Raw genomic sequence first — 113,002 nt, forward strand, 5'->3', positions numbered from 1 at the left:
GATGATTACGGCATGATCGACGGCATTATCAACAACGGCCCCAAACAGCCCACCGTCGCCGACCTTGAAGCACAGGTCAAGGCCGGTATGTCCATCTCCTTGATGGATTTGGCAGAGGCGGCACACCGGGAAAAGAAGAAATCTGTGCTGGAGCAGCTCAAAAGCCAACCGGCCCAAGAACGTCCACACAAAACAGCGCCCAAAAAGAGCGCGGAAAAGGAGCTTTGATATGAACATCACCTTTGAAGAACGCCAGCTTATGAGCCTCTACAACACCGGCACCCGCACGGGCTTGATCGCGGCGCTGGAGGAAATGCGCGGCTACCTCGCTGCGGATGAAACGGAGCTGCGGGAGCTGACGGACAGCGCCATCGCAAAGCTGCGCAGGATGAGCGACGCGGAATATGACGCGCTCGACCTGTTCCCCGATTTTGAAAAGGAGGATATGGATGCCGAGTAAAGTACAGCTCTATGCGCAGATGGCAGACCGCACGGCGGAGCAGATCACGGGAAGCTACCAGAAGTGGACGGCATTTCTGACCACCGCCGCAAGGCTGTATAAGTACCCCTACAATGAACAGCTCATGATTTTCGCCCAGCGCCCGGAAGCCACGGCCTGCGCGGAATACGACCTTTGGAATAAGCAGATGCGCCGCTATGTGCGGCGAGGCAGCAAGGGCATCGCCCTTGTGGATACCAGCAGCGACCAACCCAAACTCCGATATGTATTTGATGTTTCCGACACCAGCGGCGGCGAGAACTCTCGCCGCCCTTATCTTTGGGAATACCGGCAAGAGCATCGTGAGGTGGTATCTGCGGCGCTGGAACAGCGCTTCGATGTTTCCGGTGAAAACGGACTTGCCGATCAGTTGGAGCGTGTGGCGGCGCAGCTTGTAGATGAATACTGGCACGACAATCGGCGCGATATTGTCGGCATCGTTGACGGTTCCTTTTTGGAGGACTATGATGAGTTCAACATCGGAGCCGCTTTTCGGAACGCCGCCGTTGTCAGCACCACCTATACGCTGCTGTCCCGCTGCGGGATGCAGCCGGGAGATTACTTCGAGCATGAGGATTTTCTGAACGTCTTTGATTTCAACACCCCGCAGACCGTCGCCGCCCTTGGAACGGCCATCAGCCAGTCCAGCGAGCTGGTGCTGCGGCAGATCGAAGTCACCATCAAGAATTACGAGCGCGAGAAAATCGCGGAAAGGAGCGAAAGCCATGAGCGAACTGACCTACACCCGCAGCGGGGATTATCTGATTCCCGATCTGAGCCTGACCGAGCAGCCGCAGGCCCCGCTGGGCAAGTACGGCAGGATGCGGAAGAATTACCTGAAGGAGCATCGTCCGGTGCTGTGGAACAGCCTGCTGCTGTCCGAGAGGCTGTACCCCCATCTGCGGGAGATCGACGAGGCAGCGAACAACCGACTGGAACAGATGATGCCGGAGCTGATGAAGTCGGCAGGCGTGACGGAAGCGCTGAAAGCCAGCGACCCGATGAAGTGGGTAGGGCTGATGAACACGCTGAAAGCGCAGGCCGAGGAAACGATCCTCACGGAGTTGGTGTTCAGCTAACCATGTTCGATGCCCCTGCTGGGGCGCAGATGTCCTTCTTCCCCTCAGAGGCAGAACAAATTCAATCCATCGCAGAAGCGGAGAGTGTAACACCCTCCGCTTTTTCTATGTTCATTTCTCAGAATGATATTGACCACATCCTGCGCGCGGGCGGTAATGCGGATGCAACGCGGATGAAAATTGCTGCGGAATTCTCCAAGCAAAAACCTTTAGAGGATCGCGCGGCATTTCTGAAAGCTCTTTACCACGGCGGCAACGGCCTGATTACGGATAACGGCAGGTTTTCCGCATGGTACGGGGACGATGGTATCCATATTGCAACCGGAGATACCTCTCGCTATCTTCGCTCTGCACAAGTGATAGGCTGGGCAGATGCGGCGGAGCGTATTGAGGAACTTCTGGACGGCGGCACATTTGCCACCAATCTTGAAGTCACAGAAGCCCCGCGCTATGAGCGGCTGGGTATTGCTGTGGATGTCTGGAATCTTTATCACGATTTCTCGGATGAAGCAAAATCGCTGGGGTATCTGTCCTGCTTGGGCAATATCCATAGCACCAGCTTTCCAGAGGAAACGGAGCGCCTGACGGATGATCTGCTGAATCCGGAGTTTCGGGAAAGGCTTCTGGCAGAACACAGAGTATTTCTTGACGCATACCGTGAGAACCGGGAGCTTCTGCGTTTCCATTTCCACCGTCCGCAGGCGCTTCTTACATGTATGGAAGATCTGTCCCTTCCACGAAAGGAATTCCACTCCGATATGGAGGCTGTTCCAGCAACCGGCAGGTTTATCACCGAAGATGAAATTGCGGCTTCTCTTGCAAACGGAAGCAGCTTTGAAGGTGGAAAGACCCGCATCTATGCGTTTTTCCAGACTTCGCACACCCCCAAGGAGAATTCCGATTTTCTGAAAAAGGAATACGGCATCGGAGGACGCACCCATGCTGTATCCAGAGAAAGCGGCAGCTATGAAGATCACGGCAGCAAAGGCATTGTGCTGAAAAAGAACGGCTGTGCAGACATTCAGATGAATTGGAACAAGGTCGCTTCGCGCATCTCGGAGCTGGTTCGGTTGAACCGCTACCTTACGCCGGATGAGCAGGCAGCCTATGACAAGGAAATGGCGCAGGACGCCATGCGGAACGCGGTTTATAACGACTATAACGACGTAAAGGCGGCGTACCCCGATGAAATTGTGCTGTATCAGGTTGGGGACTTCTTCGAGCTGTATGGCGAGGATGCGCGGGCAGTTGCAGATGATCTCAGCCTTGAGCTGACGCGCCGCAATTTGGAGGGAGTAGGCCGTGTTACCATGTGCGGCTTCCCTGCAAAGGATTTGGAGAAATACGTTGAAAAGCTGCGGGAAAAGCATGATGTAACAATTTCGCGCATTGGCGATTCCAGCCATGAACACACGGCATATACGCTTCCGTCCATCGACCACGAGGCAGAACAGGCCATCAATGCCTATGAAGCGGAGTTCGGCGCGGATGGGACGCGGGTGTTCCGCGACCCCGCCGCCGAGCTGCCACCACAGCCTACCGTGCGAGAGCTGTTTGACGGGTACAAGCTGACCGTCGGCAACTCGCTTTCCAAAGATACGGCTTTTGTCAATGCCTGCCGCAATTCAGACCGCCAGAACGCTTATCTGGAGGGCGCGGACGCTATCCGTCGTATTGTCATGGCATCTGATGATCTCCAGCTTGTCCGCCTGTACTTTGATATGCCCGCGTTCCATAACCGGCTGCATCAGGAGCTTTTGGAGGAACTGTATCCCACGCTCGCAGCGACGGTCGCACCATCTCCCTATCAGATTACACAGGAGGACATTGACAACGCGCTTCTGGATTGGCACGACAACCTAAAGGGCAAGCAGGAAGTCGCACTATATATGCAGGCGCATGGACGAGAACGCAGCACCGCCGCATGGCTGGCTGCAAAATATGGCTGGGAAGATAGCAAAACCCCCATGTATATCCATGTAGGAAATGCCGAGCCGGTGACGCTCACATGGGCGCAGGTACAGCGGCGGTTGGCACAGCTCATCCGCGAGAATAAGTTTTATGATGAGAATGAGCGACTGCGGTTATTTTCACCTGACCGATACTCCATTCGTCTGCATCCCGGCGAGGGCGGAATTACCGGCATTTGGGATGAGGTGTTGGAACGGTTCTGCGGAGACGGGGAACAAACGCTCCGCTTTGCAGAACAGAATAACGCCATTGCTTACTTGGATGGCATCAAACGGGATATGGGAATTGAGCTATCCCCTCCGGCGTTTACAACACCGCTTGGCTATACTTATCATATTGGAGATCGTATTTCATCCATAGAGTTAGACCACATAGCAGCAGTCGGCGCTATCACGCGTGTAGATGAAGATCACGTCTGGCACACGTTACCGAACGCACCCGGACAGGAGCCGGTCAGCATCGACCGCAATTCCTTTGAACGCTACCTCGACACCAGATATTTCGAGGTTTCTGAACCGGAGCCGCAGCGCGTCATTGCGGCGCAGCACACAGAACAGCCAACCCCGGAGACGCCGCAAGCGGTTCAAACCCTTATGGGGCAGCGCGTGGAAATTGATGGTAAGCTCTATAATGTTGATTCCGCAGATGAAACTGTCGCGCATCTCAGCGTCGTTTCATCCTCCAGCGAGAGCAATCACGAGCCGGAACACAGAACCGAACCGGTTTCTGCTGTCCTCACACGAATTGCAGATCAGGGTCGTGAGCTTGCGCCGAATATTTCGGCATATCAGGCGCTTCGTGCAGAGCATCCCGAAAAGCTCATCGGTGTCCGTGTCGGAGAACGGCTGCTTTTTTATGGCGCGGATGCAAAACGAGCCGCCAGCGCTTTGAATCGCCGCCTGCTGCAACGCGATATTCCCGGTATGGGCGAAACCGCTGTGACCGGCTATGATTTTGGACAATGGGCAAGCGCCGCAAAGCGGCTGCTGGAGCATGGACACAGCTTCGTGTTTGCGCAGCCAAATGAAACCGACGGCTATGATGTTATCAACGAGGCCGATGCCAAGGAGTATATCCCCATTGGCATGGAGCTGGAGATTGACGGACGGAAGTTTGTCATTGACAGCGTAAATTTCGGCACGGATGAAGTATCTCTGCGCGATGTGACTTTTCAAAACAGGCAGGGCTTTCCCATCTTCCGCGCTGAACACATTGCGTTTATACGCTCGTTTGTTGAAGAGCAGGAACGGGAGCAGCCGCAGCCTGTCACCAAACCCGTCGCGTTCTATCCTGCCGAGAAAACGCACTTGCCCTACGACATAGAAATCCAAACGCTGCACATCCCGGAACCGGAGCATGACCCGCCCTCTGCGGAACCCGCCGAGCCTGAACCGCCCGCCATGAGCGATGAAGAAAGGCTGATTCTGGAGCAGGAAGGGCGCGCGGCACTCTCGGAAATGGGCGAGTTTGTGCCTGATTTTGATGATGCCATCTCACAGGCTGAGATCGACGAGCCTCCCGCACACCGTCCTGCGGTATCTATCCCCGTTGACGGCGAGTGGCAGGGCTTTCCCAGCGTTGCCGCTGCGGAGCAGGCCGCTTACGCTGACTTTAAGGCGGCAAGCCACCGCGACGCGCAGAATTTCCACATCACCGATGATGCCCTTGGCGTCGGCGGTGCAAAAGCAAAGTTTCGGGCAAATATGGCGGCGATCCGCCTCCTGCAAGAGCTGGAGTTTGAGGGCTTACAGGCCAGCCCGGAGCAGCAGGAAATCCTCTCCCGCTATGTGGGCTGGGGCGGTTTGGCAGATGCGTTCGATGAGAATAAGCCAAACTGGTCGGACGAGTTTGCAGAGCTGTACGCCACACTTTCCCCGGAGGAATACGCTGCGGCCAGAGCGTCCACGCTGAACGCCCACTACACCAGCCCCACCGTCATCAAGGCAATCTATGAAGCGGTCGGCAATATGGGCTTCCAGAGCGGTAACATTCTGGAGCCGTCTATGGGCGTTGGCAACTTTTTTGGCCTGCTGCCGGAGCAGATGCAGGGCAGCAAGCTCTACGGCGTGGAGCTGGACAGCATTACCGGGCGTATTGCCAAGCAACTTTACCCCAAGGCGGACATCACCATCGCAGGCTTTGAGACAACGGACAGAAAAGACTTTTACGACCTCGCCGTGGGCAACGTCCCGTTCGGACAATATCAGGTAGATGACCGGGCTTATAACAAGCTCGGTTTTTCCATTCACGACTACTTCTTCGCCAAAACCCTCGACCAAGTGCGTCCGGGCGGCGTGATTGCGTTCGTGACCTCCCGCTACACGATGGACAAGCAATCGCCCGAAGTCCGCAGGTACATCGCACAGCGGGCGGAGCTGCTGGGTGCCATTCGTCTGCCTAACAATGCGTTCAAGGCCAACGCCGGTACGGATGTGGTTTCGGACATTCTCTTTCTCCAAAAGCGTGACCGTCCCATTGAGATCGAACCGGATTGGGTACACCTCAGCCAGAATGGGGATGGCTTTGCCATCAACCGCTATTTTGTTGACCACCCGGAGATGATTTTAGGCAGGCAGACCTCCGAAAGCACCCAATACGGCAAGCAGGATTTCACCGTTGTCCCCATCGAGGGGCTGGAGCTTGCAGATCAGCTCCATGATGCCGTGAAAAACATTCGCGGCGCCTATCAGGAAGCGGAGCTGCCAGAGCTGGGCGAGGGCGAACAGATCGACACGTCCATCCCCGCAGACCCCAATGTGAAAAACTACTCCTACACCGTGGTGGACGGCGAGGTGTACTACCGGGAAAACAGCCGCATGGTCAAACCGGAGCTGAACGCCACCGCCGCCGAGCGCATTAAAGGCATGGTCGCGCTGCGGGATTGTGTGAATGAGCTGATTGCCCTGCAAATGGACGAGTACAGCGCAGAAAGCCGGATTCAGGAAGCGCAGGCCGAGCTAAACCGCCTCTATGATGCGTTCTCCGCAAAACACGGCCTAATCAATGAGCGTGCGAACCGTCTTGCGTTCTCTGACGATTCCTCTTACTACCTCCTGTGTTCGCTGGAAGTGCTGGATGACGACGGAAAGCTGGAGCGCAAGGCGGATATGTTCCATAAGCGCACCATCAAGCAGCAGCGCAGCGTAGATTCTGTGGATACCGCCAGTGAAGCCCTTGCTGTCTGCATCGGAGAAAAAGCCTGCGTCGATCTCAGCTTTATGGCCACCCTCATGGGCGGCAGCGAGAAAATCCCGCAGATCGTTGAGGATTTGAAGGGCGTCATTTACAAGGAACCAAACAGTGGCCCGTTTGACTTGGAGGACGGCGGCGAGCATTGGGCGAAGGGCTGGCAGACGGCGGACGAATATCTCTCCGGCAACGTCCGGCAGAAGCTCCGTACCGCGCAGCGCGTGGCAGCGCGCGACCCATTCTTCGCTGGGAATGTGGACGCCCTGATTGCTGCCCAGCCGAAAGACCTTGAAGCCAGTGAGATTGAGGTGCGGCTGGGTGCGACATGGTTTGATAAGAAGTACATCGAGCAATTCATGTACGAAACCTTTGAAACGCCCCGCTATCTGCGCGGACAGATCGAGATCAGCTATGTCCCGTACACCGCAGAATGGCAGGTTTCCCGCAAGAGCATGGTGCGCTACAACGACGTGGCGGCATTCACCACCTACGGCACAGACCGCGCCAGCGCCTACCGGTTGCTGGAGGATGCGCTGAATCTCCGCGATATTCGCATCTACGATACCATTGAGGACGCAGACGGACGGGAGCGCCGTGTCCTCAACGCCAAGGAAACCACCCTTGCCGCGCAGAAGCAGCAGCTTATCCGGGATGCGTTCAAGGACTGGATTTGGAAAGACCCGGAGCGGCGCGAAACGCTGGTACGGCAATACAACGAGGAAATGAACAGCACTCGTCCCCGCGAGTATGACGGCAGCCACATCGTTTTCTCCGGTATGAACCCGGAAATCACCCTCCGAGAGCATCAGAAAAACGCCATCGCCCATGTGCTGTACGGCGGGAATACGCTGCTGGCACACGAAGTTGGCGCGGGAAAAACCTTTGAAATGGTAGCCTCTGCGATGGAATCCAAGAGGTTGGGACTGTGCCAGAAATCCATTTTTGTCGTGCCGAACCATCTGACGGAACAGTGGGCGTCCGAGTTTTTGCGGCTCTACCCTTCGGCCAACATCCTTGTCACTACCAAGAAGGACTTTGAAACCCACAACCGCAAGAAATTCTGCGCCCGTATCGCCACCGGCGACTATGACGCCGTTATCATCGGCCACAGCCAGTTTGAGCGTATCCCCATCAGTCCGGAGCGGCAGGAACAGCTCCTTCACCAGCAGATTGAGGAAATCACCGATGGTATTCAGGATACCAAGCTCGCAGGCGGCAACAGCTTTACCATCAAGAGCTTGGAGCGCACGAAAAAGGGGCTGGAGGCGCGGCTGAAAAAGCTGCAAGCCAGCGACCGCAAGGATGATGTGATTTACTTTGAACAGCTCGGCGTAGACAGGATGTTTGTGGACGAGTCGGACAATTATAAAAATCTTTTCCTCTATACAAAGATGCGCAACGTGGCAGGGCTTTCCACCACCGATGCGCAGAAATCCTCGGATATGTTCTCAAAGTGCCGCTACATGGATGAGCTGACCGGCGGGCGCGGCGTGGTATTTGCCACCGGCACCCCGGTTTCCAACTCCATGACAGAGCTTTACACCATCCAGCGCTATTTGCAGCATGACCGGCTGCAAGAGATGGGTATGGGCCACTTTGATTGCTGGGCAAGCCGCTTTGGTGAAACCACCACCGCGCTGGAGCTTGCCCCGGAGGGCTATACTTTAGTAGGACGATAAATAATGCGTTCCTAAATTGAAAATAGGTTATCAAAGTCGGTTGCAGAATTTCAAAAAATATTTTTTTGATTCTTTGAAAAACAGTTCCGCTTTGTATCCCTATTTTCTCCTATTGGTAGAGGGAGTAATACTTTTAATACCAAAACAGATTACATAAAGAAAGGAGGATAAGAGAATGTCAAGGACTTCAAAGATTACAGCACTCTATGAGCGTTTATCAAGAGATGATGACCTCAATGGTGAGTCAAATTCAATCACCAACCAAAAGAAATACTTGGAAGATTATGCTCGCAGAAATGGGTTCACGAATATTCGCCATTTTACTGACGATGGTTTTTCGGGTGTGAATTTCAATCGTCCGAGTTTTCAAGAACTGATTAAGGAAGTAGAAGCAGGAAATGTCGCAACGATTATTGTTAAGGATATGAGCCGATTAGGACGAAACTATCTGCAAGTCGGCTTTTATACGGAAGTTCTGTTCCCACAGAAAGATGTCCGTTTTCTTGCAATAAACAACAGTATTGACAGCAACAATGCTTCGGATAATGACTTTGCCCCGTTTTTGAATATAATGAACGAGTGGTATGCCAAAGACACAAGCAATAAAATCAAGGCTGTATTTGATGCCCGTATGAAAGACGGAAAGCGATGTAGCGGTTCTATTCCCTATGGATATAACCGATTAGCAACCGACAAACAAACGCTTGTCGTTGACCCTGTGGCTTCTGAGGTGGTAAAGCGTATCTTTCTGCTTGCCAACGAGGGCAAAAGTCCGAGAGCAATCGCTGAATTGCTTACCGAAGAAAAGGTTTTAATTCCGGCAGCACACGCAAAGGAATATCACCCCGAACAGTATAATGGAACGAAGTTTTCAGACCCATATACTTGGGGAATGTCAACCATAAGAGCGATTTTGAGCAGACAGGAATATCTTGGTCATACTGTTTTGCGTAAGTCGGTCAGCACCAATTTCAAACTGCACAAAAGGAAAAATACCGATGAAGATGAACAGTATGTATTTTATAATACGCACGAGCCTATCATCTCGCAGGAACTTTGGGACAGCGTTCAGAAGCGAAAGAAACGAGCCAACAGAACAGCGGCAAGAGGAACGCACAGCAATCGTTTAAGCGGTTATCTGTTCTGTGCTGACTGTGGCAGAAGAATGACCTTGCAAACGCATTACAGTAAAAAAGACCGTTCGTTACAGTATTCTTACCGTTGCGGTGGGTATGCCAGCAGAGTAAACTCCTGCACTGCCCATTCGATTAGTGCTGATAATGTTGAAGCCTTGATATTATCGACTGTAAAACGATTATCAAGATTTGTTCTGAATGACGAAGAAGCCTTTGCAAAGGAACTTCAAGTATTGTGGAACGAAAAGCAGACAGAAAAGCCAAAGCACAATAAATCGGAGTTGCAGCGTTTTCAGAAGCGATACGATGAACTGTCAAAACTTATTCGTGGGTTGTATGAAAATCTTGTTTCGGGATTACTGCCCGAAAGACAGTACAAGCAACTAATGAAGCAGTATGATGATGAGCAGGCTGAACTGGAAACGAAAATTGAGGAAATGCAAAAGGAACTGACCGAAGAAAAGGCGAATACGGTTGATATTAAGCATTTCATTTCTTTGATACGCAAGTGCAAAGAGCCGACAGAAATTTCCGATTTGATGTTTGCCGAACTCATTGACAAGATTGTGGTTTATGAAGCAGAGGGTGTGGGAAAAGCAAGGACACAAAAGGTTGATATTTATTTCAACTATGTGGGGCAGGTCGATATTGCCTACACAGAAGAAGAACTTGCTGAAATCAAGGCACAGGAAGAACAGATTGAAATGGAACGACTGGCAAAACAGCGTGAGCGTGAAAAAGTTTACCGAGAGAAGCGAAAGGCGAAAAAACTCGCTGAAAACGGTGGAGAAATCGTAAAAGCAAAGGTATGCCCCCATTGTCAAAAGGAGTTTGTACCTACAAGCAACCGACAGATATTCTGTTCAAAGGATTGTTGCTATCAGGCAAGGCAAGACCAAAAGAAAGCCGACAGAGAAGCAGAAAAAGGAAATCATTATTATCGTCAGCGTGTCTGTGCTGTGTGTGGCAGTACCTACTGGCCTACACACAGTCAGCAGAAATTCTGTTCCGAAGAATGTCAAAAACAAAATCACAACGAAAAATCTTTGGAATTTTACCATAAGAAGCAAAAGGAGAAATCAAAATGCAAAGATTTATTACAGACGAAAGAACCGGTATCCAGTACGAACTCATCGGAGATTATTACTATCCCTGCTTGACGATAGAAAACGAAGAACCGCCCACTCTCACAAAATACGGAAGAATGAGGGAAAGATATTTAAGGGAACACAGGAAAATCTTGTATATCAATCTGCTTACAAGCGGAAAGTTATATGAACACCTTGCCGATATTGATACTTCGGCGTGTGATATGGCGGAGTATCTGATAAAGGAAATGGCAAGAAAGCAGGGTGTGACGGAAGAACTGAAAGGAAAGGATATGATGAAATGGATAGGATTGATGAACAATATCCGAGCCTGTGCAGATGAGATTGTATTGAACGATATTGTGTATTCTTAATAGCATACCAGCCGAAAAGGAACTGCTGTCTTAACGGATGGCAGTTTTTCTTTTTCGGGAAGTATTTAAGAAGTTATTAAGTCGTGAGTATAATCGAAGTGGCTAAGTTGAAAAATTCACAAAAATATGGTACAATACGTCTAAATCAGCGAGATAAATCCGAAGTTGTGGAGGTAAAATATAGATGAATCAAGGTAGATTTTATGCACTAATCAGAGATGATTTAACTTTATCAAAATATGATGGTGGTAAATGGGCATTAGAAAATATGGATTCAAATTATAATGATGTTATTAAAAATGCTATGGAAGATTATTTAAGTGATACAAATAATAGTTATGATAATACAAGATTAAAGGAATTTGCTGGGGAAGCAATTAGTTTAATTAATGATTGTGTAAATACTAATAAAATTAGAAAATAAAATAGTAGATGGAGTTGAGATAGATGGAATATAAATTATTAGAAGAACAAGATTTGGAACTTATGCTAGATTTTGTTGATGATGAAAATACAAAATATAATGTAGATGTTTTAAAAAAATTTATAGATAATAAAAATGATTTTGGATTTATTGCAAAGATAAATAATAAGATAGTAGGTTTTGCTTTTGGTTATATTTTATTAAAACCAGATGGAAGAAAAGTATTCTATCTTGACGCTATTGATGTTATGCCAGACTTTCAAGGCAAAGGTTATGGAACAGGTTTAATATCATTTGCTCGTGATTATGCTAAAACTATTGATTGTTATGAAATGTTTTTAATAACAAATAGAAGTAATATTTCTGCTTGTAAATGTTATGAAAAAGCAGGAGGAATAAATGACGCAGATGATGAAGTAGTGTATGTGTATGATTTTAGGGAGGAAAATTAATGGAAATAGTACAAGATAAAATAAGAATAAGAACTTTGACAAATGATGATTTTCCTTTAATGCTAAAATGGTTAACTGATGATAGAGTATTAGAATTTTATGGTGGTAGAGATAAAAAATATACATTAGAATCATTAAAAGAGCATTATACTGAAAAATGGGAAGATGAAGTATTTAGAGTAATTATAGAATATGATAATGTTCCTATTGGATATGGACAAGTATATAAAATGTATGATGAACTTTATTCTGATTATCATTATCCAAAAACAAATGAAATAGTTTATGGAATGGATCAGTTTATAGGAGAACCTGAATATTGGAGTAAAGGCATTGGCTCAAAATATACAAAAATGATTTTTGAGTTTTTAAAAAAAGAAAGAAATGCTAATGCAGTTATTTTAGACCCTCATAAGAATAATCCAAGAGCAATTAGGTCATATCAGAAATCTGGATTTAGAATAATTGAAGATTTGCCAGAACACGAGTTGCACGAGGGTAAAAAAGAAGATTGCTATTTAATGGAATATAGGTATGATGATAATGTTACAAATGTTAAAGCAATGAAATACTTAATAGAACATTACTTTGAAGATTTTAAAGTTGAAAGTATTAAGGTAATTGGTAGTGGATATGATAGTGTAGCATATTTAGTAAATGGAGAATACATATTTAAAACAAAATTTAGTGCTAATAAGAAAAAAGGATATGAAAAAGAAAAAGCAATTTATGATTTCTTAAATCAAAGATTAAATACTAATATAAAAATACCAAATGTAAAATATTCATATTTTAGTGATGATATTTCTATATTAGGTTATAAAGAAATAAAAGGAACTTTTTTAACACCAGAAATATATTTTGCTTTATCAAAAGAAAAGCAAGAATTATTAAAGCAAGATATTGCTATGTTTTTAAGACAAATGCACGATTTAGATTATAGTGAAATAAGTTTGTATACGATAGACAATAAACAAAATGTTTTGGAAGAATATCAATTACTCAAAGACACAATATATGATAGTCTTACTGATATTGAAAAACAATATGTAGAAGACTTTATGCAAAGATTACATAGTACAACTATATTTGATGGTAAAAAATGCTTATGCCATAATGATTTTAGTTGTAATCATTTATTACTTGATGATGAAAATAGATTATGTGGTGTAATAGATTTTGGAGATTCTGGAATTATAGATGAATACTGTGATTTCATATATTTACTAGAAGATAGTGAAGAAGAAATTGGTGTATCTTTTGGAGAAGATATATTAAGATTATATGGTAATATTGATATTTCAAAAGCGAAAGAATATCAAGATGTAGTAGAACAATATTATCCTATTGAAACTATTGTATATGGTATTAAAAATAATAGACCTGATTTTATAGAAAAAGGTAGAAAAGAGATTTATATAAGAACTCGCAAAGATGAAAAATTAAGGAAGTGATGATATGGTTAAAAACTATCCGGAAGAAGTAGAAGAACAAGTTGATAAAATAAAGAAAGTTTTATAAATGGTGGTACAAATGGATATATATGATTTAATGAAACAAGTTAATGACGCATTCAATCAAAGATACTGTTTCAGCAGTAAAAGAAAAAATAGTAAGCGGTACGGCTTTACTATTTTAGACAATCCCAGTTTGTCAGTATCTTAAATAGAATATATGTGACAGAAAACATCGTAGAAATACGGTGTTTTCTGTTACCCAAAACCCCACAATTTCATACATAACCACAGGTTAGTACGAATACCTTGTGTGATTTTTTGAAAGGCTTAGAAAGGCAATTTTGCCCGATTTTCGCCCCGAAAAATGACAGAAACAAGGCAGTAAGTATCTTCCCTGTGGTTTTTTTGTTTTCAGGCGGAAAGGAGGATTGATATGCCGAGAATGAGCAAGAAACGGAAACAAGAGTGGGCGTTGTTTCTGAATGAAAGAAATCGCATTACCTACAACGAACTTTGCAGAAAGTGCAGTAATGACTGCAAGCAGAGTTTCCGCTGTATCGTAGTGCTTTGCCCGAAGTATTTATCGAAAAGGAGAACGAAGAACAATGAAGCAGACGGAAAATGAAATGAATGTAAATGTACCTCTTGAAGTTATCAAGGCAAGTGAAATCGAACCGAAAGAAGTGAAATGGCTGTGGTATCCGTATATTCCGTTCGGCAAGGTTACGCTGTTGCAGGGCGATCCGGGCGATGGAAAAAGCAAGTTAATGCTTTCCATTGCCGCCCTACTCTCTAAGGGCGAACCTCTGCCCTTTACTGAAACGGAAGAAACCGAGCCTATGACTATCATCTATCAGACAACGGAAGATGACGCAGACGATACGGTAGTACCCCGATTTAATTCAGCCGGTGGGAATGGAGAAAATCTTATCTTCATCAAGGAAGATGAAAAGTCTTTATCCTTTGGGGATAACCGTATTGCTGAAGCAATCGAAAGGTATCACGCAAAACTTTTAATTCTTGACCCGATGAGTTCCTATATCGGAGAGAACTGTTCAATGAACAATGCCAACGAAACACGAGCAGAGTTTAATCATCTGATTGCGGTTGCGAAGAATACTGGCTGTGCAATCGTGATTATCGCTCATATGAACAAGATGAGAGATACCAATCCACTTTATCGTACCAATGGTTCTATTGATATTGCGGGTGCTGCAAGAAGTATTCTTGCAATCACACGCACACCGAACAAAGAAGCACCAGCGGAAAGATATATGGTGCAAGTGAAATCCAACCTTGCCCCGACAGGCTCTGCAATTCTCTTTGAGGTTGCAGAAAAAGGAGTGGACTTTATCTCTGAAATGGAAATGACAGCAGAAGAAGCGTTCCAATCCCTTGCCCCTAAAATGGGCAGACCGAACGATAAGGAAATCAAGGCAAAAGAATTTCTTTTGGAAATGCTGAAAGACGGAGAAATGCTTTCTTCGGATTGCGAAGAAAGACTTGAAGCCGCAGGGTTCAAGAAATCGACCATCAAAAAGGCAAAGAAGAAAGCAGGAGTTATCTCCAAAAAGAAAGGCTTTCTGTGGTACTGGTCTTTGCCGATGGGCGATATACCGAGAGAATAATGCAGGCTGTCTGATGAGTGGACAGTCTGTTTTTATGATTGAGGTATCATAAGGAGGTCAAGGGGGAACTCCCTTGCCCACGACATCTTTGCAGACGAAGTCTGAAAGTGTCATAGTGGGTTACACACATTCAAAGAATGTTGTGTAATGGCTTCGCCCCTGTCTGGAAAGGAGAGTAAAATGGCAAAAACCAACAAGGCAGATATGAGTTGTGCAAGGGTAAAACAGTACACCGCTTCTGATGTGAGCAAGGCGGAAAGGCACAACGAACGCAAGAATGAAACCTATGAAAATATGAATGTAATTGTGGAACGAATACCCTTTAATGTGCATTTCAAAAAACCGACTGCCCCGACCTATATGGAACAGTTAAAGCAGATGGAAACAGACGGGCAGGTGTCGCTTCGTGGGTTAAGGAAAGACGCAACACTCTTTAATGAGATTGTGATTGATGTGAACACGATGTACTTCGAGCGTAACGGTGGTTATGAATACGCAAAGCAGTTTTATGAAGAAGCCTATCATTTCATCGAAGAAAAATTCGGTGCTGACAATGTTATATCGGCAGTAATGCACGCTGATGAAATCAATGTAGCGGCAACCGAAGAACTTGGAAAAGAGGTTTACCACTATCATCTTCACGCTATGGTTCTGCCTGTGGTGGAGAAAGAAATCTTATGGAGTAAGCGTTGCAAAGACCCCGAACTGCGAGGAACGGTCAAGGCGGTTGTTAATCAGATAAGCCATTCAAAGAAATGGAAATCGGATATTCCGCTGACCGATGAAAAAGGAAATCCATTGCTAAGAAAGAACGGGAAACCGATGTTCCGAGCTTCGTACAGCATACTGCAAGATGAGTTGTTTCACTATATGACGGAACAAGGGTTCAAAGGCTTTCAGCGTGGCGAATACGGAAGTACGGCAGAGCATTTGACTTCCCTGCAATATCAAATCAAACAGGATAAAGAGCGATTGGAGAAGTTGCAGAAGCGTATTCAAAAGGAACAGGTTAAGTATGAGCCTGCCCGTCATATTTCCAAAACCTTAAACGAGATTGACAGTATGGGGCAGAAAACAATCACAGGTAAAATGGCAATCTCCAAAGAGGATTATTCTGAGCTGACTTCCCTTGCCAAAGAGGGCATTACCAGTCGTGCGGAAATCAATAAATTGGAGCAGAGTGCAAATTATTACCGACAGAAATATTTTGACAGTGCAAATGCACTGGAAAGAATGAAAACCAAATACAACGAACTGAAAGAAAAGTGCAGACCTTTTCTTGAAGCGTTGGAGCATTTCCCCGAAGTTGCTAAACTTTTTACCGAAAAAGTGAAGCAACTTTTTTCTTTTAAGGAAGCACAGGAACGAGCCGAAAAAGAAGCAAGGGAAAAAGAAAGACAGGAGCGTATCAAGGCACGAAGAAACAAGCGTGGTATGGAAAGATAACCATTTCCATTGTACTTGCAACTTAATGACTTCTTGATATGTTCAGATGAAACAGGCTGTATTTGTGGGGTGTTCTAAACGGAATGCCCCACAGTCAATTTATGAAAAGGAGAAACGGACGATATGAAAGAAAACACTTTATCTTATACAACACGAATAGGTAAAACCACTTTTATTGTAAATGTGAAGCAATCGGAAAGTGCGAAGAAGCCTTTGAATACGGTGTTTCAAGAAATATGCAGACACGAGATGTTGGGAGATTTTTCAGCGGATAAATATTTGAATTTAGAAAACTTACAAAAATCATCTTGACAAACTCGTTCCCGAGGGAACCGGCTACCGGGCAAGGACGCGCTTTGCAAAATTTTTCAACTTGCCCGAATTGATGAATCTGTTCAAAGAGGTCGCCGACATCAAAACGGCGGATCAGCTCCACTTACCCACGCCGGAGGTTGCGTATCACACCATCGCCACCAAACCCACACAGATCCAGCAGGACATGGTGAAAGCCCTCTCGGAACGAGCGTCCAAGGTACACAGCGGTGCGGTCAGCCCGGATGTGGACAATATGCTCAAAATCACCTCGGACGGACGCAAGCTGGGGCTTGACCAGCGCATCATCAATCCCATGCTCCCCGACGAAGAAACCACCAAGGTCAATCAGTGCGTGGCGAACATTCTCCAATACTGGCGTGACGGCGAGGAGGAAAAACTGACACAGCTTGTGTTTTGCGACATTTCTACGCCAAAGACCACGCCCTCGCAGCGGGCGGCAAAGGCTTCCCCCGGTACGCTGGACAGCCCGGAAATCCATGCGCTGGAGAGCGCGATTTCATTGGAGGAAAGCACGGAAACGCCGTTCACGGTCTATGAGGATGTGCGCCAAAAGCTCATTGACGCCGGTATGCCCCCGGAACAGATCGCGTTCATCCACGATGCCAATACGGAGGTCAAAAAGCGGGAACTGTTCGCAAAGGTACGCAGCGGTCAGGTGCGCGTCCTGATGGGCAGCACGGCCAAGATGGGCGCGGGCACCAACGTGCAGGATCGTTTGGTCGCACTTCACGATTTGGATTGCCCGTGGCGTCCCCGTGATCTCACGCAGCGAAAAGGCCGCATCGAGCGTCAGGGCAATCAGAACAAGCTCGTTCATGTCTGCCGCTATGTGACCGAAGGGACATTTGACGCCTACCTCTGGCAGACCGTTGAGAACAAGCAGAAATTCATCTCTCAGATCATGACCTCAAAATCCCCGGTTCGCTCCTGTGAGGACGTGGACGCTACGGCGCTGTCCTTTGCGGAGATTAAAGCGCTATGCGCCGGTGATCCCCGCATCAAAGAGCGCATGGATTTGGACATCGAGGTGTCCAAGCTCAAAATTATGAAAGCAGACCACAACAGCAAGCAATTCCGCTTGGAGGACAGTCTGCTGAAATACTTCCCGGAAAAGATAGAGGAACACAAGGGCTTTGTTCGTGGGCTGGAGGCGGATATGCAGACCCTCGCGGCGCATCCGCTCCCGGCAGAGGGCTTTGTCGGCATGGAGATTCGCGGCGACCGGCTCACCGATAAGGAAAACGCCGGTGCCGCGTTGCTGGATACCTGCAAGGAGGTCAAGGGCAAAGACCCGGTACAGATCGGCAGCTATCGCGGCTTTACCATGTCCGTTGCCTTTGATTCCATGTGGAAAACGTACACGCTGACGCTGAAAGGCCGGATGACACATCGCGTTGAACTCGGTTCGGATGCCAGAGGCAACCTTGTCCGCATCGAGAACGCGCTGGATAAAATGCCGGAGCGTTTGCGCAGTGTTCAGGATCAGCTTGAAAACCTCTATAACCAGCAGGCAGCGGCAAAGGCTGAGGTCGGTAAGCCGTTCCCGCAGGAGCAGGAGCTGACCGCAAAGACTGCACGGCTCATCGAACTGGATATGGAGCTTAATCTGGACGGCAAGGGACAGCCGCAGCCTGAGCAGGCGATTGCAAAATCGGCGCGGCCTTCCGTTCTGGACAGGCTGAAAGCGTCGCCTGTTCATGGTGCACCGGAAAAGCCCCACAAAAAAGAAATGGAGGCACGATAATGAAAAATATCCTCGTTTACAAACACCCGGCAGCCTACGCCAGAGAGCATGACGAGCTTGCTGCCTACCGCGCCTCCAATCAGGCAAACGCAGCCTGCAAGGAAGCGATTGAAGCCGCCATCCGCGACCACTACCGGGATAACCGGCTGGATACAGTGGCAGTCGATCAGGTGGTGCAGCAGTTCGGCTATGACCGCACGTTCCATGTCCTTGCCATCACCGTCTGTCAAGCGGACTGGGACAGACGCTATTCTCCCGACAACAGGGCTTGGGCCAACGCCATGTCCATCCCCGCCAATCCTGACGCATGGGGTACTGACCGCAACTGCTATCTGGCCGTCAGCAGCCATCCCGGTCTGGTCGATCTGTTTCTCAGCCAGACGCGCAAAGCCTACGCGCAGGAGCGGCAGAAAACCTCTGTCCGGGACAAGCTGAAAAAGCCGCCTGAAACAACTTCGCCGAAAATTTCGGCGAAGTCCAAAGCCCCGGAGCGTTGAGCGATGGCAAAACGCAAGCGGGACATTCAGCTCAAATTCCGCGTCACGCCGCAGGAACGGGAAATGATTGAAACAAAGATGGCACAGTTCGGCACCACCAACATGGCGGCGTATCTCCGCAAGATGGCGATTGACGGATACGTAGTAAAGCTCGATCTCCCGGAGCTGCGGGAGCTGGTGTCCCTGCTTCGGTATTCCAGCAACAACCTCAATCAGCTCACCCGCCGCGCCCACGAAACAGGCCGCATCTATGAGGCCGATCTGGAGGACATTCAGCAAAGTCAGGAACGGATATGGACGGCGGCAGAGAAAATCGTTTCCTCGCTGGCGGCGCTGAAATAAGTCGCAGGGGCGGCGGAATGACCGCCGCCCCTGTCCGCACAAAAGCCCTGCATTGTTGAAAAGCGCGTGTTGTCATGGTATTCTGATATTAGAAAAGCATAACGTCTTTGAAAAGGAGGCCGTCAAATGTCTATTCTGAAAATTATCCTTGTGCCGCTATCGCTTATCCTGTCCCTGTTCGTCTGGCTGTGCGCGGGGCTGCTGTCTTGCTCCGGCTTCGCGTTCAAGCTGGCAAGCGGCCTGCTCTCCCTGTTGGCCATCGCCGTGATGATTACCTACTCTGTAAAAAACGGCATTATCCTCCTTGTGCTGGCGTTTCTAATCAGCCCGATGGGACTTCCGCTGCTGGCGGTGCAGGGACTTGGCAAGCTGCAAGACGTGAACGCTGCCATGAAAGACTTCATCCATAGTTAAAGCGCAAGCCGGGGCGAACGCCTCGGCTTGTTTTCTCATAAATCTCGTTTTTGATTTTACTCAAAGAGATTGTAAAAACTACCTCTCTGTGCTATAATGTCTACGAACGTTAGAGAGGTGAGCATTATGAAGCACTATGAGAAGCTGCTGGAATTAGGCTGTTTCAGCAAAAACGATCTGGAGCAGATCACCGGCAGCGAAGCTGCGGCCAAATGGCTTTGCCGGGAGTATCAAAAGAAAGGCTACATTGAGCGCGTAAAGCGGGATTTGTATGTTGCTATCAGTCTGGAAACTCAACAGCCCATTGCCAACCGCTATGTGATAGCCTCTCACATCAGTAACGATGCCGCCGTATCGTATCACAGCGCTTTCGAGTTTTACGGTTACAGCAATCAGGTCTTTTACGAAACGCAAGTGACCAGCGAGAGCCGGTTCCGGGATTTTGAATACGACGGCGTGACATACCGGCGGATTGCCCCGCGCATTACTGGCGGTATCACCGAGATAAACGGAACCCGTGTCACAACGCTGGAGCGGACGGTAATTGATTCTATCAATCTGTTTGAGAAAATCGGTGGGCTGGAAGAACTTTTGCGCTGCCTTGCGCTGATCCCCGCGCTGGATGAAGCAGCGCTTTCAGCCTGCCTCGCGGAGTATGAAAGCGGCTTTCTCTATCAAAAAACGGGCTATATTCTGTCCGCCTTTGCAGCCAGTCTCGGCCTCTCTGATAGTTTTTTCGCCATGTGCAAATCGCACCTCCCGAAAGGAAAATCCTATTTATCAAGCGAGAGCCAAGGCTTCATCTGGCACGAGGAATGGAAGCTGTATGCGCCGAAAAATCTGATGCACATGATAGATAAAGGGGTAACAGACTATGATGCAATTTGACAGAATGTCCTTGGGCAAGAAAGCCCGTGAATTGGGCTTCGTCCGTGATACCTTTGAAAAGGTTTGCCGTCTGGCCGATGTGCTGGATTTTATTCAAAAGGATGAGCTGCTTTCCAACGCGCTGGCGCTGAAAGGCGGAACGGCCATTAACCTGACTATCTTTAATTTACCCCGGCTGTCTGTTGACATCGACATGGACTTTTCTGAGAATGTTCCCCGTGAAGAAATGCTTGCAATACGGAAGCAGATCACGGAGCGGATCAGTAAATACATGACCGCCGCAGGGTATCATCTGAGCCAGAAATCCAAAACGTATCACGCTCTGGACTCCTTTGTTTATGAGTATCAAAATACTGGCGGGATGAAAGACAACCTCAAAATCGAGATCAATTATATGCTTCGCTGCCATGTGTTAGCGCCGGTGCGCAGGACGGTCAATCTGCCTTGGCTGGAACAGGAGCTTACTGTTTTGAGCGTCGATCCGCTGGAAATCTACGGTTCAAAGATCGTTGCACTTCTCAACCGCGCAGCTCCCCGCGACCTCTACGACATACATACAATGATGGAGTATGGATTGTTTGACGAATCGCAGGAACCCATGCTGAAAAAGTGCGTCATGTTTTATAGCGCCATTGGCTCCGACAGCGTTCCAGACCGATTCCATTTCGAGCAGATCGCCTCGGTGTCCCAGCAGCGTGTCAAAACCGACCTTATCCCGGTACTGCGCCGTGGCACTTGGTTTGATGCGCAGCAGGCGCATGAACAGGTCATCGCCTATCTGGAAAAACTGCTGACGCCGGACGAACGGGAGCTTTCCTTCTGGACTTCGTTCGGCCAGCAGGAATACCGCCCGGAGCTGCTTTTCCAAGACGCAGATATTCTCGCTCGTATCGGGCAGCATCCGATGGCACTCTGGAAATGCAGCGATAGGCAGAATAAGCCCGCAGCAGAAACGGACTGAGGTCAGTATGAAGAAGCACGGACATTACTGTAAAATCTGCGGCGAGTATAAGGCAAACGAAAAATTCTCTGGCAAAGGTCATGCCGCCCATATCTGCAAAGCCTGTTCTACTCTGCCACCGGAAAAGAAAGCTGAGATGCTGGCAATCAACCGGCTGCTGAATCTTCCGTGGCAGCTTTCCAAAGAACAAAAAGATTGGTTAAGGCGCAGGACGCATGATCGCCGCACCGAGGTCAAAGCACTTGCCCAGCAGCAATACGAAGTGCGTTTTGGATACGCGCACACTTGTGATGAGCTGGATGATGCAGAAGAAATAGAATAGTGTAAAACGGTCTGCTTCGGCAGGCCGTTTGACTTTTCAAGGAGGTGTCCAACATGGCAACCACGCGCCTGATGCCTCTGCACACTGGCAAAGGCCGCACGGTGGGACAGGCCATCAGCGCTATCATCGACTACACCGAAAATCCGCAAAAGACGGACGGCGGCAGGCTGATAACAAGCTGGCAATGCGACAGCAGGATCGCCGACGCCGAGTTTCTTTTCACCAAGAATCAGTACATCCAAAAGACCGGCAGAGTGCACGGCGAGGACGATGTGATCGCCTACCATCTGCGGCAATCCTTTGTCCCCGGAGAGATCACACCGGAGGACGCGAACCGTTTGGGCTGTGAGCTGGCCAAGCGCTTCACCAAGGGCAATCACGCCTATATCGTCTGCACCCATATCGACAAAGCCCATATTCACAATCATGTGATCTGGAACTCCACCGCACTCAGCCAGACCCGGAAATTCAGAAACTTTTGGGGCAGCAGCCGCGCCGTGCGGCGGCTCAACGATACCATCTGCATCGAGAACGGCTACTCCATCGTGGAGAATCCGAAGCGCCACGGCAAGAGCTACAACAAGTGGCTGGGCGACAAAAAGAAGCCCTCCCACCGGGAGCGGATATGCGCGGCCATTGACGATGCGCTGGCGCAAAAGCCCGACAGCTTTGAAACGCTGCTGGAGCTGCTGCGGCGGGCCGGGTATGAGGTCAAGGGCAAGAAAGTCCCGTCCCTGTTAGGCGGCGAACAGAAAAAATCCATTCGCATGGATACCCTCGGCGTCGGTTATACTCCCGCAGATCTCCGCGCGGTGATTGCAGGTGAAAAGGCGCATACGCCGCAAAAGAACGTCGCCGCGCCGGTCAAACCGGAAAAGCGCAGCGGGAATCTGCTGGTGGACATTCAGACAAAATTACGCGCTGGCAAAGGTGCCGGTTATGCGCGTTGGGCGACGTTGTTCAATTTGAAGCAGATGGCACAGACGGTGGCCTATCTGCAAGACCATGAGCTTTTAGATTACGCCGTTCTCTCAGAGAAAGCGGCGGAAGCGTCCGCTCACTTCAACGAGCTTTCCGCAAGGATTAAGGCTGCGGAAACACGCATGGCCGAGATTGCGGTGCTGCGGGAGCATATTGTCAATTACGCCAAGACCCGCGATACCTACGTTGCCTATCGCAAGGCCGGGTACTCCAAGAAATTTCTTGCAGAGCATGAAAGCGAGATCACGATCCACAAGGCCGCAAAGAACTATTTTGATGGACTGGGCTTCAAGAAGCTGCCCACCATCAAGGCGCTGAATACCGAGTACGCCGAGCTGCTGGCGGAGAAGAAAGCGGCCTACGCCGACTACCGAAAAGCCCGTGAGGAAATGAAAGAGCTGCTGACGGCCAAGGCCAATATCGACCGTATTCTGGAGCTGGACAAGGAGCAGGAGGAAGCGAATGAACGACGGGAAAAAGAGGCAGAGCAGCGCTGAGCTGCCTGCCCATAAGCGATTTGCAAAATCGCGCAGCCGATGGATTTATCCATCGTTCCAGAACACAGTTTTTGTGTTCTGCGGGGATTGGGGCAGCGCCCCAACAAGCATGAAACAGGCGGGCTCCGTGTAAACGGAATCCGCCTGTTTTTGCAAAGTGGGTACCGCTTTGCATTGCTTGCCGCTTTCTTGCCCCCGTTCGTACCCCCGTTTTCCCCTCTACCCATACTACAATCCGAAAGGGGCGTTTTGGCCAGTTTCGGAGGACTTTTTCAAAAAATGTCGCTCCTATCCGTAACTTTTCTCTGAACACTTCGCCGGATGCCTTGTGTTTCTTCGGATATTCGTATATAATGTATCGTGTTGAGTATTATCCATGCGGAGGTGCGGTATGAACGGGATCAAGGGCTATATCTCCATTCGGGAGGCGTCCTACCGTTGGGGCGTGTCAGAGCGGCGGGTCAACCAATATTGCGCCGAGGGGCGGATCCCCGGCGCGTCCCGGTTCGGGCGTTCATGGGCGATCCCGGAAAACGCGGAAAAGCCCTCCGACCCGCGCTTTCAGGAACAGCGCCGCGATCCCGGCAGGACAAGCACCTGACAGACTCCCGGCTACATTTGAAGCAGCCGCAAAAAGGAAGTGAACGTTATGACCTGCGACGAGAGCTTATACCGCCAATATCTGAGCGGCGACGACGAAGGGCTCAATGCCCTGATGAAAAAATACGGCGACCCCCTGACCCTGTATATCGACGGCTATCTGCACGACGTTCACGAGGCGGAGGAGCTGATGCTGGATGTTTTCGCCTATCTGTTCACGAAAAAGCCCCGCATCCGGGACGGCGGCTTCAAGGCGTATCTATATAAGGCGGCGCGGCACATGGCGCTGCGCCATAAGAGTAAACGAAAGCCCCTGTTCAGCCTCGATACGCTGACCGGCGAGCTGGACGGGCGGCTGCTGGCGGAGGAGGTCATCCGGACAGAGGAGCGAAACCGCATCCTGCACTTCTGCATGGATGAAATGAACCCGGACTATCGGGAAGTCCTCTATCTCACCTATTTCGAGGATATGAGCTACGCACAGGCGGCGGAGGTCACGGGAAAAACGGTGAAGCAGATCACCAACATGGTGTATCGCGGAAAGGAAAGCCTGCGAAGGCTCTTAGAACGGGAGGGAATCACAAATGCGGAGTCATGAGGAACGGGTCGCTGAGACGAAGCGGCGCATCGCCCAAATTGAGCGGGAAAAACGGCTGCGGCGCAATACGATCACCATGGCTTCTGCCGTGGCGGCGTGTCTTGTGCTGCTCATAGGAGCGTCCCTCGCCATGCCCGGCATTGCCGCAAACATCCAGACAGGCGACTACTCCGGCTTTGAAACGGCGGCCAGTATGTACGGCGGCGGCGCTGCCTTGGGATACATCGTCATAGGGCTGCTGGCGTTTTTACTCGGCGTGTGCGTGACCGTTCTGTGCTTCCGGCTGCGGCAGATGAGCCGTGAGGACGGGCAGAACGAGGAAAGCGAGGATGCGCATGGAGCTGATTGAGAACCTGCTGCAACTGCTGGTCACGTTCGTGGGTGCGCTGCTTTCGGGTATCTCCTACCGGAAAAGCCGCAGGCAGGCGTATTTTCTGCTGCTGTGCTTCTACGGCTGCTTTGCCCTTGGTTCGCTCTACTGGACGCTGTATCTGCTGCTGTTCGACACCACGCCGCGCGTCTTTTATGTGTCGGAGTTCGGCTGGGTGGCCAGCGTCATTTTCCTGCGCATTTTGCAGGCCACGCTCTCCACCCCAGAGGAACGCGCCTTCCGCTGCCGCAGGGCATGGCTTGCGCCTGTGTTCGGTGTGCCGCTGCTGGCGTTCTATTGCACCTTCGGGGACATCCTCTCCAACCTGATCTGGTGCGGCATGATGATCGTTCTCTCTTACTGCGCCATCCGGGGGCTTGTCTACACCAATGGACAGACGGGCACGGCGCGGAATATGCGGTGGTTTCACATCGGCGTGCTGTGCTTTGCCGGTTCGGAATATCTGCTCTGGACGGCGGGCTGCTTTTGGCCGGATACCTCACCGGCAAGCCCCACCTTCTGGTGCGATATGCTGCTGACGCTTGCCATATTGGGGCTGCTGCCCGCCACGAGAAAGGCGGTGGAAGCGTGACCTATATCGAAAACATCTTTCTCTGCATGGTGTCCCCGCTGCTGGTAGCCGCATTGTGCATGGGCAGGCGGCAGCTCCGCTTCTTCCTGTTCTGCATGGCCGGGATGGGGGTGTGCCTGCTTTCGGCCTATATCAACACCTTCCTCGCGGCGGTGTGTCAGGCGGACGCCCTTGCCGCCACGGCGGAGATCGCGCCGGTGGTGGAGGAAATGATGAAGCTGCTGCCGCTGGTGTTCTATCTTCTGGTGTTCGAGCCGGAGGGAGATAAAATCAAGGCTGCGGCAATAACGGTCGCCCTGGCCTTCGCCACCTTTGAAAATGTGTGCTATCTCATCCAGAACGGCGCAGACCGCTTCTCCTTCATTTTCTTCCGGGGCTTCGGCACGGGAGCGATGCATGTGCTGTGCGGTCTGATCGTGGGCGGCGGGCTTGCCTACACATGGCGGCGGACGTGGCTGAAGGTGGCCGGCACGTGCGGGCTGCTGGGCGCGGCCATCACATTTCATGCCATCTATAATCTGCTCATCGCCCACGGCGGCGCGGCGCAGTACATCGCCTACGCCCTTCCGGTGCTGCTGGTGGCGGCGGGAAGATGGTCTGCGTTCCGCTTATCGCAGAGGAAATAACCGAACATTTACTCCCTGAGAGCTGCTTTTTGGCGGCTCTCAAATTTTTTTGAAAAATTTTGCGTTTTGGGTGAGAGTTTTTTCGATTTTTTGTACCTATATAAGTGAAGGGGTTTTTAAGCCGCATTTCAAAAAATCCAGAGAGGAGGTTCAAACGAAATGTACGATACCGCAAGACGGGTCGCACTCGTCAAACAGCGGGTGCGGGAAAACGCCCGCCGAAGGCAGCGGCGCGAGGCAATAAGCCTCTCCGCAGCGTGTATGCTGCTGTTCGCGGCGCTGATGCAGACAGCGGGCACGGTCGTCGCTCCGGGACAGACCGCCGCATGGGGCGTGTTCGGCGCGATGCTGCTGCGGGAGGACGCGGGCGGCTATGTGCTGGTGGCCGTCGTCTCCTTTGCAGCGGCGGTGGTCATCACCGCGCTGTGCTTCCGGCTCAGAAAAAGAGAAAACCGGAGAAAAGACGGGACGGATAAGCCGAACCAACACGAAAAGGAGGAGAAAAGCCAATGAAGAAACGAATACTCAGTATCATGCTTCTATGCTGCATGGTGCTGACGCTGCTGCCGACAGCGGTCTTTGCAGCGGAGACCGGCGCGATGGATACTATCCCCACAAAATTTGATGTGGAGATCGATCTGTGCAATAGAACGAGCGACATCAACATCAAGGACAGCAAGACATACTATATCTATTCGTCCTCAAGCGATCCGGACTTTGTCTGGACCAAGAAGATCCAGATCAATGGAAAGAAGGCGGCACCGCACATTTTTCTGGACAACGTTAACATTCAGGTGAACAAGGACGCCAAGACACCGGCCATCGAGCTGCACGGAAAGGCGTCGGCGTATCTGTACTTTATCAACCGGGACAGTAAGCTGACGGGGGCCACCGGACGGGCGGCCATTCAGAAGAACCGCAGCGAGGGGCAGCTGTGCGTGCAGGTGATGGAGGGCACCACGGTGACATGTCAGGGCGGCTATAAAGCGGCGGGCATAGGAGGAAGCTGGGCGACCCGCAATATCGCAGAAAGTCTGTTCAACCTGGATATGTACGGTCACGGCGCAAATATGCACTTCGGCTCTCAGACGAACCCATCGCTCTGGAGCGGCACCATCATCGCCAAGGGCGGCGATGGAGGAGCCGGCATTGGCGGCGGCAGAAACGGCAGCGGCGAGAAGCTGTATTTCTACTCAGGTAAAATCGAGGCGAAGGGCGGCGAAGCGGCCTCCGGCATCGGCGGCAGCTTCAAGGGCCGCGGCCGCGATATCTACATCTACGGCGGCGATATTTCCGCCAAGGGCGGCGATGGAGGAGCCGGTATCGGCGGGGGCTGCTGGAAATCGTTGCAGGACATGGATGGCGACACCGCAGCCTATAATATCAACATTTACGGCGGCAAGATCAACGCCCACGGCGGATACAACGGCGCGGGCATCGGCGGCGGTCAGTACGTCCCGGCGCGCGATATCACCATCACCGGCGGCGAGATCACGGCGCACGGTACGCACGGCGCGGCCATCGGCGGCGGACGCTGGTGTCACGGTCAGAACATCACCGTGACGGACGCGAAGCTGAAGCTGACGACAGGATACTCTCGATACATCTCGGACGAGGCGGCAGCTATGGGCTACGGCGATCGTGTATACTTGGAAAAGGTATACGATATCGACGTAGGGAAAAGATATATAGGAGATCTTGTCAGGAACCCCCTGCCCGAAGACTACAAGTCCATCAAAATAGGCTCATACCATGGAAAGCTGGTGAAGCTGAAGGTTGAGGCGCAAGCCATCAACCGCGACGACGAGTTCGCCCTCTTCTGGAATCTCTATGATATTCTGATTCCCAATGAAAACGGGCGTATCGACGTGCAGCTGCTGACGCTGCCGTACGTGAAGAACTACGGCTGGGCGATCGAAGCGATGGAGATGGAGCTGATCGACGACCCCTGCAACGGGAAGCACGACTTCGGCTGGGTAAACCGGCAGTCGTGCCACGTCTGGGCATGCCGGAATATGAAATGTCAGGCGCGTGACCCGGTGGCACCGGAGTCCGCAAGTAATGGCAAGCACGCATCCAGCGGCTGGAACACGGAAAAGCACCAGCTGCTCTGCGATGTGTGCGGCCATGTGATGGAAACGGACACGAAGGCGCCGGTGCTGGAGGTGCTGAAGGACGGCGAGAGCTACACCGTCGAGGATAACATCAATGGAAATCCCGGCGCGTACACCTTCACCGTCAGCGACCCGGCGCTGAATGGTGAAGCGTCCTCCGGCATCAAGTCGGTGACCATCAACGGCGAGCCGCAAGCCGGCCCCACCTATCGTCTCCCCGCGCCGGATGGCGGCAACAATGACGCGGGAGCGGAATATACCGTGGTTGCGACTGACAACGCGGGAAACGAGACTACGGCCACAGTCAGAACCTACAGGCGGCACCACGTGAAGGTCATCAGCCCGGACGGCAAAAAGACCTACGCCGATCTGATGCTGCCGCACAATGAATATCTGGTGCTCCAGATCAGGCTGCCGGCGGGCGTGTCGGCAACGCTGACCGATGAGGCAGACAGGGCGACAATCCCATATGACAAGGAAAACGGAGAGTTCCGGGTAGGTCTGATCACCAAAAACCGGACGCTCGTGCTGAACTATTCGGCGAAGCATCCAAAGGTCGAGCTTCGCTTGGGGACGGGTCAGTACTTCACGGGATATAACGCGGATTCGGACGAACCGTATTATCTCAAAGGCGCGTCCATGGATGGGAATTCCTATCAGATAGGCATGTGGGTCGACACGGACGCGAAGCCGGGCTATTACCTCAGCTCTCCTAATCGCTACACGCAGGAAGAGCTGGCAGCGCTTGACGAGTCCCTCTGGAAGGAATACAAGATAGCGGAAGCCACGCCGGGATCGATCGTGCTGCCATTTATCTTAATCACAATAGACGCCGCGGAGTATAAAGAAAACGGCGGTTGGTATGTCTACGCCAAAGCCACGAACCCGACGGGAACGACCTATGTCTCTACGCCGAAGATGATCATTGACGTCGAGAACCCGAAAGCCATTGATTTTTCGACCGGCAAGGAACTGGTAAGCAACGGAAAATACTGGGGAGACCTGCGGTTCACAGTAGAGGACTCATCGCCCGTCACGGTTCGTCACTATACATCCCCGGGTGGGACCGCTGAACTTTTGACGCCGGATGAAAAGGGCGTTTATACGATCTCGGCAGAGTATGACGGCAGCACCCAACACATGCTTGTCATCGAAGACGCCTGCGGAAATACGACCTCCTACAAGTCGTTCAAGGTTTGCTGGAACTACCTGATCAATGTGCGGGAGAAGGACCATTGGGATGCGCCGCCTGCGCAGCCGATTCGTATTTCCAAGGGACAGAATCTGCAAGAGGCGCTCTCCAATATCAATATCGGGTTTTTTGCAGCTGACACCAACGGTTGGATACCTGTCGATGTTTCATGGAAGATCCCGGACGATTATGATCCGCAGTCCCGTCGGGAGCAGACCTTTACCGTCCTCGGCACGGTGGTTCTGGAAGGCACCGGAGCACGCTGCCCATCAGGACTCGATGTTGTCCCGCGTCCGGGAGAGGAGTGGAAGAAGAACATCTCGGTGCAGGTGACCGTGGAGGGCGACCCGCAGTATAAGGTGACGGTGCAGGATTGCGAAAACGGCAGAGTCAAGGTGGTGAACGCCGCGGGAACCGCCGAGGACGGCACGCCACTGTTCTTTAAGGGCGAGCTTGTCATGCTCTCCATTGACCCCGACGAGGGCTATATGCTAAGCACGCTGTCCGTCAATGGCAACCCTGCCGCCGTTGCGGTTGGGGACGATACCTATACCTTCACCCAGCCGGAGGGAGATGTTACCATCACCGCAGCGTTTGAAATGCGCAACGAGCATACCGTCACTTTTGACGCTAACGGCGGCTCCGAGCCTGAGGAGCTGCCCGAGGAGGTCACCACCGCAATGCCCGCTAAGAAGATATTGCACGGCAGCGAGTATTCTCTGCCGGAGTGCGAGTTTATTGCGCCTGAAAACCAGCAGTTCAAGGCATGGCAGATAGACGGTACGGAGTATCCGGTGAACGCCCCTGTGGCCGTCACCGCTGACATCACAGTCAAGGCGCTGTGGGAGGACGCGCCGCCTGCCCCTGTCGAGTACATCATCACCGTGACCAGCGGCGGCAACGGAACGGCTTCCGCTTCTCACGAGACTGCCGTGGTCGGGACGGAGATCACCCTAACCGCCACGCCCAACACGGACTACCGCTTCAAGGAGTGGCAGGTCATGAGCGGCGGCGTGACCATCACGGACAACAAGTTCATCATGCCGGAGGGCAACGTGGAGGTCAAGGCCATCTTCGAGGAGGACGCACCTGCGCCTGCCGAGTATACCGTCACCGTGACCAGCGGCGGCAACGGAATGGCTTCTGCATCTCCCGCAAAGGCTGTTGCCGGCACGGAGATCACCCTGACCGCCAAGCCTGACGAAGGCTACCGCTTCAAGGAGTGGCAAGTCATCAGCGGCGGCGTGACAATCGTGGACGACAAGTTCACCATGCCGGAGGGCAACGTGGAGGTCAAGGCCATCTTCGAGGAGGACGCACCTCCTGCACCTACCGAGTTCACCATCACCGTGAAAACGGACGGCAACGGCACATCTTCCGCAAGTCCTGCAAAGGCTGCGGCCGGTACGCAAATCACCCTGGCCGCTAAGCCCGACAACGGCTACCATTTTAAGGAGTGGCAGGTCATCAGCGGAGGCGTGACCATCGAGAACAATAAGTTCATCATGCCGGACAGCGATGTGGAGGTCAAGGCAATATTCGAGGAGGACGCACCTCCTGCGCCTACCAATCCCGCCAAGCCCAGCATCAGCGTAACAGGAACATATACCTATAACGGCTCTGTGCATACCGCGACCGTGAACGGCTATGATTCCACCACTATGAATGTCACCGGCAACACCGGCACGGACGCGGGCGACTATACCGTTAGCGTCACATCCAAGACCGGCAAATGGGCGGACGGCAGCACTGAGGCCGTGACCGCAGAGTGGAGCATTGGCAGAGCTTTGCAGGAAATACCTATCGGCTTGAGCAGTGTCGCGCCCTCCACCGAGGGCGGCAGCGACGGCAAAATCACCGGCGTGACCGACGAGATGGAATACCGTATGGCAGACGAAAGAATCTATACGGCGTGCAGCGGCACGGAGATTGAGAATCTGTCCGCTGGCCATTACTTCGTCCGCTATGCGGAGAATAATAACCACTTTGCCAGCTCCGATGCGGCGATCACTGTGGGTGAGGGTACGCCGCTTGCGGATTGCACAATCACCTTCAACGGCAACGGCGGCAGCGGCAGCATGGATTCCGTGACCGTCAAGGTAGAGACGAATTACATCCTGCCCGTCTGCGGCTTCACCGCTCCCACCGATCAGGAGTTCAAGGCATGGCAAATAGGCGGCACAGAGTACAAGGTGGGAGATTCCTACACCGTGCGCGGGGATACCGAAATCAAGGCGCTGTGGGAAAACAGCGTTATTACCCCCACCACCTACGCCGTCACCGTCAGCAATGACGGAAACGGAACCGGCACCGCAACTCCTTCCGCCGCTGCGGCCGGCACAGAAATCACCCTGGCCGCTACGCCCAACAAGGGCTATCACTTTAAGGAGTGGCAGGTCATCAGCGGCGGCGTGACCATCAAGGACGACAAGTTCACCATGCCGGACGGCAATGTGGAGGTCAAGGCTGTCTTCGAGGAGGACGTGCCTGCACCTACCGAGTTTACCATCACCGTGAAAACGGACGGAAACGGAACGGCTTCCGCATCTCTTGCAAAGGCTGCGGCTGGTACGGAGATCACCCTGACCGCCACGCCTAAAGAGGGCTATCACTTCAAGGAGTGGGAGGTCATCAGCGGCGGCGTGACCATCAAGGACGACAAGTTCCTCATGCCGAACGACAACGTGGAGGTCAAGGCCATCTTCGAAAAGGACGCGCCTGCACCCACCGAGTACACGATCACCTATGATCTGGCCGGCGGCACTGCGGAGGGCAATCCCGACACCTACACCATCGAGACGAGGACTTTCACCCTCAAGAATCCTACCAAATCCGGCTATACCTTCACCGGCTGGAGCGGCACGGGGCTTGACGGCGAGAACAATATGACCGTCACCATCCCAACGGGCAGCACTGGCAACCGAACCTATACGGCACACTGGCGTTATAATGGCAGCGGCCATTCTTACAGCTATTACACCATCAAGGCAACTGCCGGGGCTGGCGGCTCCATTTCTCCCTCCGGCAATGTCAGCGTCCGTGAGGGCCGGGATCAGACCTTCACCATCACCCCGGATAAGGGCTATGCTGTCGCCAACGTCAAGATCGACGGCAAGAGCATCGGCGCGGTGAAGTCCTACACCTTTGAGAATGTCAGCAGAACCCATACCATCGAGGTCATCTTTATGAAAGCCAACGGCAACCCCCAGACCGGCGTGTTTGTGGATGTAGCCACCGGCAGCTATTATGAGGATGCTGTCGATTGGGCAGTGGAGAACGGCATTACCAAGGGAACCGATGATACCCATTTCTCCCCGGACGGCATCTGCACCCGTGCGCAGGCCGTGACCTTCCTGTGGCGCACCGCTGGAAGCCCCGCCTCTAAAACCAGCACCATGCCCTTCACCGACGTTCCTGTGGGCAGCTACTACTACGACGCTGTGCTGTGGGCAGTAGAAAACGGCATCACCAAGGGCACCAGCGACACCACGTTCAGCCCCAACATGACCTGCTCCCGTGCCCAGATCGTCACATTCCTGTGGCGTTCTGAGAAGTCCCCGGCAGCGGGTACAGCCAATCCCTTTGCTGATGTGAAGTCCACCGCCTACTATGCTGATGCGGTATTGTGGGCGGTCAAGGAGAACATCACCAAGGGAACCACCAGCACGACATTCAGCCCCAATGCGGATTGCACCAGAGCGCAGATCGTGACCTTCCTCTGGCGCTGCAAGAAGTGACCGGCTGACATACGGCTAAACATCAAAGCCGCTGGCATGACCCCATAAGCGAACATCGGACAGCGCAGCGGACGGGCATCTCGCCCTGAAGCTGCGCTGTTCTCTTTTCGCTACAAGAAACAAATCAATGACATTTTGAGCTGCGCCGCTATCCCAGCGCGGCAAGGAGACAGCATTATGAAAAGAATCACAAGAATCATTCGTCCGATCATCTGCATGGCCGTCCTTCTCTTTGCCATGACCACGGCAGTCATGGGCTGCTATCAGAAAGGGACGGAGCCTATCGACATTCCCGACAGAACGCCTTCCGGCACATCTGCGTCTCAGCCAGCAGCGACTCCCGCGGGCGAAGTTATCCCCTCGGTGGACAGGCAGGCAGAGTTGGCGGAAGCCAGAGCGAAGAATCCCGACACCGTGGCATGGCTGTATATTCCCGGTGCGGAGGTAGACGATCCCGTGATGCAGGCGGAGGACAACGGCTATTACCTGAAGCTGGATGAAAACGGCGAGTATGCCATGTGGGGCTGCTATTATGCCCATTGTGAAAACGAAATTGGCGGCAGGGATAAGCTGGACAAAAACACCACCATTTTCGGCCACTCCGCCAGCAACTGCGACCCGGACGGTGTGCGGTTCACCAAGCTCTACCGTTATATGGACGCAGACTTTGTAAAGGAGCATCCGTATATCTATCTCTCTGTGGATGGCGAGGACATGATTTTCCAGATCACCGCGCTATTCGTCACGGATATTGGCTTTGACTATATTGCGCCTGATCCCACGGGAGATGATCTGACCAGCTTCTTTGAGACGATTGCGCGGAAAAACTGGCTTGACTTTGATGGCGTGACCTTCTCCGAGGAAGATACCGTTCTGACCCTCTCCACCTGCTGCCGGAAGTATGACAAGGCCAACAGCGGCAATCAGCGGCTGGTGGTCATGGCGAAGCTGCTGCCGGAGGGGGCAACCGCGCAGGAGTTCAGCGTATCCCTTGTGGATAGTCCTGAAATGCCCTAAAAGAAATCAGAATACGACGATAACAGGACACCCATCCTTGCGGTACTGAAAAGCAGCGTATGGTATAGGGAAAACGGCGGCTGCTCTGTACGGGGCGGCCGTTGTTTTTGCTGTCCCAACATTTTTCAGATGAAAGGGACCTATGCGTATGACAGGAGAGCACAGGAGGTGCCGCTAATGCTGCGGCAACAAGCCGCGCCGGGAGCATAGCCGGACGATACCCGGACACCGTAGGATACCTATGCCCTCCGACAGCCGCCGACAATTTCCATACTGAACCGCACCGAAGCGCCCATGCAGGCTTTTATGCCTGTGTGGGCGCTTTTTGTCGTTCCCGGCACTTTTTCGCCGTGGGCTGCCGCTCCCCGCCGCCCTTCGTTCAGACCTTTTTACCCACTCGGATCTGAACGGAGGAACAAAATGTTTAATAGAAAAAGCATCTATGCGCTGAATAAGAAAGACCCCGATGCCATCGTTTATATGGACGCCAATGAAGTCATCGTCCGCCTGACCCGCGAGGACTTTGCCAGCGAGAAAGAATTTCTGAAATGGAAAGCCCTGTCGGACGAGGACTATCACGCCTCCGAAAAGGAAGCTCACGTCTATGCCAATCACACGCTTGCGTTGGATGAGCTATCCGAGGAAGCGGCCTCCATTCCTGCCGTGGATGTCTGCATGGAGCAGGCGCATGACCGGGCAGAGGCAATCCACCGCAGCGTCAGAAAGGTCACGCAGATTCGGAAGCACCTGACGGATACGCAGTTCCGCAGGGTGTGGATGTATTTCGTGGATGGGATGACGGTTGATGAGATTGGCGCAGCCGAGGGTGTCAGCCATCAGAATATTTCCAAGAGCATCGGCGCGGCGATGAAGAAAATGAAAAAACTTTTCCCTGATTGCTGAAAACAGGGTGCAAAAGTGGCCCAAAATCGGCGATAGGTGAAGGGACATTCTCCACGAAGCCTTTCACCGAACGTTGAAAACTGAATAGACCATGATGCAGGCACAAAACCCGCGTGATAGCGGCATAAGGTGCGCCGCCACGACGATGGCTTCAAGGAGGTGATTCCGGAAAAGCCATCCGAGCGATCTACGCAGCCTTAGACCCGATTCGGCAAATCGGGCGCGATGACAGCGCGGCGGATAATGAAACTTGCTCACGCCCTCCCACAGACTTGAGGGGGAACCCTGCGGTATGCGCCAGCTCTTTGAGGCAGCGGTATCGTGGAGTTATGACAGCCCTGCCAAGGGCGGCCTGCATCATGCCCACTATCCGGGGCGCGTGGCAAATAGGATGGATCTTCTCAAATGGACAAGCAGAGCGGCTGCGCCGGTATTCGCCATTATGTTATGTGGCTCCAATTCTGCCCGCGCAGCCGCCTCTCAAAGTCAGATACCATGCGCTGATGGCCTTTCCCGTCAGCGCATTCATGTGACCTTGAGGAAACCCACCAAACCGAGAAAGGAGATCGCCATGATGCAGCCGACACCAAACGAAACCCAAATCCACACGGATGAACTGGTGGACATCCGGGAAGTATCCGTAGACAAAAATCTTCCCAAGGAAGAACGCATTGCCGCCTTTATTCGCCAGATCAAAAATCCTTACCGCTTCCGCTGCGGCGATTTCGTGGTAAACGCCTGCTTCGCCGGGAACGGTGTTACGTTGGAGGAATGTCTGCAAGGCATTTTGCGCTGAGCGACATCCTCGCTTTTTTCCGCAGAGAGTGCTATGATCGGTGTGGAAAAGGATGAAAACCTAATAGCCAGATAACCACTCTTTTCATGCGGGAGCAGTCCGGGAGAAAGGAGTGCTTTTTCATGCCTAAATTCAAAGCCACCGCTTATATCCGCCTGTCCTACACCGACGATCATTCCAGCGAGAGTGACAGCGTTTCCAATCAGCGCAAGCTCATTGAAAACTTTGTGGAGCACAACCCGGATATTGAGGTCGTTTCCGAAAAGATCGACGATGGATACAGCGGCATCATCTTCGACCGTCCCGCATTCAAGGAAATGATGCAGGATGTCACCGATGGAAATATCAACTGCGTCATTGTAAAAGACCTCTCCCGGCTGGGGCGCGAGTACATTGAAACCGGCCGGTATCTGCGCCGGGTATTCCCGGCCTATGGGGTGCGCTTCATCGCCATCACCGACAGCATCGACACCGCCCACGACAGCGGCGATGATCTGGCCGTATCGGTCAAGAACATTATGAACGAAGCCTACTGCCGGGACATTTCCATCAAGACCCGTTCTTCTCTGGACGTGAAGCGGCGCAACGGCGATTTCGTCGGCGCGTTCCCGGTGTACGGCTACATGAAAGCCGAGGACAATAAAAACCTACTCGTCCCCGATCCCTACGCCGCCCGCGTGGTCTGCGACATTTTCCGTATGCGGCTGGAGGGCGCAAGCGCCTCCAAAATCGCATCGGAGTTGAACCGGCTGGGCATTCTCTCTCCGCTGGCATACAAGAAGAACAACGGTCTGCCCTACGCGAAAAAGGGATACGCAGACAAGGCTGACTGCAAATGGTCGGCTACCACCATTATCCGCATCTTGCAGGACGAAACCTACACCGGAACGCTGGTGCAGGGCAAACAGGGTACGCCGCATTACAAGATCAAGCAGATGGAGCAGCGCCCCGCCTCCGAGTGGGTGCGTGTTCCGGATGCCCACGAAGCATTGATCGCCCGTCAGGATTTTGAGCTGGTGCAGCGCATCAAGGGGCTGGATACCCGCACTTCTCCCAACGAGGACACGGTGTACCTGTTCTCCGGTATCCTGATCTGCGGGTGCTGCGGAAGCCGCATGACCCGCAAGACCAACCGTGCGAACGGCAAGGAGTACCACTACTATTATTGTCCTACCGGCAAGAAAAAGGGCTGCGCCCATCCGGTCATGCTGAAAGAAAGCAGCCTGATCGACTGTGTGCGGGACAGCCTGAAAGCCTATATCGGCAATATTGCTTCTCTGGAGGCGCTGCTGACCGGCATTGACCAGTCCAGCATCAATCAGGCGCTTGCCAAGGAATACAGCGACCACATCACCGACAACGAGCGCCGGTTGGAGCAGGTGCTGGAGTTCAAGGCACGGCTTTATGAGAGCCTTGTGGGAGGTATGCTTACCAAGGAAGAATACGCTTCCTATAAGGCAAAGTACACCAAGCAGGCCGAGGACATCCGCGAGAGCATCCGCGTTCTCAAGGAAAAACTCACGGAGGTTTTGGAAAACCGGAGTGAGCGCAGCCGCTGGATTTCGCAGTTTACGCAGTTCTCCACGCTGGAAACCTTAGACCGCAGGGCGCTCATTCACATGGTACAGAGCATCCGCGTCCGTGGCAAAAAGGAGCTGGATATTACCTTTACCCATGAGGACGAATACAAAAAGGCGTTGCAGCTTTTGGCGCTGGCAGCGCAGCAGAAAGATTACGAACAGAGAAAGGTGGGCTGAGCATGGCGAGAAAAAGCAGGAAAGAAACGGCTGCGGTAGCCGTGCAGGAGGCCGACGCCGCTTGCCGCGCCGCGATCTACGTCCGCCTTTCGGTGGAGGATACCCACACGCACAGCGTATCCATTGAAACCCAGCAGATGATTATTGCCCGCTATCTGGAGCAGTACCCGGAGATCAGCGTATACGATACCTATATCGACAACGGCGCGACCGGGACAAACTTCCACCGTCCGGGCTTTCAGCAGATGCTCTCGGATATTGAGGCCGGTCACGTCAACTGCGTCATTGTGAAAGACCTCTCCCGTTTGGGGCGGAACACCATTGACACCGGCTACTACATCGAGCAGTATTTCCGCATCCGCAGCATCCGCTTTATTGCGGTCAATGAAAACTTCGACACCGCCAACCCGGAAGATGCCCATTCCGGTATCATCATCCCGCTGCGGAACATGATAAACGAAGCCTACGCTTTGGACATTGGGCGCAAGATCAGGGCACAGCAGCGGCAGGCCATGAAGGACGGCAAATTCATCGGTGCGCGTACTCCCTACGGCTACCTGAAAGCGGAGGACGATTGCCACCAGCTTATCATCGACCCCGTTGCCGCCGTCGTGGTGCAGCGGATGTTCCGTTGGGCTTCCGAGGGCGCTGGCCTCAATACCATTGCCGTGCGGCTGAACGAAGCGGGTATTCTCACCCCCAGCCACTACAAGAAGATGCAGGGCAAGATCACCCATGAAAATTTGCTCGGCAGCGGCAAGTGGCAAACCCGAACGGTCGGCGTTATTCTCCGCTCCGAGGTCTACACCGGAGATCTCGTTCAGGGGCAGACCAAAACCGTGGATCACCGGCAGGTCAAGGCCGACGCCGAGGAATGGACGGTGGTGCGGGACACCCATGAGGCCATCATCAGCCGGGAACAGTTCGCGGCGGTGCAGGAAATTCTCAATCAGACCGCCAGCCGCGTCAAGGCGCGGGAGGTCAAAGCCTTCACGCCGAATCATCTCAAAGGCAAGGTGTTCTGCGCCCATTGCGGCGGCAGCCTGCACCGGCAGAGAAACATCCGCAAGAAGTCCGACGATGTGTACTTCTACCATTGTCTGAGCAGGAGCCGAATCAGCAAGGATGCCTGCCCCGGCGTGACCATCCGCGAGGATAGGCTGCTGGATATGTTGGCAGATATGCTTCAGGACGCGCTTGATACGGCGCTGGGGCAATACACCCTCTCCCTTGCAGAGCAGCCCCGGCAGGCCGCTGACTGCGCCGCGCTGCGGGAGAAAATCACCAGCCGTAAGCAGGAAATCCAGCGGCTGCGCGGTATCGTGCGGAGCTTATATGAAAACCTCGTCCAAGGTGTTCTTACCAAGGAGGAATACTTCGACTACAAGGAAAAGTACGAAAGCCGCATTGCCGATCTTGCCGTGGAAATGGAACAGTTGGAGGACGGTCTGCGGACAATGGATGCCCAAACCAAGCAGCACCGGGCGCTGAAACAGGATGCTGCACAGATCAAGGCCGACCGTGCGCTGACCGGTGCGCTCATTGAGCGGCTGATCGACCGCATTGAGGTATCCCACAATAAGCAGATCACGGTGCGCTATCGCTTTCAGAGCGAGTTTGAAACCTATGCGGAGGTGCTGGAACAATGCAGAAATATGTGATCGCCCTCTACATCCGCCTCTCCATTGAGGACTACAAGTACGACAGTCTGAGCATTGAAAATCAGAGCCTTGTCCTCCACGAGTACGCGGCTTCCATGCCCGAAGCCCTGAACGCGGAGATCATGGAGTTCATCGACAACGGGTACAGCGGCACGAATTTTGAGCGTCCGCAAGTACAGAAGCTCATTGGGCTGGTGCGGGCCAATCAGATCGACTGCATCATTGTCAAGGATTTTTCCCGCTTCGGGCGTAACAGCATTGAAACCGGCTACTTCATCGAGCGTGTGTTCCCGCTGTTCCATACCCGCTTCATTTCCATCAGCGACGATTTTGACAGCAGCAAATTCAAGGGTGACACCGGTGGCATGGACGTAGCGTTCAAGTATCTCATCAGCGAATATTACAGCCGCGATATGTCCATTAAAACCAAGAGCGCCAAGTACGCCAAGATGCAGCGCGGCGAGTATCAGAGCAAAATTTGTCCCTACGGCTACCGCAAAAGCGCCGATGGCAGAATGGAGCCTGACCCGGAGGCCGCTACCGTTGTGCAGCTTATCTTCCAGCTTGCCGCCGAGGGGATCAACGCCACCGCTATCACGCGGGAGCTGTTCCGCAGAAGCATCCCCACTCCCGGCCAGTACAAAGCGGCGCACGGCAATCATACCCACGATATTTCCCGCTGTCATGGCATCTGGAGTGCGTCCACCATTCTCCGCATTTTGGAGGACGAACGCTACACCGGCGTGTATGTGATCGGCAAGCGGGCGGTTCTCGAAGTAGGCGGCTCCAGAAGCCGCCTGAAGGACAGAGAATCATGGTACATCATTCCCGACCATCACCCGGCCATCGTTGAGAAAGCCGTGTTTGATACCGTGCAGGCCAGCCAGCTCCGCTTTTCCCAGCCAAACAAGAAAAAGCGGGACTACGCGCTGAAAGGCAAAGCCTTTTGTGGCTGCTGTGGTCATGCGCTGTCCCGTACCATGCAGAAAACCTCGTATTACTACTGCCGCCATTCCGAAGCGGACAAAGAAAGCCGCTGCCACAAGATGCGGCTGAACGCCGCAGAGCTGGAACAGGCGGTATTCCTGACGCTGAAAAAGCAGATGGAGGCCGCCGCGCCGCCTGCCCCGGATGATATGCTTCGGGTGGATGCTTCCGTACCGGAACGCGCCGAATATGAGCAGCAGATTGAGGCGCTGCAAGACGGTAAGTGCGCCTTGTATGAACGCTATCTCATGGGCGAGATTGATCTGAACACCTACAAGGCGGAAAAGGCCGCGTGTGACGAGCTGCTTTTGAAAACAAAAAACGCCTATGCCGCAGTATTGGCACAGGCGAAACAGAAGCAGGACGAACAGGCACGGCAGGACAGCCGCAAGGAAGCGTCCAAGGCGATTTTCGATGCGGACACGCTGACCACCGAGCTGGCCGAGCTGTTGATCGACCGGGTGCTGGTATATCCCGATAAGCGCATCGAGATCGCATACAAAATCCAAGACATTTTCGATTGAGGTGGCAGTCATGAAAATCGCTTTCTATTGCAGAGTGGACGGACAGGGCTTTGGCTTTGTCCTCCCCGATGAAGCTGACAAGCTCCGCGAGTTTTTCGCCGAGCATCAGGATAAGCCTGCGCTTGAAAAGCCATCGAGCGCAAGCTAAAAATTTTTGTCGTGTGCTTGACATACGGGTGGCGGAGATCATGGAAGCGTACCCGCTCACAGCCCGCGTGGTCCAACAGCCTGTGCAGCCGCTGGCGCACCACCGAGGGCAGCAGGGGCGAGTCCTCCTTCTTGGGGGACGGGAACAGCCATCTGGAAACATTCCTTTTCCGGTACTCTCTGAACACCTCCAGCACTTTGGGCGGTAGGAGCAGAGTGCGTACCGCCGCCTTTGTTTTCGGCTCGGTGACCACCACCTCCGAGCCTATGACCACCGCCTGCTTGCTGATTCGCACTTCGCCCGTGGTCAAATTCAGGTCCTCCCATTGCAGGGCCGTCAGCTCGCCCAACCGCAGTCCTGTGGCAAATTCCAGCAGGAACAACTCGTAGTACTTTTCCTCCTTCGCCTGGATCAGCAGCTTTTGCATGGACTCCCGCGAGAGGAGATTCATTTCCCCTTTTTGGGCGGGCGGCAGCTTGCATCCGGACGCCGGGTTCTGTGGAATCAGGTTTTCCGATACTGCCTTTTCCAGTGCCCGCCGGCACAGGCTGTGGATGTTGCGGAGTTGGGAGTCCGCCAGCCCCGTTTTACCGTCCGATTGGTCCGCACGCCCCTCCGTTTTCAGCCAGGCGAAGAACTGCTGCATATCCTTCGCGGTCAGCCTGTTCAGCGGGATATGACCCAGTCCCGGGCTGATGTACAGCCGGAGGTAGCCTTCGTAGATCCGCCGTGTGCTGGGACGGGCGGCGGGTCTGCTGTGCCTCTCATACCAGTGCTCCATCCAATCCCCGAAGGGCATATCCGCCTTGATCCTCGGCGGCGCAGGCGGCGCGAGGGCGTCCTTCAGCGTTTTCAGCTTCTCCACACACTCAGATTTTGTTTTAGCCAGCACATTTTTCGTTTTCGGCAGACCCTTGTCATCGTAGCCGATGACCACACGGCCCTCCCATCGGCCGTCCTTTCTCAGGCGGACAGTTCCTTCTCCATTTTTCCGTTTTCTTCCCACGGTCTCAGCTCCTCTCCGAAAATGTCTGTGAGGAATTCCCCCACGATCTCTGCCGCCCTCTTTTGCATATCGCCGGTGGTGTGGGTGTAGGTATCCAGCGTGAATGCCGCTCTTGTATGGCCAAGGATCCCAGAGAGCGTTTTCACATCCACGCCGGAGGTCAGCGCATGGGTGGCGAAGGTGTGGCGCAGATCATGAAAGCGGATGTCAGGCAGTCCCGCCTGCTCCAGCAGCAGCTTCATGCGCCGGTAGGCGGCGTCCGGGGCAGTCGGCCGCTCCGGGCGGAGCAGGTCCGGGAATATCCAAGCTGTCTTCGCCGCCCGCTTTCTCTCCTTCAGCAGCACCGCAAGGCTGGGCGGCAGGGTGATCGTCCGTGTCCCCGCGTAGGTCTTGGTATCGCCTGTGGTAAGGCCCTTGCCCTTCTCCCGGCGCACCGTGCGGCAGATTTTCAAGGTTCCATTCGCTGCATCGAAGTCCTCCCACCGCAGGCCGCACAACTCGCCCCGGCGCATGCCGGTGGTAAGCTCTGTGTAGAAGAGGTCATGCCATAAGGCGTCCTTCTGAATGGTCTCCAGGAGGCGGTCGACCTGCTCCGCCGTCAGTACCTCCTTTTCCTGATAGCTGAACTTTGGCGGCGTCACCTCCTCCACAGGATTCCTCGGAACGAGCCGCGCCTGTGCCGCTGCTTTCAGGATCCCATGGAGCGTGGTATGGATGCGGCGGACCGTGCCGCTGGCCAGCTTCCGGGACAGCATATCATAAAACCGTTGGATGTCCACTGCTTTGATTTGACTGATCCGCTTCTCTCCGAGGCAGGGACGGATATGGTTCTCGATGTAGCCGCGGTAACCATTCAGGGTACCGGGCCGCACCAGCCCCTCCTTGCTCACCAGCCATTGATCCAGCCACTCGGACAGGGTGAGCCTGCTCTGCTCCGTCAGGTCGACGCCCTGATAGGCGGTGATGCACTTCCGCAGCCTTGCGGTCAGCTCCTTTTGGGTGTCGGCGTAGACATAGCGGAAGATGGAGTCGCCGTTGTCCTTGTGCCCAACTACGATGCGGCCCTCCCATCGGCCATCCTCCCGCTTGCGCACCATGCCGTCACCGGATGGTCTTCGTTTTGCCATGTGGTTTCACCTCCGAGGTTTTTTCTTTGATTAGGCGCAGCAGCTCCTGCGTGGCCTGAGGTTTATTCTGTAAACACACAATACCGAAGACGCGGAGAGAAAGCGAGTGGAATCCCCGGCACCGGCGCAAGTTCTACGAAAGCAACAATCCGACCACGCCATCCTCTCCCGCGATCCGGCTTTACTTCGGACCTAATCAAAATCCGGCAGCATCCGCTGGATGTCCTGAGCATCCTCAAACCTGATCTGCCCGTTGGTGCGCTTGACCTCGTCCGTCACATAGCCGCGCAGGGCGCGGCGGTCCTCCATAGCGTCGCCGAAGTGCGCGGCGATGGTGTGGGCCATGATGCCCTGCTCCACCGCGCACTTGAACAGGAGGCAGTTGGTGCGGTTGGTGCTGTCCGCCACGATCCCGCGCAGCGTCGCTGTCAGCGCGTTGGGGAGGTACTCGCTTGCATCCTCCGCGCCCAGGTAGCCCATGTAGAAGTGCAGCGACTTCTCAATGAACTCGCTGCGGCTTTTACAGTTGGCCTCCTCCAGCCAGCCGTCCATGCGGCGGATCGTCGAGGGTCTGAGCCAAGCGGGGATCCGCGTCTTATTCTCGTGTTCCATATTGATTTCTCCTTTTTCTCTGGTGTGACACCGCGCAAACCCGCACGGTGTCTGGATTTTTCGTCTTTTCGACCACCTGAGACCCGCAAGAAGTCCCAAACCGACCTCGGAGCGGCATCCTCGGAAAGCCCCGCACTGCGGGGCTTTGTGGGCGAGAGGGGTCGCTTTGCGACCACCTCTCTTTATCTTGTGCTTTTATCGAACAGGTGGGTTTCAGCGGAACTCGCCATAGCCAGGGGGAAAGCGGTGAACCCATGCGCCCTGTTCTCCCTTTGCGCTTGTGTCAGAAAAGCAGCAAATTCGGCATCAGCGAGACGGGGGTGGTATCACTACCCTCGGCGTGGGCCGCGCGCTCCCGAAACCCTGCGCGGCCGCGGGTCAGGAGGGCGTATTTTGCCGTTTTACGCGCTCTGCTCTCCCGCTGCTGGAGTGAACGCAGCGCCCAGCTTTTCGGCTCTTGCCTGTGCCCGCTGCCGTTCCATGGCTTGCCCCGCCTTCTCCAGCTGACGCTCATAACAGAGGGCGAGGGCATTCTTGATCGGCAGGATGGTGTACCTGAGACAGCCGTTGCGCTTGAGACCGTCCCTGGTGATGATCTCCGTGCGCTCTGTTCGGATGAGCCCATGCTCCTCCAGCGCAGCAACATACTTTGCCACGGTGTTGACCGAGATACCCAGCTTCCTTGCGATGGTGGGGTAGCTGACGATGCATTGGTAGGTGCGGCGATCCTCAATGCGGAGGAGGTAGGCGTAGATGTTGATCTCCAAGTGGTGCAGTCCCAGATCAAAGACTGCGTTGGGAACGGGAAAGAAATTCTTGATGGTGTCCTTCTTCACATAGGGCGTGTTCAGCATTCCGATGCCCCTTTCGTGTGCGCGGTGATCCATTTCCGCAGTTCCTCCTTCGGAACGACGATGCGCTTGCCGATCCGCAGAGAGGGAAAGTCATCCTCCTGAACGAGTTCATAGACGCTGGAGTCCGAGACTCCCATGAGATCCACCACCTGCTTCACATTCAGCAGCAGGGGCAGTTCATCATAGCTGGTATAAATGCTTTTCTTCAAATCGTGTCCTCCTTGCAGCTTTGTCGGTAGAGCGTATTCAGTTTTTGTCGGTAATGTGTATTTCGATCTCACCCCCCTATGTTTTTTCTCTGCTGTGCGCCGCGCCCTCGCTCCGTTGATGCGCTCCCCCTTCGCGGGATCGTGGCGACACTTCGCCCGGAGCATCCGGGCTGCGGCGGCAGGGATTCACTTTTCAAGGTTCCAAAAATAACGGTTGACATATCTGCCTTAATAGATTAGACTTATTTCATAAAGCCCGTTTCCTGCGTCTACTTCTGGGCATACTATAACATGTCAACACCCCGTTGTCAAGTCTTATTAAACGCTATGTATTTCATCAGTCTAATCTCGTTTTAAGGAGCGTCCATTATGCATACCTACATTTTCAGAACCTACATCGACGGCGGCAGGGAGTACTACGAGTACACCGATGCAGCGGACAGAGAGCAGACCATAAAAAAAGACTTTCCGTTTCCGGAAAGTCTGATGAGTCTGCTGTATATGGATATCTGGGAGCTGGAGCCCATCACCAGGAAGATGGACAGGGCGTTGCTGTCTTTTTATCAGTCCAGGGACAACAACGAACTGCAAACCGTAGTGGCCGGTTTGAATGAACTGGCGCCCCGGCATATCTGCTTTGAGCTGCTGCGGCTGGACTGGCTGGAGCGGCTGGATATGGTAGACAGTACCGCGCCCGGAGATTTTCAGGACTTGCTGCCCCACAAGAAGATTTCCCATCTCTGCAGCAGCATCGACACCATGCAGAAGCAGATCAAGGGGCTGATCGCGCAGGTGCTGGACATGGACGGGGAGAAGAAATCCGTATCCGAGAAGATGGTGGCCTACTACAATGCCGAGGGCGGCGACACATTGTACACTTTCCAGTTCCAGCCACAGCCTGTCAACTTCGAGGTCATCGACAGACGGATCTTTGCTGAGGTGCTATATCCCAAGGACATCTATGACCTCATCGACCACCATATACGGGAGTGCGTGAAGCGTGAGGTGAGGATGCGGGTATGCAAGAACTGCCTGCGCTACTTCGCTGTGACGGGCAAGGCCAGCACGGAGTACTGCGGCCGGGTCTGCGACAGCAAGGGCCGCACCTGCCGGGAGATAGGGGCCATCAACACATGGACGCAGCGCAAGCAGGGCGATGAGGTGTTCAAGGAATATCGCAGGGAGTACAAAAAGCGTTTCGCCCGCATCAACGCAGGCAAGCTGACCAAGAGTGCGTTCTACGCCTGGAGCGAGGAAGCCAGAAGGAAGAAAGAGGATTGCGACAACGGCACGATCACACCGGAGGATTTCTCCCGCTGGCTGAAGGAGTCGTGAGAAGAATATCATCTTTTTCAAGGGGGTTATCGTATTCCGTTTTGGCCTTTTTAAGGCATCTCCGGTTCTGGAGCAAGGCGCACGGTGAAGTCCTGCGCTACAGCACCCTCCGGCAGCAGCTTCGCCATGAGGACGAGCCGCTGGTTGCCGGTATTGTACTCATCGTACTTCCGGCAGCAGGTGGAAAGGGTCAGCACGGTGTCCTCCTCGCCGAAGGTTACACCGTCAAATTCCAGCCAGTTCTTCTTTGCCACCTGCTCAAAGAAGTTTGTCAGCTCCTCGCCTGTGGGATCGGGAGCGATGTAATCAAAGTCAATATCCGTGATGAAGCAGGCTGTGATCTGGAAGACCATGTCCTCGCCTTTCACCGAGAGGTAGACATACGGGTTCTCCTTCACATAGTCCGCATCCATATACCGATGGAGCTTTGTGAGCTTTGGCCCGTCCGGGTCGCAGTTGCTGGCAGAGTGACCGAAGATGACGGTATTCCTGTCCAGCTTGCTCCGGCTGCTCAAACGGTTGTCACAGTGGGCGTAGTAGCAGCCCCATTCGCTGTAGTTCCCGTTCTCGTCCTTTTGCAGGTAGTAAGCGTTGTCCTTCGCCTGCACCACGGGGTCGTCCACCTCGGCACCGGGCATATATAGCCACGCCACGGCGTCGGCGTATTTCTTTCTTGCGTCCTTCAGCTCCTTTTGCCGGTCCACGGTGGGGATGATCTCGCCGGTGGGCTGTGGCTCGGTCACTTCGGGTACGCTGGGATATTCCTCTTTCTGATGGCAAGCGGTGGCACTGATCGCCGTCCCCATCAGCATAATGGCGACGAAGGTGCAAAACAGAAATCGAGTGATCTTTTTCATAGTGTTTTCTCCTGCCGCGTGGGATGGCGGCATGGCTCATGGGTTGTGAATGGCGTACAGAGTTTCCTGTGGCGAAAAGGAAACAGCGCGGAGGCCGGTGCTATTGACCGTCCGCCGCGCTGTCCTTTGCTTTTTGGGGGAGCAGATGACAGTGTAGGAGTATATCCGGCATCTGCTCGTTGCGGGTAAAGAGATATCTGCTGCCAATAGAATCATTCGTGAGAATACAGAAGAGAGAGAACGCTTTCTGCTTTCGAGCAAGATCGAAAGCACAGCACCGCAGAACTTCTGTCATCTTCCCAAGCCGTGCGCAGCGCAAAGGGCTCCGTGATAAACTGAATGTCTGGCAGCATTAGAAAGGTTACGGGGCAAGTCACCGTTAGGTCTGCTGTCAATTGGATCGTTCTGATAAGCAGGACCCGATCGCCTTTCTTAGCCCGCTCTGAAGGTTTTCCATGAAATAGCTTATGCAGATCCATCTCGCTTGCCGCGAGGTGATAGCATTTCAGCGGGTGCATACGTCATCCCTAATTACTTGCTGTGAGCACGGTACAGAAAAGTCACGATTTGTGCGCGGGTGCAGCCCTCGTCAGGACTGAAGGTGGATAGCGTTGTCCCGACCGTGATCTTATGCTTGACCGCCCACAGCACAGCGTCGATATAGTAGGCGTCCGCGGCTACATCGGTAAAGGGATTGGCCGTTTTTGCAGAGGGAGAATTGGCTGCTCTCCACAAGAAGGTCACAATATGTGCGCGGGAGCAGGTCAGCTCGGGGCTGAAGGTCGTTGCGCTCGTGCCAACGGTAATACCGTTCTCCACAGCCCACAGGACGGCCTCGTAATAGTAGCTGCCATTCAGCACATCCTCAAAGGGCATTGCTTCTGTTTTTGGTGTGGGGCTTCCGGCAACTCTCCACAGGAACGTCACAGCCTGCGCACGGGTACAAATGCCATCCGGCGTGAAGTAATTATTACCCGTGCCGGTGGTGATTCCATTTTTAACCGCCCAGTCGACCGCTTCCTCATAGTAGCTGCCCTCCGCTACATCGACGAATACGCCGGTCTGGGGGTTGCCGTTTGCCTTCATAAAGACTACCTCGATGGTGTGATCCTTCGTGACATTCTTGAAGGTGTAGGACTTCACAGAGCCCACGCTCTTACCATCCACCAGCACCTTGGCTACGGCGTAGCCCTTGTCCGGGGTGATGGTGAAGGTCTGATCCCATCCGTGACGGACGGAGGTCCAGCCGGAGGGAGAGATAGAGCCGTTCAAGCCGGAGATCGCCCTGATGGTGTGGTAGGTGTAGCCGCCACCGCCGCCACTGCTGCCACCGCCGCCGATGTAGGTCCAGTGGGCGTACACAGTGGTGTTTTCATAGAATACAGTAGCGGTCGTGATCTTCGTGCCGCCGCTTGCCGCGGTGTACCAGCCGTCAAAGCTGTATCTGCCGCTGTGGGTGGCGGTAGGCAGCTCGGGGAGCTTTTGGTCAATGGTAGTCATGCTGGTAACGGAGGGGGTGCCGCTATTGCCATTGAAGGTGATGGTGTACCGTTGCCCCTGGTGGTTGTTGCACTGCACAAGAACCTCCAGAGGGGTAAGCTCCCCTGCGGGCATCCACTTCCCCACGGCAGAGTTATAGCGCATCTGAATTTTCAGATTGTCCGTGGCTTGGTTGGGTGCCACGCTGTGGGTGATGCCCGTGTCAATGGTGTACTGCTTGCTGTACACCGAGGGGATAAGGGTAAGGGTCGCCTGGCTGGGGTCGTTGGGATCCGGCATAATGGAGACACTGCCGGGGAGGATGCCGTAGTTCTTGAACTGTGTTCTGTCCGTGCTGCACTGCACCCGGACCTGCACCTGCTCCAAGCCGCCGACATTCTCCTCCGTGGGATACGGCGGAGTCTGCAGGTCGTGGCTATTGCACTTCACGTAGATCACCAGAGGGGTAATCTCCTCTGCGGGCATCCACTTCCCCACGGCGGGATCATAGCGCATCTGAATTTTCAGATTGTCCGTGGTTTGGCTGAGATCCACGATGTGGGTGATGCCCGTGTCGGTGCTGTACTGCGTGCTGTACACCGAGGGGATAAGGGTAAGGGTCGCCTGGCTGGGGTTGTTGGGATCCGGCATAATGGAGACACTGCCGGGGAGGATGCCGTAGTTCTTGAACTGTGTTCTGTCCGTGCTGCACTGCACCCGAACCTGCACCTGCTCCAAGCCGCCGACATTCTCCTCCGTGGGATGCGGCGGAGTCTGCGGATGCTGGCCGTCACATTTCACCAAAATGGTCAAATTCGGGAAAGTGCCATCCAGCTCCCACTTGTCGTTGACATACTTCAGAGTAAAAGCTGCGTGGGTGTTCCCCTCCAGCCCTGCCTTTTCGTGCGTTTTTTTGGTGTCCGCATCGTACTTGTCCTTGTAAGCGGACAAATTGATCTTGACGATGGCCTTCAAAACACCGTTGTCCATGTAGGGCGTCGCGTTGCTCAAGTCAAAGCCGCCGGGGATCCTCCCGTATGCTTTGCTGTCGCCGGTTGTTTGGCACTTGACGGTGACAAGGTTTGCGGGAATGTTGAGTCCCGCAAGATCATCTTCTGTGATTGCGGGTGCGGGCACCCAGTTAACCTGAAGGGTACATGTCATCATCAATTTCCCCGTCGTTTCTGGAGTACCATACGTCGCCTGTCTTTCACCGCAGTCATAGAGATAGGTCACAGTAGCGGCATTCTCGTCGACTGTCAGAATATTGCCGTCAACTCTGCCACCCGCCCAATTGCTGGCTTTGCTCACATCAAAGCCGGTAGGCAGTGTGGAGAGATCAAAGGTTCTCGTTGCGGTGGAAACTGTGATGGGATAAGGGAGGTTATCAAATTTTACTTCCATGGTGGAGCCGCTATCCCCTAAGTACATGGAGGTGAGAGGGTTAGTATATACCCACAACCGCTGTAGATTACTATTCTTGCTGGTATCCAAAGTGATCAGTTGGTTACCAAAGAGATGAAGAAACTTCAGTTTTGTATTTTCGCTGACATCTATGTTGGACACGTTGTTTCCGCAGAAATAGAGCTCTTCCAAATTCGTATTATTGGTAAGATCCAAAGAACTCAACTTACTATTGAAGCAGCCGAAATATTTTAGCTCTGTGTTCTTGCTGAGATCTAAGGTTGTTAATTCATTGTCTCCACATTCGAGCGTTTCCAGCGCAGAGTTATTGGTAAGATTCAAATCAGCCAAAGCGTTATCGTTACAGTAGAGAACTTTCAGTTCTGTGTTTTGGCTGACATTCAGAGTGGTTAAGTCTGGGATATAATTACACCTGAGGTATCCCAGCTTCTTATTATGAGAGGTATCCAAGGAGGTCAATTTAGTTCTGCTGCACTCGAGATTTGTCAATGCAGTAAAATACTCAATGCCTTTAAAAGATGTTATGGGTTTCCCTTCCACGGAGATTTCCTTCGCCTCGGCAATCTCATCCGCAGAAAGGGTGTCATCCTTGTTTGTATCAAATTTATCCTTGACATACTGCCGGAAGCCTTCATCCGGGAAGTTTGTTTCGTCAATCACCACATCGTCGGCGGCAAAGGCGGCGGTGGGCAGCAGCGTCAGCACCATGCAGCAGAGCAGCAGGATGCTGAGAAGTCTTTTTCTCATGGTCTTGTTCCTCCGTTTTCTTTGTAATCGGTTAATATGGTCGCTGCAATTCTTCTGTTCCTTAACTCGTCTCCTACGGTCACCCCCTTTTTCCTGCGGTACACTTCCACAGCAACAGAATGGCGATTCTGTTGCATCACTGTGTCCGCTGCCAACAGCGTAGACCCTAAACGGCGGAACAGAGGGTAAAAATGGCGCATAAAATCAGGCCGGGAGAGAAGATTTTTTCATCCGGCCTTGTTGCCGTTATCGTTTTTTGACTTTTTTCGCTGGGTTTTTCAAATTTTTCTTGCTAATGATACTGGGTCTCTGTTATGATGTAGATGTAATAAGGGATTGTTACAACTATTCCGCAACAGAATCGCCATTATGTGAGCAGTGTTCGGCTGACGCGCTCCAGCAGCTTCATGTGCTGCCGTCCGGTTTCCATGGTGTAGATGCGGGTGGTGTTCACGCTGGCGTGGCCGAGGATGTCCGCAAGACGCAGCAGGTCCTTTTCCACGCTGTAAAAAACGCGGGCGAACAGATGCCGCAGAGAATGGGGAAAGACCTTGCGCGGGTCCACCCCCGCCCGCTCACACAGGGCTTTCATGCGCCGCCAGACCGTGCTGCGGTCCAGCGGCGTTTTATTTTTCGAGAGGAACACGCTGCCGGTGGTGACGCCGGCCTTTTTCATATAGCCCAGCAGGAGCCTTCGCAGCGCGGCGGGAATGAGGATCACGCGGGTTTTCCCCTTGTTGCGGACGACGGCGCGACCCTCCCGCACCGCCTCGGCGGTGATGTGCCGCAGCTCGGAGACTCGGATGCCCGTGCCGCAGATGGTCTGCATGACAATGCCGATCTGTGCCCCGCCCGCGGCGCGGACAAGGCGGGCGTATTCCTCGCGGGAGAGCTCCCGTTCCTCGCTCCCGAACAGCGTCCGCTGGACGCGCAGGGGCTTCACGCGGCAGTCGGCGCGGCCGGAAAAGGACAGGTAGCTGTTGATCCCCGCCAGCATGGAGTTGACGCTGGCGGCCTCGTATCGCTCGGTCAGTCCTTCCTTGTAGCAGACGGTCAGCTCCTTGGTGGGCTCGCGCCCGTCCAGCCAGCACAGGAAGGCGCGGGCGTCGCGCAGATACTTTTCTATCGTGGCGGGACTTTTCTCGTTTTCGCGCAGGTGCTTTTCAAAGGCTTGCAGCTCGTTCATGAAATTATCCTCCGTATCATAGCTTTAGAGTTATTGTATGATATGGGGGTGTTCTTTACACGCCACACCCGTCTTTTCTCCAGCTTCGCTCTTCCCGGAAGATATCACGCCGTGCTGGCTGTTTTCTTTGATTATGGCATCCCACCTCATGGGGTGGCCTCGGCGCGGTTTTCATGTTGTTCATCGAGTGGAAAAGCGGGATTCTGAGAATACGACAAAGCCCCGCCGGAATTACTCCGGCGAGGCATTGCCTTTGACCACATAAAATGCCACAGACAGGTGTGGAACACATGGGAGATGTGGGGCACAAGATGTTAGGAAAGGAATTAAAATCGAGAGAAAACCACTGAAAACGGCTAAAAAGTGTAGGAAAAATAATGCGGTAGCTCTTTGTCTATGGCGTAGCAAGATTTGAGCTGCTACGGAGACTTCCGCCGACTACAACGGTATAAAGCGTACCGATTTTCTATCAAAGCGCCGCCGCAAACCGTTGTGACACGTGGCTTTGCGGCGACTTTTCTCAAATTTAGCGTCAAACCGTTCTGGGAACCTCGAAAAAAGCGTCAATTTCCAAACCCCGCAAACCCTTGCGGCAGCTCGCACTGCGGGCTGCTGTGAATAGGCATTGGCGCGAAAAGCGCCAATGCCTTTCTCCTGCTTTCTTTTTCGCCCTCGAAAAAGCCGTGAAAAGCGCAGGAAACGCAGTCATACCAACGTTTCCAGCACATTGTCCACACGGACTTCAACACCTACAGCACAAACGGCCCACGTTCGCTTTCACACCTGAAAGTGGATACACACTCGGCTTACGGAGAAAGATTGCACACAACGGCTTACACGCCGAAACAGGAGGCATTTCGGATGGGGCGCTATCATTACCCTCGACACGTACTGCACGTTCACGAACATCCCCGGGCCGGGTATCAGAACGGCGTGCTTTGCCGCTTTTGGGGCTTGGTCGTGGGTGCTCCCAAAGAACGCAGAGAGCCTGCGGGACAGCGATGCGCTTATGCGCGTCGCTGTCCCGAGGCGTCGCGGCCCCGCTGGGCCGCGTGATCTTTTTACTTTTGTCGAAATTGCGGCTTGTACGCCCTGCGTTCAGTGCTTTCCGCATGTATGGGGCAGGGGTGGTATCACTACCCTCAGCGCGCTTTACGTGCTGCTGAAACGCCGGACGGCCGCTTGTCAAAGTGGCTAATTTGTCATTTTCTGAGGTTGCCGAGCAGCACTCCCTGCGCGGTCACTTTTTCTGCTAATACGCAGATATCCCTGTCGGCAATTTCAGTAGCAAACACTTTTGCGTTATGGTACGATAAGTCCCAAATTCGGACCTTTCGGAGATGAGGGTGAGCCAGAATGACAGAAAAGGAAAAAATGCTGAAGCAAATGCTTCATGACGCGAATGATCTAAAGAGCTATCAGATGATCTGGCTCGGACAAAGGATCTTTGTTATGACTACAACCAACTTTGCCCATCTGATGAAGAAGGAACGCAAAACTGATGAAAAAGTTGGTGGTCGAAGTCAAAGGAGCATTGTGATGAGATTTGTCAAGGGTAAATTACACCAGTAATTTATTGAAATCATTTGTTTTAGAAATTCAAGGGATATATTTTATTCCCCACTGCATAATGGCATAAAATACCGGCAACAAATCTTGCCCTTTCAGTGTTAGGGAGTATTCTACTCGCAACGGCATCTCATTGTACTGGATTCGTTGTATCAAATCATCGGCTTCCAACTCTTTGAGGGCATTTGTCAGCGCCGTATTTGTAATTGGCTTTAGCATCTTTTTCAGTTCCCCAAACCGCATGGGACACTTGATGCATAGTTCATAGAGAATTTGGAGTTTCCATTTGCCCTGCAGCATTTGAACCACCGGCGTGACCGGGCAGTTTCCATCATCGGTTAGAATGACACTGCCAACCTTTTCTTTGAATTCTTCATAAGTCATGATTGGATCTTTCCTCGTCTTTTGCAGTATACTTTTTGATACCAGGTACAAACAATTTGCGTACTTGAACAAAAATTGCTGTCAAGTATAATAAATATATCACTGGTTGGCCATGCAGTCAACGACTGAAATTTCTCAGAAAGGTCTGAATGACATGAAAGAACTGAACATTATGGAGGCTACTGTTCTGACCTCCCCCAATCCGCTGACACTGATCTGCTCTAAAAAGGAGGATGGTTCTACGAACCTGGCTCCCATTTGCTTTGTGTCTTACCTCTCCTTCAATCCGCCCATGGTGGGTTTCGCCACTGGCAAACAGTCCCACACCGGTAAGCAGGTACGGGAGACCGGCAAAGTCATCGTCACTGTTCCCGGTGAGAGTCTGGCAGGCGCAGTAATGGCCTGCGGAGCATCTACCGGTGCCGAGACCGACAAGGTGGCCGCCAACAACATCGAGATGATGACTGTGGAGGGCAGCAACATCCAGATTCCGGCGGACACCCGGCTGGCGATGGTGGCTACCTTGCAGCAGTCGGTGGAGGTGGGCGACCATATCCTGCACATCTGTCAGGTGGACAAGTTCCTGGGCGATGAGGACAAGAAGGGCCTGTATGCCTGGAACGGCTTCGGGAAAGTTGCACCTGCGGTAGAAGGCTAAATCTTAAAATGGTAAGGAGGTGTCAGCGGTGGCTGTTTGTATCAAAGACTGTATTCAGAACATGAATCTGGTGATTGGCTGTACTATTGGTTGCAGCTACTGCTACGCTAGAAACAATGTTCGTCGGTTTCACATGATCGACGACTTTGAAAAGCCGGAGTTTTTTCCCAATAAGCTGCGGCTGATGGAGAAAAAGCGCCCACAGAATTTTCTGCTCACCGGCATGAGTGATTTTGCCCACTGGAATCCGGAATGGCGGAATCAGATATTTTCTAAAATGGCTGAAAACCCACAGCATCAGTATCTGTTTTTGACCAAGCGACCGGAGGATATTGTGTTTTCCACTACCCTGGAGAATGCTTGGTTTGGTGTAACTGTTACCTCCAGCAAGGAAAAGGACCGCATCCAGGCTTTACGGGAGCATATCCATGGCGGACACTATCATGTGACCTTTGAACCTATGTTTGATGATGTTGGCATGGTAGATCTTACCGGCATCGAATGGATCGTCATCGGTACTGAGACCGGACGCAGGAAGGGTAAAACCGTATCCAAACCGGAGTGGGTACGGAATTTGACCGATCAAGCTCACACACTGGGCATCCCTGTATTCATGAAGGAAGATCTACTTCCTATCATGGGAGAGGCACAAATGGTACAGGAATTTCCCCCGGCCTTTTACCGGGTATTGGAGGAACAGAAGACATGGCAGAAGTGAAAGAGAGCAGCATTCTGATTCAGGATGTCGAAACCAAAAATATTATGACAAAATCCACCCTGCCGGTGGGCGGCTATTCCGTCAATCCTTATGTAGGCTGTACCCATGGTTGCAAATACTGCTACGCTTCGTTCATGAAGCGGTTCACCGGCCATACTGAGCCTTGGGGTACTTTTCTGGATGTGAAATATTGGCCGGCAATCAAAAACCCCCGGAAGTACGCCGGACAGCGCGTAGTCATCGGCTCGGTGACCGATGGCTATCTGCCCCAGGAGGCTCAGTTTCAGAACACCCGAAAGCTTCTTGAGCAGCTTCGGGGCAGCGAGGCGGAAATTCTCATCTGTACCAAGTCAGACTTGGTGATCCGTGATATCGACCTTCTGAAAGAACTGGGAAAGGTCACGGTTTCCTGGTCGATCAATACGCTGGACGAGGATTTTAAAAACGATATGGACAATGCCGTCAGCATCAAGCGGCGGCTGGATGCCATGAAGCAGGTTTATGACGCAGGTATCCGCACCGTGTGCTTTATCGCTCCGGTTTTTCCCGGTATCACGGATTTCGAGGCTATCTTCCATCAGGTCAGAAATCAGTGCGACCTGGTGTGGCTGGAAAATCTAAACCTGCGAGGCGGATTCAAAAAAGACATCCTTGACTATATACGTAAAAAACATCCTGACTTGGTTCCGCTGTACGACGCTATCTACAACAAGAGGGACAGAAGCTACTTCCGTGGTTTGGAGGATCAAGCGGAACGGCTGGCGAAAGAAAACAGCTGTCCCTTCGTGGACAACGAGCTACCCTACGGACGAGCAGAGCCTGGGCACCCGGTCATTGTGGATTACTTTTACCATGAGGAAGTGCGTGGCTCGGAAAACACTGGGAAGCGAACTCAAAAAGTATGATCTTAGGGTGCTCTGAAACGTAGTATGGACAATCGACACCCACACTCTAAGTTACGTGTGTCAACGTGATAAAAATTATATTGGACAAACGCTTGACAACTTTTGTTTTGTAATTTCAAAATTTTCTCTGACCCATTTTTGACCCAGAACACGAAAAAAGCTGGCAGGGCTGGACGGAAACAATGGAAAACTCACCGAACGAATGGCGGTAAAAAGCACAAATCGGAGCCGAAACGACTCCGATTTTGCTTTGAGACAACCTACGGACCAGAAGGCCGGGGGTTCGAATCCCTCACGGCGTGCCAAAAAGACCCGAAACCGTAAGGCTTCGGGTCTTTTTGTTTGCATAAGTTGTTGTTTTCTCCCGCTGCTTTTTTCTGACCCAAACGCTGACCCCAACGGGAGTGGGCAGCGGAAACCGTCAGACAGCACGGGAGAGGATGCTCCCCATTGTTTGCGCCGCCTTGAGCTGTGCGTCGGTGGTGACGTGGGCGTAGGTGTCCAGCGTGAAGCCCGCAGAGTAGTGGCCCAGCATTGATGACACCGTTTTCACGTCCACGCCGTTCTGGAGCGCGCAGCAGCAGGTCGTCGGGCCGGGCGGGGATTCCAGCCCCCAGTGCCTCTACATAGCCCCGCAGATGTGCCGGCAGATCTGTTACCCCCAACAGGCGCAGCACGCAGTGCAGCGTTTCCGGTGGTAGACCGTGGAGTTTGTTTCGTTATACTTCCCGGCGCAGCACACGGTAGACGAAGGACATATCCAGTCCGCCGCGCACCACGTCTGCCAGCAGGTCATACTGCCGCTCCTTGTAGCCGCGGGTGTCGAAGGTCGCCAGCGCGTCAAAGGACACGCCTTTTCTGGCGCACAGCGTCCGCAGGATCGTATCGGCGATGCCCGGCGCGTCAAAGATACCGTGGACGTAGCTGCCGTACACGTTTCCGCCGCCGCTGAGGGCGGGCATCTCCTGCCGGCTGCGCCCCATGTGGATCTCGTACCCCTCGTAGGCCAGGCCGTTCAGGGTGGAGAGCAGCCCCTCCACACCGTGAAAGACGCCCTGCGTCTGGGTCTGCACCTTCTCACCACGGAACTCGGTGTCCATGTCCAGCAGCCCCAAGCCGCTGATCTCCGTGACCCCGGCGGCCTCCACCTGCTCGGGGTCGGACACGGTGTGCCCCAGCATCTGGTAGCCGCCGCAGACGCCGAAGATCAGCGTACCGGCGTCTGCCGCTTTCAGGATGGCCGCCTCCAGACCGGACTGCCGCAGCCACCGTAGGTCGGCGATGGTGCTCTTGGTACCCGGCAGCAGGATCATGTCCGGCCGATGCAGGTCGCTCACCTGATCCACATAGCGCAGCGACACGTTCTCGTAATGTTCAAAGGGACTGAAATCCGTGAAATTGGAGATACGCGGCACACGGATCACCGCGATATCCAAGAGTTTCCGCTCCGTGGAGCGGCCGAACCGCTCGGTCAGGCTGTCTTCATCGTCGATGTCCACATGGGTGTAGGGGATGACCCCCGCCACCGGGATGCCGCACAGCTCCTCCAGCGTCTTCAGCCCCGGTTCCAGAATGGCCCGGTCGCCCCGGAATTTGTTGACCACCACGCCCTTGATGCGGCGGCGCTCGTCCTCCTCCAGCAGCGCCACCGTGCCATAGAGCTGGGCGAATACGCCGCCCCGGTCGATGTCGCCTACCAGCAGCACCGGCGCGTCCACCAGCTTGGCAAGACCCATGTTCACAATGTCATCCTGCTTGAGATTGATCTCCGCGGGGCTGCCCGCCCCCTCGATAACGATCACGTCGTACTCTGAGGCCAGACTGTTGTAGGCCTCCAGCACGGCAGGGATGTAGTCCCGCTTGCGGCGGAAATACTCCATGGCCTGCATATTGCCCCGCACTTGGCCGTTTACGATGACCTGACTGCCCACGTCGGTGGTGGGCTTGAGCAGGATGGGATTCATGCGGGTATCCGGCTCGATCCCGGCGGCCTCTGCCTGCACCACCTGCGCCCGGCCCATCTCACCGCCGTCCCTGGTGATGAAGGAGTTTAGCGCCATATTCTGGCTCTTGAACGGTGCCACGCGGTAGCCGTCCTGCTTCAGAACGCGGCAGAGTCCCGCCGCCAGCAGGCTCTTTCCGGCGTTGGACATGGTTCCCTGTATCATAATATTCATAGCCATAGCGATTTCTCCTTGCAGAATTGCCGGATGGCCGTTATCAACGCTTCGTTTTCCTCATGGGGCCGCACGGCGATGCGATACCACCCGTCGTCCAGCCCACTGTAATTCCCGCAGCTCCGGATGGCGATGCCCTGCCGCAGAAGCCCCTCCCGCAAGCCCCGCGGCCCGCGGAACAGCAGGTAGTTGGCTTGGGACGGACACACCCAGAAGCCCAGCGCCGTCAGGTTATCCGTGAGCCAACGCCGCTCCGTGCGGATCAGTTCCCGCGTCCTCCGGAGAAAGCCCTGCTCCGTCAGCGCCGCCACACCGGCGCTCTGCGCCAGCGAGGATACGTTCCACGGCTGGGATGCACTCGCCATGCGGTGCAGCAGCGCGCTGTCGGCGCACAGGCAGTACCCCAGCCGGATGCCCGCCATGCCGTAGCTCTTGGTAAAGGCCTTCAGGATCAGCAGCTCCGGGTGCGCCGCCAAAAGGGCTTTGGCGCTGACACCGTCCTCCGTAAGGTCGAGGAAGCACTCATCCAGAAACACCCGCGCACCCCACGCCGCACAGCCTTGCAGGATCCACTCCAGCAGCGGCAGCGGCAGCAGCCGTCCGGTGGGGTTGTTGGGGTTGCAGAGGAATACCACCTCCGGTTTTTTCTCTTCCAAAAAGGGCAGAAAGCCCTCATCCACATCGAAATTCTCCGCCTGATGCAGAAAATACGGCGTCACGCGGCAGCCCACCTGCGCCAGACCCAGCCCGTACTCGGCAAAGGTAGGCGCAGGCTCCACAGCTGTCCGGGGCCGCAGGGCGGCGCAGTATGTGTAGATCAGGTCTGCCGCGCCGTTTCCGCAGAGAATATAGGACGCCGGCACCTGCTCATGGGTTGCGATGGCCTGCACCAGCCGGCGGCAGTAGGGGTCGGAGTAGCGGTGCAGCTGGGGCAGAGCCCGGCACACCGCCTCCAAAACGCCGGGGGGCGTGCCAAGCGGGTTGGTGTTGGCGGAAAAATCCAGTGTGATACCGCCGCCGTACACGTCACCGCCATGTTGATTTTCCATTTGATACAGCATCTACGTCTCCTTTACAGCGCAAAGGGCAGCTTGACCCCGCAGCTCAAAAGCAGGGTGAGGATGGCTGTGACGGTCATCAGGCGACACACACGGGGGATGTCCTCGTGGGTGATCTCCCGCGCTGCGTCGCCGATATACTCTTTTTTGTGCAGCACGCCGTGGTACCATGCATCCCCCGCCAGACGCACGCCCAGCAGCCCCGCGCAGACGGATTCCGTCTGGGCTGAGTTGGGACTGGCGTGCTTCCGGCGGTCGCGGCGGAAGATCCGCCAGCCTGCCGCCGTATCCAGCCCCATCAGGCCGCCCGCCGCCAGCATCAGAAGTGCTGACAGCCGCGCCGGGATGTAATTCACCACATCGTCGGCCTTGGCGGGTACCAGACCAATGTTCTTATAGGGCGGCTCCACATACCCCAGCATGGAGTCCATGGTGTTCACCGCCTTGTAGAAAAAGCCCAGCGGCGCGCCGCCGATGGCCAGAAACAGCAGCGGCGCCACCACGCCGTCGGAGGTGTTCTCCGCCACCGTCTCCACGGCGGCGCGTGTCACGGCGGCGTCGTCCAGCCGGTCGGTGTCTCGCCCCACGATCATGGAAACAGCATGGCGGGAGGCGGCCAAATCGCCGCTCTCCAGCGCGTCATAGACCTTCATGGTCTCGTCCCGCAGGGACTTGACCGCCAAGATCTGCCAGCACATCACACTCTCCAGCGCCAGGCGCAACCACGGGCTGACCAGACCGCACAGCCACAGCAGCAGAGCCGGGACGGCGGTGGATATGATGACCACCGCGCCCCACAGAATGGCACCCGCCGCCCGCTCGCCGGACGGCGTTTTGGGGCATACGCACCGCAGCACCCGCTCCAACACGCTAATACATTTTCCAATCAGAACTACCGGATGGGGAAAACTGTGGGGGTCGCCCACCAGAAGGTCTATGCAAAAGCCGATAACAAGTGCCGCAAGCGACCACATCATGCCGTTTCTCCTCCGCCCTGCATCGTAAAAATATAAATGGGATTCTGCCCGCTCATCAGATGATAGCCTCCGGCCCTTCTGTCCCGCGCCGCCTGCAGCGACACCACCTCCGTCTCCGTAAAGGGAAACGCCGTCAGGCACTCCGTCAGCTCAGCCACGGACTCCAGCGAAACGGCCGTGGCCACGATGCGGACACGGGGGTTTCTTGCCAGCAGCAGCGCCACGATCTCCCGCATATTCCCGGCGCTGCCGCCGATGAATGCGTGGGTAGGCGCGGGCAAACCGGCGCAGGCCTCCGGCGCACTGCCGCAGACCACCTGTAGGTTCTCCAACGAAAACCGCTCCCGGTTCTGCCCCAGCAGCGCCGCGGCGTCCTCCCGCCGCTCCACGGCACAGACCTGTCCCCGCTTTGCCTGTAAGGCCATCTCCACCGACACCGAGCCGGTACCGGCGCCGATGTCCCAGCAGACGCTCCGCTCCGTCAGCCGCAGCTTGGAAAGGCACACCGCCCGCACCTCGCTTTTCGTCATAGGCACCACCGGCATTCCCTCCGCGCTGCGGAGGAAGACGTCATCCGGCAGACCCGGCGTGACCACCGCGTCGGGGTGGGGATTTTCGATGAGCGCCACGCTCAAGGGCTCGTAGGCACCTTCTGCCAGCTCTGCTGCCGTGCCGCACACAATGCGCTCATCCGGGTAGCCCAGCCGCTGTCCCACAGACACGGTGACGCCGCCCAGACCGCCTGCTGTCAGTGTGCGGCACAGGTCGTTGATGCCGCGCTCACCGCCCACCAGCGCAAAGAGACGGCTGGTTGCCCGCACCTCCGGCAGGATGTTGTGCTGCCGTCCATGAAGGCTCACCACCCGCACATCCTCGTAGGAGGTTTGCAGCCGGGCGCACAGATAGGACAGCGAGCTCAAACCTGGCAGCACCGCTGTGTCGCAGCCCTCCAGCAGAGGAAGCAGCTTTTTGGTGCCGCTGAAAAAGCCGGTGTCGCCGGACATGACCACCGCAAAGCGGCGGTATTCCCGGTGGGCGCGGATAAAGTCCGCAATATCCTGCGGCGCAATGGCGTCATAGGTAGGCTGTCCCGGCCGCGCCACAGCATCCAACATCCGTTTTGCGCCAATGAGACAGTCCGCCGTCTCGATGGCTTCACTGACCTCGCGGGTCATAGCCTCCCGGCTGCCGGGGCCGATGCCGACGATCCGCACCTGCGGCCGGACGGTGCAGCCGAACCGCTTACACAGCACATCCAGCACCGCCGCAAAGGGAAGCCCCCCCCGCTGGGGCGGGCGACCAATGACCACCAGACCTGCGCCCGCCTTCCGGGCGGCGGACACCTTAGCAGGAAAGCCGCCGGCTTCTCCGCCGTCCTTGGTCACCATCCACGCGGCGTTGGCAAACCGCAGTGTGGCCAGATCCATCTCCTCGGAGAAAGGCCCCTGCATGGCGATGATATGAGAGGCTTTTAACCCCGCTGTGCGGCAGGCCTCCAGTGAGGCATCCATGGGCAGCACACGGGCGTATACCCGCTGGGTAAAATCGAGGATACCGCTATACGCCGCCAATTCCTTACTGCCGGTGGTCAGGAGGATGCTGCCCTCGGTATTCGCCAGAAACGCGGCGGCCTCGGCGGCGTTTTCCACGCACACGAGCGCCTCCTTCGGGTCACAGGACTGCCGCAGCAGGCGCAGATATTCTGTTTCCGTCTCCCGGCAGGCCGTGCAGATGCTCTCGGTGATGGAGGCGGCGTAGGGGTGGGTGGCATCGATCACCAGATCGAACCGGGTCTCTTGCAGCATCCGGATGATGTCCGCCACCGGGATGCGCCCCGCCAGAACCGTGACGTTTTTCGCCTCTGGCAGCAGCGTCTCACCGTACTCCGTTGCCACACATACCGTGGCCTGTACCGGCTGTCCGGCGAGAAATTCCGCCAGCTCCCGCCCTTCGGTGGTGCCGGCAAACACGCAGATATTACACATTTCGGTATCCTCTGGGGGTGATGAGCTGTCCCGCCACCGTCTTTGCCGCACTGTTGCCGATAAACACGGTGCAGAACATATCCACCTCCGCCTCCCGCAGCTCTGCCAGCGTCAGGATGCGGCGGCTCTGCCCGTCGCGGCCGATGTTGCGGACGATGCCGCAGAGTCTGTCCTCCGGCAGACGGCGCAGCAAAATATCGCAGGCGCGCTTTACATGATCCGGTCTGCCGTGGCTGGCCGGGTTATACAGAGCGATGGTCAGATCCGCCGCCGCCGCGCAGTCCAAGCGCTTTTCGATGGTCTCCCACGGTGTCAGACGGTCGCTGAGGCTGATGACCGCGAAATCATGGGTCAGCGGCGCACCTAGCACCGCCCCGCCGCTGCACGCCGCCGTCAATCCCGGCACCACCTGAATCTCAGGCTCCTGCGCCTCGCCCCTCAGCTCATAGACCAGCGCCGCCATGCCGTAGATGCCGCTGTCACCGGAGCAAACCATGGCGGCGGTCTTGCCGCTGCGCGCCAGCTCCAGCACCAGCTGGCAGCGCTCTGTCTCCCGTGTCATGGGCGTGGAGTGAAGTTCCTTGCCGGGATAGCGATCCCGCACCAGATCCACATAGACGGGGTACCCCACAATGGCGTCGCACGCCTGCAGGGCCTCGTCTGCCCGGATGGTCATATCCTCATAGCCGCCAGGGCCGATGCCCACTACAATTACCTTACCCAAAGCGCACCTCCCAATGCTCCGCCGCGACGGCGACGGTCACTCCGTCCCGCGCTGTTTTTTGTACGATCAGCTTTTCGGCATCCAGCAGCGCCGCCCGTTCACAGACATTGTCTACGCCGGTAACGGAACGGACGAAGTCGGAGGGAGTGAAATCACCCGCCACATCCCGCAGCTGCTGCGCCGTGTAAAAATGCACCGGCCAGTTGTTTTTCTCACAGGCGGCCAGCAGACCCGGCTCGTCCTGCTTCAGATCGATGGAACAGACGCCGCGGATAGCCGCTGTGTCCAGGCCATTTTCCGCGAACACTGTCTGCACCGCACGCACCACCGCTTCGGCAGAGATGCCCCGCCGGCAGCCTACGCCTACCCGCAACACGCGAGGGATCAGCCGCAGGGTGCGGGCAAAGGGTGTTCTGACGTGCCAGCCGATGAAAATGCCCAGAGGGCCGGTCTCCCCGGCAAACGTACCCTCCGGCAGGGGGACAGGCAGGTAAAACTGGCTACAAAGAGGCACGTCCCCCTCCAGTATCGCCGCCGATACCGCCTTGGCAAGCCCCATGTCGGAGATGGCACAGCCGTGCCGGGCGGCCCATGCGTCCACGGCGAATTTTCCCCGGACGTCGGTGGCGGTGGTGACCACCGCCGTGGCGTCCAGCTTCTCCGCCAGCTTTTCCGCCAGCGCGTTGGCGCCGCCGATGTGGCCGGAGAGCAGGGGGATCACAAACTGCCCCGCCTCGTCGATGCACACCACCGCCGGGTCGGTTTTTTTGCTTTTGACATAGGGGGCGATCTCCCGCACGGCGATGCCGCAGGCCCCCACAAAGATCAGTGCGTCCATGGAGGAAAAGCACACACCATATATCGCCCTGTCCAGCGGCAGAAAGCCCGGCTCTTCAAAACGCGGCATGGTATAGCACATCCATACCTCCTCCGGCAGCGCCTCCAGTACCCGCCGCGCCGTGGCACAGCCGCCCCGGCTGAAGGCAAACAGGGCGGCTCTCATTGGGCCCCCTTGCGGAACTCCGTTGTAAAATCGGGGTGGTACAGCAGCGACCGGAGATAGTTGTCACCCAGGCAGTTGCCCACCACGATCAACGATGTCTTGGTCAGACCGTTGCCCGTCACTGTCTCGTGGAGCGTCCCCACAGTGCAGCGGAAGATCTTCTCCTCCGGCCAAGTGGCCTTGTAGACCACCGCCGCCGGGGTGTCAGCGGTATAGCCTCCCGCCAGCAGCTCATCTTGCAGCAGTTCGGTCAGTGAGGTGCTGAGAAACAGCACCATGGTGGCCTGATGGGCCGCCAGTGAGCGGATGGACTCCCGCTCCGGCACCGGCGTGCGGCCGGGGGCGCGGGTGATGATGACGGTCTGGCTCACATCGGGCAGGGTGTACTCCGCCCGCAGAGCGGCCGCCGCGCCGCAGAAGGCGCTGACGCCGGGGCAGACATCGTAGGCGATACCGCGTTTTTCCAGCTCGTCAAACTGCTCCCGTACTGCGCCGTAGATGCTGGAATCCCCTGTGTGCAGGCGCACGGTGGTCTTGCCGGCGGCCTCCGCCTTCTCGATGAGGGCGATGACCTCTTCCAGCGTCAGCTTGGCGCTGTCGTGGATCTCGCAGCCCTCCCTGGTATAGTCCAGCAGCGCCGGATTTACCAGTGAGCCGGCGTAGATCACCATGTCGGCCTCGCCCAGCAGCTTGACGCCCCGGACGGTGATGAGGTCGGCAGCGCCGCTGCCCGCTCCCACAAAATGTACCATTGTCAGTCCTCCTTTATCCGGCGCAGCAGTGCCGCTGCGTCCTTTGTCTCACAGAGATAGCCATATTCCTTGGAAAAGAGGATGGCTCCCGTCTCTATATCACTGCATTTATAATGCATCATGTCGTCGATGCGCCCGGCCAGCCGGTGCAGCACCGCGTCATAAAGTCCCTGCTCCTTCAACAGCCGCAGGGCGTCGTCACAGGTGGCGCAGCAGAGCATCTCCGCCGCCGCACCGCCGTGCAGCCCCTCTGCGGCGGCACAGGCCGTCAGGATGTCCATGCGACAGTCGCCGTAGCGGGAGTGGGTGTTCCACATACCGCCCGCCAGCTTTACCAGCTTGCCGATATGACCGATGAGCAGCGCCCCTCGGAAGCCCAGCTCCCGGCACATCTCCATCGTGTCGCCGATGAAGTTGGAGGTCATCACCGCCGTGGCGGGGTCGATGCCCATGACACCCTTGATATAGTCTGCGCCGTAGTTACCGGGGGCCAGCAGTACATAATCCGCGCCGCCCTCCCGCCGCTGCCGCAGCTCTACATGGATGGTGTCCACCAGCGCCTGCTCGCTCATAGGCTCTACGATCCCCGTGGTGCCTAAGATGGATATGCCTCCCTCAATGCCTAATCGGGGATTGAAGGTCTTTTTCGCCAGCGTCTCGCCATCGGGAGCGGAAATCACCACTTGCAGCCCGCCGATGTATCCGAACAGGCCGCAGACCTCCTCCACATTCTCCTGAATCATCCGGCGGGGTACAGAGTTGATGGCCGCCGCACCCACCGGCTGGTCAAGACCTGGCATGGTTACCCGCCCTACACCCTGTCCGCCGTCAATGACAATGCCAACAGTCTCTGTTTTCCGCACCTCGGCATAGATCAGGGTGTCACGGGTGATATCCGGGTCATCACCGCTGTCCTTCCGGATGGCACAGTGCACACAGTTTGGGGACAGATGGATGTCCTCCACCGCCAGCGTCAGTTCCATGCCCTTGGGTGTCAGCAGGCGGATGGACTCCTTTTTACTGCCGCTCAGCAGCATCCATGCGGCGGCCTTGGCTGCCGCCGCGGCACAGGAACCGGTGGTGTAGCCCAGACGGAGTTTTTTTCCGTCCCGTATGATAAATTCCTTCATAACCTACCGCCTGATCTGGTAGAGCATGGCGTTGCAGATGGCCGCCGCCACGTTGCTGCCGCCCTTGCGGCCCCGAGCCACGATGTAGGGCGCGGCAGCGGCCTTGATGATGCGCTCCTTGCTCTCCACCACGTTCACAAAGCCCACCGGCACCCCGATGATGAGGGCGGGATGGAGCTTGCCCGTCTCCATCAGCGCCTCTAAGGAGAAAAGCGCCGTGGGGGCGTTGCCGATAGCAAAGATGCAGGGCTTGGGTAGGGCTGCCGCCCGCTCCATGGATACAAAGGCACGGGTCACACCGCGCTCCTTAGCCTCCGCCGCCACGTCCGCGTCCGACATGAAGCAGTGTACCTCTCCGCCCAGCGAGGCGAGGATCGTCTTATTGATCCCGGCCTTGGCCATCTGGGTATCGGTGACGATGTCACAGCCCGCCCGCAGGGCGGCAATGGCCTTTTGTACCGCGTGGTCGGAAAAGGCCAGATTGTCCACATAGTCAAAATCCGCCGTGGTGTGGATGACCCGTTTGATGACCAGCTCATTCTCCGGATCCAGCCGCCGGTCACCCAGCAGCTCGGTGATGATGGCGAAGCTGCGCTTCTCGATATCCATAGGCTTCATCTGTTCCGTCATAGCGTCTCCTTTCTGCAAGCCGCCAAAAAGCGCTGTGCCATGACGGGCTTGGCGTAAAAATGGAAGTGAGGGAAACCCGCGTACAGCGTATCCGTGGCATACGCACAGCGCCACTGCTTGCCGGAGGGCTTTTCCGCCAGAAAAGCCCTGCCCGGTAGGGGCGTGTCCCAATGGTGAAATTCATGCATCGGCACCTGCTCTCCGGCGCGGCAGAGAAGGCTGTCCTCCTGCGCCGTGGCGGTGATGTAGCCGAACCGGGTCAGCTTCCCCGTGTCAAAGCAGTCACCGGGCAGCGCGCCTACCATGGCGTGGCCTGCGATGGACTCTGTCAGGTACATAAAGCCGCCGCACTCGGCGATACAGGGCATCCCCGCGTGTACGGCCTCCCGAATTCGCCTGCGCAGGACATAGTTTTCCGCCAACTGCGCCGCGTACAGCTCCGGGTAGCCGCCGCCCAAGTACAGGCCCTGTACGCCATCGGGAAGCCGCTCATCCGCCAGCGGGCTGAAGGGTACCAGCTCCGCACCCAGCTGCCGCAGCAGGTCGAGGCTGTCCTCATAGTAAAAGCAGAACGCCCGGTCCCTGGCCACGCCGATACGCACCGGCGTTCCCGGCTCCGGCAGGGCCGGCGGGATAAAGCGCAGGGGCGGCGCAGCGTCAGCCAACTCCAGCAGTGTTGGAATGTCCAGCGTTTTTTCCGCCTCGGTCGCCAGCTTGCGCAGCTTCTCTTGCAGATCGGCCACCTCGTCCGCTGTGATGAGCCCCAAGTGGCGGCTCTCCAGCGCGCACTCCGGCAGACGGGGCAGATAGCCGCAGGCGCGGACGCCCAGACGGTTTTCCAGCTCCCGTGCCAGTGGACCATAACTCATGGCGCTGCACCCGTTGAGGATGACGCCACGGATGCCGCTGTCCGGCGCAAAGTGGAGAAAGCCCTCCACCGCCGCCAGGACGGAAAGGGCCGCCCCTCGGGCATTGACCACCAGCACCACGGGGCTTTGGGTCTCCCGCGCCACCTCGTAGGTGCTGGCCCGAATGGAGGTGAGGCCCAGCCCGTCATAATAGCCCATGACCCCCTCTATCACCGTGACATCGCAGCCCCGGGCGTTGCGGGCCAGAAGATAGCGCAGGGTATCGGGATCAAAGAAGAAGGCATCCAAATTGGAGCTCTTCGCGCCAATGATCCGGCTGTGGAACATGGGGTCGATATAATCAGGGCCGCATTTCGCCGCGCCTACCCGCAGGCCCCGCGATACCAGCGCCTGCAAGACGGCACAGGTAACGGTGGTCTTGCCGCAGCCGCTGTTGGTGCCGGCCAGCACCAGCCGGGGGACTTTTTGCTCCATAGCGCCCTCTCAATCCGCCACGATGGTGGCAAAATAACTGATCTCCTCCGGCAGCTGCCGCAGGTCGGTGTAGACCTGCTCCGTTTCCAGTCCGCAGTCCGCCACCATCCCGGCATTTGCCAGCAGACCGTGGCGCTCCAGCGCCGCTGCCGCTTTGTAGATGGCCTTGCCGGATTTCATCACGACCTTTGTTCCCGGCAGCGGCAGCGCGTTGTCCAGATCCGTGCTGCCCGGCAGAATGTGGAGCGGCTCCTCCATGCGGGTCAAACTCCGTCCCAGCCGCGCCGCCACGGCGCAGAAGCTGGTGACGCCGGGACACATCACCGTCTCAAACCCATCAGCGCGGATGCGCTCCAGAATATAGTAGGCAGTGGCGTACACGGATACGTCGCCCAGATTGACCATGGCCACGTCCCGTCCTGCCGACAGCTCCGCTTCGATAGCGGCTGCCGCAGTGCGGTAGCTGTCCTCCCGCACTGCCTCGCTTCGCTCCATGCTGAAGTCCAGCGGCAAGATGGTCTTGCCCTGCGTATCCACCGCCCCGGCGGCGATATCCAGCGCCAGCATCCGCCCGGACTTCATCCGGGGGGCTGCCACCACAGGACAGTCCGCCAAGACCCGGCAGGCCTGCCGGGTCAGCAGCTCCGGGTCGCCGGGGCCTACGCTGACGGCGTAAAAAACACCCTGTTTTTCCATGATAGCACTCCTTACGGCACAAATTCCAGGCTATCGAAGCAGGGGTCATACTTCCCGTGCTCCATCCGGTACAGCTTTGCAATATATGCGCGGGTGAAGATCTCCTCCGGCGGGCCGATGCGGTCGATGCGGTCGCCCGCCACACACACCACCGTGTCCGAAATGCGCTCCGCCAGCTCCAGCTCGTGGAGGGACAGCAGCACCGCCAGATCGTTCTCCCGCACCATGCGCTTGAGCACCGTCAACAACTCCAGCTTATAGCGGATGTCCAAAAAGCTGGTAGGCTCGTCCAATACGATGATCTCCGGCTCCTGACACAGCGCCCGGGCCAGCAGAATGCGCTGGCGCTGTCCGTCGCTGATGGCGGAGAAGGGGCGGTCGGCAAACTCCATGCCGCCTACCTGCGCCAGAGAGCGCTCCACGATAGCCTGATCCTCCGGCTGCAGGATGCCCAGCCGCCCCGTATAGGGATAGCGGCCGCTGCTCACCACGTCCCTGCAGGTCATCAGCTCCGGATCCATGCGGGCTGTCATCAAAATGGCCATGCGCCGGGCGATCTCATTGCGGCTGCGCGCCTCCATGGCTTTTCCATCCAGAAACACCGTGCCGGACACCTTGGAGAGCTGGCCGATGATGGTTTTCAATATGGTGGATTTTCCAGAGCCGTTGGGGCCGATGAGCGTCACGATCTTGCCCCGCTGCACATGAAGGGCTATGTCCTCGATCAGTGGCTTGCCGTGGTAGCCCACGGACAGGTCTTTTGTTTCCAGATATGCCATACTCACGCCGCCTTTCTGTGGATCATCATGTAGATCACGATGGGTGCGCCGAATACCGCCGTGACGGAGCTGATGCTCACCTCTGTGGGGGCAAAGGCGGTGCGGGCGATGAGGTCGCAAAACAGGCAGAACACGCCGCCGCCCAGGAAGCAGGCTGGGATCATGACGAGCGGCTCCGCCGATTTGAACAGGGACTTCATCAGGTGCGGCACTGCGATGCCGACAAAGGAGATGGGGCCGGCAAAGGCCGTGACGCAGGCGGACAGCACACTGGACAACAGGATCAGCGCCGTCCGGAAGGCCCGCAGGGGGACGCCCATATTCTGGGCGTAGACCTCGCCCAACTGGTACGCCCGGATGGGCTTGGAAAGCAGGAAGGTCAGCAGCAGTGTGACGCCGCATACACCGGCCATAGTCTTTACGTTGCCCCAGCTCATGCCGGAGAAGGAGCCGAGAGACCAGTTGTGCAGGTTCACGATGCTGGAATCGTCGGCGAAGGTCACGAGAAAATCCGTCAGCGCCGAGCAGATGTAGCCGATCATCACGCCGCAGACCACCAACAGGCTCATGCGCTTGACCCGCTGAGAGATCAGCAGCACGAAGCCCATGGACACCATGGCACCCACGAACGCCGCCGCGATGAGGATGGCGGAGGAGGTGGTCTTACCCCGGCTCAGCAGCGCCAGCATGGCCACGCACACCGTCATCTTTGCGCCGGAGGAAATGCCCAGCACGAAGGGTCCCGCGATGGGGTTGTGGAAGAAGGTTTGCAGCAGATAGCCGGACAGGGACAGCGCCCCGCCCAGGATCAGCGCCGACAGAAGCCGGGGCAGACGGATCTTTACGATGATCTGGCTCTGGGTAAAGCCAACATCGCCCCCCAGCAGGATGCGCCATATCTCAGACGCGGAAAGAGAAACGCTTCCCGCGAAGATGTTCCAAATCAGAAATGTGAATAAAAGCAGGAGGAGCAGCCAAAAGCCTCCCCAGATGCGAAGTGTTCGGGTCCTCTTCATGCCGCTCCTCCTTATAATGCAATGATGTAAAACATGCTCACTTCATCCGTGTCAGGAAGTGAAACGCCGTGTCCGGCGCATCGTTCAACGCATGGTTGACGTCCAGAATAAGGTCGCTCAGCTCCAGCGACTCCTGATAGAAGTTTTTGGTCAGGCACCACACGTTACCGCTCTTGACGGCCTTGAAGTCGGCCATCAGTGGATCCAGTGCCACCAATTCGTCCAGCGTGTGCAGCTCGCCGTCGATGATGCTGTTGTAGATCAGCACATCGGCGTCCACTGCACCATGGTAGAAGGATTCCATCTGAATATTGATGGTGGACTGAGCGTTGTCCTCCGCCGATTCGTCGAAGGAGACATAGTCGCCGCCGGCGATGGCGACGCACTTCGCCACATAGTCCGTGGATTTGCGGACGTTTACAGCGCCGCTGCTGGTGATGTAGAAAAATGCCACGGTCTTGCCGGTGGGCTGCTGCTCCAGTACGTCCGCCACGCTGTCCATCTTCTCATTAAATAGCGCCTCGGCCTCGTCCTCCTTATCCAGCAGCGCTGCGTACAGCTTGATCCACTCCATCCGGCCCATGGGCAGGGTCTCATAGCTGGAGGTCTCCACCAGCACAGGGATACCCAGCCGCTCCAGCTGCTCCAGCACCGCCGGGGAGTGGTAGATCATGGTGTTTTCCACCGCCAGATCGCAGCCCTGCGACAGGATCAGCTCATAATCGGGTTCGGAATATTTGCCGGCGTAGGTCATTGCCCCGCTGTCCATGGCGTCCTTGGCGCGCTGGATATACCAGTCCGCCTGCTTTTTACCGCTGAGGGTGATGCAGTCGATGGCGTTCAGCTTGTCGAAGTAGTCCATGGCAGCGGCAGCTACCAGATAAATCTGGTCCAGCGGCTGCTGCAAAACGGTGACACCGGTAGGTACCCCGTCAGGCACAGCTGCACCCTCCGCCACCAGCAGGTATACCCGGTCGTTGTTGATGGTGATGCGCTTGTAGCTGTCCCCGGCGTACTCCACGGAGAACTGCTCCGCGTAGCGCAGGGGCATGGTACGGTCGAAGACCAGCTCGTCCCACGACACGGCGGCGGTTTGTCCGTCTGTTTTGCCGGGGGCGTCAGCCGCGCCGCAGGCGCAGAGGGACAAGACCATCAGCGCCGCCAGCAACCCGGCGAGAAAACGCCTCACTGGGCCGCCTCCACCGCCGTGGCGGACTTAAAGGTCAGGGTGTACTCGATCTCGTGGGGGGTGCTCATGGCGGTGGTGTCGCCGATGACCGTCAGCGGGGTATCCAGCGCCCGCACGGGAATCTCAAAGGTGGAGCCGCCCTCGGTGGTGAGGACATCATAGCGCTGGCCGTCCACCAGCATATAGTCATACTTCTCACTGCTCCACACGATAGTGGCGGTGGCAGCGCCGTTCTCCACCTTCAGGGTGCAGGGAGTCAGCACATGGGACTTACCGGAGCCGCCCTCAAAGCCTACCTCAATGGTGTAGGTACCGTCCGCCAATGCGATGGCGGCAGCGTCATCGCCGTTCTCCTCCTTCAGAACAGGGTTGGAGACGGACACCTTGTGGTCATACCATACGCCCTTCTTGCCGATGATGGCCACGTCGAACTCCTCGTCCAGCGCGGGAACGGGGATATCAAAGCCATTGACTGTCTCGGTCAGGCCATCGGGATAGGTGACGGTGTCCTTGGTGGGCTGGAGCAGCACGGCGCCGTCCTTCTGGGCGTCCTCCTTCAGACCAGGGAACAGATTGACGATGCTGGTGGAGGCCAGGCTGACGTGGATGGTCATCTGGCCGTCCTTCACGGTCAGCACGCCCTTGCCGTCACAGGTCTCGTTGGTGTGGAACATACTGCTGTCGGTGTTGAAGTCGGCGGTGTATACGCCATCCGCCAGAGCGGGCTGGTCAGGCTCATCGTTGCCGGGGGCATCGGTTTGCTGCTGTCCGCAGCCTACCAGCAGCGCCGCCATCATCACAGCGGCCAGCAGAAACGAAAGAATTTTCTTCATGGTCAAGGTCCTCCTTACTTTGAAAAAGGCTCCGAGGCGATAATATACCGCCCCGGAGCCCGTTCAGTCCTTGTTACGCGATAGCGTCGATGGCAGCCTTGGTGTGTGCCACGTAGAGAGCCTGCACGTCCGCGATACGGCCCAGACCGGAGATCTGGCAGTTCACGGTGAAACCGGCGGCCTCAAACATGGTCTTCCAGGAATCCTCGTCCGCACCGGCCATGTCGTTGTTGGCATGGTCGCCCGCCACGACCATCAGGGGACGCAGCACCACGGTGGTGTAACCGGCTTCCTTGACGGCCGCGATCACGGCCTCGCAGGAGGTATCCTCGGGCTCGCCCTCCACGGTGCCGATGAACACGTTCTCATAGCCCAGCTTGTCCATCTGGGCGGCCATCTGGCTGTAAGTGACCTTCGCCACATGAGCCGTACCGTGACCCATCAGCACGTAAGCCACACCGGCCTCCTTGGCGGCGGCGGTGGACTCGTAGCCGCTCTCGCTCAGAGCAGCGGCGACAACGGCCTTGGCAACGGCTTCCTTGTCGGCGTTGATGACGGTGGCGTCGCTGCCCACCTCACCCAGCATGGGCTCGGCAATCTCAACGGACTCGAACTTGTCGCGGACCTTGTCGATGGCGGCGCACATCTCGTCGTACTCAGCACCGTGCATCAGATGGGTGGGCTGTACCACCAGCTGCTTCACGCCGTTGGCGACAGCGCGCTCCAGAGCCTGCTCCATGTTGTCGATCTTCTCGCCGTCACGGGCCTGGATGTGGTTGATGATGATCTGAGCGGTGAAGGCGCGGCGCACGGACCAATCGGGGTTGGCCTCCTGCAGGGCATCCTCAATGCTCTTGATGTCGGCTACGCGGCTGTCGTTGAAGGAGGTACCGAAGGATACCACCAGCAGCTCCTTCTCGCCGATCTCGTCCTGGTTGCGGGGATCGTCCTTGGAGGCGTCGCCGGTGTCCAGACCGAAGTAATCGGGGCTGGCCTCCTCGCCCTCCACCAGCGCCTTCTGGGCGTCGGTCAGCGCGTCCCAAGCGGCCTTGGCGGCCTCGCACTGGGCGTCGGTCTCCTCGGTGCGCTCCTGCACGTAGATGGCGTCGATGAGGGCGGCGACCTTGTCGGCGGCGGCCTTGTCGGTCTCCTCGGTGTTTACGTCGTTGTTGTCCTTGTTGTCGGCATTGTCCTTGTTGCCGCAGGCGGTCAGCATGCTCATCAGCATCACAGCCGCCATCAGAAAGGCAAGTGCTTTCTTCATGGTTGATCTACCTCTTTCCAAATATTTGTTCTGAAAGAAATATAAAAGCGGCTGTGTCTCATACAGCCGCCCTCGGTGCTTCTTACTACATATACACCCGTGCGGCGCTCCGCGACGGATCATAAGTTCGTAGGAAAACCAACCTGTTGGCAGCAGGCTTGAGATTCCACACAGAGGCAGGTCTCCTGACTTCGTTCATCACGGCGTTGCCCTTCCCGGTTTCCCAGTGGTTTGCAAGACCGCTCCCGTACACAGTGACTGCATCGCTCCGGATTCGCACCGGATTCCCTTTTCATCTGCTTTTTGGCAGACACCTCTGTGCTACAACTTTATATTTTTCCAGACAGTGGGATTATATCACATTTTGTCGAATTGTCAATCCATTCTGATGGCGGGCTACCTAAAAGGCAGCCCCGATAATTGAGTTACACACCAAGAGATTGGTCGTGTAGCTCAATTTTTTTATGCCGGTAAGGAGGTGAACGCATTGGCAGACTACGCTTTCCGCTCTTATGAGGAGCGGCAGAAAATCCAGGAGATGGTTGAGGCAGGCCTGAGCGCCAAAGACATTGCCGCCTCTCTTGGCATCTCTCCCTCCGCAGTCTATGCGGAGCTGAGGCGTGGCCGGGACGGCACAAGGCTCCCTGACAAGCGCCTGGGCTACAACGCCGAACTTGCCCAGCTCAGTGTCCAGCAGGGCCTTGAGCGGAGAGGCCGCCGAACTGCCGGGGCATGACATCCCGCACCTATTAAAACCAAGGAGGACAAAACCGTGAGCAACAACCCCATTGTGCTGAAAAGCAACCGGCTTTCTGATGAGTGCATCGGAACTGTCCGGTTGACCCCGGAGGCGGAGAAAGTGGTCCGCCGTCTGAGGGCAAAGACCGCTCTGCCCATCCGGCAGATTGTATCTGAAATTATCGTCCAGGCCGAAAACCTCATCGACATTGAGGGGCCGGAGGACACTGAGGAGGATTGACCAATGAAAACCGCTATTTCTAATGTGGCCCCCGGCCAGGTGGTCAAGTTTCATGGGGAGCCCTGCATTGTGCTGGAGCACCGCACGGCTGGCACCCTGCTGGTGACCGCCGCCCAGATCAAGAGCTCTTTTGGCTCCACCAACAACTTTGCTGCCAGCTCTTTCCGTGAGCACCTCAACGGTGCCTTTGCGGATGCCCTGACTGAGGGCCACGCTGATGAGCTCATCACCCGTGAGGTTGACCTCACCGCCCTCAACGGCTCCAAGGAGTACGGGAGCTGTGAGTGCAAGGTGGCCCCGCTGACCTTTGATGAAATCCGCCGTTTCCACGGTCTGCTGCCCAAGCCTGAGAGCTGGGAGTGGAGCGCCACGCCCTGGAGCACCCCCTGCGTGGATGAGGATGATACCTGGGTCATGGACTTGAGCACCAATGGCAATGTCGGCAGCGACTACTGCGCCGACACCTACGGGTCCCGCCCCGCTTTCCTCATCCCCTCCCAGTATACCGTGGAGGTTGATGGCGGCCTGGACCAGTACACCACCAATGAGCTGATTGCGGAAATCAACCGCCGCATGAACGGTTAAGGTGAGCGCCATGACCACCAGTGAGCCCAATGCCCGCCGGTATTCCCGGCGGTGCCGCCAGCGCCGCATGGCCCGGAGGCGCAACGCCATGGTCATCATGGCCATTCTGGCCGTCCTTGCCACTGTGTTTGCCCTTGGCTATGCCAGCGGATGCAGTGCCCACCAGACGGACGATGAGGTCAAGACCCCTGAGCCTGTGGTGACAGCGGAAACCGTCACCCCTCCAGCCCCGGAACAGAGCCCCGTGGAGCCCTCTGCACCACCAGAGGAAACCACGGAGCCTGCCCGCCACCGTGATGACATCGTGAGTGAGGGGCGGCTCCTCAGCTACGAACTCCAGGAAGTCATGCAGGACTGCTGTGAGCACTATGAGGTGCCCTATGCTCTGGCCCTTGCCATCGCAGAGGTTGAAACCCACTTTGACCCCGATGCCGTCAGCGCCACTGGTGACTATGGCCTCATGCAGATCAACTCTGTCAATCACGAGTGGCTTTTGGAAAAAGGCCTTGACCCCATGACCCATGCCGGAAACATTGAGGCCGGTATCTATATCATCTCCCAGTATCTCCAGAGCTACGGAGAGCCAGAGCTTGCGCTGATGGCCTACAACTGCGGGCCCGGCGGCGCAAGAAAGCTGTGGGATGCAGGTACATACCAGACCGACTACTCCCGCAAGGTTATGACCGCTTTTGAATACTGGACAAGCGTGCTGGAGGTTGACTGAAATGCCCTACTATAAGACCTGCCCTGACTGCGGAGCCCACCTTGACCCCGGTGAGCGCTGCGACTGTAAAGATGATACCAAGGAGGATTGTACCAATGTTGGAAATGAAAATCAAGATTGAGGCGGATGCTGCCGTCCTCAAGGCCATTGACAAGCTGACCACGGCGCTGGAAAAGAACGCCGTCAACATCTCCGTGCCCCAGGACGCTCCCGCCCCCGTGGCTCCTGTGGCCACCCCTGTCACCCATGCCCCGGTGCCGCCGGTCACCATGCCGCCCGCTACTGTGGTCCCTACCCAGCCCACCCCTGCACCTGTGGCAACCCCTACCCCTGCACCGGCTCCTGCGGCACCTGCCCAGACTGTGGCCCCTACTAACCCCGCTCCCACTGTTCCCGTGACCACGGCCCCCACCTACACCCTTGACCAGATCGCCAAGGCCGGTGCCAGCCTGGTGGATGCGGGCAAGATGGAGCAACTGCTGGCTCTGCTGGCCAAGTATGGCGTGCAGGCCGTCACCCAGCTCCAGCCGGACCAGTACGGTGTCTTTGCCACCGAACTGCGGACGCTGGGCGCACAGCTCTAAGGAGGTGCCCTATGCCTCCCGAAAAGCACGCCCTGCTTTCTGCCTCATCGGCATCCCGCTGGCTGAAATGCACGGCGGCCCCCCGCTTTGAGGAGCACCTGCCGGAGCGCACCAGCGAATATGCGGAGGAGGGCCGCCTGGCCCATTCCATCTGTGAGCTCAAGACCCTCAAGAAATTCACTGTGATGACCTCCCGCACCTACACCACCCGCCTCAACAAGCTCAAAAAGGACCCGCTCTACTCTGAGGAAATGGACAAGACCAGTGACCTCTACATTGAGCACCTGATTGAGCAGGCCATGCTCTATGACAGCACGCCCACTGTGGTAGCGGAGGTGCAAGTGGACTTTGGGGAGTATGTCCCGGAGGGCTTTGGCACCTGTGACAATGTGATGATTGGCGGGGACACCCTCAGCATCACGGACTACAAGCACGGCAAGGGTGTCCCGGTGTCCGCCGTGGGCAACCCGCAGATGCGGCTCTACGCTCTGGGCGCTCTCAAGCGCTATGCCCCCGTGTTCGGCGATGCCATCAAGAAAGTCCGCATGTCCATTGACCAGCCCCGCCTTGACAGCTACACCACCGACACTATCACCGTGGAGGAGCTGATGACCTGGGGCGAGAGCATCAAGCCCATTGCACAAAAGGCTTTCTCCGGGCTGGGTGAGTTTGTCCCCGGTGACCACTGCCGTTTTTGCCGTGGCAAGGCTCAGTGCCGTGCCCGTGCCAACACCAATACGGCGCTGGAGGACTTCAAGGACTGCGTGCCCGCCGCCTCCGTCCCGCCTGACGCTATGGCCCCCCAGGAGTTTTCCCACATCGGCCCGCATGGGAATGAGGTGCACCCGATCCTCTCTGATGCGGAGATTGGTGACCTCCTCATCCGTGGCAAGGAGCTGGTGGCCTGGTACAAGGACCTGGAGGAATACGCCACCAAGGCCCTACTGGATGGCAAGCCCATTGAGGGCTGGAAACTGGTGGCTGGCCGGAGCATCCGCACCTTTACGAACCAGGATGCCGCCATCCAAGCTGCCATTGCCGCCGGATATGATGAGGCCCTGCTCTATGACCGCAAGCCCAAGACGCTCTCTGAGATGGAGAAACTGATGGGCAAGGCGGAGTTTGCTGAGAAAATCGGCGGCTATGTGACCAAGCCCCTGGGTAAGCCCACGCTGGCCCTCAGCACAGACAAGCGTGAGGCCTACAACCCCGCCGCTGCTGACTTTGCCGGGGTGGCTGCCAATGAGTAAGTACCAGACCTGCGCCCATTCCGCCCCATGGCAGCCACCCATCCCGCTGGATGATGAGGAAAAGGGCTACCCCGTGGGCCGTTTCTGCAAGCACGCCTGCCGCAGTATGGCGGTCATCCGTGACCCGGCAGTCTGCGAGAGCTGCACGCAGTACACAGACCCCACCAAGCTCATCACCATCAACACTGGGGACTACCATGCAGACATCTATTTTGACCGGCTGGAGGACATGCCCCTCTCCAACATCCGCAAGGTTTTCAAGCTACTCCTGGCGGACCCGTGGAGCAATGAGGGAGCCATCCGTCAGATGACCCTCTACCTGGATGCCGCCGTGATTGAAAGCAAAGAGGCCTGGAAACAGGCCAGTATTGAGTATCAGAACGGCTGGCGCAATGTGTTCAATAAGAAAAGCCGCCTAAAAGAGGACCGCCAAAAGCTCCGGGAAAACAACCGGCTGACCGCTGCCGTAAAGCGGAGCAAAGCCCGGCATGAGCGCTGGGTGAAACTTCAAACCTGCTGGGCTGAGGCCCAGCCTGATGCAAACACCAGAGTGTAATTTAACTGTAAAGGAGATCAAAAGATTATGTATCAGAATGATGCCATGAAAGTCCTGACTGGTGAGGTCCGCCTCTCCTATGCCAACCTGACCACCCCCAGAGCCGCCCAGCAGGGCGGTGAGCCCAAGTATTCCGTCACCCTGCTCATTCCCAAGAGCGATGCCGCCACCAAGGCTGACATTGACGCTGCCATCCAGGCCGCCGCCAGTGATGCCCTGGCCAAGGTGTGGAACGGTGCCCGCCCGCCCATGCTCAAGGTGCCCATCTACGATGGTGACGGCGTGCGGCCCTCTGGTGTGCCCTTTGGTGATGAGTGCAAGGGCCATTGGGTGATGACCGCCTCCACCAAGAACAAGCCCCAGGTGGTGGGCATCGACAACATCAACTGCGAACTGTCCCCGGCGGACATTTACAGCGGCATGTATGGCCGTGTCACCGTCCGTTTCTTCGGTTACTCCAACAGCGGCAACAAGGGCATTGGCTGTGGTCTGGGCAATGTTCTCAAGACCCGTGACGGGGAGCCCCTGAGCGGCCAGGCCTCCGCTGCCTCCGACTTCGCCGGGCTGGGCGGCACTCCTGCGGCCACTCCCACCTACGGTGCGGCGATGCCCGCCACCCCCGGTGCCTACGGTGTCCAGCCTGCGGCCCCCGCCGCCCCTGCTGCTCAGGTGCCCTGGGCTACCACCGGCGGCATCAACCCCATCACCGGCCAGCCCATGTAATTGGAGGACATCATGCACCATCTCAGCATTGACCTTGAAACCTATTCAAGCGTGCCGATTGCTAAGGCCGGGGCGCAAAAGTACATCTCCAGCCCGGACTTTGAAATCCTGCTCTTTGCGTACAGTGTGGATGGTGCGCCTGTTGAAATCATTGACCTGGCACGGGGGGAACGCCTCCCCCCGTGGCTGGTCCAGGTCATCACCTCCCCGGAGTACATCAAGCACGCATACAACGCCCCCTTTGAGTGGGGCTGCCTGTCCAAGTTTTTGGGCACCCTGCCGCCGGACCAATGGCGCTGCACCATGTTCCACGGCCTCTATTGTGGCTACACAGCAGGCCTGGATGCCACTGGCAAGGCCCTGGGGCTTGCTGAGGACAAGCGCAAGCTCAACACCGGCAAGGCGCTCATCCGTTATTTTTGCGTCCCTTGCGCCCCTACAAAGGCCAATGGAGGCCGCACCCGCAACCTGCCCCAGCACGACACCGACAAGTGGGAGCTGTTCAAAGAATACTGCCGCCAGGATGTTGTGACTGAGATGGAGATTGAGCGGCGGCTCTCTGCTTTCCCCGTGCCGGACTTCGTGCAAAAGCAATGGGAAACGGACCTCATCATCAATGCCCGTGGCGTGGCCGTGGACATGGACCTGGTGAGCGGTGCCCTCTATCTGGGCAATGTGACCCGCCAAAACCTCACCCAGGAGGCCATGAAAATCTCCAAGCTGGACAACCCAAACAGCGTGGCACAGCTCACGCAATGGCTCCAGGAGGCCATGGGAGAGGAGCTTGCGGACCTCCGCAAGGACACCGTGGCCCGCCTGCTGGGCAAGGAGGACAACAGCCCCCAGGTCCAGCGGATGCTTGAGATACGCCAAGAGCTGGGCAAGACCAGCACCAAAAAGTATGACGCTATTGAGGCCGCTGTGTGCCCAGATGGCCGTGTCCGTGGACTGCTCCAATTCTATGGAGCGAACAGGACGGGGCGCTGGGCAGGCCGCCTGGTGCAGGTCCAGAACTTGCCCCGCACTTATACAGAGCCGCTGCCGTTGGCCCGTGAGCTGGTGGAACACCGCAAGCTGGATGCCCTCCGGCTGATCTATGGCTCCGTGCCTGACACTCTCAGCCAGCTCATCCGCACCGCCTTTGTGGCCCCGGAGGGGCATGTCCTCATTGACGCTGACTTTTCGGCCATTGAGGCCCGTGTCATCTCCTGGCTGGCCGGTGAGCAATGGCGGCTGGAGGTGTTCCGCACCCACGGAAAAATCTATGAGGCCTCTGCCTCTCAGATGTTCGGCGTGCCCATTGAGCTCATCAAAAAGGGCAATCCAGAGTATGCACTCCGGCAAAAGGGCAAGGTGGCAGAGCTGGCCCTGGGCTACCAGGGCAGCACCGGCGCACTCATCAACATGGGAGCCTTGGACATGGGCATCCCGGAGGAGGACCTGCCGGACATCGTGAGCCGCTGGCGTGAGGCCAACAAGCGCATCCGTGACCTGTGGTATTCCATGGACAATGCCGCCGTGCAGGTCATCACCCAGGGCGGCAGTGTGGGCATCAATGGCCTGTTGCTGGCCCGTGAGTATGACTACAACCAGGGCACCGACTGTTTCACCATCCAGCTCCCCTCTGGCCGCAAGCTCTACTATGTGAGCCCCGGCATTGGTGAAAACCAATGGGGCAACCCCTCTATCTCCTACATGGGCATGGACCAGAAAACCAAACGCTGGAAACGCATCGAAACCTACGGCGGCAAGTTGGTGGAAAACTGCGTCCAGGCCATTGCCCGTGACTGTCTGGCGGACACCATTGAACGCCTGGAGGCCGCTGGCCTGCCGGTGATTTTCCACATCCATGATGAGGTGGTCATTGACATTGCCCCCTGGGCTGATGAAGACACCATGCTGGACACGGTGGTCAACATCATGCGCCAGCCCATCCCGTGGGCCACTGATCTGCCGCTCAACGCTGATGGCTGGGTGGGCACATTCTTCAAGAAAGACTAAATAACTGACGAGCCCCCCCCCCCGCTACCAATGCGGTGGTGGGCTGAGGAGGGCTTTTATGCAAATCCTTGTTGCCTGCGAGGAAAGCCAGGCGGTCACCATAGCTTTGAGAAAGCTGGGCCATGAGGCATACAGTTGTGACCTCATCCCATGCTCCGGCGGCCACCCTGAGTGGCACATCCAGCAAGATGTGCTCCCTCTGCTCAACGGCTACTGCTTTTTCAAGACCTGTGACGGCTCCGCACATTATGTGCTGGGGCGGTGGGACATGCTCATTGCTTTCCCACCCTGCACCTATCTTTCCAATGCCGGGGCCTGCCGCCTATATCCTCAAAAGGGGCAGCTTGACCTGGAGCGCTACCAAAAAGGGCTGGAGGGCAAGGCCTTTTTTATGAGGTTTCTGACCGCAGAGTGTCCCAGAATTGCCGTTGAAAATCCAGTGTCAAGCAAGGTTTTCCAAATGCCGCCCCATTCCCAAGAAATCCAGCCCTGGCAGTTTGGCCACCCCGTCACTAAAAAGACCCGCTTGTGGTTGATCGGACTGCCCCTTTTGGTGCCCACAGACATTGTGGAGCCGCAAGGCCCCTATGTTCCTGCTGGCACGGGACGGAAAGACAAGAGCAAGTATGGGGCCGCCAAGCGTGGCCAAGATGCTATCAACAGGGCCAAGACTTTCCCCGGCGTGGCCGCCGCAATGGCGGAACAATGGGCCAGGCCCGTGACCACTTAATAATCAGCCCCCCCCGCTGTTTGCGGAGGAAGGGCATGGGAGGCACACATGAAATACATTGCATCGTGCTCCTTTGGCAAGGACAGCCTGGCCATGGTGCTCATGCTCATAGAGCGTGACCTGCCGCTGGATGAGGTGGTCTTTTATGACACCGGGATGGAGTTTCAAGCCATCTATGACCTGCGGGATGCTATGCTCCCGATATTCCAGCGGCACGGCATCAAATACACAACGCTATACCCAGACAACCCTTTTCTCTATGACATGCTGGAGCGCCCCGTCAAGGGCCGTGAGCGGCGTGGATATGGCTGGTGCGGCGGTCTATGTCGCTGGGGCACCACCTGCAAGCTGCGGACCATTGACCAGTATGCGGAGCACCAGGGCGCAAAGGTCTATGTGGGCATCGCCGCAGATGAAACGCCAAGGCTCCAGAAAGAACGCAAGCCCTATAAGCTCTTTCCGCTTGCGGAGTTTGGCATGACTGAGGCGGACTGCCTGCAATATTGCTACTCTGCCGGATATTTCTGGCTGGAGGGCTCCATCCGGCTCTATGACATCTTGGACCGTGTTTCCTGCTGGTGTTGCTGCAACAAAAACCTCAAGGAGCTCAGAAACATCCGCCGGTATCTCCCGGAGTATTGGGAAAAGCTGAAACACCTACAAGCCCAGTTGGAGCGCCCCATGAAAGGCTTTTACAAAGGCCAGCCCCGTGGCGTATTTGAACTGGATGAACGCTTTGCAAGAGAGGACCGTGACACATGAAAATCATTAACCCCTATACCGAAATCCTCACCCCGCTGGATGGCCAGGCCATCCTCCAGCACATTGAGCTGTGCGGGCGGGTCTGCTACAAGTCTGAGGACAAAATCACCGACACCAGCGCCGCCAAGTTTGTGGCGGGCATCATCAAGCGTGGCCATGAGGCCGTCCTGGAACACTTTGACATCACCGTCAAGTTTGTGTGTGACCGGGGCGTGTCCCATGAAATTGTCCGGCATCGCATGGCCTCCTACTGCCAGGAGAGCACCCGCTACTGCAACTATTCCAAGGAGGGCTTTGGCGGTGAAATCACCGTCATCCGCCCCTTTTACCTGGTGGAGGGCACTGAGGGCTGGCAGTATTGGAAAGAGGCTTGCTGGACCGCAGAGCGCCGCTACTTCGAGCTGCTTAATTGGGGCTGCACCCCGCAAGAGGCCCGTGCTGTCCTGCCCACCAGCCTCAAGACTGAGGTGGTGATGACGGCCAATCTGCGGGAATGGCGGCATTTCTTCAAGCTGCGGACCGCCCCGGCGGCGCACCCGCAGATGCGTGAGGTGGCCATCCCGCTGCTCCACCAGATGCGCTCCCAGGTGCCGGTCATCTTCGATGATATTGAGGAGGCCGCCCATGAAACTGTGTGACCGCTGCCCCCAGGCTGGCTCTTGCCTGTTGAACTATCTGGGCAAGGCTTGCCACAAGCTCCGTATGCAGGAGTGCCCAGAGGTGGTCCCCACCACGCTGGAGCTCATGCACAACATGGACGCTGAGGAACTGGCCGCTTTCCTCTCCAAGACCTTTTGCCAGTCCCTTGGAAAAACGCAACTTTTGGAATGGCTCAATAAGGAGGTGCCCAATGAAACGCTCTGAGATTTTGGAGGCCGCCCGCCGCTGTGTCTGCGGTGAGCGTGAGCAGGACTATGGCACGCCGGAGAATAACTTTGAAACCATCGGCCTGCTCTGGGGTGTCTACCTCAGAGCGGCGCACCCGGAGTATGCCAAGGTCATGCCCATCAACGGCATCACGGCCAAGGATGCCGGCACTATGCTGGCCCTGCTCAAGGTGGCCCGCATCGCCACCGGCTCCAGCCCTGACAGCTTTATTGATCTGGCGGGCTATGCGGCCTGCGCCGGTGAAATCGTGACAGAAAGGAGCTGCCCCTATGAAAAAGCGGAAACCCAGACCCAGGAGTGAAAAGCCCCGAATGTGTGACCCTGGCATGTGTGACTGCTGCCAGTACATTGGTGAGGGTGACTTCATCTGTGACAAAGGCCCCGGCCAGCCGGTCCTTGTGGTTGAGGACTGGCAGCCCAATGAGAACGCCGGGCGCTGCCGGAGGGACACAAAGCGATGAACAGAAAAGAGCGGCGAAACCTGCAACGCCAAGGTGTGCAGGTGCCCAAAGACCCCACACTCAACATCAAGCTCTCCGCTCTGGGCAAGTCCATAATGACCCCGGAGATGCAGATGGCCATGATGCACGAAATCAACCAGCAGTGCCTTGAGAAAGATGACTTGCTGGCTCTGGATGTGGACTGCATGGTGCTCTGGACACTGCACCGGCACCTGGGCTTTGGGGTCAAGCGGCTCCATGACTTCTATCTGGCGATGGCCGCAGAACACCGCCGGATGCGTGACTTTTATGAAATGGATGACCTGTACCCGGAACGGCTCAAGCTCAAGGAGCTGGGTGCAGATGTCGAACAATGGCAAAAGGAGGTGCTGGCCAATGAGCCCAAAACCCTGGGAAAACGCTGAGGGCTACGCAGACCCAACGGCATACAACGCCATCAAGAAAGTGTCCGCAGAGGGGCATGAGGCGCTGGATGCCAAGGTCAACACTCTCATCAAGGTCCTCAAGTTTATCATTGCGGAAAGCGGCTTTGAGCTGGCGGCCCGCATTGAGCTCCGGGACCGCAAGACAGGGAGGTTTTTTAGATGACCAAATGCGAAACGGCAATCTGCCAGCTTGCGGTGAATGTCTATGGCAAGACCAGCCAGTGCACGGTCTGCATGGAGGAGATGGCAGAGCTCACCAAGGAGCTCTCCAAAAACCTCCGTGGCCAGGACAACGCCGCCCACATCGCTGAGGAGATCGCTGATGTTGAAATCATGCTGGAACAGCTCAAGCTCATGTTTAGCATCCGTGATGAGGTGACCCAGCAGCGCACCGTCAAGCTCCAGCGGCTTGACAACCGCATTTCTCAATCCCTGATACATCCGAAACCGTGAGGTGTGACCCATGCAATTTGACCGCAAAATAACCATCTCCGCCGGTAGCAGCCGAAGGGCCATGGTCTGGCAGGCGCAAACCCTGCTCATTTCTGAGCTGTGGGCAAAGCTCCAGACCCCCGCCAGAGGCACTGAGCCCCTGGCAGAATATCTGAATATGAAAAAGGCCCAGCAGGATGACCTCAAGGATGTGGGCGGCTTTATGGCAGGCACACTGTCAGGCCCCCGCCGAAAGGCCAACAATGTGACCGGGCGTGATGTCATCACGCTGGACCTGGACAACATCCCACCGGGCGGCACGGAGGATGTCCTGCGCCGTGTTGAGGGGCTGAGCTGCGGCTATTGCATCTATTCCACCCGTAAGCACAGCCCGGCAGCGCCCCGCCTGCGTGTTCTGCTGCCGCTGGACCGCACGGCCTCAGCGGATGAATATGAGCCCATCGCCCGCAAGATGGCGGAGTATATAGGCCTGGAGCTCTGTGACCCCACCACTTTTGAGGTGTCCCGTTTGATGTACTGGCCAAGCTGCTGCTCAGACAGCCAATACATCTATGTGTGGAAAGACAAGCCCCTGCTGTCCGTCAAGGGCCTGCTGGGCCAGTATGAGGACTGGCGTGACTGCACCCTCTGGCCCCAGGTGCCCGGCTCCCAAAACCTGCCCACTAAGCTGGCAGTCAAGCAGGGTGACCCGGAGGCCAAAAACGGTGTTGTGGGCGCTTTCTGCCGCACCTATGACATCTACCGTGCCATGGATGAGCTCATCCCCGGCATGTATGAGCCGGTGGAGAGTATGCCGGGCCGCTACACCTACCTGGGCGGCTCCACAACCGGCGGCGCTGTCATCTATGACAGCGGCAAGTTTCTCTACTCCCACCACGCCACTGACCCGTGCAGCGGCAAGCTGGTGAACGCCTTTGACCTGGTGCGCCTGCATCGCTTTGGTGACAAGGACGATGAGGCCCAGCCGGGCACTCCCACCAACCGCCTGCCCTCCTACCGTGCCATGTGCGAATTGGCCACGCAAGACCCCGATGTGTCCGCCCTGATGAGCCAGGAGCGCTACCAGGAGGCCGTCAAGGACTTTGAGGGCGTGGAGGCCACCAACGATGCAGAGCCCGCCAACTGGATGGACCGGCTGGAGATCAACAGCCAGACCGGCCTCCCCAAGGCTACCATTGATAATGTCTGGATTATTCTTGAGAATGACCCGCTGCTCAAGGGCAAGTTTGCCCTCAACCAGTTTGCGGGCCGTGGTGAGGTGCTGGATGCGCTCCCCTGGAACGCCTCCACCAAGCGCCGCCTCTGGGATGACAATGACAACAATGGCCTCTACTGGTACATGGAAAAGGTCCACCACATCACCGGCAACGGAAAGATTGACGGGGCCCTCTCCCTCCACACCACACAGCACGCTTTCAACGAGGTCCAGGACTACCTCCAGAGCCTCAAGTGGGACGGCGTGCCCCGCCTGGACACCCTTTTCATTGACTACCTGGGGGCGGAGGACAGCCCCTATACCAGAGCGGTGACCCGCAAGGCTTTCACCGCCGCCGTCACCCGTGCCATGATGCCCGGCAGCAAGTATGACAACATGCTCATCCTGGCTGGGCCCCAGGGCATTGGCAAGAGCACCCTGCTGGATAAGATGAGCCGGGGCTGGTTTAATGACAGCATCCGCACCTTTGAGGGCAAGGAGGCCTCTGAACTTTTGCAGGGGGTCTGGCTGGTGGAGGTCGGTGAGCTGGACGCTTTCCGCAAGACGGATGTGGCGTGCATCAAGCAGTTTCTCTCCCTGCGCTCTGACCGTTTCCGTGCGGCCTATGGCCGCCATGTCAAGGAGCTGCCCCGGTGCTGTGTGTTCTTCGGCACCACCAACACCTCTGACTACCTGCGGGACCGCACCGGCAACCGGCGTTTCTGGCCGGTGGATGTGGGCCTGGCCCCGGCGGCCAAAAGCGTCTGGACTGATCTGCCCGGAGAAATTGACCAGCTCTGGGCTGAGGCCATGGTCCGCTGGCAGACGGGAGAGCCGCTTTTCCTCAAAGGGGAAATTGAGGCCGCCGCTAAGGAGGCCCAGGAGGCCCACCGTGAGGTCAACACCCGTGAGGGCATCATACTGGACTTTCTGGAGCGCCCGGTGCCGGAGGACTGGCAGAACTGGCCGCTTGACCGCCGCCGGATGTTCTGGGGCGGCGCTGTGCAGGGAGATGTCAAGCTGGTGCCCCGTGACCGTGTGTGTGCTCTGGAGGTCTGGTGTGAGGCTTTGGACGGCAAGCAGCGGGATATGAGGTACAGTGACACGGCAGAAATCAACAGCATCATTGAGGCCAGCGCCTTGTGGGAAAGGGCCAGAGGCTCCCTGCGCTTTGGCTACTGCGGCAAGCAACGGGGCTTTCAAAAGGTGCGGCTTTGACCCGGAACATTGCCCGGAACATTTGAGATTTTCAGATGTTCCAATGTTCCGGGCAGGTGGAACATGTTCCGGGCAATGTTCCGGCAAATGTTCCGGGCAAAACCCTTGCGCCGCAAGGCTTTTGAGCTAAGTGGAACATTGGAACATTCATTTTCTATATTAGGGTAAAAGAGAGGATTTAGAGAGAATAGAGAAAAATAAAACTCTCTAAACCGCCTGTTTGCGCTACATACACGCGCGAATGTTCCACTGTTCCGAAAGGAGGAAATCCATGAAAGAAAGCTATATTGAGAGCTACCTTGTTCGCAAGGTGAAAGAGCACGGTGGCCTCTGCTATAAGTTTGTGTCACCCGGAAATCCCGGCGTGCCTGATCGACTGATAATCACCCCCACCGGCAAGACCATCTTTGTTGAACTGAAAACGGAGGTGGGCAGGCTGGCCAAAGTCCAGAAATGGCAGCGGAGCGAGATGGAGAAACGGGGGGCGGACTGCCGGGTGCTGTTTGGGATGGACGCAGTAAAGGACTTTTTGAGGGAGGTTTTCCCCGCATGAAATATGTGCCGCATGACTACCAGGCCTATTGCATCCAGCGTGTAGTTGAGGACCCTGCCGTTGGGCTGTTTCTCCGTCCCGGCCTTGGCAAAACAGTCATCACTCTGTCAGCGGTCAATATTCTCAAGTATTTCCGCTGGCAGGTGCAAAAGGTCCTGGTAGTGGCTCCCAAAAAGGTGGCAGAGGCCACCTGGAGCAAGGAGGCCGCCAAGTGGGACCACCTCCAGCACCTCCGCACCTCTGTGGTGCTGGGCAGCGCCACCAAGCGCATCAAGGCCCTCAACACTCCGGCGGACATCTATGTCATCAACCGAGAAAATGTGGAGTGGCTGGTGGACTACTACAAACAGGCCTGGCCCTTTGACATGGTGGTGCTTGATGAGAGCACCAGCTTTAAGAACAGCCAGAGCAAGCGCTGGAAAGCCATGAGGCGGGTGCGGCGTTTCATCAAGCGGATGGTCCTACTGACCGGCACACCGTCCTCTAAGGGCCTCATTGACCTGTGGGCACAAGTTTACCTGCTGGACTGCGGAGAGCGCCTGGGGCAATCCCTGAGCGCCTACCGTGAGCGTTATTTTGACCCTGACCAGCGGAGCCGCACACAGATTTTTTCCTACAAGGCCAAAGACGGTGCGGAGAGCGCTGTGTTGGATGCCATTTCTGACATCTGCATCTCCATGAAAGCGGAGGACTACCTGGAGCTGCCGGACTTCATCCAGCATGAGGTGCCGGTGCTGCTGGATGCCAAAGCCCGCCGGGCCTATGACCAGTTTGAGCGTGACCTGCTGCTGGAGGTGGATGAGGATGTCATCACCGCCGCCTCCGCCGCTGTCCTTGTTGGAAAGCTCCTGCAAATGTGCAACGGCGCTGTGTATAGCAATGATGGCCACATTGTGCCGGTCCATGACTGCAAGCTGGAGGCCTATCTGGAGCTGCTGGAGCAGTTGAACGGAGAGCACTGCCTGACTTTCTACGGCTATCAGCATGACCGGGACCGCATCCTGGAGGCGCTGAAAAAGCACCGCAAGGACCTCCGGGTGCGGGTCTACAAAACCGTGGAGGATGAGGAGGCCTGGAATAACGGAGAGGTTGATGTGCTGCTGGTGCATCCGGCCTCCTGTGCCTACGGCCTCAACCTCCAGGCAGGCGGCCAGCATGTGGTGTGGTACGGCCTCAACTGGTCCTTTGAGCTGAATGACCAGGGCAACTGCCGCCTATACCGGCAGGGCTCCCCCTATGACAAGGTTTTCGTCCACTATCTTGTGGTGCAGGGCTGCCAGGATGAGGATGTCATGGCTACGGTGCGAGATCGCCAGGACACCCATGAGGCCGTCATGTCCGCACTCAAGGCCAGAATTAAGCGAGTAAAGGAGAGCGCAAAATGAGCAACCCTACTGTGATTTTGAATGGTGACCAGGTTTATTGTGATGAGCTCATCCGGGAAAATGCCCGGTTGACCATCCAGCATGAGGCTGACCGGCTGACGCTGGAGCAGATGAGGAAACAGTGCGTTTCCTCTGAGGAGTGCACCGCCAAGGTGGCGGAGGCCTATGCCCGTGCCGATAAGGCCAAGCGGGACGCTGAGGCGCTTAATTCCAAGCTGCGCCAAGCCGTTGCGGACCTGCATTTTGTCATGGCTGGCGGCGATGCCTGCAAGGTGTGCGCCGTCAAGTGTGCTTTTGGTGAGGGCAACTGCAAACCCGTGTGGCGTGGAGAGGATGGTGCTGATTTGTGACTTTGAAAGAACTGTCCCAGCTTTACTACCTCAACCGGGAGATCGAGATGGACAAAAAGCGCCTCCTTGAGCTGGAGGCCAGGGCGGTGTCCTGTTCGTCAGATCTGTCCGGGATGCCCAGGAGCTCTGGCGTGGGGGACCGTGTTGGCCGCTATGCGGCGGAGATCGTGGACCTCAAGGGCATCATTGAGGCCAAACTCCAGCAGTGCATCTATGAGCGCAACCGTTTGGAGAGGTACATCACCACCATTGAGGACAGCCTCCTCCGGCAGGTTTTCACATATCGCTTTGTGAATGGACTGCCGTGGCAGCAGGTGGCCGCATGTATCGGCGGGAGTAACACTGCTGACGGCGTGCGGATGATGTGCAACAGGTACATCAAGGCCACGGAGCCGGAAACAGATGACGGCACAGAGGTCCAACTGTAACTTGTTCGTTCTGTTCGGTGTTTCTGTGGTACACTATATCCTGCGGGTAGTGCCTCAAGATGATGCAATACCTCCTTGGTTGAGCAGCGGCAAGGTGACGGATGATGAAACCCAGACCCTTGCCGCTGTTTCATTCTAACGATTTTTTAGAGCCGTCCGATGAGGGCGGCTTTTACTATGTGATGGGGTGGTGAGATGGCAAAGCTGACTGAAAAGCAAAAGCGATTTGTGCAGGAATACCTTGTGGACCTCAATGCCACGGCGGCTGCCAAGCGTGCCGGATATAGCGAAAAAAGCGCCTCCCGGATAGCCGTGGAACTACTCAATAAAACTCAAGTTTCTGCCGAAATCCAAAAGCAGCAGGCCAAGCGTCAAAAGCGGGTGGAAATCACCCAGGAAAAAGTGCTTGAGGAGCTGGCTGCAATCGCCTTTGCCAACGGTGCTGACTTCGCCACCGTCAACCAAAATGGCATTGTCCGCATCACCCCCACCTCTGAGTTGCCGGAGGAAAAGCGCAAGGCCATTGCCTCCATCAAGGAGGGGCAATATGGCACGGAGGTCAAGGTGCACGATAAGGTCAAGGCCCTGGAGCTGCTGGCCAAGCACCTGGGCATGTTCGACAGCAAGAAAGGTGGCAGCGAGGCCCCAGAGAATAACATCTTTGAGGTCATTGACCAAAGCACCAGAGAGGAGATAGGCACGGATGAAATACCAGAGATTGAGCACCCGGCAAAACCTGGCCATGACCTGGTGGAATAGGCCCGGCTTTGAGGTCTATGACGGCATCATCTGTGACGGCTCCATCCGCTCCGGCAAGACAGTGGCCATGACGGTGGGCTTTATCATGTGGGCCATGACCCGCTTTGACGGCTGCAATTTTGCCATCTGCGGCAAGACCATTGAGAGCCTGCGCCGCAATGTGACAAGCAATCTGCCCGTCTGGCTGGCGGGCGTTTTCTCTTTCAAGGAGCACCGCACTGAAAACAAGATCGTGGTGAGCGCCAACGGCAAGAGTAACAGCTTTTACCTGTTCGGCGGCAAGGACGAAAGCAGCGCCGCACTCATCCAGGGCATCACACTGGCAGGCATCCTGCTGGATGAGGTGGCCCTGATGCCGGAGAGCTTTGTCAACCAGGCCACGGCCCGCTGCTCTGTTGAGGGGGCCAAGCTGTGGTTTAACTGCAACCCGGAGGGCCCCAGCCATTGGTTTTATACCAAGTGGGTGCTGGAGGCCAGCAGGCGGAAAATGCTGCACCTCCATTTCACCATGGATGACAACCTCAGCCTCTCCGCCTCAGTCAAGGCAAGGTATGAGAGCCTTTACTCTGGCGTTTTCTATGATCGCTTTATCCGGGGCCTGTGGGTGGTGGCGGAGGGGCTTATTTACACGATGTTCAACAAGGACTTTCATGTTGTGCCCAGTGTCCCCAGGCCCTATGAAAAGTATGTGATGTCCTGCGACTACGGCACCATCAACCCCACCAGCATTGGCCTCTGGGGCAAGGCTGGTGGCAAGTGGTACAGGATGAGGGAGTATTACTATGACAGCCGCAAGGAGGGCCGCCAGCGCACCGATGAGGAGCACTACACGGAGCTGGAGCGCCTGGCTGATGGCCTGCATGTGTCCGCCATCATTGTGGACCCATCGGCGGCCTCTTTCATTGAGGTCATCCGCCGCCATGACCGCTACCGTGTAGAAAAGGCCTCCAACTCCGTGCTGGACGGCATCCGCAATGTGGCCACCCGGCTCCAGAGCGGTGACATCTTTTTCTGTGACTGCTGCACGGACTGCATCCGTGAGTTTGGGATGTATCGCTGGGATGAAAAAGCCCAGATGGACCGTCCCATCAAAGAAAATGACCATAGCATGGACGATGTGCGCTACTTCGTGCACCGTGTCTATGCGCCTGATCTGATTAGCTTTAAGTGAGGTTTTACTGTGCGAGTTTCTGTGTTGGGTGTGCAATATGCTGTGGAATATCGGACAAGGGCCCAAGACCCTGAGCTTGAGGCAGCAGATTGTGATGGCTACTGTGACACCAGCATCAAGTTATGCGTGGCCCGTAAATATACGGCGGCAGAGCGAAAAGAGCCCGGCAGCAAGAAATGCCTGGATGACTACATGCGTAAGTGCATGAGGCATGAACTGGTCCACGCTTTTCTTTATGAGAGCGGCCTGAGCATCAATAGCCTCTCACCGTCGGGCTGGGCCTCTAATGAGGAAATGACGGACTGGATGGCTATACAAGGGCCGAAACTTTATGATGCTTGGAAACAGGCAAAATGTTTGTGAGGTGAGAAACCAATGGTGACACTCAATCTGAGGGATGATTGCAATGGCCGTGTGGCCACCAATTTCAAACGGGGCATGACGGACAAGCGCTTTCTGGAGCTTGAAATCACCGCATGGCTCACCAGCCCGGAGCGCAAAAAGCAGCTTGAGGGTGAGGCCTACTATGACGGCTACCAGGATGTGACCCACCGGGAACGCCTGGCGCTGGATGAGGACGGCAAGCCCATTGTGCTCAAGAACTTGCCCAACAACCGGCTGGTCAACAACCTCTATTCCAAGATGGTGGACCAAAAGACCAACTACTCCTTTGGCCGTCCGCTGTCCTTTGACACCGAAAACAAGGAGTATGCCAAGGCCCTGGGGGCTCTGTTCGGGGCCCGTTTTCTGCGTACCATGCACAATGTTGGTGAGGGCGCATGGATTGGTGGAAAGTCCTGGCTCTATCCATACTACGAAAACGGGGAACTGGCTTTCCGGCGCTTTCCCGCTGATGAGGTCCTGCCATTCTGGGCGGACGCTGACCACACCATCCTGGACGCTGCTGTTCATGTCTATGTGGTGCAGGAATACGATGAGGCCGAACACGCCAAGAATGTGGTCAAGGTAGAGGTCATGCACGGCGGCGGTGTGGATTGTTTCATCCGCACGGATGACGGCGTGCTGGAGCCGGACAGCTTTGCCTACTCCGGCCCCTATATCATCACCCGGCAGGACGATGAAACCGGCAAGGTGGAGGGCTACAACTGGGAGCGCATCCCGTTGGTGTGCTTTAAGAGCTCCCACCATGAAATCCCACTCCTCTCCAAGGTCAAGTGCCTCCAGGATGCCTACAACAACATCCTGAGCAACTTTGCCAACCAGATGGAGGAGGACATCCACACCACCATCCTGGTCATCAAGAACTATGACGGTGAGGACCTGGGCACATTCCGCCGCAACCTGGCCACCTATGGTGCCATCAAGGTGCGGTCCTATGAGGGGGCTGAGGGCGGCGTGGACACTTTGGAAATATCCGTCAACGCTGAAAACTACAAGACCCTGTTGTCCCTGCTCAAGGATGCCATCATTGAGAACGCCAGAGGCTATGATGCCAAGGATGACCGCATGAGCGGTGACCCAAACCAAATGAACATTCAGAGCATGTACTCTGACATTGACCTGGATGCCAATGGCATTGAAATGGAGTTTCAGGCCAGCATGGAGGAGCTGCTTTGGTTTATCAACAAGCACCTGGCCAACACCGGCGGCAGGAGCTTTGAGGGCGAGGATGTCACAGTCATCTTTGACCGGGATGTGCTCATCAACGAAACGGAGGCCATCAACAACTGCAAGAACTCCGTGGGCATCCTCTCTGATGAAACCATCGTCAAGATGCACCCCTGGGTCACTGACCCGGAGCAGGAGCTCCAGCGCATCAAGGATGAGAAAGAGGAGGCCATGCAGGCTGACCCCTACCAGGCCGCTTTTCTGGCCAACCGCAACCAGCCGCCGGTAAACAATGAGGGTGGTGGCGATGGCAAGACAGACTAACGCCGCCTACTGGGCCCAGCGCATGAAAAACATGGAGGATGCGCTGCTGGACCAGTCCTACTCCTATGTGGAAAACCTTGAAAAGCAGTTTGCCGCCGCCCAAGCTGAGATCGAGCGGCAGATGGCCCGCTGGTATCAGCGCTTTGCCACCAACAATGAGATTGACCTGGCAGAGGCCAAGCGGCTGCTCAATTCCAAGGAGCTCAAGGAGTTTCACTGGACCGTGGCTGAGTACATCGCCTATGGTGAGCAAAATGCCATTGATGGTGCCTGGATGAAACAGCTTGAGAACGCCAGCGCCAGGGTACACATCTCCCGGCTGGAGGCTCTAAAGCTCCAGCTCCAGCAGCGGGCAGAGGTCCTATACTCCAACCAACTGGACTATGTGGATGCCGCCGCCCGCAAGATGTATGAGGGCAGCTACTATCACACGGCCTTTGAACTGCAAAAGGGGCTGGGCGTGGGCTGGACCATGCAGGCCATCAATGAGGAAACTATCACCAAGGTGCTCTCCCGCCCCTGGACCACGGACAACCAGACTTTCCGTGATCGGTGCTGGACAAACAAGCAGAGCCTTGTGAACAGCGTCAACACCCAGCTCACGCAAATGGTCATCCGGGGCGAGGCCCCGGACCGTGCCATTTCTGCCATCTCCAAGCAGTTTGATGTGTCCAGGGCAAAGGCTGGCCGCCTGGTGATGACGGAAAGCGCCTATTTCTCCAGCGCCGGGCAAAAGGACTGCTACAAGGCCCTGGATGTGGAGCGCTACAAAATCGTGGCCTCCTTTGACAAGGACACATGCAGCTTGTGTGCCGACATGGACGGCAAGGTTTTCAAGATGTCAGAGTACCAGGTGGGGCTCACCGCTCCACCGTTTCATCCGTGGTGCCGGTGCTGCACTTGCCCCTACTTTGAGGACATGGACGGCATGGGTGAACGCTATGCCCGTGACGCTGTGACGGGTGAGCGCTTCAAGGTGCCCGGCAACATGACCTATGACCAATGGAAAGCCCAGCAGGATGCTCTCCATGGTCAAGGAACTGTTGATAAGATGCAGAAAATCAGCTATAATGAAACCGCTGACAGAGCCCAGTTTGAAAAGTACAAGGAGCGCCTGGGTGCGGATGCACCCCGCTATTTCAAGGACTTCCAAGCCTTGAAATATGACCGTGCTGCCGAATACAAAGACCTGGCTGGGCTCTATTCCTACAAGGGCCGTGTGCCGGAGGCCTCCAAGGCTGACTACAAAGCCTATAAGGCCGTAAAAGCCACCGGCGTGATTGGCACCGTTCGTGTGCCGCCGGAAATTATTGATGCGGGCATCCTCACTTTCAATGATGCCCACGCCGCACGCCACGGCTGCACGCTGGACGATGCCAAGGGCTATGTAAGAGCCGCCAAGTGCACCGTGCGGCGCAAGCGCTGGGATGGCGTGAGCATCAACTGCTATTCTCTTGACGGTGCGGCATATATTGATGCTGATACCATGAAAGTCAAGACGGCATTTTCCGAAAAAGACTTTGACCCGACAACCAAGGCCATTGCGGAGGTATTCAGATGAACACAGTTTTTTGCCCTGTTACGGGTGGGCAGGTTGATGGGACCACTTGCCTGGAAATTGTCCTTGTGGCAGACCATGAGGCAAAGCCCTCTATTCTGCCCAATGGCATCACATGGAGTGAGGAGCAGCGTGAGCGGTGCCTCAAGTGCCCCTACCACGCTGATCTGGAGAGCTCCGAGGAGTAGCCCCTTTTTGATGTTAAAAGCATCGTGCTGAAAATGCACGGTGCTTTTTTCATACCCAAATACCGCTGGCCCAGCGGACTACAAGATGGGCACTGCAACACCGGGACTGGCCGGATAAAAAGGACAGCAGACATGCAAGGAGGTAACAATCATGTTGGAATGGCTGAAAACCGTATTGGGGGATGCGTACACCCCCGAAATTGACACGGCAGTTTCTCAGGAGATCGGCAAGGGCTTTGTGGCCCGCACCGACTTCAACACAAAGACTGCCAAGGTCACAGAGCTGGAAACCGAGGTCAAGCAGCTCCGTGAGGGTATCAAGACCCGTGACACTCAGCTCTCCGAGCTGAAAAAGTCCGCCGGTGACAATGCTGAACTGCAAAAGCAGATCGACACGCTCACCCAGCAGAACAAGGACCAGAAAGCCGCCTATGATAAGGAGCTGGCCACGGTCAAGCTGACTGCTGCGGTGGATGCGGAGCTCACCGCTGCTGGGTCCAAGAACAACATCGCCGTCCGTGCGATGCTGGCGGACTTCCTCAAGGATGCCAAGGTGGTGGATGGCAAGGTCACCTCTAAGGAGAACGGCGAAACCGTCACCCTGGGGGCCAAGGTCGAGGCGATGAAAAAGGACGCTGCTACTGACTTTATGTTTGGAGATGCGCCCAAGTATAGCGGCTGGAAACCCGGCGAGAACGGGGACGGGGGCAAGCCCGGCAGCACCAAAAAGCTGTCTGAGATGTCCTACTCCGAGCTGACCGAGTACATGGCCAAAAACCCTGACGCAAAGCTGGAGTAACCCCAACAACACAATCATTTCAAGAAAGGAAGTATTGAATTATGCCTAACGCTAAGTTTGACGCAAAATCTTTCAACCCTGAGGCTTTCAAGTACATCATGGACCGCATCCCCCGCACCCGCCTCAACGAAATCCGCAAGTCCAAGGTCCTGGTGGGCAACCCGGACATCCGTGCGGTGCTGGGCACCCAGAACGGCACCGGCTATGCCCGTGTGGCCGTGCGTGGCCTGCTGGACGGTGAGGCCGTGAACTATGACGGCCAGACTGACATCACCGCCACCTCCACCAAGACCTTTGAGCAGGGTGTGGTGGTCATTGGCCGTGCCAAGGCGTGGGTGGAAAAGGACTTCTCCTTTGACATCACCGGCGGCGTGGACTTTATGAACAATGTGGCCCAGCAGGTGGCGGACTACTGGCAGGACATTGACCAGGACACCATCCTGGCGGTCCTCAAGGGCGTTTTCTCCATGACCGGCGGCAAGAGCGGTGAGTTTGTCACCAAGCACACCTACTCTGTCAACGGCAACCTGGAGGCCTCCACCCTCAACAGCGCCACTGCCCAGGCCTGCGGTGACCACAAGAAAAAGTTTGCCATGATTTTCATGCACTCTGTTCCGGCCACCAACCTGGAAAACCTCAACCTGCTCACCGCCCTCAAGTACACCGATAAGGACGGCGTGACCCGTGACCTGACCCTCTACACCTGGAACGGCAAGCTGGTCATTGTGGATGACGGGATGCCTGTTGAGGCTGTTGCCGCCACCTACAAGCTGACCTCTGACACCGCCCTGGTGCCCGGCAAGACCTACTACACCAAGAGCGGCACCAAGTACAACGCTGTGGCCTCCCCCAGCGTGGACAACATTGCCACCTATTATGAGGTGGATGTCCCTGCCGGTGAGGAATACACCAGCTATGTCCTGGGTGAGGGCTCCATCAACTTTGAGGACCTGGGTGCTAAGGTGCCCTATGAGATGTCCCGTGACCCCGCCAAGAACGGTGGCCAGGACACCCTCTACACCCGCCAGCGCAAGGTGTTTGCCCCCAAGGGCATCTCCTACGAAAAGACCAGCCAGACCACCCTCTCCCCCACGGATGCGGAGCTGTCCGATGGCGCAAACTGGGCTCTGGTCCACTCTGGTGAGGCCACTGAGAGCCAGCGCTCCTACATCAACCACAAGGTTATCCCCATCGCCCGCATCAAGTCCAGAGGCTAAACCATGACCGTGTATGAGGCCGTGGTGTCCCGGCTGGCCATGCTGGGCTACACCGTCACGGACAATGACGAAACCGGCCTCAATTTCCTCATAGACAAGTGTGAAAAGGACATCCTGGCAGACATCAATCAAAGGGTGCTGCCGGATGGCCTTTTCTATGTCCATGTGGATATGGTGGCCGGGCAATTCCTCTATGATAAGAAAGCCGCCGGTGGTCTGGACGGGCTGGAGGGCTTTGACTTCTCCGCCCCGGCCAAGAGCATCACGGAGGGTGATGTGGCCATCACCTTTGCTGGAGCCAGTGATGGAGCCAGCAGCGCTGAGGCCCGCTTTGATGCCCTGCTTGCAGGGCTCATGCGCCCGCCTGAGAGTACGCTGGCGGCTTTTCGGAGGATGAGATGGTAGTGGGGAGCCCCGCCCACAAAAAGGCCGTGCAGAGCCTCTGGGTGGGCAAGGCAACCATCACCGTGCTGGACGGGGTGCTCAATCCCGCCAATGGCCGCACGGAGCCCCAGGAGCGCATCCTGGCGGCAGGCATCCGCTGCCGCATTTCCCACAAATCTGTGGTGAGTACAGAGCCCAACGAGGAGGCCACCCAGGTGGCCCAAAGCGTGGTGCTCTACATTGACCCCTCCGTGGACATCCCGGAGGGGTCTAAAATCACAGTGACCCAGAACGGCATGACCCGTGACTATGAACGGAGCGGCAAGAGCGCAGTGTATAGCTGCCACCAAGAGGTGCCGCTGGAGCTTTTCAAGGAGTGGGCCTGATGAACTGGGGAAACTGCGATTATAAGCAGCTCCAGCGCCTCCGTGACAGTCTGGCCACGCTCCAGAGCATGGACATGGACCGTTTCTGCACGGAGGTGTCAAAGGAGTTGGCCGCCCGCCTGCTGGCGCTGGTCATCCCCCGCACACCTGTGGGGCAGTACCCAAAATCCAGTGGCAAAAAGGGCGGCACCCTGCGCCGGGGCTGGACATCCAAAACCCAAGCGGATGCTGCCAGCAGAGGCGGCAGCAACGATGCGAAAGCCTACGCTGAGGCACTGCCAGTCAGAAAGTCCGGCAACGCCTACACCATTGAGGTCATCAACCCTGTGGAATATGCCAGCTATGTTGAGTTTGGCCACCGAACACGGGGCGGTGACGGCTGGGTGCCGGGCCAGTATTTCCTCACCCTGTCCGAGCAGGACCTTGAGAGGCTTGCACCGAGCGTGATTGAGAGAAAACTGGAGGCCCTGCTGCGGGAGGTATTCAATGGCTGAAATCAATTTCAACAGCATCTATGACGGCGTGAGCCTTGCGCTCCATGCCGCTTTTCCTGCCGCCCAGGTGCATGGCGGGAATGTCAAGCAAGGGCTCAAGCCCGGAGATTTTAATGTCATCATGCCTGGTGCCGGTCACGCCAAAGAGGTGGGCCAGAGGTACAAGCGGACACCCATGGTGGATGTGATTTACTACCCCAAGGCCGGGGATGCGGAGTGTTATGGCATGGCACACCGGCTGTCCTTTGTCCTGGGGAGCATCACAACCCCGGAGGGGGACATCATCCACGCCACCGGCTGTGAGTGGACACTGGCGGAGGATGTCTTGCATGTACTTTTGAGCTATGACCACTTCGTCCGTGTCCCGCTGGAGCAGGAGAACATGGAAACTCTCAAAATCAATGAGGAGGGATAAGCCAATGGCAAAAACCCAGACCACGGAGGCCAATGCCGCCGCCTTTACCAAGGCGCAGTTGGTGGCCTCTCAGAGATATGTCCACCGGCGGGACCTGATCGGCGCACTGCTGGAGGATGGCAAGACCTACACCTTGAATGAGGTGGATGCGCTGATTGAAAAGTTTATGAAAGGCAAGGTGAGATAAATGGCTCTTGGCGGAGGTAACTGGCTGACCCAGAACAAGGTCCTGCCCGGCAGCTACATCAATTTCTCCAGCGTGGCAAAGGCATCCGCCACTCTGTCTGACAGAGGCTATGCGGCAGCGCCCTTTGTTCTGAGCTGGGGCCCGGAGGGTGAGGTTTTCCCCGTCACCTCTGGTGAGTTTCAGAAGAACAGCAAGGCCATCTTCGGCTATGGGTATGACCACCCCAAACTGCTGGCCCTGCGTGAGATTTTCCAGCACGCCACCACCGTCTACTGCTGGCGGCTGGGCAACGGCGAAAAGGCAAGCTGCACCTATGCGGATGCCAAGTACCCCGGTGTGCGTGGCAATGACCTCTCTATTGTCATCGCCTCCAATGTCGATGACACCAGCGCATGGGATGTGAGCACCTACCTGGACGGCCAGTGTGTTGACACCCAGACGGTCAAGGCGGTCACTGATCTGGTGGCCAATGACTATGTGGTTTTCAAGACCAGCGCCACGCTGGCGGCCACTGCGGGCACCAAGCTGACCGGCGGCGCTGATGATGCGGCAGTCACCGGCGAGGACCACCAGGCTTTCCTGGATAAGCTGGAGGCCTATGCTTTCAACACCCTGTGCTGCCCGGCCACGGAGAGCACCGTGGTCAATCTGTATGTCAAGTACACCCAGCGCATGAGGGATGAGGTGGGTGCCAAATTCCAGCTTGTGGCCTGGAAACCCAGCGCTGACTATGAGGGCGTGATTGGCGTGTGGAACACCGCCACCCACGCCACCATTGCCAATGTGGACACCCAGGCGGTGGTCTACTGGACTACCGGCGCACATGCTGGCGTGGCCGTCAACAAGTCCCTCACCAATGCCAAGTATGACGGTGAGCTCATTCTGGACACCGAATACACCCAGGCAGCGCTTGAGGCGGCTCTCAAGGCGGGCAAGTTTATGTTCCACAATGTCAACGGGGTCACCCGTGTGCTGGAGGACATCAACACCCTGCTGACCCTCTCCGACACCAAGGGAGAGGTTTTCCAGTCCAACCAGACCATCCGTGTGTGTGACCAGATCGCCAATGACACGGCGGTGCTGTTCAACACCCGCTATGTTGGCACCGTGCCCAATGATGCCTCTGGCCGTGCCTCCCTGTGGGGCGATGTGGTCAAGCTCATCCAGGAGCTTGAGAAAATCCGTGCTGTTGAGAACTTTGACCCCGACACGGTGACCTGTGAGCAGGGTGACAAGAAAAAGGCAGTGCTGCTGACCATCAACGGCCTCAACATCATCAACGCCATGGCCCAGCTCTACATGAGCGTTATCATTCAGTAAAGGAGGATTGTGACACATGGCTGACAAAATCTCTATGAACACCCAGGATGCCGTGAGCGCCAACTTTGCTGAGTGCTTTGTGACGCTGAACGGCACCCGCTACTCCATGCTGATGGCCAAGGAGTTTGAGGGCAAGGCCTCCGTCAACACCAAGGAAGTCTACCGTCTGGGCAATCCCGTGATCGGCCACAAGGCCCAAACCATTGCCCTGGCTTTCTCCATGACGGTCTATAAGTGCACGGAAATCTTTGACCAGGTGGTTGAGGACTTCATCAAGACGGGTGTGATGCCTACCTTTGACATCCAGACCTCCAACGATGACCCCGCCACCTCCGTTGGCCGGAGCACCAAGATTTACAACAACTGCGTGCTGGACGGTGATGTGCTGCTGTCCATGTTCAACGCAGAGGGTGACTTTGTGGAGCAGACCCTTGAGGGCTACTGCGACAGCTTCACCCGCCCCGAAAAGCACACCAACCCGTCCTATATGTAAGGGCGGCCAACTAAAGGAGGAAATCATCCATGAGTAACCTGTCCGCATTTATGCACGCCAATGTTGAGCAGATCGAAAACTACAAGTTTGCCGCCTCCCCCCGTTTCAAGGGGGAGGATGGCAAGCCCATGTTGTGGGAAATCTGCTGCATCTCCGCTGATGAATACGCCCGCATCCGCAACTCCTGCGTCCGGCAGGTGCCGGTGCCCGGCAAAAAGGGCCAGTACACCCAGCAGCTTGATAGCTACGCTTTTCAGGCCAAGGTGTGCGCCCGCTGCACGGTGTTCCCGGACCTGAGCAACGCAGAGCTCCAGAATGACTGGGGTGTTGCCAAGCCGGAGGAGCTGCTGGGCAAGCTGCTCATCGGCGGTGAGTTTGATGACTATGTGACGGAAGTTTTCCAGCTCAACGGTTTCAAGACTGAGAATGAGCTGGTTGATGAGGCAAAAAACTAATAGAGGACGGTGACCCAGAGGCCAGCTATGCACACTTCTGTCTGCAAAAGTTTGGCTGGGAGCCGTCCAAGTTTTTGAGCCTGCCCGTCAAGGAGCGTGCTTTTGTCATCGCCTCTATTGATGCCCGCTGTGCGGCGGAGCGGAAAAAAGAGGCGGAACTCAAGAACAAAGCAAAACGCAAATAAGGCTCCCGCCCTGAGCGATACAGGGCGGGAGCTTTTCCCAAGGTGGTGAAACTATGGCAACTATCAGATCGCAAATGGTCCTCAATGACGGGATGAGCGCCGTGCTCAAGAGGATAACCTCCGCACTTGACACTACGCTCAACGCCTTTGAGCAGGTCCAGCGTGCCTCTGGCAGAGCTGTTGATGCCGCCCAGATTGCACAAGCACGCTCCCAGCTTGTGGGAGCAAATGCCGAAATCCAGGAGATGGCGGACGGCTACCGCAGAGCCGCAGAGCAGGAGGAAAACCTCAACCGAGGCCTCCGCACCGGCGGCTCCCTGGCAGATGGTATGCTGGGCAAGGTCAAGACCCTGGTGGCCACACTGGCCGCCGGTGCCGGGCTCAATAAGCTCATCGGCCTCTCTGACCAGATGACCAGCACCACCGCCCGCTTGTCTTTCCTTGTGGATGACGGCGGCAGCGTGGATGAGCTGGAGGCCAAAATCATGGCCTCTGCCCAGCGCTCCAGAGCTGCCTACCTTGACACGGCATCTGCTATTGCCAGCATGGGCGCAAACGCTGGAGCCGCTTTCAGCTCCAATGATGAGCTCATTGCTTTTATGGAGCAGGTCAACCGCCAGTTTACCATTGGCGGCGCATCCGCCCAAGGGCAGGCGGCGGCCATGCTCCAGCTCACCCAGGCAATGGCGGCAGGCGCTCTGAGAGGCGAGGAGCTAAACTCCATCCTTGAAAATGCGCCCGGCATCGCCAGAGCCATTGAGCAGTACATGGGTATTGCAGAGGGCTCCATCAAGCAATATGCCCAGGAGGGCCAGGTCACCGCCGAGGTGGTCAAAAACGCCCTTTTCTCTGTGGCAGATGAAACCAACGCCAAGTTTGAGAGTATGCCCATGACCTGGGCGCAAATCTGGACCAACATGCAAAACCGGGCGCTCCAGACATTGGACCCCGTTCTCAACAAGCTCAACAAGCTGGCCAACAGTGAGCAATTCAGCACGGTGGTGGACGGAGCCTTGAACGCCTTGGCCACCATCACGGCCCTTGCCTCCGGCATCCTTGATGTGTTCGTCAACATCGGCTCTGCTGTGGTTGATAACTGGTCTGTGATTGAGCCTATTGCCTGGGGCCTTGTGGCTGCACTTGTGGCCTACAACGCCGTGGCGCTCATCACTCAGGCCATCAATGGCGCTGTGGCGCTCTCTGCTGGCGTGAAAGCGGCGGCAGAGATGATGAGCACTGGGGCAACCTTTGCCGCTACGGCGGCACAGTACGGCCTCAATGCGGCCCTGCTGGCCTGCCCCATCACCTGGATAGTGGTGGGGGTCATCGCCCTTGTGGCGGGCATCATCGCCCTGTGCAACTGGATTGCTAAGACCACCGGCGTGGCGGCCACGGGCTTTGGAGTTATCACCGGCGGCATCAATGTGGCCATTCAAGCCGTGTGGAACGCCATGCTTGTGGTGGCCAATGTGGCCATTGGCATCTGGAACGCTCTGGGTGCCTGCTGCTCCAACATCGGCACCGCTTTCCACAATGTCATCTCCAATGTGCAAGGCTGGTTTTACGGCCTGCTGTCTACCGCTCTCACCGTTGTAGAGGGCATCTGTGCGGCTTTGAACAAGCTGCCCTTTGTCGAGTTTGACTACTCCGGCATTTCCGCAAAGGCGGATGAATACGCCGCAAAATCGGCGGAGGCCTATGGCAGTGTTGAGGAGTACCAGAACATTGGGGACGCTTTCACCAAAGGCTACAACACCTTTGACACATTCACGGATGGCTGGGCCTCTGATGCTTTCAAGGCCGGTGCATCGTGGGGTGACGGTGTGGCTGATAAGGTGAGCAGTTTCTTTGACTTCGGCGGAGGCGGCACCGGCGGCACGGACCTTGGCAGCGGTTTTGACCTGAGCAGCATTGCTGACAACACCGGGCTGACCGCTGACAATACCGGCAAGACCGCTGATGCTCTGGCCGTGACAGAGGAACAGCTTGAATACCTGCGGGACATCGCAGAAAGGGATGCAATCAACCGTTTCACCACCGCAGAGGTCAAGATTGACATGACCGGCATGACCAACAGAATTGACGGCAGTGCTGATCTGGACGGCGTTATCAGCCAGCTCACCGAGGGCTTTACTGAGGCGCTGGTCACCGCTGCTGAGGGGGTGCACGCATGAGTTATTCCTGTTACCTGGGCGGCGTGGAGTGGCCCACTCCCGCCAAGCTGACCGTAAAAATCAAGGGCAAAAATAAGACGCTCACGCTGCTCAATGAGGGTGAAATCAATTTCCTCCGCACCCCTGGGCTGAGTGAGATCGTGCTGCCGGTGACGCTCTCAATGCTCACCGGCAGCCGGTCCCCGTCCTACTACATGGGCGTGTTGGAACGGCTCAAGACCTCCAAGGGCACCACCCAGTTTATTTTGGTGCGGCGCTCCCCGGATGGACAGCGGCTGTTCGACACCAACATGACTGTGAGCGTGGAGGACTACAACATCACGGAGGATGCCAAGGAGGGCCTGGATGTCAGCGTGGACATCAACCTCAAGCAATGGCGCTCCTACGGCACGAAAACGGCCAAGGTCGAACAGCCCAGCACCGACACGGGCAAGCAGACCGTGACCGTGGAAAAGGAGCGGGATGCCAGCACGGCCCCCTCCGCTAAGACCTACACCGTGAAAAAGGGTGACACCCTCTGGGCCATCTCCGCCAAGTATTATGGCGCTGGGGCCCAGTACACCAAAATCTACGGGGCCAACACGGACAAAATCAGCAACCCCAACCTCATCTATCCTGGGCAGGTGCTCACCATCCCATGAGCTATGAGCTGCTGATACAACATGGTAGCAATATCATGTACCCACCCACGGTGGAGGGTGTCACCATTGAGTGGGAACGCAAAGGCCAGCCGGGCAAGCTCACCTTTGAGGTGGTAAAGACCCCAGGCCTGAGCTTTCAAGAGGGGGACCCCTGCCGTTTTTCCGTGGACGGCACCCCCGTCTTTTATGGCTTTGTCTTTGAGAAATCCCGCAAGGGCAACAACCCCAATGTCATCAAGTGCGTGGTGTATGACCAGCTTTATTACCTCAAGAATAAAGATACCTATGTCTACACCAACAAGACGGCCTCTGAGGTCATCAAAATGGTGGCGGAGGACTTCCAGCTCAATGTGGGAGAGCTTGAGGACACGGGCTACAAGATCGCCAGCCGTGTGGAGGACAATCAAACCCTGTTTGACATCATCCAAAACGCCCTGGACGAAACCCTAAAGGCCACCGGGCAGATGTATGTGCTCTATGACAATGTTGGAAAGTTGACCCTCAAGAGCCTGGGCAACATGAAACTCAACATGCTTGTGGATGAGGACACCGCCGGTGACTACGACTATAAGAGCTCCATTGCCACCCAGACCTATGACAAAATCAAGCTCTCCTATGAGAACAAGGAAACCGGCAAGCGGGAAATCTATATTGCCCAGGATGGCTCCCACATCAATCAATGGGGTGTCCTGCAATATTATGAGAAACTGGACAGCAAGGCCAACGCCAAGGCGATGGCGGACGCTCTCCTGGACCTCTACAACACCAAGACCCGCACCCTCAAGCTCCAGGATGTCCTTGGTGACATCCGTGTGAGGGCGGGCACGCTGCTGGTGATCATGCTGGGCCTGGGTGACATCAATGTGTCCAACTACCTCATGGCCGAACAGGTCAGGCACACATTCAACGATGGGCAGCACCTCATGGAGCTCAAAATGCGAGGTGGTACATTTGTCGCTTGACATCAATGAGCTGGTCCGTGCTGTGAAACAGGCGGCGGTGGAGGCGGTCAAAGCGGACGGCCCCATGGCCGTGAGCTTTGGCACTGTGACATCCGCCTCCCCGCTGAAAATCCAGGTGGACCAGAAAAAGACCTTGACGGAGGCCCAGCTCATCCTCACCAACAATGTCCGGGACTTCAATGTGGACATGACGGTGGACCACCAGACGGAAAGCCAAAGCGGCGGCAGCGGAGAGGCTGCTTTTGCCGCCCACCAGCACGCCTACAAGGGCAGGAAAACCTTTAAGGTGCACCTGGCCCTCAAGGCAGGGGAAAAGGTCATCCTCATCTCCTGTGATGGCGGGCAAAAATACATTGTCCTGGACAGATGGGAGGCACCTTGATGGGAACGCTACCGACAACTGGAGAAAACCTTGACCTCATCGGCTTTGAGCTGGAGGAGCAGCCCAGCTATACTCACAAGCTGGACATTGAGGGGCAGCGGGTGGCTGGCATGACCGACAAGCGGGAGGCCCTGCGCCAAGCGGTCTATCTCATCCTCAATGTGGAGCGCTACGCCTACCCCATCTATTCCCGCAATTATGGCTCCGAGCTGGTTGACCTGATCGGCCAACCTATGGACTACGCCATGAGTGAGATGAAAAGGCGCATCACGGATGCCCTGATGCAGGATGACCGCATCACCGGCGTGGATGACTGGACCTTTGAAACCGGCAGAAAGTCCGTGCTGGTCCGCTTTACCGTCTACACCATTTATGGAGAGCTGGAGGCCACAAAGGAGGTTGAGATTTAACCATGTTTGAAACCAAGACCTATGAGGCGCTGCTGGCCAGCGCCTTGGCCAGGGTGTCCTCCGGCATCGACAAGCGGGAGGGCTCCATGGTGATGAACGGTGTGGCTCCGTCCATGGCGGAGCTGGCCCAGCTCTACATTGGGCTGGACTTCGTTTTCACCGCCACATACCTGGCAACAGCGCCCCGTGAATATCTCATCAAGCGGGCCGCTGACCGTAACATGAGCCCCTACCTGCCCAGCGCCGCAGTGTTCCGGGCGGAGTTTAACATTGAGGTGCCGGTGGGCACCCGTTTCTCCTGCGAGGACCTAAACTTTGTGGTGACGGCCCGCATGGACACCTCCGAGGACACCGCCACCGGCCTGAGCCACCGGGTCACCTGCGAAACAGCAGGGGCCCATGCCAACGGCTACACCGGCCAGCTCATCCCCATTGAGTATGTGGACGGGCTGACCCATGCAGAGCTGGTGGAGCTGCTAATCCCCGGAGATGATGAGGAGGACACGGAGGTTTTCCGCCAGCGTGTCCTTGACAGCTTCAAGTCCCAGGCCTTTGGCGGCAACCAGGCTGACTACATCGAAAAGGTGAAAGCCATGCCCGGCATCTCCGCCGTCAAGGTGCACCCGGTCTGGAACGGGGACATTGCGCCGTCCACGCTCATCCCGGATGCTACTGTCACAGCCTGGTACACCAGCGCCATTGCGGGGCTCAGTGAGCCCGTGGCGGCCTGGCTCACCGCCGTCTACACGGCGGCGCTCAACAAAAAGCTGACGGTGGGCGGCACCGTCAAGCTGGTGCTGCTGGCATCCAATAACACCGCCCCCTCTGAAACCCTCATTGATGAGGTGCAGACGGCGGTGGACCCCACCGAGAACGCCGGGGAGGGTCTGGGACTTGCCCCCATTGGCCATGTGGTCCATGTGACCGGCGTGGAGCCGGTGCCGGTGAGCATCACGCTCAATCTGACCTATGCCTCCGGCTGGAACTGGGAGGCCATCAAAAGCTATGTGGAGGCCGTCATTGACGACTATTTTGCAGAGCTGGCAGGCACCTGGGCCACTTCGGACCACTTGACCATCCGCATCTCTCAGATTGAAAGCCGCATCCTCTCCGAGTGCTCCGATATGATAACGGACATTGCTGACACGCAGATCAATGGCAAGGAGGAAAACCTTGTGCTGGGTGCGGACAGCATCCCGGTGAGGGGGGACATCAATGGATAGAAAGCTCCTTGACTACCTCCCCCCGGTGCTCCGTGAGGTGCTTGAGTTTCAAGCCATCAATGCCGCCAATGAGCCGGAAATCTCCATTGCGTGGGACGCTCTGGCCCTGGTCCTTGCCAACCAATTCCTGGACACGGCAACGGCCAGCGGCGTGGCCGTGTGGGAGCGTGAGCTGAATATCCGCCCCAAAGACACGGACACGCTGGAGGTCCGCAAGGCACGCATCAAGGCCCTGTGGAACTTGGAGCTGCCCTACACTCTGCCCTGGCTCAAGAACTGGCTCACCGGCCTCTGCGGTGAGCTGGGGCATGAGGAGAGCATTGTGGACTACACCATCAACATCCAGCTTGACTACACCGTCCTGCCGGATGCGGATGCCCTGGCGGCGGAAATCCTGGACATGCTCCTCATGGTGCGCCCGGCCAACATGCGGGTGCTGATGACATCTTTTTTGCAGTCATACGGCACCATCACCTGCGGCGTTTACACCGAGTATGAGGATGAGGTCAACATCTGGCCCATGATGGTCCATGAAATGGAAAGCACCGGCAAGTCCATTGCTGTGGGCGCTCTGGAGTATCACAACACTGTGGAGATTTACCCACAAGAATAGGAGGAAAAAGCACTATGCCCAATGAAACCAAAAACTATGGCACCGTTATCACCACGGCGGGCGCTGCGCTGATCGCCAAGTGTATCTTGAACGGCGGCAAGGTCAACATCAAGACCGCTGCTGCCGGTGACGGCGGCGGTGAGTATTATGAGCCCACCGTGGCCCAGACCGCCCTCCGGGGCAAAAAGTGGGAGGGCGATGTGGCCAGCGCCGCAGTCAGCACCACCAACGCCAACATGATTGATGTGAAAATCACCATTGATGACAGCGTGGGTGGTTTCACTATCCGTGAGATGGGCCTCTTTGACGATGACGGCACGCTCATTGCCATCTGCAACACCCCCGACACAGAAAAGGTGTCCACGGATGGCGGCGTGTCCGGCAAGCTCACCATGATTATGCACATCGTGGTAGCGGATGCCTCCGTTGTCAGTTTCACCATCACCCCGGCCCTGGACACAGTGAGCCGGGCGGAGATGGAGAGCGCCCTGGCAGAGCACAACACCAACGGCACCAGCCACTCCGACATCCGGGCGCTGGCGCTCAATGCTGTGCAGCAGGGCGATGTCTACACCAAGCCGGAGGTCAACGCTTTGGTGGGGGGCGCTGTGAATGAGCATAACAACTCCGACACAGCGCACGCCAGCATCCGTGTGGACCTCACGGGGCTGGATAGCCGCCTCAAGACGCTGGAGCTGAAATATGGCACCAATGTCACCGGCAGCAGCTTTGAGGTCACCTTTGTTACGCTGACGGATGTAGTGGTCACCGGCGTATGGAATGAGGAACTTGGCCGAATTGAGTTTTAAGATGCGGAGGTGAACAAGATGCGGAGAGGCACAAACCCTGTGCTGACCTTTGAGCTGCCGGAGGCAATCACTATATCTGCCCTGTATATCACTTTTCAGCAGAACAGGCAAACTGTGCTGGAAAAGGACCTCACTGCTGTCACCTATGACAAAGAAAACGGCATCATCACGCTGCCGCTTTCCCAGGAGGACACGCTCCTCTTTTCGGAGCTTGAGCCTGTCTGGGTGCAACTCCGCCTACGGGACAATCTGGACAACGCCATTGCCAGTGAGCCCATGCGGGTCAATGTGGGGGAGATATTCAAGGACGGGGTGATCTAATGTGACCTATGCAGTAAACTTTGAAACCACGCCCAGGGTCATTGCGGTCAAGCTCTCCACCGGCGGCATGATGCACGCCAGCTTTGGCTCTGTGCAGTATGTCAACACCGGCAAGCAAGGAATTGACGGCACCACTTTTTACCCCTCTGTGGAGGGCGATGAGTGCACCCTGAGCTGGACCAATGACGGCAACAAAGAAAACCCCAAGCCTGTCAATTTGAGGGGCCGCCAAGGCCCCCAGGGCGCTCCTGGCAGTGACGCAGACATCCTGCCCATCACAAACCTGGAGCTTGAAAAACTACTCATATAAGGAGGACAGCCAAAATGGCAAACAGCAAGAAAGCGCTTGATGAAAATGGTGTACTTTACCTGTGGGGTAAGGTCAAGACCTATGTGGCCACGGCCATTGCCAACATCAAGCTGCCCAGCAAGACCTCTGATCTGACCAATGACAGCGGTTTCATCACTGCCAAGGATGTGCCGGAGGGCGCTGCCGCATCCAGCACCGTGCCCAAGATGGACGGCACCGCTGCCGCTGGTACGGAAACCGCTTTTGCCCGTGGTGACCATGTGCACCCCTCTGACACCACTAAGGTGGACAAGGTGGAGGGCAAGGGCCTGAGTGCCAATGACTACACCAACGAGGAAAAGGCCAAGCTGGGCGGCGTGGAGGCCAACGCAAACAACTACACCCTGCCGGATGCCAGCGCCTCCGTCAAGGGAGGCGTGACTGTTGGCACCAATGTGGATGTCAGCGGCGGCAAAATCTCCGTCAAGAACGGCACCACCAACCAGAAAGGCGTGGTGCAGCTCTCCAGCGCCACCGATGACACCAGCACCACCAAGGCCGCCACGCCCAGCGCCGTCAAAGCCGCCTATGACCTGGCGGCAGGCAAGCAGAGCCCGGCCACCTCTTTGGCAGGCTACGGCATTGCAGATGCCTACACCAAGGATGAGGTGGATGCCAAGATGTCCAGCGCCCTTGAATATAAGGGCTCCAAGGACACCTATGCAGACCTGCCCACCACCGGCAACAAGAAAGGCGATGTGTGGAACATTGTCAATGCCGATGCGGCCCACGGGGTCAACGCTGGTGACAATGTGGCCTGGAACGGCACCACATGGGATGTGCTGGCCGGTACGATGGACTTGTCCGCCTACATGCTTGCGGAGGACCTTGTGGCCATTTCCAACACAGAGCTGGATAATATCTGCAAGTAAAGGAGGCCAATGACATGGCAAAAAGGCCCTACCTTGATGACCTCCAGACAGCACGCCTCTGGGCAAAGGTCAAGGCCCTGGTTTCTCCTTTGAGCTCCAGAGTGACCACACTGGAGGGACAGGTCCAGACCAACACCACGGACCTCTCCGGCCTGGCCACCCGTGTCCGCACGCTGGAGCTGAAATATGACACCAATGTAACCGGCAACTCCTGGAGCGTGGCTTTCACCAGCCTCTCCGGCGTGGTGGTCACTGGTGTGTGGAATGAAAGCCAAGGGAGGATTGAGTTTTAAGTGCCCAACTATGACATCATACCGCTTGCCACTGATCTGCTGGACTACACCATCCAGCGGGTCAAGGTCAAAGAGCCCCAATACACCAAGGTCAAGGCCTATGTGATGGAAAACGGCCAGATGGTGGAAAAGGAGCTCTTTGAGAAAATCAAGGATGACGGCAAGCCTCACTTTCCCAAAAGCCAGACTTTCCACATGTGCGCTGACATGCAGCGCATGGCCAGCGCCATCCTCCAGAAATGCAACTCCGCTGATGGCCGTTATTTTGAAACTGAGTATGAGGAACGCCTCAAGGACCTTGATGAGGTCATCGTCCTCTGCGACACTCTCAACCAGTACATCAACCTGAGCTATAAGCGCAAGTACATCTCTGGTGACCAGTGCCACTACTGGGCAGAGCTGGTGCGCCCGGTCCGTCAAAAGGCTTTCAACTGGAAACGCAATGACAGCAACCGTGCCGCCGCTCTGCGTGAGGCAAAGGCCAACCAGGAACTTGCCAAAATGGGCCAGATGGCCCAGCAAATTGCTGAGGCCCTGGCACGCAACCCCTGAAAGGATATACCAGCCGAGAGCTGTTATATTTGGGTATGACCTATTTTTCACTGTGCTCCCCGAACACGAACAACACCAACAACGCCGTTTACTTGAACACCAATGGCAATGTCAACAACAACAACTGCACCAACACCAACGGGTCCCGCCCCGCTCTGATGGTAAGGCCTGACTGAGTAAGCCCAAAGCCCAAAACCGTGCCGTCCATCACATCAAAGGAGGTCATACCCAGCCTTGGTGATGCCAAGGCAAACACATTGCGCTGATGCCCCGCTGCTTTCCAGAAAAGTGGCGGGGCTACTGGTCCTATCATGCGGCACCTACACAGCGCATGAGGAGAGGCTGGCCAGCCGAACACTGATAGGGGGCCATCCGTTTGTATGAAATTTTCTGAAATATGCACCTTTGCAGTGATCTATGCGGCATACCTGGCCGCCCGGCGGGGCAAACGCTCCAGAGCCGCCACCGCACACTATGAGGTGCGCCTGCTTGAGAACATCGTCAACCTGGTCTATATCCTAAAAACCAAGATTTACAGACCCGGTGTGTTTCGTGTGTTCTATGTCTATGAGCCCAAGAAAAGGCTGGTGCAGGCACCCGCTTTTGTGGACAAGGTGGTCCAGCACGCCATAGTGGACAATCTCCTCTATGACCGCATCACCCGCAGTTTCATCCTGGACAACTACGCATCCCAAAAGAACAAGGGCCTGCACTTCGGCCTGGACCGGCTCAAAGGATTTTTCACGGACTACTGGAATAAGCACCACACCGCTGAGGGCTGGGTGCTCAAGTGTGATGTCCGCCATTTCTTTGCAAGCATCAACCATGACAAGCTCAAGGAAAAGCTCAAAAAGCTGGACCTTGAGCCTGTTGTTTATGACCTGCTTTGCATCTATATTGACTGCTCTGACGGCCTGCCGCTGGGGTATCAGACATCACAGCTCTTTGCCCTCCTGTTCTTGGATGACTTTGACCACTTCGTCAAGGAACAGCTCCGCATCCAATACTATGGCCGCTACATGGATGACTTTTTCCTCATTCACCCGGACAAGGAATACCTGCAATTCTGCCTCCGGGAAATACGGGCCTACATGGATAACCTGGGGCTGGAACTGAATGAGAAAACCCAAATCTTTCCCATCCGCAACGGCATTGACTTTTTGGGCTTTCACACCTACCTGACGGAGAGCGGCAAGGTCATCCGCAAGCTGCGGCACAGCAGCATCAAGCGGATGCGTGCCAAGCTCCGCCACTGGGAAAAGGAATACCCAGCGGGCCTGGTGACCCGTGAGCAAATCCTGCAATCCTGGCAGGCGTGGGATGCCCACGCCGCACATGGCAACACTTGGGCCCTGCGCCAACAGGTGCGGGACCGTGTGCAAAATATTCTAAAGGAGGAAATCTGATCTATGGCCACAACCACCCTGGGCAACAAAGCTGTGGGCAGTATCATCCAGCTCAAGGAAAATGGCAAGCTGGTGAGCTTCTATGTTGCCAAGCACAACTATGAGAACTCCCTCAACGGCATGGGCCGCACGCTGGTGGTCCGCAAGGACTGCTATGACACCCGCCAGTGGCACAGCTCCAATGTCAA

At 56.0% G+C, this 113,002-nt stretch carries 116 protein-coding genes, 4 pseudogenes and 1 riboswitch (2 of these 121 running past the window's edge); of the genes and pseudogenes, 94 read left to right on the top strand and 26 right to left on the bottom strand.

Annotated features, from left to right (window positions below; all coding sequences use genetic code 11):
• The 35 genes and pseudogenes from ACOMDU_RS02135 to ACOMDU_RS02310 all read left to right on the top strand — a co-directional run.
• Nucleotides 1-228: the 3' portion of a YodL domain-containing protein gene (locus ACOMDU_RS02135; protein WP_476718538.1), read on the top strand. The gene continues 1,956 nt to the left of window position 1, outside the view; 228 of the gene's 2,184 nt are visible here — the last part of the coding sequence; its start codon lies off the left edge, out of view; the stop codon is at nucleotides 226-228.
• 1 nt (nucleotide 229) lies between these two features.
• Complete coding sequence (locus tag ACOMDU_RS02150) at nucleotides 230-460, top strand: transposon-transfer assisting family protein (protein ID WP_055270739.1); 231 nt, start codon at nucleotides 230-232, stop codon at nucleotides 458-460.
• A gap of 764 nt (nucleotides 461-1,224) precedes the next feature.
• Nucleotides 1,225-1,578 (top strand): TnpV protein, encoded by a 354-nt coding sequence (locus ACOMDU_RS02155; RefSeq protein ID WP_421128809.1) that lies wholly within the window; start codon nucleotides 1,225-1,227, stop codon nucleotides 1,576-1,578.
• 758 nt (nucleotides 1,579-2,336) lie between these two features.
• Nucleotides 2,337-8,417, top strand: coding sequence for a MutS N-terminal domain-containing protein (locus tag ACOMDU_RS02160; protein ID WP_476718540.1), 6,081 nt, complete (start codon nucleotides 2,337-2,339; stop codon nucleotides 8,415-8,417).
• A gap of 175 nt (nucleotides 8,418-8,592) precedes the next feature.
• A complete protein-coding gene (locus ACOMDU_RS02165; RefSeq protein ID WP_004452872.1) occupies nucleotides 8,593-10,713 on the top strand; it encodes a recombinase family protein in 2,121 nt (706 codons plus the stop codon).
• On the top strand, nucleotides 10,638-11,015 hold the full coding sequence (locus ACOMDU_RS02170) for a TnpV protein (protein ID WP_032511034.1): 378 nt from the start codon (nucleotides 10,638-10,640) through the stop codon (nucleotides 11,013-11,015). Before ACOMDU_RS02165 ends, ACOMDU_RS02170 begins: the two co-directional genes overlap by 76 nt.
• A gap of 184 nt (nucleotides 11,016-11,199) precedes the next feature.
• On the top strand, nucleotides 11,200-11,439 hold the full coding sequence (locus ACOMDU_RS02175; RefSeq protein WP_118306780.1) for an aminoglycoside adenylyltransferase domain-containing protein: 240 nt from the start codon (nucleotides 11,200-11,202) through the stop codon (nucleotides 11,437-11,439).
• 23 nt (nucleotides 11,440-11,462) lie between these two features.
• Nucleotides 11,463-11,891 carry a GNAT family N-acetyltransferase gene (locus tag ACOMDU_RS02180; protein WP_004452860.1) on the top strand — a complete coding sequence of 143 codons (429 nt, stop codon included), beginning with the start codon at nucleotides 11,463-11,465 and terminating at the stop codon, nucleotides 11,889-11,891.
• Nucleotides 11,891-12,415 (top strand): annotated as a pseudogene (gene aac(6')-I / locus ACOMDU_RS13790) (AAC(6')-Ie family aminoglycoside N-acetyltransferase); the annotation flags it as partial. The gene ACOMDU_RS02180 and the pseudogene aac(6')-I, both read left to right, overlap by 1 nt.
• Before the next feature lie 51 nt (nucleotides 12,416-12,466).
• Nucleotides 12,467-13,345 (top strand): annotated as a pseudogene (aph(2'')-I, locus tag ACOMDU_RS13795) (APH(2'')-If/Ih family aminoglycoside O-phosphotransferase); the annotation flags it as partial.
• A gap of 436 nt (nucleotides 13,346-13,781) precedes the next feature.
• Nucleotides 13,782-13,973, top strand: a complete 192-nt coding sequence (locus ACOMDU_RS02190; protein WP_044906491.1) for a hypothetical protein — start codon at nucleotides 13,782-13,784, stop codon at nucleotides 13,971-13,973.
• Complete coding sequence (locus tag ACOMDU_RS02195) at nucleotides 13,954-14,976, top strand: AAA family ATPase (RefSeq protein ID WP_004452858.1); 1,023 nt, start codon at nucleotides 13,954-13,956, stop codon at nucleotides 14,974-14,976. The genes ACOMDU_RS02190 and ACOMDU_RS02195 overlap by 20 nt, the downstream gene beginning before the upstream one ends.
• Nucleotides 14,977-15,156: 180 nt before the next feature.
• Nucleotides 15,157-16,422: a plasmid recombination protein gene (locus tag ACOMDU_RS02200; RefSeq protein WP_021391154.1), complete on the top strand. Its 1,266-nt coding sequence runs from the start codon at nucleotides 15,157-15,159 to the stop codon at nucleotides 16,420-16,422.
• A 123-nt stretch (nucleotides 16,423-16,545) separates the two neighbouring features.
• On the top strand, nucleotides 16,546-16,734 hold the full coding sequence (locus ACOMDU_RS02205) for a transposon-encoded TnpW family protein (protein WP_004452856.1): 189 nt from the start codon (nucleotides 16,546-16,548) through the stop codon (nucleotides 16,732-16,734).
• A gap of 1 nt (nucleotide 16,735) precedes the next feature.
• Nucleotides 16,736-18,502 (top strand): annotated as a pseudogene (locus ACOMDU_RS02210) (helicase-related protein); the annotation flags it as partial.
• The gene (locus ACOMDU_RS02215; RefSeq protein ID WP_421128811.1) at nucleotides 18,502-18,999 is read left to right on the top strand and encodes a DUF3849 domain-containing protein; all 498 of its coding nucleotides are present in this window, start codon (nucleotides 18,502-18,504) and stop codon (nucleotides 18,997-18,999) included. The pseudogene ACOMDU_RS02210 and the gene ACOMDU_RS02215, both read left to right, overlap by 1 nt.
• A 3-nt stretch (nucleotides 19,000-19,002) precedes the next feature.
• A complete protein-coding gene (locus ACOMDU_RS02220) occupies nucleotides 19,003-19,341 on the top strand; it encodes a plasmid mobilization protein (protein ID WP_101069705.1) in 339 nt (112 codons plus the stop codon).
• A 126-nt stretch (nucleotides 19,342-19,467) separates the two neighbouring features.
• Nucleotides 19,468-19,755 carry a CD1845 family protein gene (locus tag ACOMDU_RS02225; protein WP_421128812.1) on the top strand — a complete coding sequence of 96 codons (288 nt, stop codon included), beginning with the start codon at nucleotides 19,468-19,470 and terminating at the stop codon, nucleotides 19,753-19,755.
• Between the two features lie 126 nt (nucleotides 19,756-19,881).
• Nucleotides 19,882-20,643: a type IV toxin-antitoxin system AbiEi family antitoxin domain-containing protein gene (locus ACOMDU_RS02230; protein ID WP_421128813.1), complete on the top strand. Its 762-nt coding sequence runs from the start codon at nucleotides 19,882-19,884 to the stop codon at nucleotides 20,641-20,643.
• Complete coding sequence (locus ACOMDU_RS02235) at nucleotides 20,630-21,604, top strand: nucleotidyl transferase AbiEii/AbiGii toxin family protein (RefSeq protein WP_421128814.1); 975 nt, start codon at nucleotides 20,630-20,632, stop codon at nucleotides 21,602-21,604. The genes ACOMDU_RS02230 and ACOMDU_RS02235 overlap by 14 nt, the downstream gene beginning before the upstream one ends.
• A 7-nt stretch (nucleotides 21,605-21,611) precedes the next feature.
• On the top strand, nucleotides 21,612-21,926 hold the full coding sequence (locus ACOMDU_RS02240) for a hypothetical protein (RefSeq protein ID WP_421128815.1): 315 nt from the start codon (nucleotides 21,612-21,614) through the stop codon (nucleotides 21,924-21,926).
• Nucleotides 21,927-21,979: 53 nt separating this feature from the next.
• Nucleotides 21,980-23,404 (top strand): relaxase/mobilization nuclease domain-containing protein, encoded by a 1,425-nt coding sequence (locus tag ACOMDU_RS02245; RefSeq protein WP_421128816.1) that lies wholly within the window; start codon nucleotides 21,980-21,982, stop codon nucleotides 23,402-23,404.
• Between the two features lie 391 nt (nucleotides 23,405-23,795).
• Entirely contained in the window at nucleotides 23,796-24,005 is a 210-nt protein-coding gene (locus tag ACOMDU_RS02250) for a helix-turn-helix domain-containing protein (protein WP_421128817.1), read from the top strand.
• 48 nt (nucleotides 24,006-24,053) lie between these two features.
• Complete coding sequence (locus ACOMDU_RS02255) at nucleotides 24,054-24,602, top strand: RNA polymerase sigma factor (protein WP_421128818.1); 549 nt, start codon at nucleotides 24,054-24,056, stop codon at nucleotides 24,600-24,602.
• Complete coding sequence (locus tag ACOMDU_RS02260; RefSeq protein WP_421128819.1) at nucleotides 24,589-24,951, top strand: DUF4179 domain-containing protein; 363 nt, start codon at nucleotides 24,589-24,591, stop codon at nucleotides 24,949-24,951. The genes ACOMDU_RS02255 and ACOMDU_RS02260 overlap by 14 nt, the downstream gene beginning before the upstream one ends.
• Entirely contained in the window at nucleotides 24,938-25,564 is a 627-nt protein-coding gene (locus tag ACOMDU_RS02265; protein ID WP_421128820.1) for a histidine kinase, read from the top strand. The genes ACOMDU_RS02260 and ACOMDU_RS02265 overlap by 14 nt, the downstream gene beginning before the upstream one ends.
• A complete protein-coding gene (locus tag ACOMDU_RS02270) occupies nucleotides 25,561-26,190 on the top strand; it encodes a PrsW family glutamic-type intramembrane protease (RefSeq protein ID WP_421128821.1) in 630 nt (209 codons plus the stop codon). The genes ACOMDU_RS02265 and ACOMDU_RS02270 overlap by 4 nt, the downstream gene beginning before the upstream one ends.
• Before the next feature lie 159 nt (nucleotides 26,191-26,349).
• Nucleotides 26,350-26,703 carry a glycosyltransferase gene (locus tag ACOMDU_RS02275; protein WP_421128822.1) on the top strand — a complete coding sequence of 118 codons (354 nt, stop codon included), beginning with the start codon at nucleotides 26,350-26,352 and terminating at the stop codon, nucleotides 26,701-26,703.
• Entirely contained in the window at nucleotides 26,700-33,233 is a 6,534-nt protein-coding gene (locus tag ACOMDU_RS02280; protein ID WP_421128824.1) for an InlB B-repeat-containing protein, read from the top strand. Before ACOMDU_RS02275 ends, ACOMDU_RS02280 begins: the two co-directional genes overlap by 4 nt.
• Nucleotides 33,234-33,410: 177 nt before the next feature.
• Entirely contained in the window at nucleotides 33,411-34,250 is an 840-nt protein-coding gene (locus tag ACOMDU_RS02285; protein ID WP_421128826.1) for a class B sortase, read from the top strand.
• Between the two features lie 420 nt (nucleotides 34,251-34,670).
• A complete protein-coding gene (locus ACOMDU_RS02290) occupies nucleotides 34,671-35,153 on the top strand; it encodes a sigma-70 RNA polymerase sigma factor region 4 domain-containing protein (RefSeq protein ID WP_136890913.1) in 483 nt (160 codons plus the stop codon).
• A gap of 292 nt (nucleotides 35,154-35,445) precedes the next feature.
• Nucleotides 35,446-35,949, top strand: coding sequence for a DUF6870 family protein (locus ACOMDU_RS13800; protein WP_429835579.1), 504 nt, complete (start codon nucleotides 35,446-35,448; stop codon nucleotides 35,947-35,949).
• A 122-nt stretch (nucleotides 35,950-36,071) separates the two neighbouring features.
• The gene (locus tag ACOMDU_RS02300; RefSeq protein WP_421128828.1) at nucleotides 36,072-37,706 is read left to right on the top strand and encodes a recombinase family protein; all 1,635 of its coding nucleotides are present in this window, start codon (nucleotides 36,072-36,074) and stop codon (nucleotides 37,704-37,706) included.
• A gap of 2 nt (nucleotides 37,707-37,708) precedes the next feature.
• Nucleotides 37,709-39,367 (top strand): recombinase family protein, encoded by a 1,659-nt coding sequence (locus ACOMDU_RS02305; RefSeq protein WP_421128829.1) that lies wholly within the window; start codon nucleotides 37,709-37,711, stop codon nucleotides 39,365-39,367.
• Nucleotides 39,352-40,878: a recombinase family protein gene (locus ACOMDU_RS02310; protein WP_421128830.1), complete on the top strand. Its 1,527-nt coding sequence runs from the start codon at nucleotides 39,352-39,354 to the stop codon at nucleotides 40,876-40,878. The genes ACOMDU_RS02305 and ACOMDU_RS02310 overlap by 16 nt, the downstream gene beginning before the upstream one ends.
• An 8-nt stretch (nucleotides 40,879-40,886) precedes the next feature.
• Here ACOMDU_RS02310 and ACOMDU_RS02315 read toward each other — a convergent pair whose 3' ends face one another.
• The 5 genes from ACOMDU_RS02315 to ACOMDU_RS02335 form a co-directional block, all read right to left on the bottom strand.
• Nucleotides 40,887-42,032 carry a tyrosine-type recombinase/integrase gene (locus ACOMDU_RS02315; RefSeq protein ID WP_421128831.1) on the bottom strand — a complete coding sequence of 382 codons (1,146 nt, stop codon included), beginning with the start codon at nucleotides 42,030-42,032 and terminating at the stop codon, nucleotides 40,887-40,889.
• The gene (locus tag ACOMDU_RS02320) at nucleotides 41,990-43,159 is read right to left on the bottom strand and encodes a tyrosine-type recombinase/integrase (protein ID WP_421128832.1); all 1,170 of its coding nucleotides are present in this window, start codon (nucleotides 43,157-43,159) and stop codon (nucleotides 41,990-41,992) included. Before ACOMDU_RS02320 ends, ACOMDU_RS02315 begins: the two co-directional genes overlap by 43 nt.
• 192 nt (nucleotides 43,160-43,351) lie before the next feature.
• Nucleotides 43,352-43,771, bottom strand: coding sequence for a hypothetical protein (locus ACOMDU_RS02325; RefSeq protein ID WP_421128833.1), 420 nt, complete (start codon nucleotides 43,769-43,771; stop codon nucleotides 43,352-43,354).
• 401 nt (nucleotides 43,772-44,172) lie between these two features.
• Nucleotides 44,173-44,658: a helix-turn-helix domain-containing protein gene (locus ACOMDU_RS02330; protein ID WP_421128834.1), complete on the bottom strand. Its 486-nt coding sequence runs from the start codon at nucleotides 44,656-44,658 to the stop codon at nucleotides 44,173-44,175.
• On the bottom strand, nucleotides 44,619-44,834 hold the full coding sequence (locus ACOMDU_RS02335) for a helix-turn-helix transcriptional regulator (protein ID WP_421128835.1): 216 nt from the start codon (nucleotides 44,832-44,834) through the stop codon (nucleotides 44,619-44,621). The genes ACOMDU_RS02330 and ACOMDU_RS02335 overlap by 40 nt, the downstream gene beginning before the upstream one ends.
• A gap of 369 nt (nucleotides 44,835-45,203) precedes the next feature.
• On the opposite strand from ACOMDU_RS02335, the gene ACOMDU_RS02340 reads away from it, so the two are divergent.
• Entirely contained in the window at nucleotides 45,204-46,169 is a 966-nt protein-coding gene (locus ACOMDU_RS02340) for a DUF6076 domain-containing protein (RefSeq protein ID WP_421128836.1), read from the top strand.
• Nucleotides 46,170-46,219: 50 nt separating this feature from the next.
• On the opposite strand, the gene ACOMDU_RS02345 is transcribed toward ACOMDU_RS02340, so the two are convergent.
• The 3 genes from ACOMDU_RS02345 to ACOMDU_RS02355 all read right to left on the bottom strand — a co-directional run bounded on the left by ACOMDU_RS02345 (nucleotide 46,220) and on the right by ACOMDU_RS02355 (nucleotide 51,863).
• Nucleotides 46,220-47,026 carry a class B sortase gene (locus ACOMDU_RS02345; protein ID WP_421128837.1) on the bottom strand — a complete coding sequence of 269 codons (807 nt, stop codon included), beginning with the start codon at nucleotides 47,024-47,026 and terminating at the stop codon, nucleotides 46,220-46,222.
• A 531-nt stretch (nucleotides 47,027-47,557) separates the two neighbouring features.
• Complete coding sequence (locus ACOMDU_RS02350; RefSeq protein ID WP_421128838.1) at nucleotides 47,558-50,677, bottom strand: S-layer homology domain-containing protein; 3,120 nt, start codon at nucleotides 50,675-50,677, stop codon at nucleotides 47,558-47,560.
• Between the two features lie 367 nt (nucleotides 50,678-51,044).
• Nucleotides 51,045-51,863: a tyrosine-type recombinase/integrase gene (locus tag ACOMDU_RS02355; RefSeq protein WP_421128839.1), complete on the bottom strand. Its 819-nt coding sequence runs from the start codon at nucleotides 51,861-51,863 to the stop codon at nucleotides 51,045-51,047.
• Between the two features lie 1,356 nt (nucleotides 51,864-53,219).
• On the opposite strand from ACOMDU_RS02355, the gene ACOMDU_RS13805 reads away from it, so the two are divergent.
• Nucleotides 53,220-53,435, top strand: a complete 216-nt coding sequence (locus ACOMDU_RS13805) for a hypothetical protein (RefSeq protein ID WP_476718539.1) — start codon at nucleotides 53,220-53,222, stop codon at nucleotides 53,433-53,435.
• A gap of 27 nt (nucleotides 53,436-53,462) precedes the next feature.
• Here the strand turns inward: ACOMDU_RS13805 and ACOMDU_RS02365 are convergent, their stop codons facing one another.
• Nucleotides 53,463-53,816: a winged helix-turn-helix transcriptional regulator gene (locus ACOMDU_RS02365; RefSeq protein WP_187015899.1), complete on the bottom strand. Its 354-nt coding sequence runs from the start codon at nucleotides 53,814-53,816 to the stop codon at nucleotides 53,463-53,465.
• A 154-nt stretch (nucleotides 53,817-53,970) separates the two neighbouring features.
• On the opposite strand from ACOMDU_RS02365, the gene ACOMDU_RS02370 reads away from it, so the two are divergent.
• Genes ACOMDU_RS02370 through ACOMDU_RS02380 form a run of 3 tightly spaced genes read left to right on the top strand, consistent with a single transcriptional unit; the run spans nucleotide 53,971 to nucleotide 56,097 of the window.
• Entirely contained in the window at nucleotides 53,971-54,474 is a 504-nt protein-coding gene (locus ACOMDU_RS02370) for a flavin reductase family protein (RefSeq protein ID WP_421128840.1), read from the top strand.
• 28 nt (nucleotides 54,475-54,502) lie between these two features.
• A complete protein-coding gene (locus ACOMDU_RS02375) occupies nucleotides 54,503-55,192 on the top strand; it encodes a radical SAM mobile pair protein A (RefSeq protein WP_421128841.1) in 690 nt (229 codons plus the stop codon).
• Nucleotides 55,180-56,097: a radical SAM mobile pair protein B gene (locus ACOMDU_RS02380; RefSeq protein WP_337677153.1), complete on the top strand. Its 918-nt coding sequence runs from the start codon at nucleotides 55,180-55,182 to the stop codon at nucleotides 56,095-56,097. Before ACOMDU_RS02375 ends, ACOMDU_RS02380 begins: the two co-directional genes overlap by 13 nt.
• 421 nt (nucleotides 56,098-56,518) lie before the next feature.
• Here the strand turns inward: ACOMDU_RS02380 and ACOMDU_RS02385 are convergent.
• The 17 genes and pseudogenes from ACOMDU_RS02385 to ACOMDU_RS02465 all read right to left on the bottom strand — a co-directional run.
• Nucleotides 56,519-56,686: pseudogene (locus ACOMDU_RS02385) on the bottom strand (tyrosine-type recombinase/integrase); the annotation flags it as partial.
• 130 nt (nucleotides 56,687-56,816) lie between these two features.
• The gene (locus tag ACOMDU_RS02390; protein WP_421128843.1) at nucleotides 56,817-58,280 is read right to left on the bottom strand and encodes a cobyric acid synthase; all 1,464 of its coding nucleotides are present in this window, start codon (nucleotides 58,278-58,280) and stop codon (nucleotides 56,817-56,819) included.
• On the bottom strand, nucleotides 58,271-59,335 hold the full coding sequence (locus ACOMDU_RS02395) for a pyridoxal phosphate-dependent aminotransferase (RefSeq protein WP_421128844.1): 1,065 nt from the start codon (nucleotides 59,333-59,335) through the stop codon (nucleotides 58,271-58,273). Before ACOMDU_RS02395 ends, ACOMDU_RS02390 begins: the two co-directional genes overlap by 10 nt.
• Before the next feature lie 11 nt (nucleotides 59,336-59,346).
• On the bottom strand, nucleotides 59,347-60,309 hold the full coding sequence (gene cbiB / locus ACOMDU_RS02400) for an adenosylcobinamide-phosphate synthase CbiB (RefSeq protein ID WP_421128846.1): 963 nt from the start codon (nucleotides 60,307-60,309) through the stop codon (nucleotides 59,347-59,349).
• Entirely contained in the window at nucleotides 60,306-62,294 is a 1,989-nt protein-coding gene (cobK, locus tag ACOMDU_RS02405; protein WP_421128848.1) for a precorrin-6A reductase, read from the bottom strand. The genes cbiB and cobK overlap by 4 nt, the downstream gene beginning before the upstream one ends.
• Nucleotides 62,287-63,018, bottom strand: a complete 732-nt coding sequence (cobJ, locus tag ACOMDU_RS02410; protein WP_421128849.1) for a precorrin-3B C(17)-methyltransferase — start codon at nucleotides 63,016-63,018, stop codon at nucleotides 62,287-62,289. Before cobJ ends, cobK begins: the two co-directional genes overlap by 8 nt.
• Nucleotides 63,011-64,021 carry a cobalt-precorrin 5A hydrolase gene (locus ACOMDU_RS02415; protein ID WP_421128850.1) on the bottom strand — a complete coding sequence of 337 codons (1,011 nt, stop codon included), beginning with the start codon at nucleotides 64,019-64,021 and terminating at the stop codon, nucleotides 63,011-63,013. The genes cobJ and ACOMDU_RS02415 overlap by 8 nt, the downstream gene beginning before the upstream one ends.
• Nucleotides 64,018-64,773: a precorrin-4 C(11)-methyltransferase gene (cobM, locus tag ACOMDU_RS02420; RefSeq protein ID WP_421128851.1), complete on the bottom strand. Its 756-nt coding sequence runs from the start codon at nucleotides 64,771-64,773 to the stop codon at nucleotides 64,018-64,020. Before cobM ends, ACOMDU_RS02415 begins: the two co-directional genes overlap by 4 nt.
• A gap of 2 nt (nucleotides 64,774-64,775) precedes the next feature.
• On the bottom strand, nucleotides 64,776-65,903 hold the full coding sequence (gene cbiD / locus ACOMDU_RS02425; protein ID WP_421128852.1) for a cobalt-precorrin-5B (C(1))-methyltransferase CbiD: 1,128 nt from the start codon (nucleotides 65,901-65,903) through the stop codon (nucleotides 64,776-64,778).
• Between the two features lie 3 nt (nucleotides 65,904-65,906).
• The gene (locus tag ACOMDU_RS02430) at nucleotides 65,907-66,533 is read right to left on the bottom strand and encodes a precorrin-8X methylmutase (protein ID WP_421128853.1); all 627 of its coding nucleotides are present in this window, start codon (nucleotides 66,531-66,533) and stop codon (nucleotides 65,907-65,909) included.
• Entirely contained in the window at nucleotides 66,530-67,876 is a 1,347-nt protein-coding gene (locus ACOMDU_RS02435; protein ID WP_421128854.1) for a cobyrinic acid a,c-diamide synthase CobB, read from the bottom strand. The genes ACOMDU_RS02430 and ACOMDU_RS02435 overlap by 4 nt, the downstream gene beginning before the upstream one ends.
• Before the next feature lie 9 nt (nucleotides 67,877-67,885).
• Entirely contained in the window at nucleotides 67,886-68,572 is a 687-nt protein-coding gene (gene cobI / locus ACOMDU_RS02440; protein ID WP_421128855.1) for a precorrin-2 C(20)-methyltransferase, read from the bottom strand.
• 11 nt (nucleotides 68,573-68,583) lie between these two features.
• Nucleotides 68,584-69,351, bottom strand: coding sequence for an ABC transporter ATP-binding protein (locus ACOMDU_RS02445; protein WP_421128856.1), 768 nt, complete (start codon nucleotides 69,349-69,351; stop codon nucleotides 68,584-68,586).
• A 2-nt stretch (nucleotides 69,352-69,353) separates the two neighbouring features.
• A complete protein-coding gene (locus ACOMDU_RS02450) occupies nucleotides 69,354-70,367 on the bottom strand; it encodes a FecCD family ABC transporter permease (protein ID WP_421128857.1) in 1,014 nt (337 codons plus the stop codon).
• A gap of 37 nt (nucleotides 70,368-70,404) precedes the next feature.
• Nucleotides 70,405-71,556, bottom strand: coding sequence for an ABC transporter substrate-binding protein (locus ACOMDU_RS02455; protein ID WP_421128858.1), 1,152 nt, complete (start codon nucleotides 71,554-71,556; stop codon nucleotides 70,405-70,407).
• Nucleotides 71,553-72,389 (bottom strand): iron transporter, encoded by an 837-nt coding sequence (locus ACOMDU_RS02460; RefSeq protein ID WP_421128860.1) that lies wholly within the window; start codon nucleotides 72,387-72,389, stop codon nucleotides 71,553-71,555. Before ACOMDU_RS02460 ends, ACOMDU_RS02455 begins: the two co-directional genes overlap by 4 nt.
• Nucleotides 72,390-72,462: 73 nt before the next feature.
• On the bottom strand, nucleotides 72,463-73,653 hold the full coding sequence (locus ACOMDU_RS02465; RefSeq protein ID WP_421128862.1) for a sirohydrochlorin cobaltochelatase: 1,191 nt from the start codon (nucleotides 73,651-73,653) through the stop codon (nucleotides 72,463-72,465).
• A 158-nt stretch (nucleotides 73,654-73,811) separates the two neighbouring features.
• A riboswitch (cobalamin riboswitch) is annotated at nucleotides 73,812-73,986 on the bottom strand.
• Between the two features lie 154 nt (nucleotides 73,987-74,140).
• On the opposite strand from ACOMDU_RS02465, the gene ACOMDU_RS02470 reads away from it, so the two are divergent.
• From ACOMDU_RS02470 to ACOMDU_RS02735, 54 genes are all read left to right on the top strand, one after another.
• A complete protein-coding gene (locus ACOMDU_RS02470; protein WP_253097847.1) occupies nucleotides 74,141-74,389 on the top strand; it encodes a helix-turn-helix domain-containing protein in 249 nt (82 codons plus the stop codon).
• A 36-nt stretch (nucleotides 74,390-74,425) separates the two neighbouring features.
• Nucleotides 74,426-74,632, top strand: a complete 207-nt coding sequence (locus ACOMDU_RS02475; RefSeq protein ID WP_227145662.1) for a hypothetical protein — start codon at nucleotides 74,426-74,428, stop codon at nucleotides 74,630-74,632.
• Nucleotides 74,633-74,635: 3 nt separating this feature from the next.
• The gene (locus tag ACOMDU_RS02480; RefSeq protein WP_421128863.1) at nucleotides 74,636-75,217 is read left to right on the top strand and encodes a hypothetical protein; all 582 of its coding nucleotides are present in this window, start codon (nucleotides 74,636-74,638) and stop codon (nucleotides 75,215-75,217) included.
• 10 nt (nucleotides 75,218-75,227) lie between these two features.
• Nucleotides 75,228-75,941 carry a lytic transglycosylase domain-containing protein gene (locus ACOMDU_RS02485; protein WP_325227395.1) on the top strand — a complete coding sequence of 238 codons (714 nt, stop codon included), beginning with the start codon at nucleotides 75,228-75,230 and terminating at the stop codon, nucleotides 75,939-75,941.
• 95 nt (nucleotides 75,942-76,036) lie between these two features.
• On the top strand, nucleotides 76,037-76,525 hold the full coding sequence (locus ACOMDU_RS02490; protein WP_421128864.1) for a hypothetical protein: 489 nt from the start codon (nucleotides 76,037-76,039) through the stop codon (nucleotides 76,523-76,525).
• 11 nt (nucleotides 76,526-76,536) lie between these two features.
• Nucleotides 76,537-77,775: a DUF2800 domain-containing protein gene (locus ACOMDU_RS02495; RefSeq protein ID WP_421128865.1), complete on the top strand. Its 1,239-nt coding sequence runs from the start codon at nucleotides 76,537-76,539 to the stop codon at nucleotides 77,773-77,775.
• The gene (locus ACOMDU_RS02500; protein WP_421128866.1) at nucleotides 77,768-78,331 is read left to right on the top strand and encodes a hypothetical protein; all 564 of its coding nucleotides are present in this window, start codon (nucleotides 77,768-77,770) and stop codon (nucleotides 78,329-78,331) included. The genes ACOMDU_RS02495 and ACOMDU_RS02500 overlap by 8 nt, the downstream gene beginning before the upstream one ends.
• A 27-nt stretch (nucleotides 78,332-78,358) precedes the next feature.
• Entirely contained in the window at nucleotides 78,359-79,054 is a 696-nt protein-coding gene (locus ACOMDU_RS02505) for a DUF2815 family protein (RefSeq protein ID WP_421128867.1), read from the top strand.
• Between the two features lie 12 nt (nucleotides 79,055-79,066).
• Nucleotides 79,067-81,055 carry a DNA polymerase gene (locus tag ACOMDU_RS02510; RefSeq protein WP_421128868.1) on the top strand — a complete coding sequence of 663 codons (1,989 nt, stop codon included), beginning with the start codon at nucleotides 79,067-79,069 and terminating at the stop codon, nucleotides 81,053-81,055.
• A gap of 58 nt (nucleotides 81,056-81,113) precedes the next feature.
• Nucleotides 81,114-81,785 (top strand): DNA cytosine methyltransferase, encoded by a 672-nt coding sequence (locus tag ACOMDU_RS02515; protein WP_421128870.1) that lies wholly within the window; start codon nucleotides 81,114-81,116, stop codon nucleotides 81,783-81,785.
• A 48-nt stretch (nucleotides 81,786-81,833) separates the two neighbouring features.
• Nucleotides 81,834-82,547 carry a phosphoadenosine phosphosulfate reductase domain-containing protein gene (locus tag ACOMDU_RS02520; RefSeq protein ID WP_421128871.1) on the top strand — a complete coding sequence of 238 codons (714 nt, stop codon included), beginning with the start codon at nucleotides 81,834-81,836 and terminating at the stop codon, nucleotides 82,545-82,547.
• Nucleotides 82,544-83,185, top strand: a complete 642-nt coding sequence (gene thyX / locus ACOMDU_RS02525) for an FAD-dependent thymidylate synthase (protein ID WP_421128872.1) — start codon at nucleotides 82,544-82,546, stop codon at nucleotides 83,183-83,185. Before ACOMDU_RS02520 ends, thyX begins: the two co-directional genes overlap by 4 nt.
• The gene (locus tag ACOMDU_RS02530) at nucleotides 83,172-83,411 is read left to right on the top strand and encodes a hypothetical protein (protein WP_421128873.1); all 240 of its coding nucleotides are present in this window, start codon (nucleotides 83,172-83,174) and stop codon (nucleotides 83,409-83,411) included. Before thyX ends, ACOMDU_RS02530 begins: the two co-directional genes overlap by 14 nt.
• Nucleotides 83,398-83,736, top strand: a complete 339-nt coding sequence (locus tag ACOMDU_RS02535; RefSeq protein WP_227145686.1) for a DUF6378 domain-containing protein — start codon at nucleotides 83,398-83,400, stop codon at nucleotides 83,734-83,736. The genes ACOMDU_RS02530 and ACOMDU_RS02535 overlap by 14 nt, the downstream gene beginning before the upstream one ends.
• 10 nt (nucleotides 83,737-83,746) lie before the next feature.
• Nucleotides 83,747-83,896: a hypothetical protein gene (locus tag ACOMDU_RS02540; RefSeq protein ID WP_421128875.1), complete on the top strand. Its 150-nt coding sequence runs from the start codon at nucleotides 83,747-83,749 to the stop codon at nucleotides 83,894-83,896.
• Entirely contained in the window at nucleotides 83,893-84,300 is a 408-nt protein-coding gene (locus ACOMDU_RS02545) for a hypothetical protein (protein ID WP_421128877.1), read from the top strand. Before ACOMDU_RS02540 ends, ACOMDU_RS02545 begins: the two co-directional genes overlap by 4 nt.
• Nucleotides 84,272-84,484 carry a hypothetical protein gene (locus ACOMDU_RS02550; protein ID WP_112121072.1) on the top strand — a complete coding sequence of 71 codons (213 nt, stop codon included), beginning with the start codon at nucleotides 84,272-84,274 and terminating at the stop codon, nucleotides 84,482-84,484. The genes ACOMDU_RS02545 and ACOMDU_RS02550 overlap by 29 nt, the downstream gene beginning before the upstream one ends.
• Nucleotides 84,481-84,774 (top strand): nucleoside triphosphate pyrophosphohydrolase family protein, encoded by a 294-nt coding sequence (locus ACOMDU_RS02555; protein WP_112121070.1) that lies wholly within the window; start codon nucleotides 84,481-84,483, stop codon nucleotides 84,772-84,774. The genes ACOMDU_RS02550 and ACOMDU_RS02555 overlap by 4 nt, the downstream gene beginning before the upstream one ends.
• A gap of 10 nt (nucleotides 84,775-84,784) precedes the next feature.
• Complete coding sequence (locus ACOMDU_RS02560; RefSeq protein ID WP_421128880.1) at nucleotides 84,785-87,187, top strand: virulence-associated E family protein; 2,403 nt, start codon at nucleotides 84,785-84,787, stop codon at nucleotides 87,185-87,187.
• A 271-nt stretch (nucleotides 87,188-87,458) separates the two neighbouring features.
• Nucleotides 87,459-87,740 (top strand): PDDEXK family nuclease, encoded by a 282-nt coding sequence (locus ACOMDU_RS02565; RefSeq protein WP_112121068.1) that lies wholly within the window; start codon nucleotides 87,459-87,461, stop codon nucleotides 87,738-87,740.
• A complete protein-coding gene (locus ACOMDU_RS02570; RefSeq protein ID WP_112121067.1) occupies nucleotides 87,737-89,125 on the top strand; it encodes a DEAD/DEAH box helicase in 1,389 nt (462 codons plus the stop codon). The genes ACOMDU_RS02565 and ACOMDU_RS02570 overlap by 4 nt, the downstream gene beginning before the upstream one ends.
• Entirely contained in the window at nucleotides 89,122-89,475 is a 354-nt protein-coding gene (locus tag ACOMDU_RS02575) for a hypothetical protein (protein WP_421128883.1), read from the top strand. Before ACOMDU_RS02570 ends, ACOMDU_RS02575 begins: the two co-directional genes overlap by 4 nt.
• On the top strand, nucleotides 89,472-89,903 hold the full coding sequence (locus tag ACOMDU_RS02580; RefSeq protein WP_421128885.1) for a hypothetical protein: 432 nt from the start codon (nucleotides 89,472-89,474) through the stop codon (nucleotides 89,901-89,903). The genes ACOMDU_RS02575 and ACOMDU_RS02580 overlap by 4 nt, the downstream gene beginning before the upstream one ends.
• A gap of 195 nt (nucleotides 89,904-90,098) precedes the next feature.
• Nucleotides 90,099-90,662, top strand: a complete 564-nt coding sequence (locus tag ACOMDU_RS02585) for a terminase small subunit (protein WP_421128887.1) — start codon at nucleotides 90,099-90,101, stop codon at nucleotides 90,660-90,662.
• Nucleotides 90,607-91,833 (top strand): PBSX family phage terminase large subunit, encoded by a 1,227-nt coding sequence (locus ACOMDU_RS02590; RefSeq protein WP_421128889.1) that lies wholly within the window; start codon nucleotides 90,607-90,609, stop codon nucleotides 91,831-91,833. The genes ACOMDU_RS02585 and ACOMDU_RS02590 overlap by 56 nt, the downstream gene beginning before the upstream one ends.
• 375 nt (nucleotides 91,834-92,208) lie before the next feature.
• Entirely contained in the window at nucleotides 92,209-93,726 is a 1,518-nt protein-coding gene (locus ACOMDU_RS02595; RefSeq protein ID WP_421128891.1) for a phage portal protein, read from the top strand.
• Nucleotides 93,710-95,287 (top strand): minor capsid protein, encoded by a 1,578-nt coding sequence (locus ACOMDU_RS02600; protein WP_421128893.1) that lies wholly within the window; start codon nucleotides 93,710-93,712, stop codon nucleotides 95,285-95,287. The genes ACOMDU_RS02595 and ACOMDU_RS02600 overlap by 17 nt, the downstream gene beginning before the upstream one ends.
• On the top strand, nucleotides 95,284-95,472 hold the full coding sequence (locus ACOMDU_RS02605; RefSeq protein ID WP_329989862.1) for a hypothetical protein: 189 nt from the start codon (nucleotides 95,284-95,286) through the stop codon (nucleotides 95,470-95,472). Before ACOMDU_RS02600 ends, ACOMDU_RS02605 begins: the two co-directional genes overlap by 4 nt.
• A gap of 151 nt (nucleotides 95,473-95,623) precedes the next feature.
• The gene (locus tag ACOMDU_RS02610) at nucleotides 95,624-96,271 is read left to right on the top strand and encodes a phage scaffolding protein (RefSeq protein ID WP_112121060.1); all 648 of its coding nucleotides are present in this window, start codon (nucleotides 95,624-95,626) and stop codon (nucleotides 96,269-96,271) included.
• Nucleotides 96,272-96,312: 41 nt separating this feature from the next.
• Nucleotides 96,313-97,488 carry a phage coat protein gene (locus ACOMDU_RS02615; protein ID WP_227145710.1) on the top strand — a complete coding sequence of 392 codons (1,176 nt, stop codon included), beginning with the start codon at nucleotides 96,313-96,315 and terminating at the stop codon, nucleotides 97,486-97,488.
• A 3-nt stretch (nucleotides 97,489-97,491) separates the two neighbouring features.
• A complete protein-coding gene (locus ACOMDU_RS02620; protein WP_227145712.1) occupies nucleotides 97,492-97,893 on the top strand; it encodes a head-tail connector protein in 402 nt (133 codons plus the stop codon).
• Nucleotides 97,887-98,258 carry a hypothetical protein gene (locus ACOMDU_RS02625; RefSeq protein ID WP_421128896.1) on the top strand — a complete coding sequence of 124 codons (372 nt, stop codon included), beginning with the start codon at nucleotides 97,887-97,889 and terminating at the stop codon, nucleotides 98,256-98,258. The genes ACOMDU_RS02620 and ACOMDU_RS02625 overlap by 7 nt, the downstream gene beginning before the upstream one ends.
• Complete coding sequence (locus ACOMDU_RS02630) at nucleotides 98,258-98,752, top strand: HK97 gp10 family phage protein (protein WP_421128898.1); 495 nt, start codon at nucleotides 98,258-98,260, stop codon at nucleotides 98,750-98,752. The genes ACOMDU_RS02625 and ACOMDU_RS02630 overlap by 1 nt, the downstream gene beginning before the upstream one ends.
• Nucleotides 98,745-99,167, top strand: a complete 423-nt coding sequence (locus ACOMDU_RS02635) for a phage tail terminator family protein (protein WP_421128900.1) — start codon at nucleotides 98,745-98,747, stop codon at nucleotides 99,165-99,167. The genes ACOMDU_RS02630 and ACOMDU_RS02635 overlap by 8 nt, the downstream gene beginning before the upstream one ends.
• Before the next feature lie 4 nt (nucleotides 99,168-99,171).
• Entirely contained in the window at nucleotides 99,172-99,354 is a 183-nt protein-coding gene (locus ACOMDU_RS02640) for a hypothetical protein (protein WP_112121054.1), read from the top strand.
• A complete protein-coding gene (locus tag ACOMDU_RS02645) occupies nucleotides 99,355-100,674 on the top strand; it encodes a phage tail sheath family protein (protein ID WP_421128902.1) in 1,320 nt (439 codons plus the stop codon).
• 16 nt (nucleotides 100,675-100,690) lie between these two features.
• Complete coding sequence (locus tag ACOMDU_RS02650) at nucleotides 100,691-101,167, top strand: phage tail tube protein (RefSeq protein ID WP_421128904.1); 477 nt, start codon at nucleotides 100,691-100,693, stop codon at nucleotides 101,165-101,167.
• Between the two features lie 29 nt (nucleotides 101,168-101,196).
• Nucleotides 101,197-101,622 carry a phage tail assembly chaperone gene (locus tag ACOMDU_RS02655; protein ID WP_112121051.1) on the top strand — a complete coding sequence of 142 codons (426 nt, stop codon included), beginning with the start codon at nucleotides 101,197-101,199 and terminating at the stop codon, nucleotides 101,620-101,622.
• Between the two features lie 238 nt (nucleotides 101,623-101,860).
• Nucleotides 101,861-103,981, top strand: coding sequence for a tape measure protein (locus tag ACOMDU_RS02660; protein ID WP_421128906.1), 2,121 nt, complete (start codon nucleotides 101,861-101,863; stop codon nucleotides 103,979-103,981).
• Nucleotides 103,978-104,622, top strand: coding sequence for a LysM peptidoglycan-binding domain-containing protein (locus tag ACOMDU_RS02665; RefSeq protein ID WP_421128908.1), 645 nt, complete (start codon nucleotides 103,978-103,980; stop codon nucleotides 104,620-104,622). Before ACOMDU_RS02660 ends, ACOMDU_RS02665 begins: the two co-directional genes overlap by 4 nt.
• Nucleotides 104,619-105,584, top strand: coding sequence for an XkdQ/YqbQ family protein (locus ACOMDU_RS02670; RefSeq protein WP_421128910.1), 966 nt, complete (start codon nucleotides 104,619-104,621; stop codon nucleotides 105,582-105,584). Before ACOMDU_RS02665 ends, ACOMDU_RS02670 begins: the two co-directional genes overlap by 4 nt.
• Nucleotides 105,574-105,966, top strand: coding sequence for a DUF2577 domain-containing protein (locus ACOMDU_RS02675; RefSeq protein ID WP_227145725.1), 393 nt, complete (start codon nucleotides 105,574-105,576; stop codon nucleotides 105,964-105,966). The genes ACOMDU_RS02670 and ACOMDU_RS02675 overlap by 11 nt, the downstream gene beginning before the upstream one ends.
• A complete protein-coding gene (locus ACOMDU_RS02680) occupies nucleotides 105,966-106,376 on the top strand; it encodes a DUF2634 domain-containing protein (RefSeq protein ID WP_227145728.1) in 411 nt (136 codons plus the stop codon). Before ACOMDU_RS02675 ends, ACOMDU_RS02680 begins: the two co-directional genes overlap by 1 nt.
• A gap of 2 nt (nucleotides 106,377-106,378) precedes the next feature.
• A complete protein-coding gene (locus ACOMDU_RS02685; RefSeq protein WP_421128912.1) occupies nucleotides 106,379-107,599 on the top strand; it encodes a baseplate J/gp47 family protein in 1,221 nt (406 codons plus the stop codon).
• Nucleotides 107,592-108,212 carry a putative phage tail protein gene (locus tag ACOMDU_RS02690; protein WP_112121045.1) on the top strand — a complete coding sequence of 207 codons (621 nt, stop codon included), beginning with the start codon at nucleotides 107,592-107,594 and terminating at the stop codon, nucleotides 108,210-108,212. The genes ACOMDU_RS02685 and ACOMDU_RS02690 overlap by 8 nt, the downstream gene beginning before the upstream one ends.
• Nucleotides 108,213-108,226: 14 nt before the next feature.
• On the top strand, nucleotides 108,227-109,021 hold the full coding sequence (locus tag ACOMDU_RS02695) for a phage tail protein (RefSeq protein ID WP_112121044.1): 795 nt from the start codon (nucleotides 108,227-108,229) through the stop codon (nucleotides 109,019-109,021).
• Between the two features lie 18 nt (nucleotides 109,022-109,039).
• Nucleotides 109,040-109,342 (top strand): hypothetical protein, encoded by a 303-nt coding sequence (locus ACOMDU_RS02700; protein WP_112121043.1) that lies wholly within the window; start codon nucleotides 109,040-109,042, stop codon nucleotides 109,340-109,342.
• A gap of 1 nt (nucleotide 109,343) precedes the next feature.
• Nucleotides 109,344-109,652 (top strand): hypothetical protein, encoded by a 309-nt coding sequence (locus ACOMDU_RS02705; protein WP_227145732.1) that lies wholly within the window; start codon nucleotides 109,344-109,346, stop codon nucleotides 109,650-109,652.
• Between the two features lie 14 nt (nucleotides 109,653-109,666).
• The gene (locus tag ACOMDU_RS02710) at nucleotides 109,667-110,563 is read left to right on the top strand and encodes a phage tail protein (protein ID WP_112121041.1); all 897 of its coding nucleotides are present in this window, start codon (nucleotides 109,667-109,669) and stop codon (nucleotides 110,561-110,563) included.
• A 14-nt stretch (nucleotides 110,564-110,577) separates the two neighbouring features.
• Nucleotides 110,578-110,856 carry a hypothetical protein gene (locus ACOMDU_RS02715; RefSeq protein ID WP_112121040.1) on the top strand — a complete coding sequence of 93 codons (279 nt, stop codon included), beginning with the start codon at nucleotides 110,578-110,580 and terminating at the stop codon, nucleotides 110,854-110,856.
• Nucleotides 110,857-111,408, top strand: coding sequence for a four helix bundle protein (locus ACOMDU_RS02720; RefSeq protein WP_112121039.1), 552 nt, complete (start codon nucleotides 110,857-110,859; stop codon nucleotides 111,406-111,408). It begins immediately after the preceding gene.
• 35 nt (nucleotides 111,409-111,443) lie between these two features.
• Nucleotides 111,444-111,584, top strand: a complete 141-nt coding sequence (locus ACOMDU_RS02725; protein WP_421128913.1) for a DUF6273 domain-containing protein — start codon at nucleotides 111,444-111,446, stop codon at nucleotides 111,582-111,584.
• A gap of 204 nt (nucleotides 111,585-111,788) precedes the next feature.
• Nucleotides 111,789-112,814 (top strand): RNA-directed DNA polymerase, encoded by a 1,026-nt coding sequence (locus ACOMDU_RS02730; protein WP_421128914.1) that lies wholly within the window; start codon nucleotides 111,789-111,791, stop codon nucleotides 112,812-112,814.
• A 3-nt stretch (nucleotides 112,815-112,817) separates the two neighbouring features.
• Nucleotides 112,818-113,002, top strand: the 5' end (the start) of a protein-coding gene (locus ACOMDU_RS02735) for a DUF6273 domain-containing protein (protein ID WP_421128915.1). 1,036 nt of this gene lie beyond the right edge of the window; only the first 185 of its 1,221 coding nucleotides appear in the window; the start codon lies at nucleotides 112,818-112,820; its stop codon lies beyond the right edge, outside the window.

The sequence above is a fragment of the Vescimonas sanitatis genome, from assembly GCF_049060325.1.
Lineage (GTDB): Bacteria > Bacillota > Clostridia > Oscillospirales > Oscillospiraceae > Vescimonas > Vescimonas sanitatis.

Coding starts and splice junctions, on each gene's coding strand:
- ACOMDU_RS02150 (WP_055270739.1), top strand. CDS start 230: ATGAACATCACCTTTGAAGAACGCCAGCTTATGAGCCTCTACAACACC.
- cobM (WP_421128851.1), bottom strand. CDS start 64,773: ATGGTACATTTTGTGGGAGCGGGCAGCGGCGCTGCCGACCTCATCACC.
- ACOMDU_RS02390 (WP_421128843.1), bottom strand. CDS start 58,280: ATGGCTATGAATATTATGATACAGGGAACCATGTCCAACGCCGGAAAG.
- ACOMDU_RS02195 (WP_004452858.1), top strand. CDS start 13,954: ATGAAGCAGACGGAAAATGAAATGAATGTAAATGTACCTCTTGAAGTT.
- ACOMDU_RS02220 (WP_101069705.1), top strand. CDS start 19,003: ATGGCAAAACGCAAGCGGGACATTCAGCTCAAATTCCGCGTCACGCCG.
- ACOMDU_RS02230 (WP_421128813.1), top strand. CDS start 19,882: ATGAAGCACTATGAGAAGCTGCTGGAATTAGGCTGTTTCAGCAAAAAC.
- ACOMDU_RS02565 (WP_112121068.1), top strand. CDS start 87,459: ATGAAAGAAAGCTATATTGAGAGCTACCTTGTTCGCAAGGTGAAAGAG.
- ACOMDU_RS02355 (WP_421128839.1), bottom strand. CDS start 51,863: ATGAACGAGCTGCAAGCCTTTGAAAAGCACCTGCGCGAAAACGAGAAA.
- ACOMDU_RS02245 (WP_421128816.1), top strand. CDS start 21,980: ATGGCAACCACGCGCCTGATGCCTCTGCACACTGGCAAAGGCCGCACG.
- thyX (WP_421128872.1), top strand. CDS start 82,544: ATGAAAATCATTAACCCCTATACCGAAATCCTCACCCCGCTGGATGGC.
- ACOMDU_RS02330 (WP_421128834.1), bottom strand. CDS start 44,658: ATGGATCACCGCGCACACGAAAGGGGCATCGGAATGCTGAACACGCCC.
- ACOMDU_RS02695 (WP_112121044.1), top strand. CDS start 108,227: ATGCCCAATGAAACCAAAAACTATGGCACCGTTATCACCACGGCGGGC.
- ACOMDU_RS02340 (WP_421128836.1), top strand. CDS start 45,204: ATGCATACCTACATTTTCAGAACCTACATCGACGGCGGCAGGGAGTAC.
- ACOMDU_RS02585 (WP_421128887.1), top strand. CDS start 90,099: ATGGCAAAGCTGACTGAAAAGCAAAAGCGATTTGTGCAGGAATACCTT.
- ACOMDU_RS02300 (WP_421128828.1), top strand. CDS start 36,072: ATGCCTAAATTCAAAGCCACCGCTTATATCCGCCTGTCCTACACCGAC.
- ACOMDU_RS02555 (WP_112121070.1), top strand. CDS start 84,481: ATGACCAAATGCGAAACGGCAATCTGCCAGCTTGCGGTGAATGTCTAT.
- ACOMDU_RS02365 (WP_187015899.1), bottom strand. CDS start 53,816: ATGACTTATGAAGAATTCAAAGAAAAGGTTGGCAGTGTCATTCTAACC.
- cobI (WP_421128855.1), bottom strand. CDS start 68,572: ATGGAAAAACAGGGTGTTTTTTACGCCGTCAGCGTAGGCCCCGGCGAC.
- ACOMDU_RS02600 (WP_421128893.1), top strand. CDS start 93,710: ATGGCAAGACAGACTAACGCCGCCTACTGGGCCCAGCGCATGAAAAAC.
- ACOMDU_RS02610 (WP_112121060.1), top strand. CDS start 95,624: ATGTTGGAATGGCTGAAAACCGTATTGGGGGATGCGTACACCCCCGAA.
- ACOMDU_RS02715 (WP_112121040.1), top strand. CDS start 110,578: ATGGCAAAAAGGCCCTACCTTGATGACCTCCAGACAGCACGCCTCTGG.
- ACOMDU_RS02280 (WP_421128824.1), top strand. CDS start 26,700: ATGAAGAAACGAATACTCAGTATCATGCTTCTATGCTGCATGGTGCTG.
- cobK (WP_421128848.1), bottom strand. CDS start 62,294: ATGTGTAATATCTGCGTGTTTGCCGGCACCACCGAAGGGCGGGAGCTG.
- ACOMDU_RS02155 (WP_421128809.1), top strand. CDS start 1,225: ATGAGCGAACTGACCTACACCCGCAGCGGGGATTATCTGATTCCCGAT.
- ACOMDU_RS02450 (WP_421128857.1), bottom strand. CDS start 70,367: ATGAAGAGGACCCGAACACTTCGCATCTGGGGAGGCTTTTGGCTGCTC.
- ACOMDU_RS02480 (WP_421128863.1), top strand. CDS start 74,636: ATGAAAACCGCTATTTCTAATGTGGCCCCCGGCCAGGTGGTCAAGTTT.
- ACOMDU_RS02260 (WP_421128819.1), top strand. CDS start 24,589: ATGCGGAGTCATGAGGAACGGGTCGCTGAGACGAAGCGGCGCATCGCC.
- ACOMDU_RS02665 (WP_421128908.1), top strand. CDS start 103,978: ATGAGTTATTCCTGTTACCTGGGCGGCGTGGAGTGGCCCACTCCCGCC.
- ACOMDU_RS02730 (WP_421128914.1), top strand. CDS start 111,789: ATGAAATTTTCTGAAATATGCACCTTTGCAGTGATCTATGCGGCATAC.
- ACOMDU_RS02290 (WP_136890913.1), top strand. CDS start 34,671: ATGTTTAATAGAAAAAGCATCTATGCGCTGAATAAGAAAGACCCCGAT.
- ACOMDU_RS02160 (WP_476718540.1), top strand. CDS start 2,337: ATGGAGGCTGTTCCAGCAACCGGCAGGTTTATCACCGAAGATGAAATT.
- ACOMDU_RS02710 (WP_112121041.1), top strand. CDS start 109,667: ATGGCAAACAGCAAGAAAGCGCTTGATGAAAATGGTGTACTTTACCTG.
- ACOMDU_RS02445 (WP_421128856.1), bottom strand. CDS start 69,351: ATGGCATATCTGGAAACAAAAGACCTGTCCGTGGGCTACCACGGCAAG.
- ACOMDU_RS02590 (WP_421128889.1), top strand. CDS start 90,607: ATGAAATACCAGAGATTGAGCACCCGGCAAAACCTGGCCATGACCTGG.
- ACOMDU_RS02500 (WP_421128866.1), top strand. CDS start 77,768: ATGAGTAAGTACCAGACCTGCGCCCATTCCGCCCCATGGCAGCCACCC.
- ACOMDU_RS02165 (WP_004452872.1), top strand. CDS start 8,593: ATGTCAAGGACTTCAAAGATTACAGCACTCTATGAGCGTTTATCAAGA.
- ACOMDU_RS02275 (WP_421128822.1), top strand. CDS start 26,350: ATGTACGATACCGCAAGACGGGTCGCACTCGTCAAACAGCGGGTGCGG.
- ACOMDU_RS02460 (WP_421128860.1), bottom strand. CDS start 72,389: ATGAAGAAAATTCTTTCGTTTCTGCTGGCCGCTGTGATGATGGCGGCG.
- ACOMDU_RS02265 (WP_421128820.1), top strand. CDS start 24,938: ATGGAGCTGATTGAGAACCTGCTGCAACTGCTGGTCACGTTCGTGGGT.
- ACOMDU_RS02615 (WP_227145710.1), top strand. CDS start 96,313: ATGCCTAACGCTAAGTTTGACGCAAAATCTTTCAACCCTGAGGCTTTC.
- ACOMDU_RS02325 (WP_421128833.1), bottom strand. CDS start 43,771: ATGGAACACGAGAATAAGACGCGGATCCCCGCTTGGCTCAGACCCTCG.
- ACOMDU_RS02530 (WP_421128873.1), top strand. CDS start 83,172: ATGAAACTGTGTGACCGCTGCCCCCAGGCTGGCTCTTGCCTGTTGAAC.
- ACOMDU_RS02175 (WP_118306780.1), top strand. CDS start 11,200: ATGAATCAAGGTAGATTTTATGCACTAATCAGAGATGATTTAACTTTA.
- ACOMDU_RS02415 (WP_421128850.1), bottom strand. CDS start 64,021: ATGAGAGCCGCCCTGTTTGCCTTCAGCCGGGGCGGCTGTGCCACGGCG.
- ACOMDU_RS02430 (WP_421128853.1), bottom strand. CDS start 66,533: ATGACGGAACAGATGAAGCCTATGGATATCGAGAAGCGCAGCTTCGCC.
- ACOMDU_RS02515 (WP_421128870.1), top strand. CDS start 81,114: ATGCAAATCCTTGTTGCCTGCGAGGAAAGCCAGGCGGTCACCATAGCT.
- ACOMDU_RS02200 (WP_021391154.1), top strand. CDS start 15,157: ATGGCAAAAACCAACAAGGCAGATATGAGTTGTGCAAGGGTAAAACAG.
- ACOMDU_RS02570 (WP_112121067.1), top strand. CDS start 87,737: ATGAAATATGTGCCGCATGACTACCAGGCCTATTGCATCCAGCGTGTA.
- ACOMDU_RS02250 (WP_421128817.1), top strand. CDS start 23,796: ATGAACGGGATCAAGGGCTATATCTCCATTCGGGAGGCGTCCTACCGT.
- ACOMDU_RS02205 (WP_004452856.1), top strand. CDS start 16,546: ATGAAAGAAAACACTTTATCTTATACAACACGAATAGGTAAAACCACT.
- cbiD (WP_421128852.1), bottom strand. CDS start 65,903: ATGAAGGAATTTATCATACGGGACGGAAAAAAACTCCGTCTGGGCTAC.
- ACOMDU_RS02670 (WP_421128910.1), top strand. CDS start 104,619: ATGAGCTATGAGCTGCTGATACAACATGGTAGCAATATCATGTACCCA.
- ACOMDU_RS02240 (WP_421128815.1), top strand. CDS start 21,612: ATGAAGAAGCACGGACATTACTGTAAAATCTGCGGCGAGTATAAGGCA.
- ACOMDU_RS02435 (WP_421128854.1), bottom strand. CDS start 67,876: ATGGAGCAAAAAGTCCCCCGGCTGGTGCTGGCCGGCACCAACAGCGGC.
- ACOMDU_RS02725 (WP_421128913.1), top strand. CDS start 111,444: ATGACCTATTTTTCACTGTGCTCCCCGAACACGAACAACACCAACAAC.
- ACOMDU_RS02345 (WP_421128837.1), bottom strand. CDS start 47,026: ATGAAAAAGATCACTCGATTTCTGTTTTGCACCTTCGTCGCCATTATG.
- ACOMDU_RS02680 (WP_227145728.1), top strand. CDS start 105,966: ATGGGAACGCTACCGACAACTGGAGAAAACCTTGACCTCATCGGCTTT.
- ACOMDU_RS02255 (WP_421128818.1), top strand. CDS start 24,054: ATGACCTGCGACGAGAGCTTATACCGCCAATATCTGAGCGGCGACGAC.
- ACOMDU_RS02490 (WP_421128864.1), top strand. CDS start 76,037: ATGTTGGAAATGAAAATCAAGATTGAGGCGGATGCTGCCGTCCTCAAG.
- ACOMDU_RS02550 (WP_112121072.1), top strand. CDS start 84,272: ATGAGCCCAAAACCCTGGGAAAACGCTGAGGGCTACGCAGACCCAACG.
- ACOMDU_RS02545 (WP_421128877.1), top strand. CDS start 83,893: ATGAACAGAAAAGAGCGGCGAAACCTGCAACGCCAAGGTGTGCAGGTG.
- ACOMDU_RS02655 (WP_112121051.1), top strand. CDS start 101,197: ATGAGTAACCTGTCCGCATTTATGCACGCCAATGTTGAGCAGATCGAA.
- ACOMDU_RS02380 (WP_337677153.1), top strand. CDS start 55,180: ATGGCAGAAGTGAAAGAGAGCAGCATTCTGATTCAGGATGTCGAAACC.
- ACOMDU_RS02635 (WP_421128900.1), top strand. CDS start 98,745: ATGGCTGAAATCAATTTCAACAGCATCTATGACGGCGTGAGCCTTGCG.
- ACOMDU_RS02465 (WP_421128862.1), bottom strand. CDS start 73,653: ATGAAGAAAGCACTTGCCTTTCTGATGGCGGCTGTGATGCTGATGAGC.
- ACOMDU_RS02225 (WP_421128812.1), top strand. CDS start 19,468: ATGTCTATTCTGAAAATTATCCTTGTGCCGCTATCGCTTATCCTGTCC.
- ACOMDU_RS02660 (WP_421128906.1), top strand. CDS start 101,861: ATGGCAACTATCAGATCGCAAATGGTCCTCAATGACGGGATGAGCGCC.
- ACOMDU_RS02540 (WP_421128875.1), top strand. CDS start 83,747: ATGTGTGACCCTGGCATGTGTGACTGCTGCCAGTACATTGGTGAGGGT.
- cbiB (WP_421128846.1), bottom strand. CDS start 60,309: ATGATGTGGTCGCTTGCGGCACTTGTTATCGGCTTTTGCATAGACCTT.
- ACOMDU_RS02495 (WP_421128865.1), top strand. CDS start 76,537: ATGCCTCCCGAAAAGCACGCCCTGCTTTCTGCCTCATCGGCATCCCGC.
- ACOMDU_RS02605 (WP_329989862.1), top strand. CDS start 95,284: ATGAACACAGTTTTTTGCCCTGTTACGGGTGGGCAGGTTGATGGGACC.
- ACOMDU_RS02560 (WP_421128880.1), top strand. CDS start 84,785: ATGCAATTTGACCGCAAAATAACCATCTCCGCCGGTAGCAGCCGAAGG.
- ACOMDU_RS02595 (WP_421128891.1), top strand. CDS start 92,209: ATGGTGACACTCAATCTGAGGGATGATTGCAATGGCCGTGTGGCCACC.
- ACOMDU_RS02510 (WP_421128868.1), top strand. CDS start 79,067: ATGCACCATCTCAGCATTGACCTTGAAACCTATTCAAGCGTGCCGATT.
- ACOMDU_RS02700 (WP_112121043.1), top strand. CDS start 109,040: ATGCGGAGAGGCACAAACCCTGTGCTGACCTTTGAGCTGCCGGAGGCA.
- ACOMDU_RS02170 (WP_032511034.1), top strand. CDS start 10,638: ATGCAAAGATTTATTACAGACGAAAGAACCGGTATCCAGTACGAACTC.
- ACOMDU_RS02310 (WP_421128830.1), top strand. CDS start 39,352: ATGCAGAAATATGTGATCGCCCTCTACATCCGCCTCTCCATTGAGGAC.
- ACOMDU_RS02395 (WP_421128844.1), bottom strand. CDS start 59,335: ATGCTGTATCAAATGGAAAATCAACATGGCGGTGACGTGTACGGCGGC.
- ACOMDU_RS02575 (WP_421128883.1), top strand. CDS start 89,122: ATGAGCAACCCTACTGTGATTTTGAATGGTGACCAGGTTTATTGTGAT.
- ACOMDU_RS02235 (WP_421128814.1), top strand. CDS start 20,630: ATGATGCAATTTGACAGAATGTCCTTGGGCAAGAAAGCCCGTGAATTG.
- ACOMDU_RS02370 (WP_421128840.1), top strand. CDS start 53,971: ATGAAAGAACTGAACATTATGGAGGCTACTGTTCTGACCTCCCCCAAT.
- ACOMDU_RS02650 (WP_421128904.1), top strand. CDS start 100,691: ATGGCTGACAAAATCTCTATGAACACCCAGGATGCCGTGAGCGCCAAC.
- ACOMDU_RS02190 (WP_044906491.1), top strand. CDS start 13,782: ATGCCGAGAATGAGCAAGAAACGGAAACAAGAGTGGGCGTTGTTTCTG.
- ACOMDU_RS13800 (WP_429835579.1), top strand. CDS start 35,446: ATGCGCCAGCTCTTTGAGGCAGCGGTATCGTGGAGTTATGACAGCCCT.
- ACOMDU_RS02505 (WP_421128867.1), top strand. CDS start 78,359: ATGTATCAGAATGATGCCATGAAAGTCCTGACTGGTGAGGTCCGCCTC.
- ACOMDU_RS02180 (WP_004452860.1), top strand. CDS start 11,463: ATGGAATATAAATTATTAGAAGAACAAGATTTGGAACTTATGCTAGAT.
- ACOMDU_RS02685 (WP_421128912.1), top strand. CDS start 106,379: ATGTTTGAAACCAAGACCTATGAGGCGCTGCTGGCCAGCGCCTTGGCC.
- ACOMDU_RS02215 (WP_421128811.1), top strand. CDS start 18,502: ATGAAAAATATCCTCGTTTACAAACACCCGGCAGCCTACGCCAGAGAG.
- ACOMDU_RS02620 (WP_227145712.1), top strand. CDS start 97,492: ATGACCGTGTATGAGGCCGTGGTGTCCCGGCTGGCCATGCTGGGCTAC.
- ACOMDU_RS02285 (WP_421128826.1), top strand. CDS start 33,411: ATGAAAAGAATCACAAGAATCATTCGTCCGATCATCTGCATGGCCGTC.
- ACOMDU_RS02485 (WP_325227395.1), top strand. CDS start 75,228: ATGACCACCAGTGAGCCCAATGCCCGCCGGTATTCCCGGCGGTGCCGC.
- ACOMDU_RS02640 (WP_112121054.1), top strand. CDS start 99,172: ATGGCAAAAACCCAGACCACGGAGGCCAATGCCGCCGCCTTTACCAAG.
- ACOMDU_RS02535 (WP_227145686.1), top strand. CDS start 83,398: ATGAAACGCTCTGAGATTTTGGAGGCCGCCCGCCGCTGTGTCTGCGGT.
- ACOMDU_RS02630 (WP_421128898.1), top strand. CDS start 98,258: ATGAACTGGGGAAACTGCGATTATAAGCAGCTCCAGCGCCTCCGTGAC.
- ACOMDU_RS02625 (WP_421128896.1), top strand. CDS start 97,887: ATGGTAGTGGGGAGCCCCGCCCACAAAAAGGCCGTGCAGAGCCTCTGG.
- ACOMDU_RS02690 (WP_112121045.1), top strand. CDS start 107,592: ATGGATAGAAAGCTCCTTGACTACCTCCCCCCGGTGCTCCGTGAGGTG.
- ACOMDU_RS02320 (WP_421128832.1), bottom strand. CDS start 43,159: ATGGCAAAACGAAGACCATCCGGTGACGGCATGGTGCGCAAGCGGGAG.
- ACOMDU_RS02645 (WP_421128902.1), top strand. CDS start 99,355: ATGGCTCTTGGCGGAGGTAACTGGCTGACCCAGAACAAGGTCCTGCCC.
- ACOMDU_RS02350 (WP_421128838.1), bottom strand. CDS start 50,677: ATGAGAAAAAGACTTCTCAGCATCCTGCTGCTCTGCTGCATGGTGCTG.
- ACOMDU_RS13805 (WP_476718539.1), top strand. CDS start 53,220: ATGACAGAAAAGGAAAAAATGCTGAAGCAAATGCTTCATGACGCGAAT.
- ACOMDU_RS02305 (WP_421128829.1), top strand. CDS start 37,709: ATGGCGAGAAAAAGCAGGAAAGAAACGGCTGCGGTAGCCGTGCAGGAG.
- ACOMDU_RS02520 (WP_421128871.1), top strand. CDS start 81,834: ATGAAATACATTGCATCGTGCTCCTTTGGCAAGGACAGCCTGGCCATG.